Source organism: Massilia sp. CT11-137 (assembly GCF_047302885.1).
GTDB classification, from domain to species: Bacteria; Pseudomonadota; Gammaproteobacteria; order Burkholderiales; family Burkholderiaceae_D; genus Telluria; species Telluria orientalis.
Map to the genome: position 1 here is coordinate 971,415 of NZ_JBKYMP010000002.1, position 115,343 is coordinate 1,086,757.

The following is a 115,343-nucleotide window of genomic DNA, read 5'->3' on the forward strand; positions in this document are numbered from 1 at the left end:
CGGCTCGAAGATGACGTCGCGCGAGCAGATGCTCAAGTTCGACTGGAACATCAACGACGACCACCGGGCCAGCCTGCGTTATTCGAAAACGTCGCAGAGCGAGCCGATGTACCCGGGCTATTCGAACAGCGGCGTCGGCCTGACCTCGTCGAACTACAACCAGGGAAAGAGCATCGAAACCATCGTCGGCCAGGTGCTCTCGGACTGGACGCCGACGTTCTCGACCGAGTTCAAGGCCTCGCAGCGCCTCTATGATTCGGTGCCGGCCAACAGCACACGCCTGCCGGCCATGGCGCTCCAGTTCTCGGGTCCGCTGCCCGCCGACGCCCCGGAAGGCGTGCCGACGGCGACCCGTTACCTGAACTTCGGCACCGAGCGCTCGCGCCAGTTCAACGTGCTGGGCACCAAGACGTATGACTTGTACGCGGGCGCCAACTGGACCGTTGGCGACCACGCGATCAAGTTCGGTGCGGACAACAGCAAGAACGAGATCTTCAACGCCTACCTGCAGGACGTCTACGGCAACTACACGTTCGGTTGCGCGGACTACAACGCGATCGGCGGCTATACCTCGGTGCCCTCGACGTTCACCTGCTCCAAAGGCACGAACGCCCAGATCGAAGCGGCGGTACTGGAAAACTTCCGCCGCGGCCGCCCGACCTCGTACAGCGTGCAGCTGACGGCGCCTGGCGTGGCGTCGCTGAACGACGCCGCCGCCAGCTTCTCGATGCGCGACACCGGCCTGTTCGTGCAGGATACATGGAACGTCAACAAGAACCTGACGCTGACCTATGGCGTGCGCGTCGACGAGACGGGCGTGGGCGGCCGTCCGCTCGCGAACGCCGCCGCGGCCCAGCCGGTCGTGCCGGGGAACTTCGCGACCGGCAAGGCGCAATCCGGCGGCTTCGGTTACGACAACACGGTCACGCCGGACGGCCAGAAGCTGTGGCAGCCGCGCTTCGGCTTCAACTACCGCGTCGACAGTGCCCGTCCGACCCAGGTGCGTGGTGGCATCGGCCTGTTCCAGGGTGCCGCCGCCGCCGTCTGGATGGCCAACCCGTTCTCGAACCCGGGCGTCTCCACCCGCATCGTCAACTGCTCCGTCACCGGCACTGTCAAGTGCCCGCAGGGCGACGGCTTCTTCAGCGTAAACCCGGATGCGCAACCGACGATCCCGGGCGCGCCGGCGGCCAAGGTCGACTTCCTGGATCCGGGTCTGCGCCAGCCGTCCATCTGGAAATCCAACGTGGCGTTCGATACCGAACTGCCCTGGTATGGCCTGGTGTTCGGCGCCGAGTACCTGTACACCAAGAACAAGGACGCCATCTATTACGAGAACCTGAACCTGGGAGGCGCGACGGCCGTTGGTTCGGATGGCCGCCAGCTGTTCTGGAATGCCGCCGGCATGGATTCGGCGAACTTCTCGGCCGCCGACGGCACGGTCACCGTGTCGCGCAACGTGACGAGCAAGTTCCTGAGCAACCGCAGCTTCACCGACGTGATGCTCGCCCGCTCGACCGACAAGGGCCGCTCGAAGGTCGCCACCGTCTCGCTGACGGCGCCGATGACCAAGGGCCTCGGTTGGTCGGTGGCCTATAGCCACACCGACGCGACGGAAGTCTCGCCGCTGACGTCGTCGGTGTCGACCTCGAACTGGAACGGCCGCTCGGTGTTCAATCCGAACGAAAACGTGGCCGCCAACGCGGGCTACCTGGTCAAGAACCGCATCAACGCACTCGTGAACTGGGAGAAGAAGTTCTTTGGCGAGTACAAGACGCGCTTCGGCGTGTTCTACGAAGGCCGTTCCGGCAAGCCGTTCAGCTGGACCTTCAACAACGACATGAACGGCGACAGCCAGGCCGGCAACGACCTGTTGTACGTTCCGAAGGCCTTCGGTTCGGGTGAGGTGGTCTTCGCCGGCGATACGGCGACCAGCCACGCCAACGAGCAGAAGTTCTGGGATATCGTCAATGGCAACAAGGCCCTGCGCAATTCGAAAGGCGGCGTGGTTGGACGCAACAGCGATTTCGCGCCCTGGACCAACAGCTTCGACCTGCGCATCAGCCAGGAAATCCCGGGTATGTTCAAGCGGAACAAAGCCTTCTTCTCGCTGGACTTCATCAACTTCGGCAACCTGCTGAACAAGAAATGGGGTCATATCAACGAGGTGGCCTTCCAGTCCGCCGGCGGCCAGGCGCGCAGCTTCGTCGATTACGCGGGCATGCAGAACGGCAAATACGTGTACGCGGTGCGTCCGCAGGTCGAGGACTACGTCATCCGCCAGAACAAGGGCGAATCGCAGTGGGCAATCCAGGCAACCGTCAAGTACGAGTTCTGATCGGACGCGTGCCGATGTAACGATGACGGCCGGTGGCGACACCGGGCCGTCTTTTCTTCCCTTGTAAAGACCAGAACTGCGAACGGGCGTGCCATAATCGATGGCTGCCGTTCGCATCACAAAGACTTCATATGATCGTATCCCGTCCGTTCGTGCTGGCCCTGGGCGCCGCGTTGCTGCTGTCCGGCTGCGCCTCCGCGCCGGTCCGTCCGCTCGAGATCAATCTCGTCGCGCTGAACGACTTCCACGGCAATCTCGAGCCCAGCAAGTACACGTACACGCCGCCGGGCTCCACGCAGCCGCGCACGATCCAGGCGGGCGGCATCGACGTGCTGAAAGGCGCGCTGGACACGTTCCGCAAGGACGACCCGGACCTGTTGTTCGTCGCGGCCGGAGACCTCGTCGGCGCGAGCCCCGCCGCGTCGTCGATGTTCGCGGACGAACCGAGCATCGAGGCGCTGAACCGCATGGGCCTCGTCGCCAGCTCGCTCGGCAACCACGAATTCGACCAGGGACCGAAGGAGCTGCTGCGCCAGCAGCACGGCGGCTGCGATTCGCCGCGTCCCGCGAAAGCATGCCGCTTCTCGCCCGATTTCAAGGGCGCCGGTTTTACTTACCTCGCCGCCAACGTCGTCGACGCGCAGACGGGCAAGACCCTCGTGCCGGGCTGGCGCATCGTCGACGTCAAGGGCGTCAAGGTGGGCCTGATCGGCGCCGTGCTGCACGATCTCGCCTCCGTGACGATCGCCTCGTCCATCAAAGGCCTCGCCATCGAGGATGAAGCGGCATCGATCAACGCGGTGCTGCCCGCGATGCGTGCGCAGGGCGCGCAGGTGTTCGTCGTGCTGATCCACGAAGGCGGCTTCGCCGACCAGCCGTATGACAAGGCCGATTGCGACACCCTGCACGGCCCGATCGTCGCCATCACGAAGAAACTCGACCCCGCGATCCGCCTCGTCATCAGCGGCCATTCGCACACGGGCTATCTGTGCAAGGTGGACGGCAAGGTCGTCACGCAGGCGGACGCGTACGGCCATCTGCTGTCGCGCATCAGGCTGACGCTCGATCCGGCCACGAAGGCCGTCCAGGACATCCAGGTGCGCAACGTCGTGATGGCGCCGGACGCATTCCAGCCTGACGCGAGCCTGTCGGCGTATCTCGCGGACGTGCGTGCGAAGAGCCGCGCGGAGCTCGCGAAGCCGGTGGCACGCGTGCAGGGCGCGTTGTCGCGCAAGGAGAATCCGGCCGGCGAATCGGCGCTGGGCGGCGTGATCGCCGACGCGGCCGTCGCCGCCACGCGCGACCAGGGCGCGCAGATCGGTTTCATGAACCCGGGCGGCATCCGCAAGGACCTCGAAGTGGGCGAGGGCGGCGTGGTGAGCTTCGGCCAGGCGCAGGCCGTGCTCCCGTTCGGGAACACGCTCGTCGTGATGGACCTCACCGGCGCGCAGCTGCGCCGCGTGCTCGAACAGCAGTGGGACCGGCCGGCATCGTCCGATCCTTCGATCCTCGCCGTGTCCAGCAGCCTGACGTACGACTGGGACGGCGCGCAACCCGTCGGCCGCCGCACGGCGAACGTGAAGGTGGATGGCAAGGCGCTCGACGACAACAAGGTGTATCGCGTCGTGGCCAACAACTTCCTGGCGGAGGGCGGCGACAACATCCCGATGTTCGCCAAGGGCACGCGCCGCGTCGAGACGGGCCTGCGCGACCTTGATGCGCTGATCGCGTACCTGCAGAAGCATCCGGAAGCCGGCGGCATGAGTTTTGCCGCACCTCAGCGCATCCGCAAGGTCCGCTAACGATATAAACCGTATTCACAGTATTTAACGAGAATCTCATGAAGAAAATCGCATGTGTCGTGGCGCTGGCCGGCGCCTTCGTGTCGATGGATGCGGCCGCATGGGGCACGGACGGCCACCGCGCCGTGGGCGCCATCGCCGACAAGCTGATCAAGGGCACGCATGCCGAGGCGCAGGTGCAGGCGCTGCTGCTGCCGGGCGAATCGCTGGAAGCCGTGTCGACGTGGCCCGACTGCGTGAAGGGCAACTGGTGCGGTCCGCAGACGCCGGAAATGATCGAGTACGTGAACGCGAATCCGAAGCACGGCGAATACCACTACACGGACGTCCCGTTCCAGCTCGACCACTACCACGACGGCGCCGCCGGCACGGCCGACGACGACATCGTGCAGACCTTGAAGGAAGCCATCGCCGTCCTGCAGGGCAAGGACACGCCCGCGACCAATCCGCACAAGTTCACGAAGCGCCAGGCGCTGATCCTCGTGACCCACCTGGCGGGCGACATCGTCCAGCCGCTGCACGTGGGCGCCGCCTTCGTCGACAAGGACGGAAAATTCATCGTGCCGAAGACGAAGGCCGAGATCGACGAGACCGTCGTCTTCGATTCGCGCGGCGGCAACAACTTCCTGATGGACGACGCGAAGATCGAGCAGATGTCCGCCAACCTGATCCCGCCGGGCGAACCGAAGCCCGTCAAGCCGGGCGTGCCGCAGGCGCTGACGAAGCCGTTCCACTCGTACTGGGACAGCACGACGGTCGACTACGCGTTCCGCCGCGTCCGCGCGAAGACGCCAGAGCGGTTCGCGCAGGCCGCCATCGACGGCAAGCCGAACGTGGCGCAGAACAGCGGCGATCCCGTCACCTGGCCGTACCAGTGGGCGGACGATACGCTGGCGGTCTCGAAGATCGCGTTCGCGGGCGTCACCGCGGGCAAGATCGTGCCGCAGGTGAGCAAGAAGGGCGAGACCTATTACACGTGGACGCTGGAAGTGCCGAATGACTATCCGGTGCCCAGCTCCGCGCTCGCAAAGACACAGATGATCAAGGGCGGCTACAACCTGGCCGCGCTGCTGAAGGCGATCTGGCCGTAATCCCGGCGCCAGCCTTCCGCAAGCCGCCGCGCGCCCACAAGGCCGCGGCGGTTTTTTTTCGTGGGTTAGAATCGCGGATTCATACGGACCCTTACCATGCCCACGATTCTTCGTTTCATCATCCCCGCGTCCACACTGGTGGCACTCGTGCCCGCCGTGGCCGCCGAACCCAACCTCCCGCTGTGGGAAGCCGGCATCGGCGCCGCCGTGTTCAACACGCCCGCGTATCCGGGCGCGTCCGACCGCAGCAACCGCGGCCTCGTGCTGCCGTTCCTGCTGTATCGCGGCAAGGTGCTGCGCGCCGACCAGCAGGGCGTCGGCGCGCGCCTGCTGGACACGGACAAGGTCGAATTCGACATCGGCTTCGCGGGCGCGCTGCCGTCCCGTTCGGACGACGTCGAGGCGCGCCGCGGCATGCCCGACCTCGGCACGCTCGTCGAATTCGGCCCGCGCGTGAAGTATAAATTCGCCGACCTGGGCGAGGCGGGGCGCCTGCGCTTCGAACTCCCGGTACGCGCCGTCATCGAAGCGCGCGGCGGCCTGCGCCGCCAGGGGTGGACGACGGAGCCGCGCTTCGTGTGGGAACGCCGCGGCGACGCGGGCCGCTGGACGATGGAAGCGCAGGTCGGCGCCGTGTTCGGCGACCGCCGCATCCATGGTTATTTCTACGACGTCGCGCCGCAGTATGCGACGGCGGACCGGTCGGCGTACCGGGCCGACAGCGGCTTGATGCTGGTGCGGACGGGCGTGTTCGGTACGGTCAAGGTCAATCCGGACGTGCGCGTGTTCGCGTTCGTGCGGCTGGACAGCTATGCGGGGAATGCGAACCGGGACAGTCCGCTCTTCAGGAAGGATGTCGGCGCGTCGGCCGGGGTGGGGCTGGCGTGGACGTTGGCGCGCTCGTCGCGGCGCGCCAATGAGTGATGCGTTCGCGTGGGCTCGGGGAGCCCACCCTACGGCATCGCGACAATCTCAACGCGACTTGACGAACGGCTTGCCGATGGCTTTCGGCGCGACCGACTTGGCCATCAGGCCGGCGAGAACGACGACGGTGACGATGTACGGAATCGCCTGGATCAGCGACCCCGGCAGGCGGCCGACGACGGGCAGGTCGACGCCTTCGAGCTGGATCTGGATCGCGCCGAACAGGCCGAACATCAAACAGCCCAGCACCGTGTGCAGCGGGCGCCAGTTGCCGAAGACGAGCGCCGTCAGCGCGAGGTAACCGGCGCCGGCCGACATGTCGCGCAGGAAGAAGCCGCTCTGGACCAGCGTCAGGTAAGCACCCGAGAACGAGCACAGGACACCGGCCACGAACATGGCGAGATAGCGCGTGCGCTCGACCGAGACGCCGGCCGCGTCGGCCGCATGCGGGTTCTCGCCGCACGCGCGCAGGCGCAGGCCGAAGCGGCTGTGGTACACGACCCAGTGCACGACGGGCAGCAGCAGGAACGCGACGTAGACCAGCACCGACTGGCCGCCGATCAGGTGGCCGTACAGCCAGCCGATGACGGGGATGTGCTCGACGGCCGCGGTGCCGGGCAGGACGACGTCGAACAGGCGCGCATTGCGCAGGTCCGGCGTGCGGCCGCCCTGCTGGAAGAAGAATTGCGCGAGCACGAACGTCAGGCCGCTCATGGCGATGTTGATGGCGATGCCGGCCACGAGCTGGTTGCCTTTCTGCGTGATCGACACGAACGCCTGCACCATCGCGAGGGCGACCGACACGCCCATGCCGGCGAGGATGCCGTACCACGGGTTCTGCGTCGTGTACGCAACAGCGGCCGATGCGAACGCCGACGCGAGAATCTTGCCTTCGAGGCCGATGTCGACGACGCCCGAGCGCTCGGCGAACAGGCCGGCCAGCGCGGCGAACATCAGCACCGGCGCGTTGCGCACCGTGGAGACGATGATGCTGGCGAGTTGGAAGTCTTCCATTCAAATCCCCTTGTTGGTACGGGTGACGTTGAGCAGTTTCAGGATGGCCGGGGCGTAGAAGTTTTCCATCGCGCCGCAGAACAGGATGATCAGACCCTGGATGAAGATGAACGTCTCCTGCGGGATGTTCGGTTTTTCCAGCGACAGGTCGAAGCCGCCCTGGATCAGCGCGCCGAACAGCACGGACGACAGGAAGATGCCGACCGGATGCTGGCGGCCCATCAGCGCGATCGCGATGCCCACGAAGCCCGCGCCGGCGGGGAAGTTCAGTGACAGGTAGTGCGTCGAGCCCATCACGGAGTTGACGGCGCCGAGGCCGGCCAGCGCGCCCGACACGAGCATCGTCACGATGATCGTGCGGCTGATTTTCACGCCCGCGTAGTGCGCGGCGTGCGCATTCAGGCCCGTCGCGCGCAGCTGGTAGCCCCACGACGAACGCCATACGACGACGCCGTAGATCACCAGGGCGAGGATGGCAAGGATAAAACTGATGTTCAGCGGCGTGTCGCCCAGCACCGGCAGGAGCTTGCTCAGCAGGGGCAGGGCGGCGCTGTCGGCGAACACGCGCGAGGCCGGGTTCTGCTGCCCTTCCGGGATCAGGTATTTGACGATCACGAAGTTCATCAGGCTCGCCGCGATGAAGTTGAACATGATCGTCGTGACGACGACGTGGCTGCCCCGTTTCGCCTGCAGGTAGCCCGGAATGAACGCCCACAGCGCGCCGAAGACGGCCGCGCCGATCATCGCGAGCGGGGTCAATAGGATGCCCGGCAGGTGCGCGTCGAGCGCCAGCACGACCCACGTCAGGCCCAGGCCGCCCACGTACATCTGGCCTTCCGCGCCGATGTTGAAGAGGCCAGCCTGCATCGCGATCGACACGGCGAGGCCCGCGAAGATGAAGGTGCTCGCGTAGAACAGCGTGTATGCGAGGCCTTCCGGATCGAGGATGGCGCTGTCGACGAGGATGCCGAGCGACTCCGACGGGCTCTCGCCCAGCAGGTGGATCACGAGCGCCGCGACGAGCAGCGCCGACATCAGGTTCAGGATGGGCAGGACGAAACCGGTGGCCCAGCGTGGCAATTCAGTCTTTTTCATGCTCAGTTTCCGGCCTTAGTGCTTGTGCATGCCGCCCATCATGAGGCCGATGCGGGTGGTGTCGAATTCGTCGATGGGGAGGATGCCGGTGATGCGGCCGCCGGACATCACGATGATGCGGTCCGCGAGCGCGCGCACCTCTTCCAGTTCCACCGACGACAGCAGGATCGCCACGCCTTCGTCGCGCAGGCGCAGCAGCTGCGTGTGGATGCTTTCGATGGTGCCGATGTCCACGCCGCGCGTCGGCTGGCCGACCAGCATCAGCTTCGGCTTCGCGGCCACTTCGCGCGCGATGACGACCTTCTGCTGGTTGCCGCCCGAGAGCAGGCCGATACGCAGGTCCGGATTGTTCGGACGCACGTCGAACGCCGTCATCAGGTGCGCGCAGCGCTGCGCGATCTTCTTGTAGTCGAACAGGCCCCAGCGGTTTTTTACGTTGTCCTGGTAGCCGAACACCGTGTTCTGCATCACGGAGAAATCCTTGATCACGCCGTCGCGCAGGCGGTCTTCCGGCACGTGGCCGATGCCCCGTTCCCGGAACTCCGCCGGCAGGCCGTCCGCGTTCGTGCGGCCCGTGTACGGCAGGTCCTGGCCGAGGAATTCGACCTTGCCCGACGTGGGCAGGCGCATGCCGGACAGGATCTCGAGCAGCTCGCTCTGGCCATTGCCCGACACGCCCGCGATGGCGACCACTTCGCCCGCGCGCAGGGTGAAGTCGATGTCGGCGAGGAGGGCGACGCCGTTCGCATCCTGCAGCCGCAGGTTCGAGACCTTCAGCACTTCCGCGCCCGGGTTGTACGGCGCGCGCGGCAGCTCGCTCTGGATCGGGCGGCCGACCATCATGTTGGCCAGTTCTTCACGCGACGTCTCCGCGGTCTTGACCGCACCGACGACGCGGCCCGCGCGCATCACCGTCACCTCGTCCGTGATCTCCATGATCTCTTGCAGTTTATGGGTGATCAGGATGATGGTCTTGCCCTGTTCCTTGAACAGCCGCAGGATCTCGAACAGCGACGCCGTCTCCTGCGCGGTCAGCACGGCCGTGGGCTCGTCGAGGATCAGGATGTTGGCGCTGCGGTAGATCTGCTTGAGGATCTCGACGCGCTGCTGCGCGCCGACGGACAGGTCGTGGATCGTCGCGAGCGGGTCGACGTCGAGGCGGTAGCGGTCGCAGATCTCGCGCAGCTTCGCTTCCACGGCGCCGCGCTTCGCGGCCAGCTTGAAGCCGCCCTCGTTGCCCAGCATGACGTTGTCGAGGACGGTCATGTTCTCGACGAGCATGAAGTGTTGGTGCACCATGCCGATGCCGAGCGAGATAGCCTCATGGCTGGTACGGATGTCCTGCGGGCGGCCGTCGATCAGGACCTGGCCGCTGTCGGCGTTGTAGTAGCCGTACAGGATGCTCATCAGGGTCGACTTGCCGGCGCCGTTTTCGCCGATCACGCCATGGATCGAGCCCTTGGCGATGGCGAAGCTGACGTCGGCATTCGCCTGCACCGCCCCGAAGGCTTTGCTAATGTTGCGAAATTCTACGGCTGGCTGCATAGCGGTCTGTCCATTCATTTAAAAGCGCGCCGCGCCGGCATGGAAACCGGCGCGGCGCGCTTCACTGTCAAACTGTGTTCGATGCCGTGTTACTGCACTGGGCACGAATTGGCCGCGCGATAGTCGACCACCTTGATCTTGCTGGCGATGATGTCGGCCCGGGCCGCCGTCACGCGCTTTTCCATCTCGGGGGTGACGACCATGCGGTTGTCCTTGTCGAGCACCCAGTCGACGCCGCCTTCCTTCAGGCCTTCGTACGTGATGCCCGACGTGAACTGGCCGTTCCTCGCCTTCATGAACGCTTCATATGCGGCGTTGTCGACGCGCTTGACCATCGACGTCAGCATCGTGCCCGGGTACAGGTAGTTCTGGTTGGAGTCCACGCCGATCGCCAGCTTGCCCTTTTCCTTGGCCATCTGCAGCGCGCCCATGCCGGAGCCGCCCGCGACGGCGAAGACGACGTCGGAGCCGCGGTCGAATTGCGCGCGTGCCAGCTCGCCGCCCTTGGCCGGGTCGTTCCAGGCCGCGGCCGTCGTGCCGACCATGTTCTGCAGGACCTGCACCTTCGGATTGATGGCCCGCGCGCCCTGCACGTAGCCGCAGGCGAACGCGCGGATCAGCGGGATGTCCATGCCGCCGACGAAGCTGATCGTCTTCGTCTTCGACGCCATCGCCGCGGCGACGCCGACGAGGTACGAGCCTTCTTCTTCCTTGAACAGCACGGAGTTGACGTTCTTGCCCTGGGCATTGCCGTCGATGATCACGAAGTGCACGTTCGGGTATTCGGCCGCGATCTTTTGCACGGGCTGCGTCTGCGAGAAGCCGATCGAGACGATCAGTTGCAGCTTCTTGCGCGCGAGCGCGCGCAGGACCTGCTCGGCCTGGGTGTCGTAGTTGGCCTGGGCTTCAAACACCTTGACGCCGGTTTCCTTCGTGAACCGCGCGACGCCTTCGGCGGCGGACTGGTTGAAGGATTTGTCGAACTTGCCGCCGGCATCGTAGACGATCGCCAGCTTCGCGCCCGCCATGTCGGCACTGGCGCTGGCGCTGATGCACAGCGCCGCGATCATCGTACAAAGTTGCTTGAATTTCATTGATTTAGGCTCCTGAATCCCATATTTTACCGGCGCAACGGCTGTGCAGGGAGGGGGATTCTCGGAACTATGCATCAGCCAGTTTATTCGTGGCAAATACGATTTTACTTTGCTATTTATTTTGTTGACATATAAATAGCGCCGTTTCAGTCGGCGAGCGGGAGTGCGGGCGGAACGGCGATGGCGGCGACGGCCGCGGTGGTCGTAGCCGGGATGACGATCTCCGGTGCCGGCGCCGGAATGGGCGCGGCCGGCGTAGGCGCGGCCGGCGCAGGTGCGGGGGAGGGAATCTCGATCGGCCTGGCGAACTGCGACGTGAGGAAGCGCGCGATGCGCGTCTGCGTGTCTTCCAGGTACGGGATATTCAGGTGGTCCGAGTCGGGCACGGTCTCGTCCCCGATCAGCTGGGCCAGCTTGGCGACGAGCTGGTCGGTGTGCGAGTGCGGCACGATGTCGTCGCTGGCGGCGCGCAGCACGAACGTGGGCGCCTTCAGCGTGGGCGCGTACTTGATCGACTCGAAGCGGTGGCGCAGCATGTACTCGATCGGCATCACGCGGAACTTGCGCTTCGCGAGGGCGAGGATCGAATCGTAAGGCGTGATCAGCACGACGGAGTGCACGGGCCGCTCCTTCGCGACCTGCACGGCCACGCCGGACCCGAGGCTGCGGCCGACGACGGCGATGCGTTTCGGATCCACGTGGTGGTGCGCGGCCATCCAGTCGAACAGCATGCAGGCGTCGTCGATCATGTGCGCTTCGGCCGGGTCGCCGTGGGAATCGCCGTAGCCGCGGTAGTTCACGGCCAGCACAGCCATCCCGGGGAACAGCTTGCCGGCATCGCGCACGACCCAGGACACTTCCTCGGACCGGCCGCCGAAATAAATGACGGCGGGACGCAAGCCGGGCATCTTCGGCGTCATCAGCCAGCCGGACAGCCGCGTGCCGTCCTTGGCGCGCAGCACGACGGGGCGGGTGCGGTGGCCGCTGCTGCGTGGATGCGCCACTTCGCGTTCGACGGTGGGATTGAACACGAGACGGCGCTGGTTCGCCGCGACCGCGGCCGTGAGGCCCAGCCACAACATGCTGGCAAAGCCAGCCATACCTGCCGCCAATTTTTTATGTGTGCTCATGTATACAGTCTACCTGTGGCTACGGATGAAGTCTGTGCGGTGCCCATCAAATACACCTTCATTATGGTGCGAACTCACGAAGAGTAGCTTTGCCGCAACATCCTGTTACAGCGCGGGCGTTGTCGCCGCCTCACAGGGTTTGTTAGGCTGTCCATGAAGACAGGATGTGGAGGCGGGATGAGGTGGAAAGCGGTCGTGCCGGCATGTGCCGGGCCGGGCCTGTTGGCGGTGCTGGTGGTGCCGGCGTGGCGGTCGGCGCCGCCGGTCGTCACGCCGGCCGCTTTGCCCGTGCCGCCAGCGTCGACGACCGGCGCGACGGCCGGGCCGGCCTGGTTGTCCGACCTCGGTGCGCCGCCGGCCCCGCTGCCGGTGCCCGCCGAACCGCTGGCGCAGCGCATCGAGCGGCTGGTCGCCAGCGGCGATCCGCGCGATGCGTACCGCGCGTGGTGGCTGTTGCACGCCTGCGTCGTGTTCGGGCGCACCGGTCACTTGCCCGAGCGTGACGGCACCGAACCGGATGCCATCGCCGATCCCGCGCATGCCTGCGCGACCGTCAACGAAAGAATGAAGATGGCGCGCATCGACCATCTCGAACGCGCCGCGCGCGCGGGCGTGGACGGCGCGCTGGCGGAACTGGTCGAAGAAGGCCCGTTCGGCGACCCGACCGCCCTCACGACGCGCCCCGGCGATCCACTCGTGAAGGAGTGGAAGGAGAGGATCAACGGGATGCTGAACGAGCAGGCGGAGCAGGGCTATTGGGCCAGCCTGTACCAACTCTTTACCGGTTTCTGGTTCGGCCACCCGGCCATCGCCGCGGACCGCCAGAGCGCGCTGGCCTACGGCATGGCGCTGCGCGACATCATGGTCAAGCTGGACGGCGTGCCCGAGCAGCAGGCCATCCCGTTCAACGGTCCGTTCCTGGACGAGATCGGTACCGGCCTCACGCCGGACCAGAAGGCGCGTGCGCAGGCGCATGCCGACGCGATCGTTGCCCGCGCCGCGGACCAGCGGGAGCGGGGCGGTTCAGCGCCGCGGTGAACCGGGCAGCTGGCGACTTGCGATGGTGATCGTGCCATCGGTCTCGCGCACGTCGAGGCCAAAGCCGCGCCGTAGCAGGTTGGCGAAGCCTTCGATATTGTCCGCGTCGAAGCGCCCGCCGATCGTCAGCCCGGCCGCTCCGGCGTCGGCCAGCACCAGTTTCTTTTTGTTGTAGCGATTGAATTCGCCGGCGGCGGCGGCCAGTGTGACTTGATCGAACACGAGCTTGCCTTCGCGCCAACTCAGCTGTCGGTCGATCGCGGCATCGCTTTCGTCGGACCTTCGCATCGTCTCCAGCGTTGCAACGACCTTCTGGTGTTTCGCCAGGATCACCGGCGTGCCCGGCATCCGCTCGTTCTCGACCTGAACGCGGCCGTCGACCACCACTACCTCGGTGCCGCCGGCGTCGCGCCGAACGGTGAAGCGGGTGCCCAGCACCGTGACCTTGTTTGCGCCGGACATCACCACGAACGGGTGGGCGGCATCGTGCGCGATGTCGAAATAGGCTTCCCCCTGATCGAGCCAGACCGTGCGCACGCTGTGGCTGACGCGCGCGCGCACCAGCGTTGCCGTGTTCAAGGTGAGTTTGCTGCCATCCTGCAGGGCAAAGGTTTGATGGGCGCCGAGTCGGGTTTCGTAGCGCACTTCGGAAGGGGCGGATCCCACGGCGAACCATCCCGCGGCAACGCCTGCCGTCACCAGCATGGCGGCGGCGATGCGCCATTGCGAAAACCGGGGCAGGGGCCGTGGAGACGGTGCGGCCGGGGCGGTTGCGCCTGGCACAAGCTGGTCTGTCCGGGACCACGCCGCGGCCAGGCGCAAATAGGCGACACGATGGGCCGTCGCCAGGGCGAGCCATTGATCGAGCTGCGCCTGATCGACAGCCGACCAGTTGTCGCCGTCCTTGCGGGCCAGCCATGCTGCCGCCTGTCGTTCGATGTCCAGATGCTTGCTCATGCCACTCCGGTTTCGCTGATCGTCTTCACTTTGCTCCGGTACGCACCAAGGGCGTCCGCCAGAAATCGTATGCCTTTCGCAATCTGCTTTTCGACGGTTCCCTCGGTGATGCCCAACCTGTCCGCCACGTCGCGCTGCGACAATCCCGCGATCTTGCGCAGTTCGACGACTTCACGGCACTTGGGGGGCAGCTCGAAAAACGCTTGTTCGAGGCGCTGCATGTCTTGCCGTCCGATGGCGTGCCTCTCGGGACACAACTCATCGATAGCGTCCGGCAGGTCGCCGGACGGCGCCAGCGCGACGATGGCGGCGACTTGCTTGTGCCTGGCCCGGTCGATAAGCAGGTTTCTGGCGACGGTAAAGACGAATGCCTTGGTGTTGTCCGGCAGGCCGACTTCCGCTGCCTCGTATACGCGCACGTAGACGTCCTGGCGCAAGTCCACGACGTCATCGATTTCGCGGCAATGATGTCGAAGAAAACCGATCAGCATGGGTTCAAGAGGGAGCACTTCTTGAACAAACCAATCGTCCAACGCTTCATGTAAATCGGGAGACATGGAAACAGCATGCCATACCCTTGCGTGGATTGTCGAAAATAAATTTAGGTAAAGATGGGGGATTTTCCAATCTGCATCGTCTTACCTTGAAAGCGACAATACGCCTTTATAACGATAACCATGAGACTACCTTCCCGCGTTGGCAAGCTGGCAATCATATGCCTGCTCGCGGTCTGCCTCGACGCCAGAGCGCAAGCGCCGGCCCGGGAGTTCGACATTCCCGCCGGCGACATGAGGACCGCCATCGACACGTATGCGGCACAGTCCGGCGTGCAACTGGTCTACAGGGGGGCTGAAGTCGCCGGTCTGGTGGGGCATACTGTCAGGGGGAAGATGACACCGGAAGCGGCATTGTCCCGGCTGCTCGCGGGAACGCCTCTGCGCGTCGTGCGCGACGGCACCGGTGCGGTGGTCATTGTCCGTGCTCCCGCGCGTCCGGCGGCCGGGGTGGCGGCCGCACCACCGGGCGCGCCGGCGACGGTGATCGTCAGCGGCGTGCGCGGCAGGGTGGACAGCGCGCGCGACAGGAAGCGCTACGAAGACGCGATAGTCGATGCAGTCGCCGCCGACGACATTGCCGGGCTGGCGGGCCGGAATGCCGCGCAAGCCGCGCAGCGCATCCCTGGCGTCCAGGTGCAGCGCTACCTGGAAGAGGGGGGCGCCTTCGCGATCCGCGGCCTGAAGCAGTCCAAGGTCTTGCTGAATGGGCTGGAAGTGTACGGCGCCCGCGCGCAGTCGGGCGAGACCAATGGCCGCAACCTCGATCTCGAAGACTTCCCTGCGGACGTGCTGGCCGGCGTCGACGTCGCCAAGAGTTCCTCCGCCAGCGATATCGAAGGCGGCCTGGGCGGCACGCTGAACATCCGCACGCGCCAGCCGTTCGATCTCGAGGACGCGACGGCAAACCTGGCAGTGAAGGGCACGAACTACCGGCTGGCGCCGGGCTTCGGCAACAAGACCCGCGCGCAGGTCTCCGGGCTGGTCAGCAGGCGCTGGCATACGGAGGCGGGCGAACTGGGCGTGCTGGTCAACGTTGCCCATGGCGGCAGCGTGTTCGGCCTGACCGAGGATGAGGTGCAGCGTCCCCATGTCGTCGACGATTACGCGGGCTCGGGCAAGGCGGTCACGCTGCCGATCGGCATGTTCACCGGTAGCGGCCACCACGGCGAGCGTGAACGCGACAGCTACGTCGCCGCTGTCCAGTGGCGCCCCGGCGCAGCCGTCAGTCTCTATGCCAATTATTTCGGCATGCACTATCGGCTGGACCAGGGTTTCCAGACGGCGCGCCTGTATGCGGGCACCCCGACGTCGAACTACAGCCTGTGGGGCGATCGCAATCGCGACGGCAGCGACAACCTGCGCAGCGGCACCTTCGTCGACAACACGATGACCGGCGCATCCGTCGCCAGCAACGAAGGCCGCAGGGTGAAGCTCTACGATCTCGGCGCACGATGGAGCGACGGCGGCGCGTTGACCGTCAAGGCGCGCCTCAGTCACAACGACACGGCTGTGCGCAATACGTTGCTCGAATGGGGGACGAGCGCCGGCGTTCCCATGATGCGCCTGGCGCTCGACGATGGTGCGGCATCGCACGTGTCGGTGGTGGGCGTGGATCCCGCCGATCCCGCGAACTACCACCCCGCCTATCTCCTCTCTATTGCCGCGGACGGGACGCAGAAGAATACGGCGGCCACGCTCGACGCGAACGTCCGTGTCGAGCGCGCCGCGATCCGCTCGGTCGACGTCGGGTTGCGGGCGAACGGCTACACGCGCCGGGCTTTCGGCTACGTCCGCCTGTATTGCATCGACGGCTGCAAGAGTAGTCAAACCCTGGCCGCGGTCGATCCGGCGCTGTTGCACGAGGTTCCCGCCGCGCAGTCGCGCGAGATCGGCGCCTATCCGGCGTTCTCGATGGCCGCGGTGCGCCAGCAGGCGGCGCTGCGCGCCCTGTACGGCCTGCCGGCTGTCGACGTGGACATGCCGGAATATGCGCAGCTCAATCGTGAAACGACCAGGGCAGCTTACGCGAAGTTCAACTTCGCCATCGATATTGCCGGCAAACCCGCCAGCGGCAATATCGGGGTGCGCTATGTCGACACCGCGCTGCACGGCGAATCGTATGACGTGGATGCGGCTGGCGCGCCGGCGCCGCAGGCCGGCGATGCGACGCGCCGCGACGTGCTCCCATCGTTCAATGCCAGGGTCAGTTTGCGGAATGACCTGGTATTTCGGTTGGCCGCCTCGAAAACCATGGGACAGGTGAATTTCTCATATCTGAGCCCGCGCTTGAAAATTTTGAATCCGGTCCAGCATGATGCCGAGGAAGGCAATCCGGACCTGAAGCCTTACACGTCGAGGAACGTCGATCTGGCGCTGGAACACTATTTTGGTACCAGGGGGATGGCGTCCCTGAGCACGTTCTACAAACTCGTCGACGGCTTCATCCAGACGGTGGCCGAAACGCGCATGATCGATGGGGAAGCGTACCAGGTCGCGACCTACAGGCCGATGGGCCTCTCAAGGATCAAGGGCGTCGAAATCGCTTACCGCCAGTTCTTCGACAGGCTGCCGGCGCCATTCGACGGCCTGGGCATGCAGGCGAGCTGCACGTTCGTGGATACGCAGGCGCCATCGTCGGTCGCCGGCCGTGCCGTGCCGCTGGTGGGCTTGTCGCGGAACAGCTGCAACGTCATCGGCATCTACGAGCGGCACCGGGTCAAGGCACGCATCGCCTACAACCACCGCGGCAGTTTTGTCGCGACCACCAGTTCGTCGGGCGCGCAGGGCGTGCCGGTATTCGTCAAGCCCTTCGGCACGCTGGATGTATCGGTCGGCTACGACATCACCACGCAGTTGTCGCTGATGCTCGACGGCGCCAATCTCACCGGTGCGCACATCGAGCAGTACTACGGCAATACCCATAATCAAATGAACTATGTGCCGCTCAACAAGCGCTATGGCGTGCAAATGCGGTACGTCTTTTGAACTCGATCCTCGATATGGCTATCTCGACTTCACTCTCGTCCGCGACCGGCGATGAAACAGGTTTGTTCAACCTGGCGATCCATGCGGTGTACCAGTCGGTCCAGGAAGCGGATCCATGGCGCAGCTGTCTCTCGCTCATGGTGAACTATTTTCGAGTCGCGAACGCGTCGCTCGTCGTGCGGCCTTCAGCTGCGAGCGATCCCGGCTACCTGGTGTGCGTCCCGGCCGGCGACCAAGCCATGGAGCAGGCTTACCGCAGCAAATGGCACAAATTCGATCCCTTCATCGACGTGCCGCCGGAATGCGTCGTGCTCGGCTCGAACCTCATGACGGATGCGCAATGGCAGGGCAGTGCGTTTGTCCGCGATTACCTGAAGCCGGCCCTGCCTGCCGACGCGGGCCGTGTGATGGGTGTGAACATCACGACCCAGGCCGGCACCACGGCCCTGCTGCGCCTCCACCGCGTCCAGCATGCGCCGCCATTCGGCATCGAGGACAAGCAGCGGCTCGCCATGTTCGTGCCGCATATAAAGCAGGCGCTGTTGCTGACGGCGCACCTGAACGGCAACGCGCTGCAAATGAAGATCTACGAAGAAGGGCTGGAGCGGCTGAATATCGGCGTGATCGTGCTCGACGAAGCCAACCAGTTGTTGCGGGCGAATCCCACCGCCCGCCAGATGCTCGACAGCGCCGACGGCCTCAGGCTGGCAGGCCGGCACCTGGCGGCCATTACCCTGGCCGAGACGCGCGCCCTGCAGCGTTTGCTGGCCGGCGCGCGCGAACACCCGAAGCGCGTCACGGCCATGTGCCTGAGCCGGCCGTCCGGGTACCGCAAGCTGACGGCGGTTGTCCGCGGTTTTCCGCTTGCGGAGGGGGCGGATGGACGCGCGCGGCCCATGGTGGCGATATTCCTGCGCGACCCGGACGTGGCCGCCGAGCCCGCGCATGACATCGCGCGCCAGCTGTTCGACTTCACCCCCGCCGAGGCGCAGCTGGCGATCGAACTGCTCAACGGCCTGAGCCTGGACGAAGCGGCCGCGAAGCTGGGCATATTGCGTAACACGGGGCGCGCCCATCTGCGCGCGATCTTCTCGAAAACCGGCGTCACCAGGCAAAGCGAACTCGTGCGGGTTCTGCTCAATGGCGTGCTTGCGCTATCGACGATAGAAAAATAGGGACGCAACGCGTCTTCGTTTTTCCATAGTCCGAACGGACGATGCGGCACGCCCTGTCTTTGTTCATGATATCGATAACTTAGAGCGGCCGCGGGCTGCACGAGTCACCTGTCGAATAAATAAAACCAGGAGTGGAGACTATGAAGAGAACCAGAACCGGACCCGCGGGACCGTGCCGGCACGTCGGCCGGATCGCCTTGGCCGCCAGCCTCGCCGCGATGCTGTTGACGATCCAGGTTGGCGGCGCCTACGCCGCTGACACGATCCAGACGCTGGCCACCAGTTATCTGCCGGCGCTCAGCGAGCGGGTCGACGCCAGCGGCTTCCGCCATCCCGGCATCGGATTCACCAGGGACCAGCTGGAAAACATGCGGGCCGAGGTGCGTGCGCAAAAAGAGCCGTGGAATACCTATTTCAACAGCATGCTGCTCTCCAGCGCCGCCTCGAAGACGCCGGCGATCTACAACATCAGCTCCACGGATTCCACGCAGCCGCGCTACTACGGCATCTCGACGCAGGGGATCGAAAAACTGTTCATCCAGGATGCGAACACGGTCTATACGCAGGCCGTCCTGTATCTGGTGACCGGCGACGATATCTATCGCGCCAACGCGATGCGCATCCTTCGGCTGTACGAGCTGATGGACCCGGCCCAGTACGCGTATTACACGGATTCGCACATCCACACGGGCATCCCGCTCCAGAAGATGGTGAGCGGGGCGGAAATCCTGCGCTACACGACCACGCAGACGCCGGCGCTGGCGTGGACGGAAGACGACACCACCAGGTTCACCAACAACCTGGTGATCCCGGTTGTGCAGACCTTCAACAGCTGCAATTGCCGGTTCATGAACCAGCACCTGTACACGACGATCGCCGCGATGACCGGCGCCATCTTTTCCGAGAACCGGGACCTGTACAACCAGTCGGTCGAATGGTTCACGGTGAACAAGGACGCAGTGGACCAGGGGCAGAACGGCTCCATCAAGCAATTGTTCCGCTTGGTGACGAAAAACGACCTGACCGGCGAAGACGTCACGCCCGCAGTCCAGCACGTCGAAATGGGCCGCGACCAGGCGCACGGCGGCGGCGACATCACCAATGCCGGCATCCTGGCGCGGCTGATGATGGCACAGGGCACCAAGGTCGATCCCGTTTCGGGTACGCCGTCCACCGAAGCCAATGCGGTCGGCCCCTATGAATTCCTGAACGACCGCATCCTCGACGCCGCCGAACTGTTCGGCTCTTACATGACGGGCCTGGAGATCCCCTGGATCCCGACCGCTTCGCATACCGACGAAGCCGGCAACCCGACCATTGTTTATAAAGCCGTGTCGTGGGCATATCGCGGCAGGTCCGGATTGAACTACTGGGAGCCGTTCTATTACTACAAGTATGGCCGTGGCGTCGACATCGCGCAGCGCGCGCCCAATTTCACCAGGTTCTATACCGACCGCATCGGCTATGGCTGGGACAGCCCCGACGGCGGCGGCGATTTCTGGATCGGCATTCCAAAGGCGGCGGAAGCCGAAGGGGCCCAGTATCTGGTGAAGCCGACCACCGACCCGTACCGCGAGGCGGAGGACCGCTACCGCTTGCTGGACAGCCGGTCCGCCGTCGTGAACGATGGTTCCGCGACCTTTATCCGGGCCACCGCGGCGCCGGAAGGCACCAAGGTCTCCGTGTATGGCTACGGCTATGGCGCGACTTACTACGGCATCCGCGTCCGCACCAATGGCACGGCGCTGATGGACAACTACGGTACCACCATCCCCTTGCCGAACACGCACGGCGAGTGGCGTTACGTGATCTTTACCGGCAACGTGAACGATTACATTCCGCTGACGATCACGGGCAACGGCACCACGGTCGACGTCGACCATGTCAACGTCAAGGCCAGCACTTTGCTGACCCCGCCGGTATTCAACATCGGCACCGCCGACCAGACGCTCTACAGCTATGCGGGAGCCACGCTAGCGGCTACGCTGGACCTGTCGGCAACCGACCCGGGCACCGGCGAGACCGTCACGTACCAGGCCGACAACCTGCCCGCGGGCGCGTCCTTCAATACGTCCACCGGTGCATTCTCCTGGAATCCGGGCCAGGCCGGCACCTATACCTTCTACGTCAGCGCATCGGACGGCACCACGGTGACGATGAAGACCGTCACGGTCATCGTCGACGCGGGCCGGCAGGGCGCGGTCGACCGGGCCGCCGCTCCCTACGTGGCAGGCACGCCCTATGTCGAATCGACGCTGCCGGCCTATAACGCCGCGTACGCCGACATGATGAACGTGATCAACACCGCAAGCGACGATGTGTTCTACCAGAAGCTGGCGGCGTTGCGGACCGCGGCCGCGGGGCTCGAGCAGGTCAACCCGCTGCTGAGCGATGGCAGCCTGGACTTCCGCAAGATGTTCTTCAGTTCGGATTTCGCCGCCAACCTGATCCCGAACCTGGTGGACAACAGCCAGGACACGAGCAGCGGCTGGGGGCCGAACCTGACCTTCAACATGGATTTCGGCCCGGGCTTCAAGGTCGCGGCCGATGACTTCAAGGTCCGGACGGTCGGCGGCTTCCCCGAGCGTACCGGCGGCGTGGCCATCTTCGGTTCCAACGACAAGGAAAACTGGACCCGCCTGACCCCGGGCCTGTCCGTCAGGACGGACTTCATGCAGGACCTGCCGGTCTCGGATGAGGTCAAGACCACGAAGTTCCGGTTCCTGAAGATGCAGATGATCGAGCCGTTCGTCCCCGTGTATCAGCCATTCGCCATTCTCGAGATGTCCGAATTCCGGATCTTCGGTACGCGCTATCCGACGGTCAACAAGCTGACGTCGGTGTCGCTCAGTTCGGACCAGGCGCTCAAGAAACGCGTGGTCGCCGGCAATACCGTCAAGGTGACCTTCACGTCGAGCGAGCCGATCAACAACGTCGTGGCGACGGTGCAGGGCCAGCCCGCCACCGTGACCACCACCGACAACCTGAACTGGACCGCCACCTGGGTGGTCAATAACAGCGCGCCGGCCGGCAATGTGAAGTTCCTCATCAACTACAAGACCGCCGCCGGCGTGGATGCCGAGCCGACGCTGTTCACCACCGATGCCACCTCGCTGTTCGTCGCGGACGAGACTGGCATGATCAGCAATCCCCTCGCCATCACCGTGCCGAAGGATTCGAGTGGCAGGAGCATGTCGGACCTGCTGACCGTGGCCGGCTATCTGTTCGATAACAACATCACCACCGGTACCGATTTCCGTGTCAACGGCAGCGGCTGGGGCGCCTGGGTGTCCTTCGACTTCAAGGGGGGCGGTACGGTGACCCTGTCCAAGGCCGAACTCCTTTCCCGCCAGGACAGTTTTTACGGCAGGATCGGCGGCGCCGTCATCCAGGGTTCCAACGACAACGTGAGCTGGGACACGATTTCCAGCCCGGCCGTGGCGACCGCGGATTGGCAGACCCTGTCCATGACCAGCAGCCAGCCTTACCGCTACATCCGTGTCTTCGACGGCGGCAACTGGTATGGCAACATGAACGAGTTGAAGTTGTATGGCGTGGTCGCATCGACCAACAAGATCGCGACCGCCTCGATCAGCTCGCCCCAGGCCCTGCGCACGCGTATCGTCCCGGGCAGCACGGTGAAGCTGAATTTCACGGCCAAGGAAGCGGTCAATAACGTCACCGCGACCATCCAGGGCGTGCCGGCCACCGTCGCGACGACGGACAACGTCAACTTCGTCGCCACCGCCACGCTGCCGCAGGGAACCGCGCCCGGCCAGGTCAAATTCCAGGTCGCCTACACGACGGCGTCCGGCCAGGCCGGCTATCCGCTGACCGAGGTGAGCGACGGTACGGTCCTGTACCTGGTCGATGAGTCGGACGTATTGCGCAACCTGACCACCAGCACGACGCTGATCGACAGCACCGCCAACCGGTCGGCGGCATCCACCGCGACGATCACGAGCTACCTGTTCGACGCGAATGCCGGCACCGGGACGGATTACCGCCTCGGCACCAGCGGCTCGGGCGGCTCCATCACGTTCGACTTCAAGGGCAACCAGGCCACGCTGACGGGCGTCGAACTGCTGGCGCGCCAGGACCAGTATTACACCCGTGCGAAATACACGGTGGTGCAGGGGTCGAACGACAACACCAACTGGACCACGCTGACCACGGGCGCCGCCGCGACACTCGAGTGGCAGACCTTCCCGATCGCGGGTGGCGTGCCGTATCGCTACATCCGTATCTGGAACGGCGCCGCCTGGTACGGCAACCTGAACGAGGTGCGCTTCCACGGTACGGTGCAGGGTGCCGACACCACCCCGCCCGTCACCAGCGACAATGCGCCGAAGGTGCCGGTGAATGTCGATACGACCGTCTTGTTCACCGCCACCGACAACGGCTCCGGTACTGCCGCCACTTATTTCAAGGCCAATGGCGGCGCCCAGAAGACGGGCAATGCGGCGTTGCTGAGCTACGAAGGCAGTTATGCGCTGACGTACTGGAGCGTGGACAAGGCCGGCAACACCGAGCAGCCGCACAGCATCACCGTCGTCATCGACAAGAGCGCGCCCGTCACCACGGTGACCAGCAGCCCGGCCGCACCGGCGAATGGCTGGTATGGCTCGGATGTGTCGCTCGGCTTCACCGCGGCCGACGCCAATCCCGGCGTCACCACCTGGTTCAAGGTGGATGGCGGCGCGCAGCAAAGCGGCAGTTCGGTGACGCTCAGCGCCAAGGGCACCCACATGGTGGAGTACTGGAGCGTGGACCAGGCGGGCAATGCGGAGGCGCCGCGCACCCTGGCTGTCAATATCGGCCCGATCGATCTGACTGCCAGTGTCAAGTTCACGCAGAACGGCGCGACGCTGAATCGCACCACGGGCAAGTACGTCGGCAGCGTGACGGTGACCAACATCACGTCGACGACCTTGTCCAGTCCCTTGCAGGTCATGCTGGGCAATTTGACCAGCGGTGTGACGCTGGACAATGCCAGCGGCACCAGCGGTAGTGCGCCTTACGTGACATTGACCGGCTCGCTCAGTCCCGGCGCCAGCGTCAACGTTCCGCTGACGTTCAGCAACCCGGGGCGCGCCGTCATCGGCTACACGCCTTCCCTGTTCATGGGTAACTTCTAAGGAGTGCCGGTCATGATCTTCGATCTTCAAAAACGGCTGCTGGGGCGCGTGGCGCTGGCACTGGCATTGGCGGCAGGTTGCGGCGCTGCGTCGGCCAGCATCCTCCACGTGTCGATCAATACCTCCAAGTTCGGCGCGACGAACGGTTATATCGACATGGAGTTCAGCGCGATCGCCGGCGCGCCGCTGGCCACCGCGGTGGTCAGCAACCTGGTGGGTCTCGCCGCGACGCCGGATATCCAGTGGGGCGTGGACCAGGTGAGCGGAGGCTACGAGTTCCGCAACGACACGCTCAACCTGCTGTCGCATGCGGCCACCTTCGGCGGCATCGTGTCCTTCGACCTGGCGATCACGGGGGCCGTCGACCCGGGCGCCGGCTACGCGTCGGTCTTCAAGGTCGCCGCGTTCGATGGCGCGAACTACCTGGGCAACTTCGACCCCGCTACCGGCGCGCTCGCCGCTTTCCTGTGGACGCCGCCACCGGTCGTCGGTGCGGGCGGCGACGTGCTGGCCACCGTGTTCGACGACAGTGTGACCCTGTTGCCGGAACCGGCGGACTGGCTGTTGATGGCCATCGGCATGGCGGCGATAGTGCTGGCGCTGCAACGGCAGGGCCTCGCATCGGCTCCTGCCGCAAACCGACCATGAAGACTTCAATGAAACATATTTTCCTGAATGCCGTCGTCGGCCTCGGGCTGGCGCTGTCCGCCGGCACGGGCGGCGCGACCGGGTTGCAACTGGTGTCGAAGATCGCCCCGCTCGCGGAGGCGCACCCGCCCGCGGAGCGCGACCTGGCCGCCTACCTGTTCGTGTTCTTCCGCGACGAGGACCACGCGATCCACTTCGCCACCTCGACGGACGGCTACAACTTCACCGACGTCAACGGGGGCGAGCCCGTCGTGCTGGGGAAGGACATCGCCGAGCAGAAGGGTGTGCGAGATCCGCACATCATGCGCGGGCCGGACAACGCCTTCTACATGTCGATGACGGACTTGCACATCTTCGCCCAGAAGGAAGGCTTGCGCAGCACGCCATGGGAGCGGTCCAAGGAATACGGCTGGGGTAACAACCGCGGCCTGATCCTGATGAAATCGTACGACCTGATCCACTGGACGCATGTCGAGGTCCACCCGGGCGAGCTGTTCCCCGCCTATGGCGACATCGGCGCCGCCTGGGCGCCCGAGACGATCTTCGACACGAAGAAGAACAAGCTCATGGTCTATTACACGACGCGGGTGAAGGGGGGCGACAACCACATGGTCTACTCGTACGCCAACGACGCCTTCACGACGCTGGAGACGGCGCCCCAGCCCCTGTTCACGTATCCGAAGCCGGGCAAGAGCACGATCGACGGCGACATCACCAGGGTGGGCGACAACTACCACCTGTTCTATGTCGCGCATGACACGCCGGGCGGGCTGCGGCATGCCGTGTCGGGCCGGATCAACGGCGGCTTCGTCTTCGATCCGCGCAAGGTCGACCCGGAGACGGTGCCGTGCGAGGCTCCCACGGTATGGCGCCGCATCGGCACCGACACGTACGTGCTGATGTACGACGTGTTCGGCGCGAAGCCGAACAACATGGGTTTCTCGGAGACGAAGGACTTCGTCACCTACAAGAACCTGGGCCGCTTCAACGATCCCGGTTCGCCAATGAAGGCGACCAACTTCACGGGGCCGAAGCATGGCGCCGTGATGCCGATCACCGCGGCTGAACTCGCGCGCCTGCAGGCCTATTTCGGCGCCAGGCCGGCGACACGCTGAAGCACCTTCACGCAGAGAGAGGGGATGACATGGCAAAAAAAGATCAGCAAGAAATGTCGTTGGAGCGCAGGAATTTTTGCGCGGGTACGCTGGGCCTGGCGGTCCTCGGCCCGCTCGGCTTGTCGGGATGCGGCGCCGGGGCCGGAGCGACCGCGGGCGCTGGGGAACGGGCGACGGTCCGACTGGCCACGACGGACACGGTGCGCACCTTCGTCCACCCGTAGCTCATATTTTTAGAACAGGAATATCGATGAAGTATCTGATCGCGACCGCCGCGTGCGCCGGTCTGGTCCTCGGGTTGCCGGCGCATGCCGGCGATGCGAGGTTCGACTATTACTCGTACAGCGGGAAGAGCCAGGAAAGCGCGCTGGCAAAGCCGGCGCCGGGCCAGTTCGTCAATCCGGTCATCTCGGGGTATGCGCCCGATCCGAGCATCACGCGGGTGGGCGACGATTATTATCTGGTCACCTCGAGCTTCGTCCATTATCCGGGCCTGCCGATCTACCATTCGCGCGACCTGGTGACGTGGACCCAGATCGGCAACGCCATCGACCGTCCGGGCCAGGTCGACTTTTCCGGCATGAAGGTGTCGGCCGGCCTGATGGCGCCGTCGATCTCGTATCACGACGGCCTGTTCTACATCGTCTGCACCAATCGCAAGAACTTCGTCATCACCGCCAAGGACCCGGCCGGCCCGTGGTCCGATCCGGTCACGTTCGAATTCGACGGCATCGATCCGTCGCTGTTCTGGGACGAGGACGGCAAGGCGTACATCGTGAACAATGGCGCGCCCAGGGACGGTGCCCTCTACCCGGGGCACCGCGCCATCTGGCTGCAGGAGTTCGACCCGGCGACCAGGTCCATGACGGGGCCGCGTTGGCAGATCATCGACGGCGGCGCGGACCTCTCCACCAGGCCGTTCTGGACCGAGGCGCCGCACCTGTACCGGAAGGACGGCTACTACTACCTGATCGACGCGCAGGGCGGCACCGGCGAGCAGCATGCCGAAGTGGTGTTCAGGAGCCGCGCCATCACGGGCCCCTACGAAAGCTATGCCGGCAATCCGATCCTGACCCAACGCGACCTGCCGGCACAGCGCGCGCACGCGGTCGGAACGGCCGGGCACGCCGAATTCGTGCAGACGCCGGACGGACAGTGGTGGTCGGTGTTCCTGGCGACCCGCAACTACGGACCGGACCTGTACAACATCGGCCGCGAGACGTTCCTGCTTCCCGTGACGTGGAAGGACGGCTGGCCCGTCATCCTGGAACGCGGCAAGCCGGTCCCCTTCGTGGTCGAGCGCCCCAGGCTGCCGCCGGCGCCGCGCCCGGCGCAGCCGCTCAGCGGCGATTACGCCTACCGCGACGATTTCACGGGCCGCAAGCTGGGCCTGGGTTGGATGAGCGTGCGCATCCCCGCCGCCACGCCCTACACCCTGGAGCATGGGGACCTGGTGCTGAAAGCCGGTGCGGAAGGGATCGGCGACATCCATCACGTGCCCGCGTTCGTCGGCCGCAAGCAGGCCCACGCCATTGCGACCGTGAGCACGGCACTGCGCTACACGGCCGACCGCGACGGCGATCGCGCCGGACTGGTCGCCATGCAAAGCGACGACGCGTATCTGTTCCTCGGCGTCCAGCGGGAGCAGGGCAGGGACATGGTGGCGCTGAGCGTGCGCAAGACGGCGCAGGATCCGCAGCAGGGACGCGTGTTGGCCCGCGCGCCGCTCGCCGGCGCCGGCCAGCCCGTCTACCTCAGGCTGTCCATCGACGGCGGCGTCCTCGCCGCCTCCTATGCGCTGCGCAAGGACCGGTGGAAGCGCCTGGCGACCGGCGTGGATGCGACCTTCCTGAGTACGAAGTTGGCGGGTGGCTTCGTCGGCACCGTGATCGGCCTGTACAACGAGCAGGCACCCTCCCGGGATTCACAGAAATGAAGCAGGTAATGCATGGCAAACCCCGTGTGGCGATCGCGTTCGCCCTCTCCGTTCTCTGCATGCCGTCCGGGCACGCCGCCGATGCCGCGGAATGGGAAGAGCCCGAGGTCGTCGCGCTCAACCGCGAGCCGATGAAATCGACGTTCTTCAACTACGAGAGCGTCGAACTGGCGAAGGCCGGCGACATGGCGAAATCGGGCCGCTACCGCTCGCTGGACGGGACCTGGCGCTTCACGTGGACGAAAGGCGTCGACAACCGCCCGGCCGATTTCTACAAGCCGGGCTATGACGTGTCGGCGTGGAAGACCATCAAGGTGCCCGGCATGATGGCGGCGCAAGGCTTTGGCTTGCCCGAGTATTACAACATCAAGTATCCGTTTCCCATGAACGAGCCGTTCATCCCGCACGACGCGAATGAGGTGGGTTCGTACCGGCGCGACTTCGAGATTCCGGCCGGCTGGGCCGGGCAGCAAGTCTTCCTGCACATCGGGGCGGCCGGGGCGGCCTATTACGTCTGGGTCAACGGCACGAAGGTCGGCTATGCGGAAGACTCGAAACTGCCGTCCGAGTTCGACCTGACCCGGTTCGTCAAGCCGGGCAGGAACACGATTGCCATCGAGCTGTACCGGTATGCCGACGGCTCGTACCTGGAAGACCAGGATTTCTGGCGCGTCGCGGGTATCGAGCGCAGCGTCTACGTGTATGCGGAAGGGGCGACCCGCCTGCGCGACTATGTCGTCACGGCCGGGCTGGACAAGGCTTACGTGAACGGCGTGTTCGCGCTCGATGCGCAGGTCACCGGCGACGCGACCGTGGTCGCAACCGTGTACGACGGCGACACGGCCGTCCTGAGCAGCCGCGCGCAAGGGAGCGCGACGCAACCGGCCAGCCTGCGCGGCGAGATCCCCGCTGTCAGGCGCTGGACGGCCGAGACGCCGAACCTTTATCGTCTCGTGATCCAGGTACTCGATGCCGAAGGCAGGCTGATCTCGGCCACGGCGCGCAGGATCGGATTCCGGACGGTCGAGATCCGCAACGGCGAGGTGGAGGTCAACGGCCGCCGCATCATGATCAAGGGGGTGAACCGGCACGAGCATGATCCCGTGACGTTCCACGTGCTCTCCGAAGCGCTGATGCGCAAGGATATCGAGCTGATGAAGCAGGCGAACCTGAATGCGGTGCGCACCTCCCATTATCCGAACGATCCGCGCTGGTACGATCTCGCCGACGAGTACGGCCTGTACGTGCTGGACGAAGCGAACATGGAAAGCCACGGCTACATGCAGGCCGGGGACCGGGCCGGCAGTCCGGCGCGCGAAGCGATGCTGCTCGGGTACAAGCCGCATTGGCGGGCGGCCCAGCTGGACCGCGTGACGCGCATGGTCGCGCGCGACCGGAATCATCCGTCGGTCATCTTCTGGTCGCTCGGCAACGAGTCGGGTATCGGCCCGAATTTCGAAGCGGCGGCGCAGTGGATCCGCAAGAATGATCCGACCCGGCTGATCAGTTTCCTGGGCGTGGGCACGCACGAGGAGGTGCACCGGCCGAACGCGTACGTCGACATCTATGCCCCCATGTACGACGACATCGACAAGCTGCGCGATTACGCCGGCGACCCGCGCTTCACGCAGCCCCTGATCGAGTGCGAATATGCCCACGCGGAAGGCAATGGCCTGGGCGATTTCGACGACTATTGGCAGGTCATCCGTTCCCACAAGAAGCTCCAGGGCGGCTTCATCTGGGATTGGGTCGATCAAAGCGTGTATGCCAGGGATGCCCAGGGGCGCACGTACTGGGCCACCGGCCTGGATCTCAATCCGCAACGCGGTGACGGCAGCGACCATGTCGCGAAAGGCCTGATCCGGGCGGACCGCACCACGTATCCCAAGTACTACGAGGTGCAACAGGTACACGCGCCCTTCGTCTTCCAGGGCGATCCGGCGAGCGGCAAGCTCACCCTCGTCAACCGGTACGACTTCAACGACTTGTCCGGCTTCGACTTCGTCTGGACGCTCACCGACGACGGCCGCGCAGTGGCCAGCGGCAGACTCGTGCGGGCGAATGCCCAGGCGGGGCAGAGCGAGGAGGTCGCGCTCGACCTGCCGGCGCTGCCGAAAAGCCCGGGCGCCGAACGCGTGCTGACCATCCGCGGCCACGCGAAGGCCGGGGCCATTCCCGGCGTCGCGGCGGGTCAAGTCCTGGGGTTCTCGCAATTCGTGATCGCCCCGGCGCAACCGGCCGCCGCGCCGGCCGCCGGCAAGGTGGACATGGCGCAGGACGACGCCGCGGTCAGGCTGACGGGCGCGGGTGCCAGCCTGGCCATCGACAAGGCGACGGGGCTGGTGGCGTATTCGGCCGGGGACAGGACGCTGTTCACGGGCGGGACGCCGAATTTCTGGCGCGGCCTGACGGACAACGACGACGGGGCGGGCGTGGAGAAATCGCACGCGGTGTGGAAGCGGATGACGGAGACCCGCCGGGTCGCCCAGGTCGACGTGGCCCCCGGCACGGTCACGGTGCACTTCGTCCTGGGCGCGGGCTTCGTCCACTTCGACACCACGTACCGCCTGTTGGGCGACGGCAGCCTGGCCGTCGACAGCACGTTCACGCCGCTCAAGGACGATTTGCCGGACCCGTTGCGGATCGGCCTGCGCTTCGACTCGGCCCCGCAACTGAGCCGGATCGAATGGTATGGCCGAGGTCCGCAGGAGTCCTACGTCGACCGCCGGACCAGCGCCGCGCTCGGCTTGTACGAGGGCGCGGTCGCCGACCAGTACCAGCATTACGTGCGGCCGCAGGAAAGCGGCAACAAGACCGGCGTCCGCTGGTTCCGTCTCACCGACGAGGCCGGCGCGGGCGTGCGCGTCGCGGGGGCGCAGCCGCTGTCCGTCAACGTACTGGCCTTCCCCTATGAGGACCTGTATCTGCGCAAGCCGGGCGAACGGCACGATGCCGACATTGTCCCGCACGGCAATGGCAGCATGCTGATCGACGCCGTGCAGACGGGCCTCGGTGGCGATACCAGCTGGTCGCTGGAAGGCCGTCCGCTCGTCAAATACCGCATTCCGCTCAAACCCCTCAGCTACAGCTTCACCGTCAAGCCGGTGGGAGCGTGGTGATTCAACAAAGATACGACAGGGAACATGGCATGACATTCAAGGCATTACTCTCGGCGGCCGTCGTTGCGCTGGCCATCGCGGGACCGGCATGCGCGCAAAGCGCCGACGGGCACAAGGACTGGCCAGGGCAGGGGCAACTGTTTATCGGCACGTGCTACCAGCCGGTCGACCGCTCGCCGGAGCAGATCCGCAACGACATCGCGTTGATGAAGGCGGCCGGATTCTCGGTGGTCCGGATGGGCGATTTATCCTGGGATTATTTCGAACCGGCCGACGGTGTCTTCACGTTCGAGGCGTTCGACGCCGTCATGGACCAGATGCAGGCCGCCGGCATCAAGGTCGTTCTCGACATTCCCGGCCTGCCGGCGCCGCTGTGGCTGCATCAGAAATATCCCGGCGTCGACATCGTCGCGCAGAATGGCACGACGCTGTATCCAGCCACGCGCTACATGGACGACATCAGCGACCCCGACTACCGGCGCCTGGCCAAACGTCTGGGCGATGCGCTGACCAGGCACTACGCCCACCATCCGGCCTTGCTGGCCATCGGCTACGACAACGAGATCGGCGCGAGCTTCATGTCGTATTCGGAGCCCACCCGCCAGCGCTTCATCCGCTGGCTGAAGGACCGCTATGGTGGCCTGCCGGCGCTGAACAAGGCCTGGGCGACGCAGCGCTGGTCGCGCCGCATCAGCGACTGGGACCAGGTGCGCCTTCCGTATTTCGAAGGACCGGGTCCGAACGAACGCAATCTCGACCTGCGCCGCTTCTGGTCGGACGTGACGATCGGGGTGCTGAAGGACCTGGAAGCCGTCCGCGCGAAAAACGTCCCCGACAAGCCGGCCATCTCGAACCTGTACGACGTCCATGCGAACAAGGGATTCGACTATCTCGCGACGCACCGCCAATACGTCAGCTACGGCGCGTTCGGCTACTACCACACGGAGGCGATCCCCGGCGCCTTCGAAACCCTGTTGATGAAGGGCGCGCTGTCGACCCCGATCTGGTTCAACGAATTCCAGACCGGCGGCTTCGCGTCGCACGGCGTCAAGGGCAGGTCGCGCATGTGGGCCTATTTCGGCCTGCTCAACGGCGGCCAGGCGGCGCTGGCGTGGACCTTCAACACGCATCGCGGCGGCGAGGAGCAGGCGTTCTGGGGCCTCCTCGATCATGACGGCACGCCTTCCTGGCGGCTGGCCGAATGGGGCACCATGGCCGCCGAATTCAAGACGATCCAGGGCCTGGGATTCCCGCGCCAGCCTGCCCCCCGGATCGCCATGTCCTATTCGTTCGAATCCAGGGCGGCGTCGGCGCCGAAAATCGCCGGCAACGCCGTCAAGCGCTACTACACCACGCCATACATCGACCAGAAGCACAACGCGTTCGGCCCGCTGTACCAGGACAATATCGACGTTGCCGTCATCAATATCGGGCACGAGGATCTCGATCGCTACAAGCTGCTGGTGATCTCCGGCGAATATCTGATGGACCGTGCGGCGACGGATGCCGTCCGCCGTTACGTCAGCAATGGCGGCACGGTCGTCATGACGGCGTTCTCGGACAAGGTCGACGAGACCGCCCAGTGGTACGACACCCCCTTGCCCGGCCGCCTGGCGGATGTCTTCGGCCTGACAACCAGGGAGTTCTACCAGCGCAACGAGCCGCTGACCGGCACGATCGACGGCACCGCATTCAAGACCACGATCCACTTCTACGAGGTACTGGAGCCGTCCACCGCCCAGGTCGTGGCGCGGTTTTCGAATGTCGAAGGTGCGCCTCCCGCCATCACGGTCAACCGCTTCGGCAAGGGCAAGGCGATCTACGTCGCAACGCCGGCCCAGCCGTCCATCATGCAGCCGCTGTATCGGGGGCTGTATGCGGAACTGGGGATCGTGCCCGGCCCCAGGACACCGGACGGCGTATTCGCGCGCGCGGTGGACGGACGGGTCTTGTATGTGAATACCACGAGCGACGCCAGGGACGTACCGCTCGACGGGCAATGGACGGGTGTTCTTTCGAAAGCAAGCTGGCAGGGCAGTCTGCACCTCGCGCCGTATGGGGTTGAACTGGTGCAGGCAACGAAAGACCGATAGCGCCGGGTGCACGGATTGCAAATCCGATATGGATCAAGAAGAAAAAACGATTGGCCAACAGCATCCAGTTCGCTCTACGATGGATGATTCCGCGTTTGGCTATCGATAACTGGTCGACCTTTGAAAAGAACGAATTCATGCGAATCCTGAATTTTGCCGCCGGCCTGTTGCTCATGCTGGCCGCCACGAGCGCCAGCGCGGCGCGGCCCGAGGGCCCTTGCGACATCTATGCGAAGGCGGGCGCGCCCTGCGTGGCCGCGCACAGCACCACGCGCGCGCTCTATGCCGCGTACAACGGCCCGCTGTACCAGGTCATGCGCCAGTCGGACGGCAAAACGCGCGACATCGGCGTCGTGCGAGGCGCCGGCTATGCGAACGCGGCGGCGCAGGACGCGTTTTGCGCCGACACCTATTGCTGGATCACGATCCTGTACGACCAGTCGGGCAAGCGCAATCACCTGGTGCAGGCGCCGCGCGGCACGTGGACCGGGCCCGCGCTTGGCGGCATGGACAACCTGCCGCTCGCGGACCTGGCGCCGGTCACCATCATGGGGCACAAGGTCTATGGCGTGTACATCGCGCCGGGCATGGGCCTGCGCCTGAACGATACGCACGGCGTGCCCGTCGACGATCAGGCGGGTGGGCAATATGCCGTCATCAATGGCTATCACTACAACGGTGCCTGCTGCTTCGACTATGGCAACGGCGAGATCGACAGCATCGACGACGACAACGGCACCATGGAAGCGATCTATTTCGGCAACGCGAAAGGGTGGTATCGCGGCAGCGGGACCGGGCCCTGGGTGATGGCCGACCATGAAAACAATCTCGTCGGTTGCGTCAACGACGACAAATCGAAGCTGTGCGCCAACCTGCCCACCCTCGGTTCGCGCTTCATCACGGCCGTCACGAAAGGCAAGCCCGGACATTGGGCGACGCTGGGCGGCGATGCCCAGCGGGGACAACTGGCCGTCATGTACGAAGGCCGCCGGATCGATGCGTCCTACGATCCCATGCGCAAGCAGGGCGCCGTCCTTCTCGGCAATGGCGGCGACAACAGTACCGCGTCGCAAGGTACGTTCTACGAAGGCGCGATGACGGCGCCGCGGACGTATCCGTCCAACGAGACGGACCAGTTGGTCGCGCAGAACGTGGCGGCCGCCCGTTACGAGGTCGCAGCCGTCAGTGTCGGGGCCACAGCGGCGTCCGACGCCCCGGCCAGCCTGCACACGTTCGCGCCGCTGGCGTCCAAAGACCTGGCGGTCACGTTCACGAATACGACGGGCCAGCCCGTGCGGGGCGTCACGCTGTCCCTGGCGGTGCCGAAGGGCTGGCATGTCGACGCGGCCGCGAAAACCATCGCCGACGCGGTCGCGCCCGGCCAAAGCGCGCATGCTGTTTTCAAGGTGACATCCGGTGCCGCGCCGTTCAATGGCGACCTGAAAGGCGTGGCCACGTGGGCAGGCCGCACTGAATCGGCCGTGGCGAAGGTGCGCAATGTGGCGCCGGTAAAAATCAACGAATTCCGCCTGAGCGACGGCGCGCGCACTAACGCGACCAATGCTTTCATCGAGTTGTACAACGCCGGCGAGAAAGAAGTCGATATCTCGAACTGGACGTTCGCGCAACACGCGACGCGCGAGCCGCTGTTTTCCAAGGTGAAGATGCCTGCCGGGACCCGGCTGGCGCCGCACGGCTTCTATGTACTGGGCTTGTCCAACTCGGGCCTCGTGCTGCCTGCCCAGCCGGGCGATGCGACCATCCACGTGCGGAACGTCGATGGCATCAAGCCGGGCGACACTATCGTGGTCGGCGACGAAACCCGCAAGGTCGTCCGCGTCGGCACGGCGGCCGGCCAGGCGACGCCGCTGTGGCAGCCGCTGCCCGACGGTCCCATCATCACCATTCCCGCCGGTTCGACGAGCGTCCCCGTGACCAGCACCGAAGGTTTTGCCGTAGGCGATACGCTTGCCCTTGGTTACGGCATGTCGTATCCCGTCGACGGGCGCGCGACCGAACATTACGAAAAGGTCACCATCACGGGCGTCGGCACGGCGGGCAGCCAGGCGTGGCTCGGTCTCGACGCGGCGGCAGGGGCCACCAATATCCAGGTGACGTCGACCGATGGCATCGCCGCCGGCGACAAGATCCGGCTCGACATCGATAGCGCCGATCATGGCATCGACGTCGTCACCGTCAAGCACGTGGGCACGGCCGCGCGGCGCACGAGCCTGGCCCGCGACGCCGCTGCGGGCGCCACGACGATCGTCGTGCATGGCGCGATCGGCTTCCCCACGAAGACGAACGTCGATTACACGGCCGGCAAGGCCGTGATCGGCGCGCCCGGCAAGCTCCAAACCGTGGATATCGTGCGCGTCGACGGCAGGCCGGGCGGCGACCTCACGCTGACCATTTCTCCGGCGCTCGCCCAAAGCCACGTGGCCAACGAACCGTTCGTGGAACCGGGCACGGGCCTCGACCTGGCGACGCCGTTGAAGTACGACCATGCCGCCAACCTGCCGTTCAGCGTGCGCGGTACCGGCATTACGTTCACCCCCGCCACCCGCCATGCGCACTCGAGCAACGAGCCGGTGCGCCCGGCGGGCAGCGGGATCGTGCTCGACCGCGCCCTGGCGCGTGCGCATGACACGGATGCCGTCGTGCGCGTGGACACCGTGACCAGCGCGGGATTCCAGGGCACACCGAACCAGTGGTTCGGCGGCCCGGTGTTGTCCCGGGAGGCGGGCAGCATGGTGCTGCGCGATGCGGGGGGACATGTCGTCGACAGCCTGAACTACGGCGATCTCGTCGACCCGTGGGCATCCGGTGGATTCCGCGGCGCCGCCGGCAAGGCCGCCACCTGTCACGCGGAAGCGCCGGGTATCCGCGCCGCGCAAACGGGGGAGCGCTCCCTCCCGGGCATCCCGTTCAGCGGCGTCCTCGCGAAAGTGGATGCGACCCAGGGCAGCACGGGACGCTATCCCGACGGCCAGGACAGCGACAACGACTGCGTGGATTTTGTAACGCCCGTCTCGGTCCGGACAGGCGCGACGACGGCGGGATCGACGAGCGTCAAGGTGGACACGGTCGCGCATGTTGCGCCCGGCCAGGCCGTCGTCATCGATGCGGGCGACCATGCCGAAACCCTGACGGTCGCGACGGTCGGTTCGCCCGGGCTCACCCGCGCAGCGGCGTCTGCGGGCAAGGGCTCCACGGTCGTCCGGGTCGACGATGCGCGCCAGTTCACGGTGGGCCAGGCAGTGGTCATCGGCAGCGGCGCGGAGGAAGAGCAGGGTGTCGTCGCCGCAGTGGAGGCGGGGTGGAGATCGGGCAAGCTGACGCTCCAGGCGCCGTTGGCGCGCGCCCATGACGCGGGCGCCAGCGTGTCGGGTACCGGCCTCGTCTTCACCCGTCCGCTCGCCAACGCCCATCCGGCAGGCACGGTGATGACGGCGGCGGACGAGCTGGCGACGCCGGGCGCCGCCAACAAGCCTGTCCGCCGTCGAGCTGCCCAGCTCTAGTGCAGCATGGGGTCGGACGAGGGCGCGTAACGTTCTACGTCGTGCAGCGCCTGCACGACGCGCTCGTCGCCCGGCAGCATCTTCGCCTCGGGCGCATGCTCGACGGGACTGACGCCTTTGACGCGCATCCCTTGTTCGTAGACCATGCGGCCGCCGAACCAGCCGGACACAACCACGCCGATGGCGGCGATCGCCGACAGTGCCAGCGACCCGCCCGTGTGCTTGTAGCCGTTGCGCCGCAGCGCGAGGTTGGCCGCCGTCACCGCAAGTGCGCCGCCGTTCAGCATCGCGTGGACGTTGGCCGTCTGCTTGACCTCGGTCTCGTTCTCGATCTCCAGGTAATCCATGGCCCCGGCGACCCCGGCCGCGAGACCGCCGATGAGGCCGCCGGTCAGGCTGTAGAAGGCGGCGTTCGCATAGTCGTCGTTGTCCGTCGCGCGGTGCATGGCGTCGAGGATGAAACCGAACGGAATCAGGGCGGCCGGCGCCACGATCAGCATCGGGTGCAGCGGATGGCCGGCAATCGTCGATTTTGGCATGCTTCCTCCGGAAAAGATGGTGCCGGCACCAGGACAGGCGAGCCGGCGGGAGAAGCAAAGTGTGGCATAAGGCCGGGTATCGGCTACGCACGGTACCGTGGGGCACGGTCGGTCATGGCATCGCGCCATCGTCGATGAACTGCGCCTTGATCGTCTGGTTCGCAACCAGCCTGGGCGGCCTCGGGCAGTTGCAGATGCACAGATCGTTCTCCAGCGCGACCTGCTTGCCGTTGTAGCGCTCCGGAATGCGCGGCCCGACGCAGCGGATGACGCCCGTGCTGCCGCAGGTCCGGCAAGCGATCGTATCGCCCTCCAGCGCAACGCGGACGCCGTTAATCGAGACCCGCGCGCTCGCGGAGGTCACGGTGCCGTCGGCCGTGGTGGGCGCACCCAGTGTGATGTGATGTCTTTTCATCTCCCAATGCTGTCATGCGCTGCCGCGGTCGACGTTGTGCAAACCGCCTTGACACGACGCCGCCGCGCCGAAGCGATTACCATGTCCGGCACCAACGCGTTTTTACGGAGACATACTGTGCACTTTCTGCTGATCTACGACCTGGCCCCGGACTACCTTGAACGCCGCGGCGAATTCCGCAACGAACACCTGAAGCTGGCATGGGAAGCCCAACATCGCGGCGAGATCGTCATCGCCGGTGCGCTGGCCGATCCGGGCGACAAGGCCGTGCTGCTGTTCAGCGGCGAATCGTCGGACGCCGCCGAGCGCTTCGCCCATGCCGATCCGTATGTCGTGAATGGACTCGTCACGCAGTGGCACGTGCGGCCGTGGATCACGGTCGTTGGCGAGCAGGCCAGCAACCCCGTCCGTCCAGCGTAACTACTTCGCCGGCAACAGCTTCACGACGAGGTTGTGCGTCGTGAGCGCGATCGAGCGGTCGGGCGCCAGCGCCACGCCGATCGGCCGGTCCAGGCTGCCGGGCAGGGCGCCGAGGGTGATGCCCGCGTGTCCCGGCACGCCGGCCACGGTGCTCGTCACGTTGTCGAGGTTGATGCGGCGGATCGTCGAGTTGCCCGTGTCGGCGATGTATAAATCGTTGCCGTCGACGGCGATGCCGCCCGGTGCGCACAGGCGCGAGACGCCCGGGCTGCCGTCCACCGCATCGCAGCGTCCCGGCTGGCCGGCCAGCGTCGACACGATGCCCTTGTCGTTCACCATGCGGACCGTCGAATTGCCCGTGTCGACGACGTAGACATTGTTCCAGTTGTCCACGCCCACGTCCTGCGGTTCGCAGAATTGCGCCTGCCCGCCGTTGCCGTCGCGGCTGCCGCACACGCCCGGGGTGCCGGCGACCGTCGTGACGTTGCCGCCCGCGTCGATGCGGCGCAGCATGTGGTTGCCGGTATCGGCCACCCACAGATTGCCCAGGCGGTCCAGCGCGATGCCACGCGGCTTGCAGAAGCGCGCCGCCGTGCCTTTGCCGTCCGCGCTGCCGCAGGTGCCGTCGCCGGCGATGGTCGTCGTCGTGCCGTCCGGCGCCACGCGGCGGATGACGGCATTGCCGCTGTCCGTCACGTACACATTGCCGTTGCTGTCCGCGACGAGCCGGCTCGGCTCGTTGAAGCGGGCCGCCGCGCCGGCGCCGTCCGCATAGCCGACGGCGCCGCGTGCGCCCGCCAGCGTCGTCACCACACCGTCGGGAGAAATCTTGCGCACGGTCGCGCTGGCGCTTTCCGCCACGTACAGATTGCCCGCCGCGTCCGCCGCGATGCCCTGCGGACCGTTGAAGCGCGCAGCGCCGCCTGTGCCATCCTGCGAGCCGGCGCATTGCCCGCAGACGTCGCCCGCGATCGGAAACAGGCCCGTGGCGCCCTGCGGCCGGTCGGGCCAGCTGGGCCAGTCGGGATGGTCGGGCCATGGATGGTCGGGCTCGTGGAACCAGCCGATCCCGATGCCGATGCCCACGTCGCCGCCGCAACTGGACAAGCCCAGCAGCAGGAAGCCAGACACAACCCAGCGTAGCGCGCGTTCGAAGACTGTCATGGCCGTACCCCGGATGGAAACGGCATCGAGCTTAGCGCGCATCGCCTGGTACGCCATGCGTGCGCGCAAAGCGTGCCGCCCGCTTGTGTGCAGGTCGGCGGCGCGTCGTGGCGAAGCGACGGCATCACCGGATGCACAAGACACGAACGGCGCAGAGCTAGCTCTAGGTTAAGATTCCGCACGCAACCACAACCGCTGGAGGACCATGCAATCTGCCGTCAACCTGTGGCCGCTGCTCGGCATCGCGGCCGTGGCCGCCGGATTCGTGTTGCGGGCCAATCCGGTGCTCGTCGTGATCGTGGCCTGCGGCGTGACCGGCTGGGCCGCGCACCTGCCGCTGCTGCACCTGCTGGAGTCGCTCGGCACGGCGTTCATCAAGACGCGCAACCTGCCGCTGATCCTGTTGCTGCCGCTGGCCGCGATCGGCCTGCTGGAACGCTTCGGCCTGAAGGAGCACGCGCAGGCCAGCATCGCGCGCATCCGCTCGGCCACGACGGGCCGTCTGCTGACCGTGTACCTGCTGGCGCGCGAGGTGGCGGCCGCGTTCGGCCTCACGAGCCTGGGCGGCCATCCGAACATGGTGCGTCCGCTCGTCGCGCCGATGGCCGAGGCGGCGGCCGAGGCGCGCCACGGGCACCTGCCCGAACCGCTGCGCCAGCGCATCCGGGCGATGAGCGCGGCCACGGACAACGTCGGCCTGTTCTTCGGGGAGGACGTGTTCGTCGCGTTCGGCGCCATCGTGCTGATGCAGACGATCCTGAAAGCCGAGGGCCTGGAGGTCGATCCCATCCACATGGCGTTGTGGGGCATCCCGACGGCGGTGACGGCGTTCGTGATCCACGCGTGGAACCTGCGCCGGCTCGACGCCCGCATCCGCCGCGAGACCGCAAACGAGGTTGCGTAATGCTCGTTGCGCTCGATTTTTTCTACCTGCTCGTCGGCCTCCTGTTCGCCGCGTGCGCGCTCATGACGCTGCGCGACAAGACGAATCCGCGCCGCTACACGACGGCACTGTTCTGGGGCCTGTACGCGCTCGTCTACCTGCTGGGCGAGCGCCTGGCCCCAAGCGTGGCGGGCGTGCTGATGATCTCGATGGCGCTCGTCGCCGGGTTCGGTTTCGTGCGGCCGGGGAAGGCGGACGTCCTGCCGGAAGCGGAACGACAATCCACCGCGGCGCGCCTGGGCAACCGCCTGCTCGTGCCGGCGCTGGCGATTCCCGTCGTGACGATGCTCGGTTCCGTCGTGCTGAAGGACGTCCACGTCGGCATGCGCTACCTGCTGGACCCGAAGAACCTGACCCTGGTGAGCATGGGCTGCGGCAGCATCGCCGCGCTGGCGCTCGCGTGCTGGCTCACGCGCGCGACGCCGCTGCAGGGCGTGCGCGAGGCACGGCGCCTGATCGATGCGATGAGCTGGGCCGTCGTGCTGCCGCACATGCTGGCGGTGCTCGGGCTGCTGTTTTCCGAGGCGGGCGTGGGCAAGGCCGTGGCCCACGTCGCGACGAGCTATATTCCGCTCGATTCGCGCCTGCTCGCCTGCGCCGCGTTCTGCGTGGGCATGGCATTATTTACCGTCGTGATGGGCAATGGCTTTGCCGCGTTCCCCGTCATCGCGGGCGGCATCGGGATTCCCGTGCTGGTCGGGGCGTATCATGCGAACCCGGCCGTGATGGCCGCGATCGGCATGTTCAGCGCGTATTGCGGCACCCTGATGACGCCGATGGCGGCGAATTTCAACATCGTGCCGGCGGCACTGCTCGAACTGCCCGACAAGAATGCCGTGATCAAGGCCCAGCTGCCGACCGCGTTGCCGCTGCTGGGCGCGAATATCGTCCTGTTGTACTTCCTGATGTATCGATGAGCCGACCATGACCACACCCACCACCCAAGTACCCACCAGGACCGTCCTGCTGACCGGATTCGAACCGTTCAACGGCGCCGCCATCAACCCGTCGTGGGAAGCCGTGCGCGCGCTGGACGGCTGGTCCGGGCCGGGCTTCGCGGTCGTCGCGCGCCAGTTGCCGTGCGTGTTCGGCACCGCCCTCGACGTGCTGCGCGAATCCATCGCAGGCGTCAAGCCCGACATCGTGATCGCCGTCGGCCAGGCCGGCGGGCGTTCCGAGATTTCGCTGGAACGCGTGGCCATCAACGTCGACGATGCGTCGATCCGCGACAACGCGGGCAACCAGCCCGTCGACACGCCCGTCGCGGCCGACGGCCCGGCAGCGTATTTCACCACCTTGCCCGTCAAGGCCATCGTGAAGGCGCTGCGCCTGCGCGGCTTTCCTTCCGGCGTGTCGCAGACGGCCGGCACGTTCGTGTGCAACCACGTGTTCTACGGCCTGATGCACCACGCGGTCGGGCAACCCGTGAAAGCGGGCTTCATCCACGTGCCGTTCCTGCCCGAGCAGGCGGCCGATCGCCCCGAGCGGCCGCCGTCGATGGCGCTGCGCGACATCGTCGACGCGCTTCGCATTGCGGTGGAGGTGGCGGTGGTGACGGAGACCGATACGGCGGAGGCCGGCGGAGCTACCCATTGAATCGCGCGTTGGGTGGGTACCCCGTGCCCACGCGCGACGTTCGCATATCGCCGGCGTTGCGCGCGGGCGGAGGGCCGCCCACCCAACGGGTTATTCTCCGGCCGGATGCAGGATCTTGAGGAATGCCCGCACCACCGGCGCATCGTCCTGCGTCGGATACGTGATGTACAGATTGGCCGACGGCGGATTGGTACGCACCGGCAGGAAGCGCACGCCCGGCCAGCCGATGCGGCTCGTCGTCGCCGGCATCAGCGCCACGCCGAGTCCCGCGCCGACCATCGCGAGCAGGGTCTGCGGCTCCGCGGCTTCCTGGAAGATCGTCGGCTGGAAGCCCGCGTTGACGCAGCACTGGATCAGGTAGCGCGGCTCGGCCGACTGGTCCAGGTGCAGGGTCAGCATCGGCTCGTCGGCGATGGCTATCAGCTCGATCGCCTCCTGCTGCGCAAGCGGATGCTGGGCGTTGATCGCGACGCATACGTCTTCGCGGAAAGCCAGTTCCTGGCGCAGGCCGGCGTTCCTCAGCATGTCCTCGTCGATCTTCGGCTCGCGCCAGAAACCCACGTCGATCTGCTTGCCGCGCAGCGCGTCCCACTGGTCGTTCGGACCGAGTTCGTGGATCGTCCACGTCACGCGCGGGAACTGGCTCTGGAACTGTTCCAGCAGGCTGGGGATCGGGCCCCACATCGCCGAGCCGACGATGCCCACGCGCAGGCGGCCCACTTCGCCGCGGTCGATCTGGCGGATGGTGTCGATGGTCATGCGCATGCGGCCCAGCAGGTCGGCCGCTTCGTGCATCAGCGCCTTGCCGGCGACGGTCAGCTCGAAGCTGCGCGTCGTGCGCGCGAACAGGCGCACCCCCAGTTCGCTCTCCAGCTTCATGATCTGCTGCGACAGCGGCGGCTGCGAGATGTGCAGGCGCTCGGCGGCGCGGCTGAAGCTTTTTTCTTCGGCCACCGCCAGGAAGTATTTCAGTTGCTTCAGGTCGATCGACATGATGGTCTCAAACGTGGGCGGCCGCGTGCAGCGCCACCGCGAGGCGGGCGCCGACGAGGGCATTGTGCTTCACGAGCGCGATGTTCGTGGCGAGACTCCTGCCGCCCGTCAGGTCCTTGATGCGGGCCAGCAGGAACGGCGTCACGGCCTTGCCTTTCACGCCTTGCGTGCCAGCCTCCCGAAGGGCCTGCGCGATGATCCCGCCGATCTCGTCGTTCTTCATCGCCGATTCCGTTGGGACCGGATTGCTGACGACGACGCCGCCCGTCAGGCCCAGCTGCCACTTGGTGCGGATGAAGCGGGCCTGCTGTTCCGGCGTGTCGAGCTGGAAGTCGGCATGGAAGCCCGATTCGCGCGTGAAGAAGGCGGGGAAGCCGGGCTGGCCGACGCTCACCACCGGCACGCCGTGCGTCTCCAGGTATTCCAGCGTGAGGCCGATGTCGAGGATCGACTTCACCCCCGCGCACACGACGGCGACGTTCGTGCGCGCCAGTTCCTGCAGGTCGGCGGAGATGTCGAAGCTCGTCTCCGCGCCGCGGTGCACGCCGCCGATGCCGCCCGTGACGAAGACTTCGATGCCGGCCAGCGCCGCGCAGATCATCGTCGCGGCGACCGTCGTCGCGCCCAGCTTCTTCTCGGCCAGCACGTACGCGAGGTCGCGCCGGCTCACTTTCAGCGCATCCTGCGCGTTGCCCAGTTGTTCGAGCTGGTCGTCGGCCAGGCCCACGCAGATGCGGCCGTCGATGAGGGCGATGGTGGCCGGTACCGCGCCGGCGTCGCGGATCACCTGCTCGACCTCGCGTGCCGTCTGTATGTTCTGCGGGTACGGCATGCCGTGCGAGATGATCGTCGACTCGAGCGCGACGACGGGTTTGCCCGCCGCGCGCGCGGCTTGCACTTCGGGGGAAAACTGGAGGAAGGCTTGCATGTTCAGTCCTGTGAAAGCGGAAGGGATTCGGTGGCGAGGCTGTCCGGTCCCAGGCCAGGATGGACGGTCTCGGGCACGCCCAGGGTGAGGGCCGACAAATGCAGGCCGCGGCGGCACGCCAGTACGAGGTCGTCGGCGCCGTTGTCACCCCTGTCCTGCACGAGCGACCAGCAAATGGCGGCGGCGAACGCATCGCCGGCGCCCGTCACGTCGACGACGTCGACCGGCGGCGCGGCCAGGTCGACGATGCCGTCGCCCGCGGTGACGAGGACGCCGCGCGCGCCGCGCGTGACGATCAGGTCTTGCGCACCCTGGGCCTGCACTGCGCGGATGGCCGCCGCGAACGCAGCGTCGTCCGGCAGCGGGCGCTGGACGCGCGCCGCCAGCTCGCCGGCGTTGAGAATTAAGAGGCGCACGCCGGATAAATCGTCGGGCAGGCGCGCCATCTTCGGTTCGGATACCGCGACGAGCACGAGCGGCGTCGCGTTGCGGCGCGCCTGGTGGGCGAGGGCGGCGACGGTGTCGCGCGGCAGGTTCAGGTCCGCGACGACGAGCGCGGCGCCCGCGAGCTGCGCCTGGCGCGCGTCGACGAACGCCGGCTCCATGCGGTCATACAGCGCCATGTCGGCCAGCGCGACGACCATCTCGCCATCGCGGTCCAGCACGGCCGTGTACGTGCCGCTGCAGCAGCCGTCGAGGCGCAGCGCGCCGCGCACGTCGATGCCGAGGCTCTCGGCATGGTCGAGCAGGGCGGCGCCGGAGGAATCCGCGCCGATCGCGGTCAGCAGCGCGACCGTCGTGCCCAGCCGGGCGAGATTCTCGGCGATGTTGCGCGCCACGCCGCCGAACGATTCGCTCTGGCTGGCCGGGTTCGACGTGCGCAGGGCGATCGTATCCGTCGAGCGGAGCTTGCGGTCGAGGTTCGCCGCGCCCACGCACACGACGGGACGGCGGTCCGGCAGCACGTAGGCGCGCCCGAGCAGCTTGCGCTCGCGGATCAAACCCGCGATATAGCCGGCGACCGCGGAGCGCGACAGTCCGAGCTGGTTGGCGAGCTCCTGCTGCGAAATGAAAGGATTCGCGCGGATGGCCTCGTAGAGATGTTGTTTCTTCGACGGTTCTGTCACGATGACGGTTGGGTTAAACTTTTGTTTTTCATCTTAAACATATGTTTGACCAAGGTCAACGCGGGCGTATGCATGATCGGAGTCTAGCGCGAATTTATTCCTGCAATATATAAATCTGCCAGAAAAATGGTATTTGCCAACACAATCGCGGTTCATGCATAGTTGGCATATTTTGGTGCATCCCTCTGCCCGATTCTCGACCGGACCGCGACAATGACTACTCACTCCTTCAGCAATACTCCTTTCGAAGCCGCCGACGTCATCCGCGCCCGCAAGCCGGGCTTCACGCCGCGCGTGGCCCTGATCCTCGGTTCCGGCCTCGGCGTGCTGGCCGAGCAGATGGAGGATGCGGTATCGATCGGCTACGCCGACCTGCCGGGCTTCCCGATCAGCACCGTGCACGGCCACGCGGGGGAACTGGTCCTGGGTACGCTCGCCGGTGTGCCGGTCGTGTGCATGAAGGGCCGCGGCCACTTCTATGAAGGTTACGGCCCGGCCGTGATGACGTCGGCCGTGCGCACCTTCAAACTGATCGGCTGCGAGCTGCTGTTCGTGACGAACGCCGCCGGCTCGCTGCGTCCGGAAGTGGATGCGGGCAGCGTCGTCGTGCTGACGGACCACATCAACCTGCTGCCGGGCAGCCCGATGGCCGGCCCGAACGACGACCGCTTCGGCCCGCGCTTCTTCAGCATGGCCAATGCGTACGATGCCGACATGCGCGACCTGATCAAGGCCACGGCGGCCGAGAAGAACATCACCGTGAACGAAGGCGTGTACCTCGCCTGCCCGGGCCCGAACTTCGAGACGGCCGCCGAGATCCGCGCGTTCAAGGCGCTGGGTGCGGACGTCGTCGGCATGTCGGTCGTGCCGGAAGTGATCTCGGCCCGTCATTGCGGCCTGAAGGTCGCGGGCATGTCCGCCATCACGAACCTGGCCGAAGGCCTGACTCCGTTCCCGCTGTCGCACGAGCAGACGCTGAAGTATGCTGCGATTGCGGCCAAGGATATGGTCGCGCTGATCCACGGGTTTATTGAACGACTGGGTAAAACCGCTTAATTGATGCGTCGTCCCCGCGAAGGCGGGGACCCAAGTTCTGCGTGCGTTTCGATAACGCGTACAAAATTGGGCCCCTGCCTTCGCAGGGGCGACGGGAACAGGGATAACTTATGTCACGCGCATTCATCCTCCTGCTGGACTCCTTCGGCCTGGGCGCCTTGCCCGACGCCGACAAATACGGCGACGCGGGCGCCAACACCCTCGGCCATATCGCCAAGTGGGCCGCCGATGTGGGCAAGCCGATGTCGCTGCCCACGCTGGAAACCATCGGCCTCGGCGCCGCCGCGCACAAGGCGAGCGGCGAGTGGCCCGCGGGCTTCCAGAAACGCGATGGTTTCACCGGCGCCTGGGGCGTCGCGCGCGAACGCTCGACCGGCAAGGACACGCAGAGCGGCCACTGGGAAATCGTCGGCGTGCCCGTGCTGTTCGACTGGGGCTACTTCCCGAAGACCGTGCCCACGTTCCCGCAAGCGTTGACGGACAAGCTGGCCGGGATCACGAACGTGCCGGGCTGGCTGGGCAACTGCCACGCGTCCGGCACGACCATCATCACGGAACTGGGCGACGAACACGTCGCCACCGGCAAACCGATCATCTACACGTCGGCCGACTCCGTGATGCAGATCGCCGCGCACGAAGAGCACTTCGGCCTCGAGCGCCTGTACCAGGTGTGCGAAGCGGCCTATGAGCTGGTCAAGCCGTACAACATCGGCCGCGTGATTGCGCGCCCGTTCACCGGCAGCAACGGCAACTACAAGCGCACGAGCAACCGCCACGACTACGCCGTGCCGCCCGTCGCGCCGACCTTGCTCGACCACGTGAAGGATGCCGGCGGGGAGGTCATCGCGCTCGGCAAGATCAGCGATATCTTCGCCGGCCAGGGCGTCACGCAACTCATCAAGGGCGCCGACAACATGGCGCTGTTCGACCGCCTGCTGGACGTGGCGGACACCGCGCCGGGCAAGTCGCTCACGTTCGTGAACTTCGTCGACTTCGACATGCACTTCGGCCACCGCCGCGATGTCGCCGGCTACGCCAACGCGCTGCACGAACTGGATGCCCGCCTGCCGGACTTCATCGCGAAGCTGAAAGAGGGCGACCTCGTCGTCATCACGGCGGACCACGGCTGCGATCCGACGTGGCCCGGTTCCGACCACACGCGCGAACACATCCCGATGCTGTTCTTCGGCCCGGCCGCGCCGGCGCGCGAGCTGCCCGTGTCCGACACGTTCGCCGACATCGGCGCCACCCTGGCGCACCACCTCGGCGTCAAACCCCTTGCCAACGGAACCGCTTTGCTATGAGCCCCAACCTGGAATTTCAACGTAACACGGCAATCGACCTCGACCTGGGCTGGATCAACCACCTGAAGGTCAACCGCAACGCCGCCGACCGCCGCGCCGCCAGCCTCGCGAATCGCCGCACGGTCAAGAAGGAATACCAGGCCGCGTGGCTGATCCGCGCCATCGAGTGCATCGACCTGACGACCTTGTCCGGCGACGACACCCCGGGCCGCGTCGAGCGCCTGTGCCGCAAGGCGATGCGTCCGCTGCGCGCGGACCTGATGCAGGCACTGGGCCTTGACTCCCTGACGACGGGCGCCGTATGCGTCTACCACGAGATGATTCAGCCGGCCGCGCAGGTGCTGCAGGGCCGCCTCCCGATCGCGGCCGTGTCGACCGCGTTCCCGGCCGGCCTGTCGAGCCTCGAAACGAAAATCCGCGAGATCGAGCTGTCCGTGGCCGCGGGCGCCACCGAGATCGACATCGTGATCACGCGCCAGCACGTCCTGACGGGCAACTGGCAGGCGCTGTACGACGAGATGGTCGCGTACCGCCAGGCGTGCGGCGACGCGCACGTGAAGGCGATCCTCGCGACGGGCGATCTCGTCACTCTGGAAAACGTAGCAAAAGCATCGTGGGTCTGCATGATGGCAGGCGCCGATTTCATCAAGACATCGACCGGCAAGGAAGGTGTGAACGCGACCATTCCCGTGTCGCTGGTGATGGTACGAGCGATCCGCGAGTACTATGAACGCACCGGCTACAAGGTCGGCTACAAGCCGGCCGGGGGTGTGTCCTCCGCCAAGGCCGCATTGCAATATCTGACCGTGATGAAGGAAGAGCTGGGCAACGAATGGCTGCAACCGCATCTGTTCCGCATCGGTGCCTCCAGCCTCCTGACCGACATCGAGCGCCAGCTCGAGCACTACGTCACCGGCAGCTATTCCGCGGCACACCGTCACGCGCAACCTTGACTCAGTTGATCACCCACGGACCTGTCATGCCCACTATTAAAGAAATTCTGCAAACTATGGATTACGGCCCGGCCCCCGAGAGCACCAAGGAAGCGCAAGCGTGGCTGGAAGCCTATGGCCGCCGTTTCGGCCTGTTCGTCGACGGTGCCTGGACCGATGGCGCCGACACCTTCGGCTCGTTCAATCCGGCCGACGGCAGCGAGCTGGCGCAGGTGACGCAGGCCACGCAGGCCGACGTCGACCGCGCCGTGGACGCCGCGCGCCGCGCGCAGCCGGGCTGGGTCGCCCTCGGTGGCCACGGCCGCGCGAAAGTCCTGTATTCGCTGGCGCGCCTGCTGCAGAAGCATTCCCGCCTGTTCGCCGTGCTCGAAACGCTGGACAACGGCAAGACGATCCGCGAAACGCGCGACGCCGACCTGCCGCTGGCCGCCCGTCATTTCTATCACCACGCCGGCTGGGCCCAGCTGCAGTCGGAAGAATTCGCGGACTACCGCGCCGTCGGCGTCGTCGGCCAGATCGTGCCGTGGAACTTCCCGCTGCTGATGCTGGCCTGGAAGGTCGCGCCCGCGCTGGCCGCGGGTAACACCATCGTGTTCAAGCCGGCCGAGTACACGTCGCTGACCGCCTTGCTGTTCGCCGAGATCTGCCAGCAGGCGGGCGTGCCGGCGGGCGTCGTCAACATCGTCACGGGCGATGGCCGCGTGGGCGAGGCGATCGTCAATCACCCGGGTATCGACAAGCTCGCGTTCACCGGCTCGACGGAAGTGGGCCGCATCATCCGCAAGGCCACGGCCGGCACGGGTAAAAAACTGTCGCTGGAACTGGGCGGCAAGTCGCCGTTCATCGTGTTCGACGACGCCGACCTGGATGCCGCCGTCGAAGGCCTCGTCGACTCGATCTGGTTCAACCAGGGCCAGGTCTGCTGCGCCGGTTCGCGCCTGCTCGTGCAGGAAAGCGTCTACCCGCGCTTCATCGAGAAGGTCAAGGCGCGCATGCAGAACCTGCGCGTCGGCTCGCCGCTCGACAAATCGAACGACATCGGCTCGCTCGTCGATCCGGTGCAGCAGCAGCGCATCCACGGTCTCGTGGAAGCGGCGCGCGCCGAAGGTTGCGAGATCTGGCAGCCGGCCGGTGAAACGCCGGTCGCCGGCTCGTGGTACCTGCCCACGTTGATCACGGGCGCGTCGACGTCGGCCTCCGTGGCGCAGACGGAAATCTTCGGCCCCGTGCTCGTCGCCTCGAGCTTCCGCACGCCGGGCGAAGCCGTGCAACTCGCGAACAACACCGTGTACGGCCTCGCGGCCTGCGTGTGGAGCGAATCGATCAGCCTCGCGCTGGACGTCGCCCCGCAGATCAAGGCCGGCGTCGTGTGGATCAACACGGCGAACCAGTTCGACGCCGCCTGCGGTTTCGGCGGCTACAAGGAATCGGGCTTCGGCCGCGAGGGCGGCAAAGAGGGCATGGTCGAGTACCTGGTGCCGCTCGCGGAAGATGCGCGTCCGGCCGCACCTGTCGTCGCAGCTCAGTTGGAGCACAAAGGCAAAGTGAAGCTGGCGGGCGGCGACAGCCCGTTTGCCGTCGACCGCACCGCGAAGCTGTACATCGGCGGCAAGCAGGCGCGCCCGGACGGCGCGTACAGCCGCGCGATCCATGGCGCCGGCGGCGAGTTCCTGGCCGACGTGGGCGAGGGCAACCGCAAGGACATCCGCAACGCCGTCGAGGCGGCGCACAAGGCGTCCGGCTGGGCGAAAGCGACCGCGCACAACCGCGCGCAGGTGCTGTACTACATCGCGGAAAACCTGGCGATCCGCGCCGACGAATTCGCCGCGCGCATCGTTGCGCAGACGGGCGCCCAGGATGCGGCACGCGAAGTGCAGGCATCGATCGAGCGCCTGTTCTACTGGGCCGCATGGGCCGACAAATACGACGGCCTGGCGCACCAGCCGCCGATGCACGGCATCACCGTCGCGCTGAACGAACCGGTGGGCGTGATCGGCATCGTGTGCCCGAACGAGAACCCGCTGCTGGGCTTCATCTCGCTCGTCGCGCCGGCGCTGGCGCTGGGCAACCGCGTCGTGGCGGTGCCGTCGGAAGCGCATCCGCTGTCCGCGCTGGACCTGTACCAGGTGCTCGACACGTCCGACCTCCCGGGCGGCGCGCTGAACATCGTCACGGGCAGCCACGACGAACTGGCACGCACGCTGGCATCGCACTTCGACGTGGATGCCGTGTGGCGCCACGACGGGTCGGCGGAAGGCTGTGCGGAAGTCGAGAAGCTGTCGGCGGAATCGCTGAAGCGCACGTGGACCGGCGGCGCGAAAGGGCGCGACTGGTTCGATGCGAAGCAGGCGGGCGGGCGTACCGTCTTGCAGCACGCAAGCCAGGTGAAAAATGTGTGGATTCCATACGGCGTCTGATTTTCTGATGGGCGGCTTGAATACGCCAACGTAGGGTGGGCTCCCCGAGCCCACGCGTAAGCCGACTCCGTGCTGGCGTCACGCGTGGCCGCGGGGTGTCCACCCTACGGTTTTACGAACCGATTGTTTAAAGCGAGAACGTTATGTTCCTCCCCCAAGAAATCGTCCGCAAAAAACGCGACGGCGGCACCTTGAGCCCGGAAGAGATCCGCTTCTTCGTGCGCGGCATCCCCGACGGCAGCGTCACCGAAGGCCAGATCGCCGCGCTCGCGATGGCCGTCTACTTCAACGACATGACGATGGACGAGCGCGTCGCATTCACGCTCGCGATGCGCGATTCCGGCCAGGTCATGGAGTGGAAGTCGCTGGACCTGCCCGGTCCCGTCGTCGACAAGCACTCCACGGGTGGCGTGGGCGATGTCGTGTCGCTGATGCTCGGTCCGATGATCGCCGCATGCGGCGGCTATGTCCCGATGATTTCCGGCCGCGGCCTCGGTCACACGGGCGGTACGCTGGATAAATTCGATTCGATTCCCGGCTATTGCACCGTGCCGGATCCGGAACTGTTCCGCAAGATCGTCAAGGAAGTCGGCGTCGCCATCATCGGCCAGACCGCGCAGCTGGCGCCGGCCGACAAGCGTTTCTACAGCATCCGCGACACGACGGCGACCGTGGAATCCGTCGCCATGATCACGGGCTCGATCCTGTCGAAGAAGCTGGCGGCGGGCCTCGATGCCCTCGTCATGGACGTCAAGGCCGGCAGCGGCGCGTTCATGCCGACATATGAAAAATCCGTCGAGCTGGCGGAGTCCATCGTCCACGTCGGCAACGGCGCCGGCACGCGCACGTCGGCGATCCTGACCGGCATGAACGAGTCGCTGTGCCCGGCGGCCGGCAATGCCGTCGAGGTGCGCGTCGCGATCGACTACCTCGCCGGCAAGTCGCGCCCGGCACGCCTGCACGAGGTGACGATGGCATTGTGCGCCGAGATGCTCGTCATCTCCGGCCTCGCCGCGACCGACGAGGCAGCGCGCGCCAAACTGCAGCACGCGCTGGATTCGGGCGAAGCGGCCGAGCGTTTCGCGCGCATGGTCAAGGCGCTGGGCGGTCCGGCCGACCTGATGGACGATCCGGACGCGCACCTCGCAAAGGCGCCGATCGTCGTGCCGGTGCCGGCGCTCGAATCGGGTTATGCGTACGCGACGGATTGCCGCGGCCTGGGCCTGGCCGTCGTCGGCCTGGGCGGCGGGCGTATCCGCCCACAGGATCCGATCGACTTCGCCGTCGGCCTCACCGACCTCGTCGAGCTGGGCACGCAACTGGAGGTCGGCCAGCCGCTGGCGCTCGTCCACGCACGCACGCGGGATGCTGCGGAACGCGCCGTGCGCGAAGTGCAGGCGGCGTACCGCATCGCGGCCGAACGGCCTGCCGCGCAGCCGATGATCTACAAAACGATTCGCCCATAAGACGACATCAACCGTCGCTCCCGCGCAGGCGGGAGCCCAATTCGTCGGCGTCTCGACTGCGCAAGCAACCTTGGGTCCCCGCCAAGGCGGACGGCTAGTCCGGGGACGACGTTCGGGAGCCCCCATGAAATACAAAAAACTGATAGCTGAAGCCCGCGCCGCGCGCGAACTGGCATACGTGCCTTATTCGCGCTTCAAGGTGGGCGCCGCGCTCGAGACGAAGGACGGCCGCGTGTTCCGCGGCTGTAACGTCGAGAACGCGTCCTACGGCCTGTGCAACTGCGCCGAGCGCACGGCATTCTTTTCCGCCATCGCCCACGGCTACGTGCCGGGCGACTTCACGGCGCTGGCCGTCATCGGCGACACGGATGGCCCCATCGCCCCGTGCGGCGCCTGCCGCCAGGTGATCCTGGAACTGGGCGGCAACGACTTGTCCGTCGTGCTGGCGAACCTGAAGGGCGACGTGATGGAGACGACCGCGGCCGCGCAGTTGCCGAACGCGTTCGGCGGGCGGGATCTCCAGAAGCCTTGAGCGCACGGTTCAGCGCCGTTTAAGGCAATCTTGCCCGGATGCTGTCAAACTTGAATTCAAGGACAGGCCCACAACATGTGGGCTATCCGACCATTCAAAGGAGCAGATGTCATGAGCCCGCAAGATTCGCAGATGTTGCACGATTTCCTGAGCCAGTTGATCCAGGCCCGCGGCATCCAGAAAGACCCGGAAGCGGAGGCCCTGATCCAGCGCGCCGTGGCCCAGCAGCCCGACGCCGCCTACCTGCTGGTGCAGAGGGCGTTGCTGCTCGAACAGGCGCTGAACAATGCCAAGGACCGCATCGCCGGGCTGGAAAGCCAGGTGCGTTCCGGTCAGCAAGGTGGTGACGGCGGTAAATTCCTCGACGCAAATTCCTGGGGCAATAGCGGCAGGTCGCAGCCGGCCCAGTCCTACCAACGCGATACCCAACAGCCTTATCAATCCCAACCGCAATATCAGCCGCAGTATCAGCCGCAGAATCAGCCGCAGAATCAGCCGCAATACCAGTCGGCGCCGTCGTCCGGCTTCCTGCGTGGCGGCTTCGGCGGTACGCTGGGTTCGATCGCCGCGACGGCGGCCGGTGTCGCGGCCGGCGGCTTCCTCTTCCAGGGCCTGGAAAACATGTTCGGCCACCACGACCACGGCGGCAACCGCTTGCTGAACAGCGACGATCCGAGCAACAACCTGTTCAACGACCAGTCCGGCAGCGCGCTGGCGGACCAGGCGGGGCTGGGCGACGTGGACCGTGTGCTGGACAATGGCTCGTCGGAAGGGTTGTTCGACAGCAGCGTCGACAACGGCAGTATCGACGGCGGGCAGGGCTTTTTCGACGGGGATGGGTCGGACGAAGGCTTGTTCAGTTGAGTTGCGCATTCGTAGGGGGGCACCTGTGCCCACGCGTAACGCCGGCAATGTGCAAGCATCGCGCGTGGGCGGGGGCCGCCCACCCTACACCTGATCATGAGTTCGTCAGGAACAGGTCTTCCGGCTTCCACGGATCATACGTCCCCACGTTCCACACATGCCCCTCGAGGTCGCGGCACATGAAGCCGCGGCTGCCGAATTCCGTGTCGCTCGGTTCCTGCAGGATGATGGCGCCGGCATGGCGCGCGCGCTCGCACACGCGGTCGGCGTCGTTCACCTGCAGGTAGACGGTCTGGGTCTGGCGGCCCCTGATCTCGTCCGGCTGCACGAGCACCTTGCCATATTCTCCCTCGTCGCTGACCGAGCCCAGCATGATCATGCCGTCGCCGAGCGTCAGTTGTGCGTGGGCGATGGCGCCGTCGATGCCGGGTACGGCGACCTGGCAGGCGAAGCCGAAGACTTCGCACAGCCAGTCGATGGCGGCCGGGGTGTCGCGGTAGCGCAGGCAGGGGATGGCGATCGAGGGCATGGCGGTCTCCTATGGGATGGATTCACATCTGCTGGAACAGGTTGCCGTGGTTGCGGCTCACTTCCAGCTCGCCCGGATAGCCGCGCACCTTCAGCATCTGGCGTCCGCGCAGGTCGCGTTTCACTTCGGCGATGGCGTCCACGCGCACGAGCGTCGAGCGGTGGATGCGCCAGAATTCGTCCGGGTCGAGTTCGTCCAGCAATTCCTTCAGCGTCTTGCGGATCAGGAATTCGGCTGCCGCCGTCTGCACCCGCGTGTATTTTTCGTCCGACTGGAAGAACAGGATCTCGCGCGTGCTCACCATGCGCAGGCTGGCGCCGACCTGGGCCTGGATCCAGCGCAGGTAAGTCGGTTTGTCCGGTTTGCCCTTGTTCTCCAGCAGGGTGGTCAGCTTCGCCAGTTGCTGGCCGATGTCCTGCGGCGGCGCGGCCTCGGCCGACGAACGCTTGCGCAGGCGCGCCTGCAGCCGCGCGCACGTGGTCGCGAGCCGTTCGGCCGACACGGGTTTCAACAGATAGTCGAGCGCGCCCTGTTCGAAGGCGTCCAGCGCGTACTGGTCGTAGGCCGTGGCGAACACGATGTGCGACCGCTCGTACAGCCGCCGCGCCGCCTCGATGCCGGACAGGCCCGGCATGCGGATGTCGAGAAAGGCGATGTCGGGCCGGAATTGCTCTCCCAGCTCGACGGCTTCCACGCCGTTCGCGGCCTCGGCGACGATCTGCAGGTCCGGCCACGCCTGTTGCAGGCGCGCGCGCAGCAGGTCGCGCATCGGGGCTTCGTCGTCGGCGATCAGGGCGGTAACCATGTTCAAGCATCCTCCATCATCTTGTAGGGCAGCCGGATCGTGGCGCAGGCGCCGCCGCCCGGCGGGGTCGAGATGGCCAGCGACGCTTCCGCGCCGTACAGCAGTTGCAGGCGCTCGCGGATGTTGGCGAGGCCGACGCCGTCGTCCGCGTGCGGGTCGATGCCGACGCCATCGTCGCACACTTCCACGTGCAGGTCAGCCCCCACCACGTGGGCGCGCACCGCGACGGTGCCGCCTTCGATCTTCGGCTCCAGGCCGTGCTTGATGGCGTTCTCGATCAGGGTCTGCAGCATCATCGGCGGGAACGGGGCGCTGCCGAGGAAGTCGGGCACGTCGAAGCGCACGTTGAGCCGTTCCTTCATCCGCGCCTGCATGATGGCAAGGTAAGCCCGCGACAGCTCGACCTGTTTGCCCAGTGTCGCGCCGCCGCGCTGGCGCATCTGCGGCAGGGTCGAGCGCAGGTAGTCGATCAGGTGGGCGTGCACGCGCGCCGCTTCCTTCGGGTCCGTCTCGATCAGCTGGCCGATCAGGGCCAGCGTGTTGAACAGGAAGTGCGGTTCGACCTGGGCCTGCAGCGCGGCCATCTGCGCCTCCATCAGGCGGCGTTCCAGCGTGGCGACGTTGGCCTGTGCCGTCGCTTCGCGCGCCATCAGCTCCGCCTTGCGCTTGCCGCCCGCCAGCACCTTGACGGCGAACGAGATGAAGATGTACCAGAAAGCCGGCTCGGGCGTGTTCACGAGCTGGAAGAAGACCACGACGAAGAACCACGTCAGGAACAGCTGGCGCCATTCGACGACGGCGAGCCAGTCGAAGAAGCGCCACCACACCTTGCTGGCTTCGTGGAAGGCGTCGCGTACGAAGTCGAGTACGCGGTTGATGTCGCTGGCGCGCATGATGCTCTCCTGCTTATTTCTCGCGGTGTGTGCGGCGGTGGTCCACGACGAATGCGCCGATGACCACCTTGATGCCCATGAACAGGACGAACAGGAACAATGCGAGCGGCAGGATGCTGATCACGAAGGCGAGGGCGATGCAGCACGCCAGCATCGCGGGCCACGGCATCACGGCGATGGCGCGCACGGTGCGGCGGCAGGCGTCGACGATGTCGCGGGCGAGGTCTTCCAGCGTGGCGCCGAAGCTGCGGTGGTAGGTCCTGGTCATGATGACTCCTTGCGGTTGGAACTTGTTTCGATGGAGTCACTCTACATCCCTGCAGGCATCGTGGCCACGGGGTACCGACGAACTGCCGAAAATGCGGGATGACTGGTCGTGCGGCCGGATGGACGGGGGCGTCTGGACCCCGTCGGTCCGGCGTAATATGATGTCGTCCATGAAACTTTTACGCCTGCCATGAGCCGCACCGGACGCCTGTTCCAGTTGATGGACGCCCTGCGCGGCCACCGCCGCCCCGTAACGGCCAGCGCCCTGGCCGAGCGCCTCGGCGTGTCGGAACGCACGATCTACCGCGACATCCAGACACTCGTGCAACTGGGCGCGCCCGTCGAGGGCTCGGCCGGTGTCGGCTACGTGCTGCGCACGGGCTTTTTCCTGCCGCCGCTGATGTTCGACGCCGACGAGCTGGAAGCCCTCGTGCTGGGCGCGCGCTGGGTGCGCCAGCAGGGCGACGCGGCGCTGTCCGACGCGGCCGACCGCTCCCTGGCCAAGATTGCGACGGCCACGCCGCGCGACCTGCGCGACCACATGGCCGAGATGAGTCTGTGGGTGCCGGCCTTTCCGGAAGCGGCGCCGGTCGAGGCGTTCATCCAGCCGGCGCGCGAGGCGATCCGGCGCCAGTGCAAGCTGCGCATCGCCTACCGCGACGAGCGCGACACGGCGACTGAGCGCATCGTATGGCCGTTCGCGCTCGCGTTCTTCGAGGGCAAGCGCGTGATGGCGGCATGGTGCGAACTGCGCGATGCGATCCGTCACTTCCGTGTCGACCGCATCGTCCGGGCCGAACCGATCACGGAGCGCTATCCGTCGCCGCGGCACCAGCTGCTGCGGGAGTGGCGCAAGGCGTACGACATCCCCGAATACTCCTGACAGAATCTGTCAGTGGCCCGTCTTAACATCACCGCATCAACCAACCCTCAGGAGACGGCCATGCAGCTCTACTACAACCACTACTCGTCCAACACCCGCCGCGTGCTGCTGGCGGCCGACCACCTCGGCATCGAGTTCGACCTCATCCAGATCAACCTGGCCAGCCAGGACGACCGCCGCCGCCTCGGCGAGGTCAATCCGAATGCCAAGCTCCCCGTGCTGATCGACGGCGACTTCATCCTGTGGGAATCGTGCGCGATCATGCAATACCTGGCCGAGGGCACGCCCGGCCAGACCGTATGGCCTCAGGAGCGCCGGGCGCGCGCGGACGTCAGCCGCTGGATGTTCTGGGCGTGCCAGCATTTCGCCCCGCCCATCGGCGTGTTCACGTGGGAACACCTCTGGAAGAAATTCGTCACGGGCCAGGACGCCGATCCGGCGGAAGTCGCGCGCGGCGCAGCCGACCTGGCCGAGGCGGCCCGCGTGCTGGACCAGCACCTGGCCACGCGCCAGTGGCTCGCCGGCGACGGCGTGACCCTGGCCGACTACGCCGTCGCGGCGCCGCTCATGTACAAGGACCGGGCACACCTGCCGCTGGATGCGTATCCGCACCTGCTGGCCTGGTTTGAGCGCATCCAGGCGCTGCCGGCGTGGCAGCGGACGACGCACGAATGGTGATCAGGCCGGCCTGCCCACGAGCGCGGCTATCCCCGCCGCCGCGACGTTGACGGCTGCGCTGGCCACGATCGGCACCGTATAGCTGCCGCTCGCGTCGAACAGGTAGCCGGCCGCGGTGGGACCGAGGAGCGTACCCACCGCGACGCTCGTGTACAGGACGCCGATGATGCCGCCGACCTGGCGGTTGCCGAACAAATCCGTCACCACGGGCGGCATGATGGCGACCCAGCCGCCGTAGAACAGGCCGAACAGCAGCGCGAACCCGGCCAGCGCGAGGAAGCCCGTCGACGCGGCCCACACCGCGAGTGCGGCAGCCATGCCGGCAAACATCGCCAGCAGGAAGGCCAGTCTCCCGACCCTGTCCGCCAGTCCACCGAGGAAAAACCGGCCCAGCGTGCTGCCGATGCCGATCGTCCCCAGCAGGTAAGCCGCGTCCTTCTGGCCGATGCCGTGGTCCAGCGCATACGGCACCAGGTGGACGAACGGCACGAATACCCCGAACGAGCAGACCAGGCAGGCCGCGTACAGCAAGACGAATTGCCGCGACCGGACGGCCTCGCGCAGCAGCATGCCCGAGTGGACGCCGGCCGGCCCCATGTCTTTGCCGGCGGGATCGTCGGCAATGAGCGCGGCCATGCCGATGCCGACGACCGCCGCGCCGCATCCGAGCGCGAGGTAGGCGTTGCGCCATCCCAGGGCGTCGATCAGCGCCGTCGCGAGCGGCGGCATGACCAGCGTGCCGACGCCGATGCCGCTGACCGCGAGGCCGGACGCAACACCGCGGCGCGCGACGAACCAGCGCTGCACGGCGCCCAGCGCGGGCACGTACGCACAACCGATACCGACGCCGACGCCGAGGCCGTAGGCGGCATACACCGCATGCAGGCTGCGCGCCACGCCGGCCAGCGCGAGGCCCGCGCCCACCAGCAGCATGCCGAGCATGGCCAGGCGGCGCGCGCCCCAGCGGTCCGCGAGCGGGCCGCTGACGACACCCAGCGCAAAATACAGGAAGCCCGCCAGCGAAAACACGAGCGACACGGATCCGCGCGACGCCTCGAAGTCCCGCTGCAGCGCCGGTACGAACGCACTGAACGTGTACGCGCAGCCGAATCCGACGAAACAGACCGCGAACGCCGCCGCGACGACGACCCAGCCATAGAAGATGCGCGATCCCATGCTAGCGCTCCGGATGGCGCCGGTGCCACGACGTTCGCGCCTGGAACGCGGCGCCGGCCCGCACGAGCGCGTCCTCGCGCCAGCGGGGCGCCACCAGTTGCAGGCCGATAGGCATGCCATCGTCGGTGCAGCCGCCCGGCAACGTGAGCGTCGGATGGCCGGACATGTTGAAGGGGCACGTGTAACGCTGCAGCCCGGCGATGAGGTCCGGCTGCGTGCCCAGCGTCCGGATCTGCGCGAGCGTGAGCGGGGCGAACGGCTGCACGGGCGTGAGCAGGACGTCGACGGCTGCGAGGACCCGGTCGACACGGCCGCGGAAGGCCGCGCGCCGCAGCAGGATGGCCTGGTAATCGGTGCCGGACAATGCCTTGCCGGTCTCGATCACCGCCGCGAGGACGGCACCGTAATCCGCCTGCATGCGCGGATAGCGGTCCCGGTGCGCCACGGCCGCCTCCACGGCACATTGCGGCACCCAGTCGGCGACGGTCTGTGCGACGTCGGGGAAGCGGACGTCGACGATTTCCGCGCCCAGCGCGGCAAACGTCGCGAGTGCGCCGGCGAGCACCGCGCGCGTGCCGGCGTCCACGCCGTCGCGGTTCCACGCCGCGTCCACCCCGATGCGCCAGCCCGCGATGCCGGCGCCCGCCGTGGCGTCGGGGACAGGCATCGGCGACGCCGTCGGGTCGTCCGGATCGGCCCCGGCGATGGCGCCCAGCAGGATGCCGGCGTCGATGGCGCTGCGGGCCATGGTCCCGACATGGTCCAGCGACGCCGCCAGTTCGGCCGCGCCGTAGCGGCTCACGCGGCCCCACGTCGGCTTCAGTCCCGTCAGGCCATTCGCCGCGGACGGCCAGCGGATCGACCCGCCCGTGTCCGAGGCGAGCGAGCCATACGCCATGCCCGCCGCGACGGCGACGCCGGAACCGCTCGACGAGATGCCCGGCCAGTAGTCCGCGTGCCACGGGTTGCGCGGCGGGACGACGGCCGGGTGGTGGTCGGAATACGCGCCTTCGGTGAGCTCGGGCTTGCCGACGAGGACGGCGCCGGCGTCGCGCAGGCGCCGCACCACCGTCGCGTCGCGGGTGGCGACGGGCTGGCTGCGCAGCCGCATGCCGGCGCGCGTCGGCACGCCTTCGATGTCGAACAGGTCCTTCACCGCGATCGGCACGCCGTGCAGCGGCCCGCGCCATCCGCCGGCCGCGATCTCGCTGTCGGCCGCGTCGGCTTGCGCGCGCGCGGCGTCGGCCAGCACCAGCGCGTACGCATGGAGGTCGCCGTCGAGCGCGGCGATGCGGTCGAGCAGCGCTTGGGTCACCTCCCGGGAAGATACGCTGCGGTTGCGGATCAGGAGCCCAAGCGCGCCGATGTCGAGATAGTGCAGAACGTCTGTCGGTTTAGTCATTCTCTTTCCAGAATCGGCTTACAATGCAGGTACTTTAGCCTTCGCATGACAGTGGCACAACCGAGTTTTCCTTCCTGTTTCGATTGAGATTTTCTAAATGATCCGTGAGCCGGTGCCGCCCTTGAAGCCGCTGCGCGCGTTCGAAGCCGCCGCGCGGCACCTGTCCGTGAAAGCCGCGGCGGAAGAGTTGTGCGTGACGCCGGGCGCGGTCAGCCAGCTCGTGCGGCAACTGGAAGAGCACCTCGGCGTAAAACTGTTCGAGCGGGTCAACCGGGGCATCCTGCTGACCCAGGCGGGCCGCGATTACCTGCCGCCCGTGCGCAATGCGTTCCGGCAGATCGCGCAGGCCACGCAGCGCCTCGCGGCGTCCGCGGATGCCGGCACGCTGACGTTGAGCGTCACGCCGTTCTTCGCGTCCGCGTGGCTGATGCCGCGCCTGCAGCGGTTCCGCGACGCGCATCCGGGCATCGACCTGCACATCGTGACCAGCACCGCGCTGGCGGATTTTGCGCGCGACGGCGTGGACGTCGCCGTCCGGCACGGCGCCGGGCGCTATCCCGGACTGCGGAGCTATCGCGTGGCCTCCGTCGAGATCGTGCCGGTGGCAGCGCCGGCCCTCGTCGAGCGCCTTGGCCTGCCGTCAGCGCCTGCGGACCTGGCGCGCTGGCCGCACGTGCACGACGCCGACCGGAAGGGGTGGAGCCTGTGGTTCCAGGCCAACGGCGTGGATGATGTCGCGCTGCCGCGCGGCCCGTCGTTCGACGACGCCAGCCTGCTGCTGGGTGCCGTGCTGGCCGGGCAGGGCGCCGGCCTGCTGCCGGCCGCCATGGTGGCGCACGAGGTGGAGGCCGGGCGCCTGGTCAAGCTCGCGAAACCGGCCCACATGGAGACGTTCGCGTACTACCTGGTCTATCCGGAAGCCCGGCAGGACAACCCGAAGGTGGCCGCCGTGCGCGACTGGATCCTGGCGGTGGAATAGCTGGATTACCCGTTCCAGTGCCGGCGGAGCAGGCCGTAATACACCGTATCGGCAGGCTCGCCCTGCACGATCCACCGCTCGGGCATATAGCCTTCTTTTTGAAACCCGAGCTTTTCCAGCACCCGTGCGGACGCCCCGTTGCGCGGGTCGATGTCGGCCTCGATGCGGTTCAGGTCCAGCGTCGTAAAACCGTAGGCCAGCAGCGCGCGCAGCGCCTCGCTGACGTAGCCGCCGCCCCAGTGGGCACGGGCCAACGCGTAGCCCGTTTCGCAGCGGCGGCTGGTGTCGACGAAGCGGTGCAGGCTCACGTTGCCGATCAGTTCTCCCGTTTCGATCAGTTCGACGCCCAGGCGCATGCCGCTGCCATCCGCGTAGGCGGCCTGCGTGGCGGCGATGTGCTCGCGTGACTGGTCGAGCGACGTCCACGGTCCGCTGCTCCAGTAGCGCGCCACTTCCGGATCGGAAAACACGGCATAGTGCGCGTCGACGTCGCGCTCGCTCATCCAGCGCAGTTTCAGGCGGGGCGTGAACAGTTCGATGGGGCTCAGGGTGGGCATGGTTTCTCCTGGAGGCCGACCGCGGCGAGGACCATGCCCGTGATCAGGCGCTCGGCGTCGTCGAAGTCGGATGGTTGCAGTTGTTCGCGGTCGAGCACGAGCGTCATCTGGGCGGCGAAGTCGGCGTACGACTGCGTCATCGCCCACACGGCGAACAGCAGATGGGTGGCGTTGACGGGCGCGATCTTCCCTTCCGCGATCCAGCGCTCGAACACGGCGATGTCCGCGCGCAGCAGGGGGATCACGCGGCGGCGGATCTGGTCGGCGTACAGCTTGGCGCCGCCGATGACTTCCATCGCATACACGCGCGACGCGAGCGGCTGCTCGCGCGAGAACGTCAGCTTCGCGCGCACATAGGTGCGCAGGACGTCGCCCGGGTCCTTGCCCGGATCCGCGAGGCTGGCCATGCGCGCGAGCCAGTCGTCCAGCACGTTGTCGAGCACGCGCTGGTACAAGGCCTGCTTGGTCGGGAAGTAGTACATCAGGTTCTGCTTCGACAGGCCCGCGCGCTCGGCCACGGTGGCGATCGACGTGCCTTCGTAGCCGCATTCGGCGAACTGGCGCACGGCTTCCGTGAGGATGGTTGTTTCAACCCTGTCACGGTGGCTGACGCGATGTTTGACGGGGGCGATGGTCATGGTAGTTCTCCTCGGATCGAACGCAGGAAATCGAGCAGGGCCGGCTCGTGGGCATAGGCGACGTTGAAGCGGAACCAGGCGGTATCGGGCGGCGTCAGTGCAAAGAATTCGCCCGGCGCCAGCAGGATGCTCGCGCGCAGCGCGCGTTCGGCGATGGCGCGGCCGCTTTGTTTTTGCGCCGGCCAGCCCGCGCTGACGAACATGCCGCCGCGCGGCCGGGCCAGCGGCACGAGGCCCGCGTCGCCAAGGCGCTCCAGCGCCAGCTCGCGCGCGTCGTCCAGCTGCAGCACGAGACGCTCGACCTGCTTGCGGTAGGCGCGGCTGCCGACGGCATCGTAGACGGCGCGCTCGTTCACTTCCGACGTCGTCAGGCCCGTGAGCATCTTGACGCGCACCAGTTCCGGTATCAACGACCCGGAGGCGCAAATGGAACCCACGCGCAGCACGGGCGACAGGGTCTTGGAAAAGCTGCCGATGCGGATCACGCGGCGCAGCCCGTCCATGGCCGCGAGCGACGAGTCGCCGCGCGCCGCCAGTTCGCGGTAGATGTCGTCCTCGACGAGCCAGAAATCGTACTGCTCGGACAGCGCGAGCAGCCGGTGCGCCTGTGCCTGCGACAGCGACGTGCCCAGGGGATTCTGCAGCACCGTGTTGACGAACATGAGCTTCGGCTGGCGCGCCTGGGCCGTGCGCGCGAGGACGTCCATGTCCAGGCCATGCGCGCCGCGCGGGATGCCGACGGCCTCGCAGCCGTGATGCCGGACGAGCGCAAGCAAATTGCCGTAGCCGGGATCCTCGACGAACACGACGTCGCCCGGCCGCGTGAGCGTGCGCAGCACGAGGTCGAACGCGTGCGTGGCGCCGTGCGTGAGCAGGATCTGTTCCGGCTCGACCGCAAACAGGTCGGCCGACAGCGTCGTGGCGAGATGCTGGCGCAGGCTGGGAAAGCCGAGCGGATGGCCATAGCCGCGCAGGCGGCTGGCCGGGATCTTCATCGCGTGGCGCACGGCGTCGAGGATCGTCGACTCGCCATACCACTCGGGCGGCAGCCAGCCGGCGCCGACGGGCAGCGCATCCGTCTGGCCGGAATAGAGGTCGGGCGTGAGCGTGTCGACCACATTGGCGGCCGCGGGCAGACAGGGTTGCTGCGCGGGGGCTTCCGTGCCGCGTGCGACGAAGAATCCGGAGCCGCGTCGCGATGACAGCAGGCCCAGGTGCAGCAGGCGGTCGTACGATTCGACGACGGTGAAGGTGCTGACGCCATTCACTTTTGCGAATTGTCGAACGGACGGCATCTTGGTCCCGGCGGGCAGCGTGCGGCGATTTACCATCTCGGCGATGGCCGCGACGATCTGGTCGACCAGGCTGCCGCGCCGCTGGCGGTCGATCGCCAGCGCCGGCCATCCCTCGCTCTCGCTCTTTTCGGTTGGTTCCATGCGCCTCCATCGCGCGACGTCCGAAACTGTACAGGCTATGCTACCTATACGGTTGGCCATTTTCGCAGATTGTGTATATGTGCCGCTGTTGTACTGCTGTCTATTATTGCATCATTGTTTTTGCCAGTTGGTAAATTTTGTACTGGCCGTCATATTCATAAGGGGAGTCGCATGAACGAGTCCAGACCCGAATCGATGGCATCCTTCTGGATGCCATTCACCAACAACCGTGACTTCAAGGCCCATCCGCGCCTCCTCGTCTCGGCACAAGGAATGTATTACAAGGACGTCGACGGCAACGCCGTCCTCGACGGCACCGCCGGCCTGTGGTGCGTCCCGTGCGGCCATGCGCAGCCGAAGATCGTCGCCGCCGTCAGCGAGATGGTCGCCCAGCTCGACTTCGCGCCCACGTTCCAGATGGGCCACCCGGCCGCCTTCGACCTGGCCGAACGCCTGATGGACTACACCAATCACAAGTTCGGCCACGTGTTCTACACGAACTCCGGCTCGGAAGCGGTGGACACCGCGCTCAAGATCGCGCTCGCGTATCACAAGGCCCGCGGCGACGCCGGCCGCACGCGGTTGATCGGGCGCGAGCGGGGCTATCACGGCGTCGGCTTCGGCGGGCTGTCCGTCGGCGGCATCGGCCCGAATCGCAAGGCCTTCGGGCCGCTGCTGCCGGGTGTCGACCACCTGCCGCACACGCACAACCCCGGCAAGAACGCGTTCTCGCGCGGCGAGCCGGAACATGGCGCGGAACTGGCCGACGAACTGGAACGCATCGTCGCGCTGCACGACGCGTCGACCATCGCCGCGGTCATCGTCGAACCCGTGGCCGGATCGACGGGCGTGCTGATTCCGCCGCGGGGTTACCTGAAGCGCCTGCGCGAACTCTGCACGAAGCACGGCATCCTGCTGATCTTCGACGAAGTGATCACGGGCTTCGGCCGCCTGACGACGCCGTTCGCCGTCGATTACTTCGACGTCGAGCCGGACATGATGACGACGGCGAAAGGCCTCACCAACGGCACCGTGCCGATGGGTGCCGTGTTCTCGAAAAAATTCATCCACGACGCGTTCATGGAAGCGCCGGCCGGCATCGAGCTGTTCCACGGCTACACGTATTCCGGCCATCCGCTCGCGTGCGCCGCGTCGATCGCCACGCTGGAAGTCTTCAAGGAGCAGGGCATCCTCGAGAACGCCCGTGCGCTGCAGCCGTACTGGGAAGACGCCGTCCACAGCCTGCGCGGCCTGCCGCACGTGATCGACATCCGCACCATCGGCCTCGTCGCCGGCATCGAGCTGGAAAGCATCCCCGGCAAGGTCGGGGCGCGCGCGTTCGCCGCGTTCAAGCAGGCCTTCGCGGACGGCATCCTGATCCGCACGACGGGCGACATCATCGCGCTGTCGCCGCCGCTCGTGCTGGAGAAAAAACACATCGACGAATTGTTCGGCAAGCTGGCCGCCGTCCTGAAAAACCTCGACTGAAAGAGAACATGGAGACGATCAATCACTACATCGGCGGCAGCGTCGCCGAAGGGTCCGGCGGACGCTACGCGGACGTCTACAACCCCGCGCTGGGCGAGCCCTGCGCGCGCGTGGCGCTGGCGAGCATCGAGGACGTCGCGGCTGCCGTGGCAGCGGCCAGCGCCGCATTCCCCGCCTGGGCCGCGACGCCCCCGCTGGCCCGCGCCCGCGTGCTGTTCAACTACCTGCAACTGTGCCAGAAGCATACCGATGAATTCGCGGCGATGATCGTGCGCGAACACGGCAAGACGTTCGCCGACGCACGTGGCGAAGTCGCACGCGGCATCGAAGTCGTCGAGTTCGCGGTGGGCATCCCGCAGATGCTCAAGGGCGAGTTCACGGACCAGATCGCGCGCGGCATCGACGCGTGGTCGATGCGCCAGCCGCTGGGCGTCGTCGCGGGCATCACGCCGTTCAACTTCCCCGTGATGGTGCCGATGTGGATGTTCCCCGTCGCCATCGCGTGCGGCAACACGTTCATCCTGAAACCGTCCGAACGGGATCCGTCGCCGTCGCTGCTGCATGCGCGGCTGCTGAAGGAAGCGGGGCTGCCGGACGGCGTGTTCAACGTCGTCCAGGGCGACAAAGGCGCGGTCGACGCGCTGCTCGACCACCCGGACATCCAGGCCGTCAGCTTCGTGGGCTCGACGCCGATCGCGGAATACATCTACGCCCGCGGCAGCGCAGCCGGCAAGCGCGTGCAGGCGCTGGGCGGCGCGAAGAACCACATGGTCGTGATGCCCGATGCCGACATGGACATGGCGGTCGATGCACTCATCGGCGCCGCCTACGGCTCGGCGGGCGAGCGCTGCATGGCGATCTCGGTGGCCGTGGCGATCGGCGACGCGGGCGATGCGCTCGTGGCCCGGCTGGCCGAGCGCACGCGTGCCCTGAAGATCGCGGACGGCATGGCGGATGGCGCGGAGATGGGGCCCGTGGTCACGCAGGCGGCCAAGCAGCGCATCGAAAAGCTGATCGGCGAAGGCGTGGAGCAGGGCGCGACGCTGGTCGTCGACGGCCGCGGCTTCAAGGTGCCGGAGCGCGCCAACGGCTTCTTCGTGGGCGGCACCCTGTTCGACCACGTGACGCCGTCGATGTCCATCTACAAGGAAGAAATCTTCGGCCCCGTGCTGTGCGTCGTCCGCCTGCCGGACGTCGGGAGTGCTTTGGCCCTCATCAACCGCAACGAGTACGGCAACGGCGTCGCCGTGTTCACCCGCGACGGCGGCGTGGCGCGCGAATTCGTGCGTCAGGTGCAGGTCGGGATGGTCGGGGTGAACGTGCCGCTGCCGGTGCCGATGGCGTTCAACAGCTTCGGCGGGTGGAAGAAAAGCCTGTTCGGCGACCATCACGCGTACGGGCCGGAGGGTGTGCGGTTTTATACGCGGCACAAGGCGGTCATGCAAAGGTGGCCGAATACGGCGAGCAGCGGGGTGGAGTTCGCGTTCCCGCAAATGAAATGACGGACACGATCCGTTGATACGTCGTCCCTGCGCAGGCAGGGACCCAGGTTGCACGCATCTCGACGACGCACTCAACTTGGGCTCCCGCCTGCGCGGGAGCGACGGTGGTTTTTTTGAGTCACTACGAAAAGAAGGGATGCTTCATGATCGAGTCACTCCACCACCTGCCCCCCGCCGCCGGCACGCACGGTGCCCTGTCCGAGCGCTTCACGGACCTGGCGCCGGCACTGACGACCCGCCAGGCCGCCATCGAAAGCGCCCGCTGCCTGTACTGTTATGACGCGCCCTGTACGCGCGCCTGCCCGACGGGCATCGACGTCGCGAGCTTCATCCGCAACATCCACGAGGGCAACGTGGAAGGCGCCGCGGTCAACATCCTCAAGCAGAACATCTTCGGCGGCAGCTGTTCGCGCGTGTGCCCGACGGAGATCCTGTGCGAGGACGCCTGCGTGCGCAACAACGACGCCGAAGGCCAGCCCGTGAAGATCGGCCTGCTGCAGCGTCACGCCATCGACAACGCGCACTTCGCCGGTCATCCGTTCCGGCGCGCGCCGTCGACCGGCAGGACGATCGCCGTCGTCGGCGCCGGCCCGGCCGGGCTGTCGTGCGCGCACCGGCTCGCGATGCTGGGCCATGACGTCGTCGTGTTCGAAGCGCGCGACAAGGCCGGTGGCCTGAACGAATACGGCATCGCCAAGTACAAGCTGCCGGGCGACTTCGCCCAGCGCGAGGTCGACTTCTTGCTGTCCATCGGCGGCATCGAGATCCAGTACGGCCGCATCCTGGGCGGCAACCTGCATTTGCAGGACCTGCACACGCGCTACGACGCCGTGTTCCTCGGCCTGGGCCTGGGTGCGAGCCGCCGCCTCGGCCTCACGGGCGAGGACGCGCCGGGCCTCGCGGCCGCCGTCGACTACATCGCCACGTTGCGCCAGGCCGCGGACCTCGCGGCGCTGCCGGTGCCGAAGCGGGCCATCGTGATCGGGGCCGGCAACACGGCCGTCGACATGGCCGTGCAGATCGGGCGGCTCGGCGCGGACGAGGTCACGCTCGTGTACCGCCGCGGATTCGACGCGATGAGCGCGACCGGCCACGAGATCGAGATCGCGAAGACGAATGGCGTGCGCATCCGCACGTGGGCCGCACCGCACGAGATCCTGCTCGACGCCGCGGGACGCGTGCGCGGCATGCGCTTCGAAGAAACGCGGCTGGAGGACGGCCGCCTTGCCGGCACGGGGGCGTTCATCGACATCGCGGCAGATGCCGTGTTCAAGGCCATCGGCCAGCACATGGACGGAGACTCCCTGTCCGACCTGCTCGCGCGCGAACTGGAGCGGGAAGGCGACAAGATCCACGTCGATGCGCGGTTCCGCACCAAGCTGCCGGGCGTGTACGCGGGCGGCGACTGCGTGGCGCCGGGGCAGGACCTGACGGTGCAGGCCGTCCAGCACGGCAAGCTGGCCGCGCTGGCGATCCATGACGACATCCTTTCCAAAGCGGAGGCATGATGGCCGACCTGAGCATCGATTTCTGCGGCATCAAGTCGCCGAACCCTTTCTGGCTGGCGTCCGCACCGCCGACCGACAAGGCCTATAACGTCGTGCGCGCCTTCGAGGCGGGGTGGGGCGGCGTCGTGTGGAAGACGCTGGGCGAGGATCCCCCGGCCGTCAACGTGTCGTCGCGCTACTCCGCGCTGCATGGGAAGAACCGCGAAGTCATCGGCTTCAACAACATCGAACTGATCACGGACCGCAGCCTCGAGATCAACCTGCGCGAGATCACGGCCGTCAAGAAGGCGTGGCCGGACCGGGCGCTGGTCGTGTCGATGATGCTGCCGTGCGAGGAAGCGCCGTGGCGCGAGATCCTGCCGCTCGTCGCGGCGACGGGCGCGGACGGCATCGAACTGAACTTCGGCTGCCCGCACGGCATGCCCGAGCGGGGCATGGGCGCCGCGGTGGGCCAGCAGCCGGACCTGATCGAACTCGTCACGCGCTGGTGCAAGACGTACACGCGGCTGCCGGTGATCGTCAAGCTGACGCCCAACATCACGGACGTGCGCGCACCCGCACGCGCGGCGCTGGCGGGCGGGGCGGATGCCGTCTCGCTGATCAACACGATCAATTCGATCACGCACCTGGACCTGGACCGCATGGTCGCGTTCCCCGCGGTCGGCAACGCCAGCACGCACGGCGGCTATTGCGGCACGGCCGTCAAACCCATCGCGCTGAACATGGTGGCCGAGATCGCGCGCGACCCGGTGACGAAAGGCTTGCCGATCTCCGGCATCGGCGGCATCGGCAACTGGCGCGACGCGGCCGAGTTCATCGCGCTGGGCGCCGGCTCGGTGCAGGTGTGCACGGCCGCGATGCTGCATGGCTTCCGCATCGTCGAGGAGATGAAGGACGGCTTGTCGCGCTGGATGGATTCGAAGGGCTACGACAACATCGCCGCGTTCTCGCGCAAGGCCGTGCCGAACACGACGGACTGGAAATACCTGGACATGAATTACCAGGTCATCGCGCACATCGACCAGGACAAGTGCATCCAGTGCGGCCGCTGCCACGTGGCGTGCGAGGACACGTCGCACCAGGCCATCGCGCGGCTGGTCGACGGGAATGCGCGCAAGTACGAGGTGATCGACCAGGAATGCGTGGGCTGCAACCTGTGCGAGATCACCTGTCCGGTCGAGGGCTGCATCACGATGGTGCCGCAGCAGACGGGCAAGCCGTACATGAACTGGACGCAGGACCCCCGCAATCCGCAGGCGTAGGGTGGGCACCCCGTGCCCACGCGTAACGTTTGCGTGTCGTTGGCCGTGCCCACGCGTAACGTTTGTATGTCGTTGGCCGTGCCCACGCGTAACGTTTGCGTGTCGTTGGCCGTGCCCACGCGTAACGTTTGCGGTTCGTTGGCGTTATGCGTGGGCGGAGGGCCGCCCACCCTACGTCTTGCTAATATGGTGCATTGAACGAAACCGACGGAGACCGCCCCGATGAGCACCGATCCCGCAATGAACCAGGATCTCTGGAACGAAGACCTCGCGCCGACGAGCGCCGCGCAGCGCACGTGGCGCTGGTATCACTTCGCCGCCCTGTGGGTCGGCATGGTGATGTGCATCCCGGCCTATACGCTGTCCGCCAGCCTGATCGAGGCCGGCATGTCCGCGTACCAGGCCGTGTTCACCGTGTTCCTCGCGAACGCCATCGTGCTGCTGCCGATGCTGCTGATCGGCCACGCCGGCACGAAATATGGCATCCCGTACGCCGTGCTGGCGCGCGCCGCGTTCGGCACGCGCGGGGCGCGGCTGCCGGCGCTGATGCGCGCCATCGTCGCGTGCGGCTGGTACGGCATCCAGACGTGGTTCGGCGGCAGCATGATCTACACGCTGCTGGGCGTGCTGGCCGGGCACGAGATCGGCGGCGCCAGGCTCGCCGGCCTGGGCATCAACGGCGCGCAGCTGCTGTGCTTCCTCGCGTTCTGGGCGATCCAGTTCTATTTCATCGTGCACGGCATGGATGCGATCCGCAAGCTGGAGACGTACACGGCGCCGCTGAAGATCGCGATCTGCTTCGTGCTGCTCGGCTGGGTCTACCAGAAAGCGGGCGGCTTCGGCCCGCTGCTGGACGCGCCGTCGCAGTTCGTCGAAGGCGGCAAGAAGGCCGGCCAGTTCTGGCCCACGTTCTGGCCGTCGCTGACGGCGATGGTCGGCTTCTGGGCCACGCTCGCGCTGAACATCCCCGACTTCACCCGCTTCGCGCGTACGCAGCGCGACCAGATCCTGGGCCAGTCCGTCGGCCTGCCCGTGCCGATGGGGTTGCTGGCTGCATTGGCCGTCATCGTCACGTCGGCCACCGTCGTCCTGTACGGCAAGGCGTTGTGGGACCCGGTCGACCTGGCCAGCCGCATGACGGGCGCCGCGGTGCTGATCGCGTTAATTGTTCTGCTGGTCGACACGGTCAGCGTCAACCTGGCCGCCAACCTCGTCGGCCCGGCCTACGACTTTTCCGCGCTGGCGCCGCGCCACATCTCGTACCGCACGGGCGGCTACATCACGGCCGGCATCGCGCTCGCGATGATGCCGTGGAAGATCCTCGAATCGACACAGGGCTATATCTTCACGTGGCTGATCGGCTATTCCGCGCTGCTGGGACCCATTGCGGGCGTGCTAATCATCGATTACTACCTGATCCGCCGCACGGAACTCGCGGTCGACCACCTGTACAACGACGACGGCATCTATGGCTACCAGAATGGATTTGCCCCAAGCGGCTGGAACCTGGCCGCGATCGTCGCCTTCGTCGCCGGCGTGCTGCCGAACATCCCGGGCTTCATGAACGCGGCGTTTCCGGAGTCGTTCCCGGACGTGGGCGCCGCGTTCAAAACCCTGTACACCTATGCGTGGTTCGTCGGGATCGCGATTTCCGCGGTCGTGTACGGCCTCATGATGAAGGGCAGGGCGGCGCCGGCGCTGCATCCGGCCCGTTCGCTCGATTGACCCGAGGAGACGTCAATGACCCTGTTGATACGCGGTGGTACGGTGGTGAACGCCGACCGTGCATTTCGTGCCGATGTGCTGTGCGAAGGCGACAAGATCGTCGCCGTGGGCGAGAACCTGGAGGCGCCCGCGCACGCGGAAGTGATCGATGCCGGCGGCCAGTACGTGATGCCGGGCGGGATCGACCCGCACACGCATATGCAGCTGCCGTTCATGGGCACCGTCACCGCCGATGATTTTTACACCGGCACGGCGGCGGGCCTCGCGGGCGGCACGACGACGATCATCGACTTCGTCATCCCCGACCCGAAACAACGCCTGATGGACGCATTCCAGACGTGGCGCGGCTGGGCGGAAAAGGCCGCGGCCGACTACACGTTCCACGTCGCCGTCACATGGTGGGACGACACGGTGCACGAAGACATGGGCACGCTCGTCGAGCGCCACGGCGTGAACAGCTTCAAGCACTTCATGGCGTACAAGAACGCCATCATGGCCGACGACGAAACGCTGGTGAAAAGCTTCCGGCGCGCGCTCGAACTGGGCGCGATCCCGACCGTGCACGCGGAGAACGGGGAGCTGGTCTACCAGTTGCAGCGCGAACTGCTGGCGAAGGGCATCCACGGGGCGGAAGCGCATCCGCTGTCGCGCCCACCGGAAGTGGAAGCCGAAGCGGCCAACCGCGCGATCGCCATCGCGAATGTGCTCGGCACGCCCGTCTACATCGTGCACGTGTCGTGCGCCGAATCGCTGGAGGCCATCACGCGCGCCCGCGCACGCGGCCAGCGCGTGTACGGCGAGGCGCTGGCGGGCCACCTCGTCATCGACGACAGCGTCTACCGCCACGCGGATCCCGAAGTCGCGCGCGCCTACGTGATGAGTCCCCCGTTCCGCTCCAGCCACCACCAGACGGCGCTGTGGCAAGGCCTCCAGGGCGGCAACCTGCACACGACGGCGACCGACCACTGCACGTTCTGCGCCGGCCAGAAAGGAATGGGCGCGGACGATTTCACGCGCATCCCGAACGGCTGCGGCGGCGTCGAGGAACGCATGGCCGTCGTGTGGGACGCGGGCGTGAACACGGGGCGTCTGACGCCGTCCGAATTCGTGCGCGTGACGTCGACCAATGCGGCCCAGATTTTCAATATCTATCCGCGCAAGGGTTCCGTGTCCGTTGGGGCGGATGCCGACGTCGTCGTGTGGGACCCGCAAGGGACGCGCACCCTGTCGGCCGCGACGCAGCATTCGAAGGGCGACTTCAACGTGTTCGAAGGGCGCACGGTGCGCGGGATTCCCACGCACACGGTGGCGGCCGGAAAGCTCGTGTATGCCGAGGGCGATTTGCGGGCGGAGCGTGGAGCAGGGCGATATGTGGAGCGCCCGGCTTTCACCAGCACTATTTGAACGCTACGCACGTCATTCCCGCGGAAGCGGGAATCCATACTGAGCCTGCGTGCATGGTTGACGCCACCAAATCGCACACTCAGCATGGGTCCCCGCTTTCGCGAGGACGACGGTGATGCAAGCACCAACTGGAGAACAAGATGAACGACCTGCGCATCAACGGCACCCGCCTGTGGCACTCCCTGATGGAACTGGCGCAAATCGGCGCCACCGCGAAGGGCGGCGTGAAGCGCCTCGCCCTCACGGACCTCGACCGCCAGGGCCGCGACCTCGTCGTCCAGTGGGCGAAGGCCGAGGGCCTGTCAGTCACTGTCGACAAGATCGGCAACGTGTTCATGCGCCGGGAAGGGACGAACCCGGACTTGCCGCCCATCGTCACGGGCAGCCACATCGACACCCAGCCGACCGGCGGCAAGTTCGACGGCAACTACGGCGTGCTGGCCGGCCTCGAAGTCGTGCGCACGCTGAACGAGCGCGGCATCCGCACGGAGGCGCCGATCGAGGTCGCGTTCTGGACCAACGAGGAAGGATCGCGCTTCGTGCCCGTCATGATGGGCTCCGGCGTGTTCTGCGGCGCGTTCAGCCTGGAGACGGCGTATGCGGCGCGCGACGTCGACGGCAAATCCGTCGGCGAGGAACTCGACCGGATCGGCTACCGGGGCGGGCAGACGCCCGGCGACCACCCGATCGGCGCATATTTCGAAGCCCACATCGAGCAGGGCCCCGTGCTGGAAGACGCGAACAGGGTGATCGGCGTCGTGCCCGCCGTGATGGGCCTGTCGTGGTACGACTGCACCGTGACCGGAATGGAAGCGCACGCGGGCCCCACGCCGATGCATCTGCGGCGCGACGCGCTGCAGGTCGCGACGGCCATCATGCAGGAGACGGTCGCCATCGCCAACCGCTACCCGCCGTATGGCCGCGGCACCGTGGGCATGGTCCAGGTGTTCCCCAACAGCCGCAACGTGATCCCCGGCCAGGTCAAGTTCAGCATCGACCTGCGCAACGTCACCGACGAGCTGCTGAACACGATGCACGGCGAGATCGAGGCGTTCGTCGAGCGCACGCGGCGCGAGACGGGCCTGGCCATCGACCTGCAGCGCGTGTCGTACTACCCGCCTTGCCCGTTCCACCCGGATTGCGTGGGCGCCGTGCGCGCGGCGACGGAACGGCTGGGCTATTCGACGATGGACGTGGTGTCCGGCGCCGGCCACGACGCGATCTACGTCGCGCGGCTGGCGCCCGCGGGCATGATCTTCGTGCCGTGCAAGGACGGCATCAGCCACAACGAGATCGAGGATGCCCAGCCCGGCCACCTTGAAGCCGGCTGCAACGTGCTGCTGCACGCGATGCTGGAACGGGCCGGCGTCGTTTCCACGTCGGAGGCCGGTGAGCTTGTTGCTCAAAAGTAACAAAGTGCAATTTCTTGTTACTATTCTGGCCGATCGCACGCGCCGGTAGCATACTGTGGTCCGAAGCCGCCCGCCGGGCGGCACGCGTCTGACCGACGATGCTGACCGGATACTATGAAACCCCGCTCGTCCTGATTTCGATCCTTGTCGCGATCGTCGCGTCGTATTCCGCCCTCAGCCTCGCGGGCAGGGTGGCGGAAGCGACCGGGCGGACGAAATTCGCCTGGATGCTGGGCGGCGCGATCGCGATGGGATCCGGGATCTGGGCCATGCACTTCGTCGGGATGCTGGCGTTCCGCCTCCCGATCCCGATCGCTTTCGACATCCCCATCACCCTCGTCTCGCTGGTGCTGCCGATCGCCGCGTCCGGCCTCGCGCTATGGCAGGTGAGCCGCGCGAACCTGGGCCCGGTGCGCCTGGGCGTCAGTGCCGTCATCATGGGCGCCGGCATCAATGCGATGCATTACACGGGCATGGCCGCCATGCGCATGCAGCCCGGGATCGTATACGACCCGCTGTTGTTCGCGCTCTCGGTGCTGATCGCCGTGGGCGCGTCGGCGCTGGCGCTGTGGATCGCGCTCCGGCTGCGCCGCAGCACGCCGGACGTGTGGGTGCCGCGCATCGGCGCCGCCGTCGTGATGGGCTGCGCCATCGTCGGCATGCATTACACGGGCATGGCGGCCGCGAACTTCCCGGCCGACAGCGTGTGCATGGCCGCGCGCGTCGGCGTGCATCGCGACAGCCTCGCCACGCTCGTCGTGCTGGCCACGTTCTGCGTGCTGGGCCTGGCCCTCATCGCGTCCGTGTTCGACGCGCGGCTGGAAGCGAATGCGCGCATCCTCGCCATGTCGCAGGCCACGTCCGCCGAGCGCCAGCACCTGCTGGAGCGCGAGCGCGTCGCGCGCGACGAAGCCGAACGCCTGTCCGCATTGAAGGACGAATTCCTCGCCACCCTGTCGCACGAGCTGCGCACGCCGCTGAACGCGATCCTCGGCTGGGCCGGCATGCTGCAGCGGGGCGTGAAGGACGAGGCGACCATGATACGGGCCCTGGAGACGATCGAGCGCAACGCGCGCGCCCAGGGCAAGCTGATCGACGACCTGCTCGACATGAGCCGCATCATTTCCGGCACCGTGCGCCTGGACGTGCAGACGGTCGACCCGTCCCGCATCATCGAGGCGGCGCTGGGCACCGTGCACCCGGCCGCCGCGGCCAAGATGATCGCCTTGCGCGCCGACCTGGGACGCGAGCCGGGCACGTTGCCGCTCGAAGTGCGCGCCGATCCGGGCCGGCTGCAGCAGGTGCTGTGGAATCTGCTGGCGAACGCGGTCAAGTTCACGCCAACGGGCGGCAGCGTGCAGGTGCTGCTGGGGCGCGACGGCAACGACGCCGTGATCCGCGTGATCGATTCGGGCATCGGCATCGCGCCGGACTTCCTCCCGTACGTGTTCGACCGCTTCCGCCAGCAGGATGCGTCGATCTCGCGCCAGCACGGCGGCCTGGGATTGGGGTTGTCGATCGCGCGGCAGCTCGTCGAACTGCACGGCGGGACGATCGCCGTGGACAGCGCCGGCCTGCACACGGGCACCACGTTCACGGTGCGCCTGCCGCTGGCGCGCCCGAGCGCCGTCACGTTGCCGGGAACGGGCGTGCTTCCGATGGCGCAGACGGGCGCGGACGTCCTGGCCGACCTGTCCGGCGTGCGGGTGCTCGTGATCGACGACGCGCCGGATACGCTCGACGTGCTGGAACAGATCCTGTCGTACAGCGGCGCCGCCACGATGACGGCGCCGGGCGCCAGCGCCGCGCTGGCCCTGCTGGAGCGCGAGGTGCCGGACGTGATCGTCAGCGACGTCGGCATGCCCGAAGTCGACGGCTTCGAACTGATGCGGCGCATCCGCCGGCGCGCGGCCACGGCGGACGTTCCTGCCATCGCGTTGACGGCGTTCACCCGCCAGGACGACCGCGCCAAGGCGCTGCAGGCCGGTTTTACCGACTATCTCGCCAAGCCCGTGGAGCCGGCGGCGCTGGCGGCCGCGATCCGGCGCCTCGTCGCCACCGCGCGCGAAGCGTGACCTTATTTGGCGCGCCTACTGGAACGTGGTCTCGCGTTCCGGCGTGGCGCTGATGCGGTGGATGGCCAGGTCGGCGCCGTCGAATTCCTGTTCGGCGTCCAAGCGCAGCCCGACGGTCGCCTTCAACAACCCGTAGACGATGATGCCGCCGATGCCGGCGATGGCGACGCCCAGCAGGGTGCCGACGATCTGCGACGCGAGCGACACGCCGCCGAGCCCTCCCAGCGCCTGGCTGCCGAAGATGCCGGCCGCGATGCCGCCCCACGCGCCGCACAGGCCGTGCAGGGGCCACACGCCCAGCACGTCGTCGATCTTCCAGCGGTTCTGCGCCAGCGTGAACATCACGACGAAGATCGCGCCCGCGATCGCGCCCGTCACCAGAGCGCCCATCGGATGCATCAGGTCCGAGCCCGCGCACACGGCGACGAGGCCGGCCAGCGGGCCGTTGTAGACGAAGCCCGGGTCGTTCTTGCCCAGCACGAAGGCGGTCAGGGTGCCGCCCGTGAGGGCCATCAGCGAGTTGACGGCGACGAGGCCGTTCATCTTGTCCAGCGTCTGCGCGCTCATCACGTTGAAGCCGAACCAGCCGACCGTGAGGATCCACGCGCCCAGCGCGAGGAACGGGATGTTCGACGGCGGGTGCGCCGAGATGCGGCCATCCTTGGTATAGCGGCCGCGGCGCGCGCCCAGCAGCAGCACGGCCGGCAGCGCGGCCCAGCCGCCGACGGCGTGCACGACGACGGAACCGGCGAAGTCGTGGAACGCCGCGCCGAAGATGGCCGTCAGCCAGTCCTGGATGCCGAAGCGGTTGTTCCAGGCGATGCCTTCGAACAGCGGATAGACGAGGCCCACGAGCAGGGCGGTCGCGGCCATCTGCGGGTGGAACTTGGCGCGTTCGGCGATGCCGCCCGAGATGATGGCGGGGATCGCGGCGGCGAACGTCAGCAGGAAGAAGAACTTCACCAGTTCGTAGCCGTTCTTGGCGACGAGGGTGCTGGTGGCGCCCATGAAGTGGATGCCGTAGGCGATGCCATAGCCGACGAAGAAGTAGGCGATGGTGGAAACGGCGAAGTCGATCAGGATTTTTACCAGGGCGTTGACCTGGTTCTTGCGGCGTACCGTGCCCAGTTCCAGGAAGGCGAAGCCGGCGTGCATCGCCAGGATCATGATCCCGCCGAGCAAGATGAAGAGCGCGTCCGCTCCGCTTTTGAATGCATCCATGCGTACTCCAAAAAAGTGCAAGTTGGTCTGATTGCACTTCTGGATAGCAATAAACGTTCCAATTTGGTGAAGAGGCGCACTCCCGGTGGGCATGCCGGATGGATTGCCCCGCAAGCGTGCACAAGCACCGTTGCGGTGCGTATTTGCGCCAAAATGGGGAGGTGTGGTCGATCCGGCAATCGAGGGGTTCCCCGTAGTATGCTGTCAAGCAATAACCTCACAAAGGAGACCCATGAACCGCACTCTCAATGCCGCCATCCTCGCGGCTTTGCTGTCGGCCGGCGCACCCATCCTGTCCGCCCACGCCGCCGCAACTTCCGTATCCGCGTCGTCGGCCGAACGCCAGGTCGACCGCATCGCTGCGAGATTCTACGATGCGCGCGCCCGCTTCGACCCGCTGCTGTACGCGACCGCGAACGGCGACAGCCGCTACGACGACCAGATCGGCATGGCGATCGACCCGAAGGTGCGCGCCCGCTATATGTCGCAGAATCACAGGCTGCTGGACGACCTGCAGAAGGTCGACAAGGCGCACCTGTCGGAGAAGGCGCGCCTGAACTACGACATCCTCGCCTTCGAGATCCGCGCCCAGCTCGACCTCGCGCGCTTTCCCGAGCACCTGCTGCCGCTGAACCACTTCGACAACATCCCGAGCAACCTGGCCAATTACGCGAGCGGCACGGGCTCGCAGCCGCTGGCGACGCCGGCCCAGTACCGCGCGTACCTGTCGCGCCTGGAGCAGCTGCCGGCATGGATCGACCAGGCCATCGCCAACATGAAAGAGGGCGTGAAAAAGGGCGTCGTGCAGCCGAAGGCGATCACGGCCAAGATGCTGCCGCAGTTCCGCCAGCTGGCCGCGCGCGACGCGGAAGCGAGCATCTTCTACACGCCCATCAGGAACCTGCCGGCCGGCTTCTCCGACGCCGATAAAAAATCGCTCACGGCCGGCTACCGCCAGGCGGCGCAAAAGATCGACGCCGCGCTCGCGCGCCTGAACACCTACCTCGAGAAGGACTACCTGCACGCGGGCCGCACGACGGCCGGCTATGGCGCGCTGCCGGATGGCGCCGCGTGGTACCAGGCCCGCATCCGCAACAACACGAACCTCGACCTGACGCCGGCCGAGATCCACGCACTGGGCGAGAAGGAAGTGGCGCGCATCCAGCAGCAGATGGCGACCCTGGCGCCGAAGCTGGGCTACGACGGCCCGCTGAACACGTTCCCGCAATGGGTGGCCGCGCAGCCGCGCTTCAAGCCGTTCAAGACCGACCAGGAGGTGCTGGAGCGCTACCGTGCCATCTACGGCGTCGTCGAAGCGAAGCTGCCGCAGTATTTCAGCCTGCTGCCGAAGGCGAAACTGGACATCCAGCTGGAACCGGAACTGACGCGCGCCACGGCGTCCGACCACTACACGCCCGTCGCCGCCGACGGTTCGCATCCCGGCGTGTTCTGGGCCGTCGTCAACGACCCGAAGGAGTACAGCACGGTCGGCATGACGAGCTTGTTGCTGCACGAGGGCGTGCCGGGCCACCACCTGCACGCGGCGCTGCTGAAGGAATTGCCGCTGCCGGACTTCCGCAAGTTCTTCACCGAGCACCCGAGCGCCGCCGCCTACACGGAAGGCTGGGCGCTGTACTGCGAGACGCTGGGCCGCGACTTCGGCCTGTACGACGATCCGTCCGCGTATTACGGCCACCTGAACGACGAGCTGCTGCGCGCCGTGCGCCTCGTCGTCGACACGGGCATGCATGCGCAGGGCTGGTCGCGCGAGCGGGCGGTCAAGTACATGATGGACAACCTGGGCTACAGCGAGGCGCGCGCGGCGAACCAGATCGAGCGCTACATGGTGTGGCCGGGCCAGGCGCTGGCGTACAAGGTGGGCGCGCTGAAGATCCTCGACCTGCGCGCGCGGGCGCAGAAGGCGCTGGGGCCGAAGTTCACCTTCGCGAAATTCCACGCGGTGGTGCTGGGGGATGGGACGTTGCCGTTGCCGATCCTGCAGGCGCAGGTGGAGAAGTGGATTCAGTCGGAAAAATAGAACCGTCGCCCCTGCGAAGGCGGGATAGCGCCCCCGGCGCTATCCCCCCAAGTTTTAAGCGTGCCGTAATGCATGCAAACTTGGGTCCCCGCCTCCGCGGGGACGACGTCGGTTGAGATTACGGTCCTCGCACAGTGTGCGCAACCGTACATATTCCCGCCCCACATGGGTGCATGATGGGTTTCATGAAATCCGATGAAACCACCATCGCACCGCCGTCGCCGGAAGCCTCGACCTGGCTGTCGAAGCTGGGTCCGGGCCTGATCACCGGCGCGGCCGACGACGACCCGAGCGGCATCGCCACGTATTCGCAGGCCGGCGCCCAGTTCGGGTTCAACCTGCTGTGGACCCTGCTGCTCACGTATCCGCTGATGGCCGCCATCCAGGTCATCAGCGCCAACATCGGCCGCGTGACGGGGCGCGGGCTCGCCACCAATTTGCAGCGCTATGCGCCGCGCGGGGTCGTGTGGGGCATCGTCGGGCTGCTGCTCGTCGCGAACGTCATCAACATCGCGGCCGACGTGGCGGCGATGGGCGAGGCGATGTCGCTCGTCGCGCCCGGCCGGCCGCTGTGGTATGCCGTCGGCTTCGGCGTGCTGTCCGTGCTGCTGCAGGTGTTCATCCCTTACCAGCGCTACGTGAACCTGCTCAAGTGGCTCACGCTCGTGCTGCTCGCGTACGTGGCCACCGTGTTCGTCGTCCACGTGCCATGGGGCGTGGTGCTCAAGACCACCGTGTGGCCGCATATCGCGTGGAACAGGGACTACCTGACCACCATCGTCGCCGTGTTCGGCACGACGATCAGTCCCTACCTGTTCTTCTGGCAGGCGTCGCAGGAAGTCGAAGAACTCCGCGCGGACGACCGCGCGGAGCCGCTGCGGCGCGCACCCGACCAGGCCAGGGGCCAGTTCCGCCGCATCCGCTTCGACACGCTGGTCGGCATGGCCGTGTCGAACGGCGTCGCGTTCTTCATCATGCTCACCACCGCCGCCACCCTGCACGCGCAGGGCGTGCACGACATCCAGTCGTCGGCGCAGGCCGCGTCGGCGCTGAAACCCGTCGCGGGCGAACTCGCGTTCGTCCTGTTCGCGCTCGGCATCGTCGGCACGGGCCTGCTCGCGATCCCCGTGCTGGCCGGTTCCGCCGCGTATGCGATGGCCGGCACGTTCCACTGGAAGAGCAGCCTGGGCGCGGAGTTTTCGGCCGCGCGCAAGTTCTACGGCATCATCATCGTCGCCACGCTGGCCGGCGTCGGCATCAACTTCATGCCGATCGACCCGATCAAGGCGCTGTACTGGAGCGCGGTGCTGAACGGCGTCATCGCCGTGCCGGTGATGGCGATCATGATGCTGGTGGCGTCCAGCCCGCGCATCATGGGCGACCTGACGATCGCGCCGCGCCTGCGCGCCATGGGCTGGCTGTGCACGGGCGTGATGGCGGCGGCGACGATCGCCATGTTCGCGTCGTTCCTTTGACGCTTACTGCATGTCGATCCGCCCGTAGATGCCGTGCGACTCGTCGGCGGGCCCCGCCGTGTAGAACAGCGTGTTCGTCGGCTGGTTCTGCACGCCGTTGCCGAACGCGATGCCCCACAGGCCGTCGATGACGATCGGCGTGCGGTCGGCCTTCGACAACGTGCCGATGAACGCACCGTTGGACGGGTTGTAGGCGTTGATCTTGCCGTCGCCGAAGTTCGCGACGAGCACCGCATTGCTGAAATCCCCGAAGTTGGCCGGCGCCAGCGCCATGCCCCACGGCGCATTCAGCGCACCGCCCGCCGCCAGCCGGTGCAGGAAGACGCCGCCCGTGTCGTACACGTCCACCACGCCCAGTCCCGCGCCCTTGACCTCGTCGTTGCCTGCCGCCTCGCGCTGCGCATACGCCACGTAGATGCGGTCGCCGATGGCCTGGATGCCGAACGGCCCGTAGCCGGCCGGCAGGTTCGGATCGGTGAAGCCGCCGGGCAGCGTGGCTTTCTGGAAGCTGGCGTCGTAGACGTCGATGCGGTTGTTGTGGAAATCGGCCGCGTACAGGTAGTTCGCGCCCGAGAACGCGCCGATGGCGAGACCCTTGTAGACGGCGCTGCCGCCCGTGTCGACGGCCGTCACGGCGTTCGTGCGATTCACGGCCGGCGACCAGCCCGACACGGTGCCCGTCTCGCCCACGAAGATGAAGGGGCTGGCACCCGTCACGCCGTTCTGCGTCACCTTGAAGTCCTGAGTGCCGTTGTACACGATGCCGGTGACGCCGGCCGGGACCGCGACGACGAGCGTCTGCGGCACGCCGTTGCCGTCGTACAGCGTCGACGTCGCCGTGCCGTTATTCGCGACCCAGACGAAGGCCGTCGGATTGAATGCGAGGCCCCACGCGTTGACGAGGTGGGTGTCGGTGTGGGCCGCGCCGCTGGACTGGTCGGTGACGAGGGCCGTGGTGGTGAAGGCGCTCGTGATCGCCGGCGGCATGGTGACGGGCGGCGTCATCGGATGGTCGTCGCCGCCGCCGCAGGCCGCCACGGCGGCGCCGAGGACGATGCCGCACAGGAGGCGCACGGCCGGATTCGATTGCAGGTTCATGATTGCACCTCATGGAAAGGGGACGACGTTAATGCCCCCGTCCACGCGCAAGGTTCAATCGAATCGCGGGTACTTTCAAAAGCGCAGGCTGGCGCCGGCGAACAGGGCGCGGGCGCGCGGGAGGCCGGTGCCGCCGCTGTGCACGAGGGTCTGCACGCCGGCCTGCAGGCGCCAGTCGCCCGTGTCGTACGCGAGCGTGGCGCGCAGGTCCGCGCGGTCCCGGTCGCTCCAGCGGTAATCGATATCGAGCGGATGCAGCAGCCCCGCATGCAGGGCCAGCGCCACGCGCTCGCCCAGCGGGATGCCGCCGTTCAGGTCGAGGTACACCGTGCGGCCCCCGCCGTAATACGCCGGCGAATACGAGACTCTCGCGTTGACGCGGTCGTACGTCAGGCCGGCGTAGAACTCGTGATAGTCGACTTCGTGGTTGCGCAGATAGATCGTGCGCGTGACGCCGGCGTCCCACGACAGCCGCGTCGTCAGCGGCAGCGCGCGCCCGCCGTAGACGATCAGCAGGCCCTGGCCGCGGCCGTACAGCTCGATGGGCGACGCGAAGGTGCCGGCATACCAGCCGCCGTCGAAGTCGTGGTCCACGCGCAGCTGCTCGGCGGGATTGCGGCCCTGCGAGACGCCGCGTATCGCGTATTCGGATACGACGGAGAGGTCGGCACTGGTCTGGGCCACTGCGCCAGGTGCCGCGAGCGCGACGAGGAGGAGGGCAAACGCGCCCGCGACGGATTTCAGTGCGGCGGGCGCGGGGAAGGAAGGCTGGCGGTCGTGGTCGTCGATGGGCATAGGCAGAAACAGGCTCCGGCGGCGCGCGTAACGGCGGCGCAGGCGTCTATGCTACCAGCTTGTCCGGCGCCGGAGGCCAGCGCGGCGGGCAGGATGCGCGCGCCGCCGTCGAGGTCGGCCCGCAGCCTGGCGGGCGTCGTCCCGGGACGCAGTTCCAGCACGAGTGCCGCGAGCCCCGCCACGTGGGCCGACGCGTACGACGAGCCGGACACCAGCCCGAAGCGCGCACCCGGCAGCGACGTGGGCACGTCCGTCCCCGGCGCGCGCAGCGATCCGGGCGGCGGCGCGCGCTGCGTGTCGGACGCCACCGCGATGACGCCCGGATGCGACGCGGGAAAGCCGCCGTCGGGCTGCGCCGGATCGGCCGCGCCGACGAGCGTCACGCCGCGCGCGAGGGCCGCGTCGAGCAGGGCTTCCAGCAGCCGGTCGCGCGGGCCGCCGAGGCTCATGTTGATGACGCGCGCATCGCTCATCAGCGCAAAATTGATCGCCTTGCCCAGCGTGAAGCTGTTGCAGCGGGCGGGCGGCCCGGCCGTCTCCCAGCACGCGCGCAGGGCCAGCAGTTTGGCACCCGGCGCGATGCCCGCGATGCCCAGGCCATTGCCTTCGCGCGCGGCGATGATGCCGGCGACGGCCGTGCCGTGCGCTTCCGCGCCGTCCGGATACGCATCGACGAAGTTGCGGCGCAGTTTGATCTGGCCGTCGAGGTCGGGATGGTTCGCATCGACGCCGCTGTCGATGACGGCCACCGTCACGCCCCGACCCGTGCTGGCGCGGTGCAGCGCGGGCAGCTGCCAGGCGCGCGTGGCCGGCTGCACGGGCAGCAGCGGGTCGCCTTCGGCCAGGCCGTGGTAGTCCTGGATCGCCTGCGCCCATGCGACGCGCGGGTCGTGCGCGAGCGTGTCGAGCAGGCGGTCGACGGGGCCCGTGCCTGTGTCCTCCATCAGGAAGCAGTCGATGCCGATGGCGGGCATCGGCCAGTCGTCGACGACGCGCAGGCCATAGGCGGCGGCGAGGTCGCGCGCGACGCGGCGGCGCGCGGCGCGGGTGCCGTCCTCCGTGTAGCCGCCGCCGTAGGCGCCGTCGGGCCGGAAGTGCGGCGACGGCATGCGCAGCATCACGAGCACCTGTCGCGCCGCCGGCGCCGGCGTCGAGACCGGGTGCGTGGCCGCCTGCGCATCCGCGCTCGCGCGCGGCACCACGCAGGCGAACGCGATCAACACCGCGACCAGGGCGAGAAGGGCGGTTTTCACGGCTGCTTGTCCACGACGAGCGGTTCGGCCAGCGTCACCGCCGGCTCCGCCCGCAGCCGGGCCAGCACCGGGTCGAGCCGGCCGTCCGCGCCGACGAGCCACGCATCGGTGACGGTCGGCCCGCCGACGATGCGCGCCCCGCTGGCGCGCACGATGCGGCGCAGTTCCGCCTCCGGCGTGTCGGGCCGGAAGGTCACGACGACGCGCGCCATGCCGTTCGCGCCGGCGGCGCCGAGGACGCGGTAGCTGTCCGGCGAATCTGGCTGCCCGGAAGGGCGCGCCAGCAATGCGGCCAGCACGGCGATCGCACCGAACTGGCAGGCGACGGCGGCGCGCAGCCACGTGCGGTCGTTGGCGGCGACGCGGTCGCGCCAGCGTTGCAGCGGGCCGGTCTTTGCCTGCGGCGGTGCGGCATCCAGTTGCGGCGCATCCAGTTGCGGCGCATCCAGTTGCGGCATCAAGCGCGCGAGCGCGCGGTCCGGATCGAAGTCGAGGTCCGGGCCCGGCCCGGCCGCATGCACCGTGCGCAGCAGGGCGAGGTCGGCGCGGCAGTGCGCGCAGGTGGCCACGTGCGCCTGCACGCGTTCCAGTTCGGCGCCCGCGAGGGTGCCGTTCGCGAGCCAGGGCAGCGCGTCCTGCGCGTCGAGGTGATCGGTGCGAGCGTTCATGGCCGGATCTCCAGCTGGTCTTCCAGCAGCGTTGCCAGGCGGCGGCGCGCGTGGAACAGGCGCGTTTTGACGGTGTTGACGGGACATTCCATGATTTCTGCGATTTCTGCGTAACCCATGTCGTGATAAAAGGTCAGCTGGAAGGCGGCCCGCTGCGCCAGCGGCAACGTGGCGACGGCGGCGTCGACGGCGTGCGCGAGGCGCTGCTGTTCGAAGCGCCAGTCGGGCCGGCCCGCGTCGTCCGCCGCGCACTCGTCGGCCGGGGCATCCAGCGGTTCGTCGAGCGCGTGCAGGGCCTTGCAGGCCTTGCGGTAGGCGATCGCGAACACCCAGGTCGACACCTTGCAACTGCCGTCGAACGTGGCGGCCTTCTGCCAGACGACGAGCAGGGTGTCGTTGACGATTTCCTCGATCAGCGGCACGCTGCGCGTCATCCGTTGGAGGAAGCGCGCCAGGCGCGGAAAGTACGCGCGGTACAGCATCTCGAAGGCGCGCCGGTCCCCGGCCGCAATCCGACCCACCAGGCTGGCCTCGTTCACGGCCACTCCTTCAATCTTTCCGTCCACGCATGCGCTCTCTGCTGTTTTGCGGTGAATACCCGCCGGCCGCCCCAAGGTTCATGCGTTCCGCAAATATTTTTTGCCGCATGTGATTTTTACACGAATCGGCGTTGCTGGGACGCGCCGGGCATGTCACGATGTCGCCATGCTAATTCATTCTTGCCCCATGAAACGATTTGCCATTCCCGTCCTCGCCGCCGCCCTGGTCCTCTCCGGCGCGGCCCACGCCCAGTCGAAGCAGGAGCCCCGTCCGCTCGGCTACAAGAAAGTCGCCGATGCCCTGGCCGCACTGCAAAAGAATCCGGACGCCAAGCTCTCCCATCCGGGCGGCTGGACCACGTACGCCATCCAGAAACCGGAGGTGGCCGTGTGGTCGTTCGTGCCGCAAGGACATGAAGCCTACCCGGCCGTCGTGCGGCGCCTGGTCCGCAAGACGGACGAGGGCACGTTCGTCGAGATGAAAGTGCTGTGCGAAGCGAAGCGGGACGCATGCCGCCGGCTGGCCGTGCACTTCCAGCAGATGACGGCGCAGATGCAGCAGAAACTGCAGGAGATGCAGGCGCAGAAAGGCCAGGAAGCCAAGCAGTAGGGCGCACCCTGTGCCCACGCGTGCCTACCGGTTGACCACCACCTTGGCCGCGGCCGTCACCTGGTCGCGCAGCCACTTGTGCTCCGGCGACTGGTGCACGCGCTGGTGCCACAGTTGATAAAAACGCATCGGCGGAAACTTGATCGGCACCGTGAAGTTTTTCAGCGGCAGCGTCTTTTCGTAGAACCGGATGAACTGGCGGCCCGTCGTCAGCACGAGGTCCGTCTGCGTGAGCATGTACGGAATCAGGCCGAAATAAGGCGATTCCACGGCCACCTTGCGATGCATGCCTTGCCGCTCGAGGAAGGCGTCGATCACGCCGTGGTAGCCGGGCAGCATCGCCGTCGGCGCGATGTGCGGCAGCGTGAGGTAGTCCTCGACCGTCATCGCGTCGGCCGCCGTGCGCTTGGCGTAGGCGCTGTCGGCACGCATCGTGCAGATGATCGGGTCTTCGAACAGCTTCGAGATGTGCAGGTGCGAGGGCGGCTCGTCCCAGTTGGCGATGACGAGATCCATTTCGCCGTCCGACAGCATGCGCAGGTAGTCCGTGCCCGGCCCCAGGTGGTGGATGGTCACGCGGCTGTTCGGCGCGCCGCGCCGGATCGACGCGACGACGCCCGGCAGGAACTGCGTGTCGAGGTAGTCGGGCGCGGCGATGTGGAACGTGCGGTCGGCCTGTTCCGGCACGAACGGCGTCTTGCGGACAAAGAGGCTCTCCGTCTCGTCGAGGATGCGCTTGGCCGGCTTGAGCAGGCTTTCGCCGTGCTGCGTCGGCACCATGCCGCGCGCGCCGCGCACGAGCAGCGGGTCGCCCGTCAGCTCGCGCAGCTTGCGCAGCGACGCCGAGATCGACGGTTGCGGCTGGTTCAACTTGAGGGCGACGCGCGAGACGTTCTTCTCGACGAGCAGCAGATAAAGGATGCGGATCAGGTGCAGGTCGAGGTGCTGGGGCAGGCTGGACATGGGAGAGTTTTTGATGGAATTGTTATATACGTAGTCTGATTTTAAATATACGATATTTTTCATGTTCTAGAAACTATATCGACGGCGGTGTCGCCTGCCGGTCACGCTGAGGAGCCTCGATGGAATACCTGGTCCCGTATGGTCTCGAATGGATGAACATGCTGGTGCGCTGGCTGCACGTCATCACCGGCATCGCCTGGATCGGCGCGTCGTTCTACTTCGTCTGGCTGGACAATTCGCTGCGTCCGCCGGCGGCCGGTTCCGATCTCGCGCAGAAGGGCGTGGCGGGCGAGCTGTGGGCCGTGCACGGCGGCGGTTTCTACAATCCGCAGAAATACCTCGTCGCGCCGGCCGAGCTGCCGGCGGAGCTGCACTGGTTCAAATGGGAAGCGTATTCGACGTGGCTGTCGGGTTTTGCGCTCCTCGTCATCGTGTACTGGCTGAATGCGCAGGCGATGATGGTCGACCGGTCAGTGGCCGATTTGTCGAGCTGGCAGGCGATCGGTCTCGGGCTCGGGAGCCTCGTCGCCGGCTGGGTCGTGTACGACCTGCTGTGCCGTTCACCTCTCGGCAAGCATGATCTCGCGTTCGGCGTCGTGGTCTTTGCGCTGCTGGTCGGCGCGGCATGGGTGCTCACGCACTTCCTCAGCGGCCGCGCCGCTTACATCCACGTGGGCGCGATGATCGGCACGATCATGGTCGCGAACGTGGCGATGGTGATCATTCCGGGGCAGCGCAAGATGGTCGAGGCGATGCGCGCGGGCTTGACGCCCGATCCCGTCCACGGCATCCGCGGCAAGCAGCGCAGCGTCCACAATAACTACTTCACGTTGCCGGTGCTGTTCATCATGATCAGCAACCACTTCGCGATGACCTACCGCCACCCGCACGCATGGGCCGTGCTGGGTACCATCATGGCGGCCGGCGTCTTCATCCGCCACTTCTTCAACCTGCGCCACAAGGGGCGCGTCGAGTGGGTGTATCCGGCGATCGGTGTGGCGCTGCTGCTGGGGCTTGCGATTTTGCTGGCACCGCCGCGGCCGGGCGTGTCGGCGGGGACGGTGCCGTTTGCGCGGGTGGAGACGATCCTGCGCGCGCGCTGCGTGTCGTGCCACGCGGCGCATCCGACGCAGCCCGGGTTCGCGAGCGCGCCGGCCGGCGTGATGCTGGACGACGCGCACGGCATCGCCCGGAACGCGCCCCGCATCTACCAGCAGGCCGTGCAGCTCAAGGCGATGCCGCTGGCGAACATGACCAATATGACGGAGGCGGAAAGGGCGGAGGTGGGGAGGTGGTTCGAGGCGGGGGCGAAGACCGAATAAGCTGGCACGTCGTTCCCGCGCAGGCGGGAACCTGATTTGTACGCGTCCCGATAACGCATGCGGAAATTGGGTCCCCGCCTGCGCGGGGACGACGGTTTTTAGGTTGACGTCCTTCTTTACTTCAGCGTCCGCTCGAACAGCTGGTAGATCCGCCGATACTCGTCATACCACGCCTCCGGCTGCACGAACGAATGCCGCTCCAGCGGATACGGCGCCAGTTCCCAGTGGTCCTTCTTCAATTCGATCAGCCGCTGCGCCATGCGCACGGAGTCCTGGAAGAACACGTTATCGTCGACCATGCCGTGCGCGATCAGCAGGTGGCCCTTCAGGTTCTGCGCGTACTCGATCGGCGACGACGTTTTATAGGCTTCCGGATCCAGGTCCGGCGTATTCAGGATGTTGGCCGTGTACTCGTGGTTGTACGTCGTCCAGTCGGTCACGGGGCGCAGCGCGGCGCCGGCCTTGAAGACGTCCGGCGCGCGCAGCATGGCCATCAGGGTCATGAAGCCGCCGTAGCTGCCGCCGTAGACGCCCACGCGGGCCGCGTCGCCCTGCTGGTGCGCGATCATCCAGTTCACGCCGTCCAGGTAATCGTCCAGTTCCGGATGGCCCATCTGGCGGTAGATCGCCGTGCGCCATTTGACGCCATAGCCCTTCGAGGCGCGATAGTCCATGTCGAGGACGACGTAGCCGTTCTGCACGAGCAGGTTGTGGAACATCTGCTCGCGGAAGTACGGCGTGTAACGCTGCGTGACGTTCTGCAGGTAGCCCGCGCCGTGCACGAACATCACCACCGGATATTTTTTACCCGGCTCCAGCCGCGCGGGGCGGTACAGCTTGGCCCAGATCGGATCGGCGCCATGCGTCGATGGGATCGTCACGAATTGCGGCTGGATCCATTCGCGCGCCTTGAACTCGGGCGTGCGCGTGTCCGTCAGCCTGACGGCCTCGCCGCCGTGCGACGGCACGGTCGCGAGCTGCGCCGGCAGGTACGGGCCGGAATAGTGGACGAGCAGCTTGTTCTGGTCCGGCGACAGGCGGAAGTCCTGCACGCCCGCGAGGCTGCTGATTTCGCGCGTGGTGCCATCTTTCGCATCGACGGCGCAGACCTCGTACGTGTGCGGCGCCTTGCGGTTGCACAGCAGCCAGGCCGTGCGGCCATCCGCCGACCATGCGACGTCGCCCGCTTCCCAACGCCCTTGCGTGAGCGCGCGCGTGCGGCCGGCCGCGTCGCGCACGTACAGGTGCGCGTAGCCGCTTTCTTCCGACAGGTACCACAGGGTGGAGCCGTCCGGCAGCCAGCCGAATTCATTGTTGTCGTAGTTGACCCAGGCCTCGTCCGTCAGGCGGTGCACCGGCTGGAGCGCCGCGCGCGGCAGGTCGACGGTGGCGATCCAGCGGTCCTTGTTGTCCACCGAGCGGAACATGACGGCCACGTTGGCGCCGTCCTGGCTCCACGTGATCGCCTCGCCGTCGAAGCCGATCATCACCGGACGGTTGCCCTTGAGCGGATCGAGCTTGTGCTCCGCGCGCAGCCTGGCCAGCGGGTCGACCGCGATGCCGGGCAGGGCGTCCAGCGCCAGGTCCTTCACCTCGCGCGTGGCGAGGTTCACGAGTTTCAGGCCGTGGCCCGCGGGGTTGTTGCGGCCCACGCGCGTGCGCTCTTCCGAGAATTCCTCGTAGCCGCTTTCCGTCACGTAGCGGGGCATCTTGCCGGCGCGGCCCTTGTCCGCGTTCTTCGGACCCGTGACGACGAGCAGCCAGCGGCCGTCCGGCGACAGCGCGCTGTTCAGGATCGCGACCTTGTCGCCCAGGTAGATCGGCGCGGGCGCGCGGGTCGGGTCGGCGCGGCGCAGTTCCTCGGCCTGCGCGCGGGTGGCGTCGCGCTCGTCCTTCTGGCGCTTCAGGATCGTCGACAGGCGCAGCTGCATGTCGCGCAGCGCGTCGGCTTCCGTCACGTTCGGATCCTTGGCGGCGCGCGGCAGGGCGACGGGGCCGGCCACGCGGTCGGTGCGATCCCACGCGAACCAGTCGTCGCCGATGCGGTACTGCACGCCGCGCTCGTCGGCCGTGTACTGGACGGCCTGGATCGCCACGCCGTTGCCGCGCGTGATCTGCACGAGGGCGCCCGACTTGAGGTCGCGCTCGAACAAATCGCCGTTGCGCACGATGACGGCGCGGGTGCGGGCGCGGTTGTACAGCATTTCCGGGCTGTCCAGCTTCGCCTGTTCGGCGTCCGTCACCTGTGCCGCCGTGCCGGCCTTCGCCGCGTTCACGTGGTAGGTGTCCCGCAGGGGCGAACCGGCGCGCTTCTGCTTGTAGATGACCTGCTTGCCGTCCCAGTTCCACCACGCCGCTTCCACGGGAGGACCGATCCAGTCGGGGTTGGCCATGGCCTGGTCGAGGGTCACGGGTGTGGAGGCGGCAGCGGGTAGCGCCAGCAGTGCGGCGAGAACGGTAAGGACAGGAAGTCGCATCATCAGTCGGGTGGATAAATGAAGAACAAGAATGCTTTTCTTGGTCAGAAATTGCAAAAAAGCATTCTAGCGCAGCCGACTATGGTGCTGTGTGGATTCGCTGGCGGGAGTGGCGCGCGTGCGTAAGTACGGTGGCGGCCATTAACGATATTGCGGCGCACAAAAGACAACGCCCGGCCAATGCCGGGCGTGTGGAGACGATGGGGTGGGCTTGCTGTTACGCGGCTGCCTTCGGCTTCGCGTACTCGCCCATCCACAGTTCGGTCGGCTCTTGCGCCAGCCACAGTTCGGACGGCGCGGTCAGCGACGGGTTGCGCACGAACATCACGATACGGGTGACGACGGCGGCGGCAGCGATGGCGACGGTGAGGTATTCGAACGGGGTCATGATCTGTATCCTTGGCTTGATTAGTTGTTCGGCGTTTCGCGGACGGCTTCCGGAGCCAGCGCGGCTGCGCAGAACGGGCCCAGGATGATGATGCCGGCCTGCTGCTGCATCTTGCGGCGGGCCAGGGCGCCGCTGCCCGGCTGGGCGGCGTCGGGCACGATCAGGCCGCCGTGCGCTTCGTACAGTTCGATCGCAAAGGTGCGGATCTTGCCCAGGGTGTCGGCAATGTGCTGGCGCAGAGTCTTGTTCTGTGCCTGGTTGATCGTTGCGGTGTTCATGGTCATCTCCGGTGAGAAATCTGTCGTGTTGCGATGCAGTATAGGGACAACCGCGTCATAAATGAACTTTTGATTTGTGATGCTCCCCATGCGTTTCGTGAATATTTTCTGTGCGACAACTAATGTTGGTTCGCACTGCGGACATAGGAAACATGAATATCTGATCGGCTGGCCCGGAACTTGCATATCCAAAGGGCATGAAACCGCCGTCCAAGGTCCAGCGCACCCTGCGCATCGTCGTCGTCAACACCGCGTCCAGCGCTGCCGCGGACGAGGTCACGCTCGCCGCGCAGGCAAGGCGCAACACGGCCCTGCGCATCGGGTTGCTGGAATCGGGCTACGACATCGTCGCGTCGCTGCCTGCCGACATCTTCCTGCCGGAACGGATCGCCCAGATCCAGCCGGACATGATCATCATCGACAGCGAATCGGACGCGCGCGACGTCCTCGAACACATCGTGATCGCCACGCGCGACGAGCCGCGGCCCATCGTCCTGTTCACGGACGACCAGACGTCGTCCAGCATGGATGCCGCGATCGAGGCGGGCGTCACCGCGTACATCGTGGCCGGCCTGCAGGCCGAGCGCGTGAAACCCGTGCTGGACGTGGCCATGAAGCGCTTCCGCCGCGAACAGAAGCTGCTGGACGAGTTGTCCGACACGCGCCGCCAGCTCGCCGACCGCAAGCTGATCGAACGGGCCAAGGGCGTGCTCATGGCGCGCAACCGGCTGACGGAGGACGAGGCCTACCAGCGTCTGCGCACCATGGCGATGAACAAGAAGCTCAAGCTGGCCGAAGTCGCCCAGCGCATCCTCGACGTCGAGGATCTACTCGGCTAAAACAGCAAAGGAAACGATGGCTCACGCATTCATCGCCGGTTCGGACCGGCCGGAAAAGACCGTGATCAGGGCCGGCTTCATGCCCCTGACCGATTGCGCGTCCCTCGTGATGGCGTCCGTGCTCGGGCTGGACGACAAATACGGCATCAAGCTCGAACTCGCGCGCCAGCATTCGTGGTCGGGCATGCGCGACCGCCTGCTGCAGGGCGAGATCGACGCGGCGCACGTCCTGTATGGTTTGCTGTACGGCGTGGAAAACGGCATCGGGAGTCCCCCCACGCGCATGGCCGTGCTGATGAATTTATCGCGTAATGGCCAAGCGATTACCCTGTCGCGCGCGCTGGCCCGCCAGGGCGTGACGGACCTCGGCACACTGGCCGCCGCGATGCGCAAGGGCGGGCGCCGCTACACGTTCGCGCACACTTTCCCGACCGGGAACCACGCGCTGTTCCTGTATTACTGGCTGGCGGCGGGCGGCATCGATCCGGTGCGCGACGCGCAAGTGGTGACGGTCCCGCCCAGCCAGATGGCCGTGAACCTGGCGGCCGGCCACATGGACGGCTTTTGCGCCGGCGAGCCGTGGAGCGCCCGCGCCCAGCTGGACGGCAGCGGCTTCACCGTCGCGACGAGCCAGGACATCTGGCCCGACCATCCCGGCAAGGCGCTCGGCGCGACGGCCGCCTTCGTGGACGCGAACCCGCATGCGTGCCGCTCGCTGGTCGCGGCGGTGCTGGAGGCGGGGCGCTGGCTCGACGAATCGCCGGAGCACCGCGACGTGGCGGCCGAGGTGCTGTCCAGCCCCGCCTATGTGAACGCGGACCGCCGCGCCATCGCCGCGCGCCTGCATGGCGATTATGACAACGGCCTGGGCAAGCGCTGGATCGATCCCGATCCGGTGCGCTTCCACGACGAGGGCGAGGCGAATTTTCCGTACCTGTCCGACGCGATGTGGTTCATGACCCAGCACCGGCGCTGGGGCCTGCTGCGCGACGACGTCGATTACGCGGCCGTGGCCGCGCGCGTGAACCGCGTGGGCCTGTACCGCGAGGCGGCCGTGCTGGCGGGCGTGCCGGCGTCGTCGAGCCTGATGCGCCGCTCGGTGCTCATGGACGGCAAGGTCTGGGACGGCCTCGCGCCCGACGCGTATATCTCATCCTTTCCCATCCGCCGCACCGCGTTTTCCAGTTTCGCATCTTGATGGTGCTCATTCAAGCGCCTCATAAGCGTGCATGGTGCACTGCAATGAAGCGTGCCAGGCCCGGTCAATACGATCTTCCCCCTGAAAACCATCTGGCACGGGTCTTGCAAATACGGAGGTAAAGGATCAACGGCGATCCCTGAGTAAACAAGAGCCGGTCCAACGAGGGACCGGCAACAGGACAACGGCGTCCGCTGCACCCGCTTGAACGATTTCTGGAATCGTCTTCGCGGCCAGGCAGCGGGCGCCTTTTCGTTTTCAAGAAGGGAATAACAACATGGCCGGCAAAGCAAACAGTATCAAGCTATTCTCCTTTGATACGCCCCAGATGCGCGCATTCCACCTGACCTGGGTGGCCTTCTTCGTCTGCTTCTTCGCCTGGTTCGCCTGCGCACCGCTGATGCCGGTGATCAAGGGCGAGTTCCACCTGTCGGTCAGCCAGATCGCCGACATCAACATCGCGGCCGTCGCCATCACCATCATCGTGCGCCTGATCATCGGCCCGCTGTGCGACCGCTTCGGCCCGCGCAAGGCCTACACCGGCCTGCTGGCGCTGGGCGCGATCCCCGTGCTGGGCGTTGCCATGGCCCAGAGCTATGAAAGCTTCCTGCTGTTCCGCCTCGGCATCGGTGCCGTCGGCGCCAGCTTCGTGATCACCCAATACCACACCTCCGTCATGTTCGGCCCGAAGGTCGTCGGCACCGCCAACGCGGCATCGGCCGGCTGGGGCAACAGCGGCGGCGGCGTCGCGCAGGCAACGATGCCGCTGATCATGGGCGCCATGATCATGCTGGGCGTGAACGAGACGATGGGCTGGCGTGCCGCCCTGGTCGTGCCGGGCGTGCTGATGCTCATCATGGCCGTCGTCTACTACAAGTTCACCCAGGATTGCCCGGAAGGCAACTTCACCGAACTGCGCGCGGCCGGCGTGCCGTTCGAAGCGGGCGGCAAGGGCGGCTGGGCGAGCTTCTTCGAAGCCTGCCGCAACTACCGCGCCTGGCTGCTGTTCATTACCTACGGCGCCTGCTTCGGCATCGAACTGTTCATCCACAACGTCGCCGCCACCTATTACGTCGACCACTTCGGCCTGTCGCTGAAACAGGCCGGCATGGCCGCCGGCAGCTTCGGCCTGCTGGCCCTGTTCGCCCGTGCCCTGGGCGGCTGGATCTCGGACAAGGTCGCGGCCAGGGGCGACCTGAATTCCCGCGTGAACCTGCTGTTCGTCCTGATGCTGGGCGAGGGCCTGGGCCTGCTGTGGTTCTCGCAGACCACGAGCGTCACGCTGGCCATCGTCGCCATGCTCGCCTTCGGCCTGTGCACCCACATGGCGTGCGGTTCGACCTACGCCCTGGTGCCGTTCGTGAGCCGCAAGGCACTGGGCGGCGTGGCCGGCATCGTCGGCGCGGGCGGCAACGTCGGCGCCGTGCTGGCCGGCTTCCTGATGAAGGGCACGGGCGACGTGCGCCAGACCCTGATGATCCTCGGCGGCGCCGTCCTCGTCGCGGCGCTGTGCGCCATCGGCGTGCGCTTCACGCTGACCGTCCCCGAAACGCCGGCACCCGCCGCCGCCTGAACACGTTATTGCAGCATAGGAGTCGCAACATGAAACTGATCGTCATCGGCCACGGCATGGTAGGCCACAAGTTCCTCGAAACCCTGTTCGCGGAAGCCAAGCAGGATGCCCATTTCCACGTCACCGTGCTGTGCGAGGAACCGCGCCCGGCCTACGACCGCGTGCACCTGTCCTCGTTCTTCTCGGGCACCACGGCCGACCAGCTGTCGCTCGTCGCACCGGGCTTCTTCGAACAGCACGCGGGCCAGGTCGACCTGAAGCTGAACGCGAAGGCCGTCGCCGTCGACCGGGACTCCCGGACCGTCACGCTGGCCGATGGCGCAGTGCTCTCGTATGACAAACTGGTGTTCGCGACGGGTTCCTACCCGTTCGTGCCGCCGGTCCCGGGCAAGGAGCGCAACGACATCTTCGTCTACCGCACCATCGAAGACCTGGAAAAGATGACGGAATGCGGCGCCCGTTCGAAAACCGGCGTCGTCGTCGGCGGGGGCCTGCTGGGCCTCGAATGCGCCAAGGCGCTGCGCGACATGAACCTCGACACGCACGTCGTCGAATTCGCGCCGCGCCTGATGGCCGTGCAGGTCGACGACCTGGGTGGCCGCGTGCTGCGCCGGAAGATCGAAGAGCTGGGCGTCAACGTCCACACGCAAAAGAACACGCTGCAGATCGTCGACGGCGAGTCGGCCACGCACCGCATGGAATTCGCGGACGGCAGCTTCCTCGAAGCGGACATGATCGTGTTCTCGGCCGGCATCCGCCCGCGCGACGAGCTGGCCAAGGCCGCCGGCCTGGCACTGGGCCCGCGCGGCGGCATCGCGATCGACGACGCGTGCCTCGCCTCCGACCCGCACATCTACGCCATCGGCGAATGCGCCTCGTGGGGCGGCCAGACGTTCGGCCTCGTCGCACCGGGCTACGAAATGGCCCGCATCGTCGCGCGCGCGCTGATCGGCCAGGAAGCCGCGTTCGCCGGCGCCGACATGAGCACCAAGCTGAAACTGATGGGCGTGGACGTCGCGTCGATCGGCGACGCCCACGGCAACACGCCGGGCGCACGCAGCTTCCAGTTCACGGACGAGCGCAAGCAGGTCTATAAAAAGATCGTCGTGTCCGACTGCGGCAAGAAGCTGCTGGGCGCCGTGCTGATCGGCGACGCGGCCGAATACGGCAGCCTGCTGCAGATGATGCTGAACGATATGGAGCTGCCGGAAGCGCCGGAATTCCTGATCCTGCCGCAGCTCGAGGGCGGTGCGCGTCCGGCGCTGGGCGTCGACGCGCTGCCGGCAAGCGCGCAGGTCTGCTCGTGCAACGCCGTCACCAAGGGCGTCATCGCCGACGCGGTTCTAGGGGGCGCCTGCGACATCGGCGCGATCAAGTCGTGCACGAACGCCGGCACGTCGTGCGGCGGCTGCGTGCCGCTCGTCACGCAGATCATGAAGTCCGAGATGGCGAAGGCCGGCATGGCCGTCAACAACCACCTGTGCGAACACTTCCCGTACTCGCGCCAGGAACTGCACCACCTGATCCGCGTGGGCGGCATCAAGAGCTTCGGCGAACTGCTGCACAAGCACGGCAAGGGCCTGGGCTGCGACATCTGCAAGCCGGTCGCCGCGAACATCCTCGCGTCGACGTGGAACGACTTCGTGCTGAAGCCGCAGCACGCGAGCCTGCAGGATTCGAACGACTACTTCCTCGGCAACATCCAGAAGGACGGCACGTATTCCGTCGTGCCGCGCATGCCGGGCGGCGAAGTCACCCCGGACGGCCTGATCGCCGTGGGCGCGGTCGCCAAGAAATACGGCCTGTACACCAAGATCACGGGCGGCCAGCGCGTCGACCTGTTCGGCGCCCGCGTGGACCAGCTGCCGGCGATCTGGGAAGAGCTGATCGCGGCCGGCTTCGAATCCGGTCACGCCTACGGCAAGTCGCTGCGTACCGTGAAATCGTGCGTGGGCTCGACGTGGTGCCGCTACGGCGTGGGCGATTCCGTCGGCTTCGCCATCGCGCTGGAAAACCGCTACAAGGGCCTGCGCGCGCCGCACAAGATCAAGTTCGGCGTCTCCGGCTGCACCCGCGAATGCGCCGAGGCGCAGGGCAAGGACGTGGGCCTGATCGCCACCGAGAAGGGCTGGAACCTGTACGTGTGCGGCAACGGCGGCATGAAGCCCCGCCACGCGGAACTGATCGCGTCGGACCTGGATGAAGCGACGGTCGTGAAGCTGGTCGACCGCTTCCTGATGTTCTACGTGCGCACGGCGGACCGCCTGCAGCGCACCAGCACGTGGCGCGAGAACCTGGAAGGCGGCCTGGATTACCTGAAGCAGGTCGTCGTCGACGACAAGCTGGGCATCGCCGCCGAACTGGAAGCCGACATGCAGCGCGTGGTCGACACCTACGCCGACGAGTGGAAGAACGCCGTCGAAGACCCGGCCGTGCGCCAGCGCTTCCGCAGCTTCGTCAACACCGAGGGCACGGACGACAACGTCGTGTTCATGGCGGAGCGCGGCCAGATCCGCCCGGCCACGCCGGAAGAACGCCGCCGCGTCATCCCGATTGCAGCAGCTTGATTTAACGACTGGAACAGGAGAACAACATGCCCCGTGACCCGCAAGTAAAAAATGAGCTGAACCAATGGAATGCCGTCTGCTCGCTCGACCAGATCGTCCCGGACACCGGCGTCGCCGCCCTGCTGAACGGCCGCCAGGTGGCCGTGTTCCGCGTAGGCGCCGAGGAGCCGCGCGTGTTCGCCATCGATAACTACGATCCGAACTCGGACGCCGCCGTGCTGTCGCGCGGCCTGGTCGGCAGCATCGGCGAGCGCATCGTCGTCGCGTCGCCGATCTACAAGCAGCACTTCGACCTGCAGACCGGCGAATGCCTGGAAGTGCCGCACCACTCGGTGTCGAGCTACCCGGTGCGCGTCGAAGACGGCAAGGTCTGGGTGGGTGCGTAAATGAAGACCCATCCGCGCCTGGTCGTCATCGGCAACGGCATGGCGGGCATGCGCACGGTCGAGGAGCTGCTGAAGCTCGCGCCCGACATGTACCGCATCACCGTGTTCGGCGCGGAGCCGCACGGGAATTACAACCGCATCCTGCTGTCGCCCGTGCTCGCCGGCGAGAAGACCGTCGACGACATCATGCTCAACACGCGTGAATGGTATGACGCCAACGGCATCACGCTGCACGCGGGCGACCCGGTCGTGCGCATCGACCGCAAGAAGCGCGTCGTGCACGCCGCGTCCGGCCTCGCCGTACCGTACGACCGCCTGCTGATCGCGACCGGCTCGAAGCCGTTCATCGTGCCGGTGCCGGGCCACCAGCTGCCGGGCGTGATCGGCTTCCGCGACATCAGCGACGTCGACACGATGCTGGAAGCCGCACGCGCGGGCGGGAAGGCCGTCGTCATCGGCGGCGGCCTGCTCGGCCTCGAAGCCGCGAACGGCCTGCTGCGCCAGGGGATGGAAGTCGCCGTCGTGCACGTGACGGGCAGCCTGATGAACCAGCAGCTCGACCCGCCCGCCGCCGAACTGCTGCGCGCCAGCCTGGAGCAGCGCGGCCTGCGCATCCTGCTGAACCGCCAGACCGTCGCCATCGAGGGCGAGGACCGCGTGCGTTCCGTGCGCTTCGAAGGCGGTGAAACCGTCGACGCCGACCTCGTCGTGATGGCCGCCGGCGTGCGCCCGAACGTCGAGCTGGCGAAGGCCGCCGGCCTGCACTGCGAGCGCGCGATCGTCGTCGACGACACGCTGCAGACCTACGATCCGCGCGTGTACGCCGTGGGCGAATGCGTGCAGCACCGCCGCGCCACGTTCGGCCTCGTCGCGCCGATCTGGGACCAGGCACGCGTCGCCGCCGCCCACCTCGCAGGCTCGGGCCACCGCCGCTACGTGCAGCAGGCGACCGCGACGAAGCTGAAGGTGACGGGCGTGGACCTGTACTCGGCCGGCGACATCGTCGGCGGCGAAGGCAGCGAAGACCTCGTGCTGCGCGACCGCCGCGGCGGCATCTATAAACGTCTCGTCGTCGCGGGCAACCGCCTGACGGGCGCCGTGTTGTACGGGGACGTCGCGGACGGTCCCTGGTACTTCGACCTGATTCAACAGCGGACGGACATCTCGTCCATCCGCGACCAGTTGCTGTTCGGCCGAGCGGCCTGACGAGGAGTTGCACATGAAGTTGGCCGCGCATTTTCCTATTTCTTCCACCACCATCAAGACGACTTGCCCGTATTGCGGCGTCGGCTGCGGTGTCAGTGCCCAAATCGGGCAGGACGGCACGCTCGCGATCGCGGGCGACGCGGCGCACCCGGCCAGCCAGGGCCGCCTGTGCGTAAAAGGTTCGGCGCTGGGCGAGACGCTCGGCAACCGCGGCCGCCTGCTCGCGCCCATGCTGCGTGAAGACGGCGGCCTGCGCGAAGCGTCGTGGGACGAGGCGCTGGACAAGGTGGCCTCCGGTTTTTCCCGCATCATCGCGGAACATGGTCCGGAGTCCGTCGCGCTGTACGTCTCCGGCCAGTTGCTGACCGAGGACTACTACGTCGCCAACAAGTTCATGAAGGGCTATGTCGGCAGTGCGAACATCGACACCAATTCGCGCCTGTGCATGTCGTCGGCCGTGGCCGGCCACAAGCGCGCGTTCGGCGAAGACATCGTGCCGGGCTGCTACGAAGACTTCGAGCAGGCCGACCTGATCGTGCTCGTCGGCTCGAACGCCGCGTGGTGCCACCCGACGCTGTACCAGCGCATCGCGCGCGCGAAGCAGGACCGTCCGGAACTGAAGGTCGTCGTCGTCGACCCGCGCCGCACGGCCACGTGCGACATCGCCGACCTGCACCTGCCGGTCAAGCCGGGCACGGACGTGTGGCTGTTCGACGGCCTGCTGGGCCATCTCGCGCAGCACGCCGCGGACGACAGCTTCATCGAAGCCCGCACGACGGGCGTCGCGGACGCGCTGGACGCGGCCGGCAAGGCGGGCACGCTGGCAGAAGTGGCAAAAGCCTGCCGCCTCGACCCGCGCGACCTGGAGCGCTTCTACGACCTGTTCGCGAACACGGAGAAGGTCGTGACGGCGTTCACGATGGGCGTGAACCAGTCCACAAGCGGCGCCGACAAGGTCAACGCGATCATCAACTGCCACCTGATCACGGGCCGCATCGGCCGCCCTGGCATGGGGCCGTTCTCGCTGACCGGTCAACCGAATGCCATGGGTGGACGCGAAGTGGGCGGGCTCGCGAACATGCTGGCCGCACACATGGACCTCGACGATGCCGCGCAGCGCGCCGCGCTGCAGGAATTCTGGGGCTCGCCGCACGTGGCGGCGAAGCCGGGCCTGAAGGCCGTCGACCTGTTCCGCGCCATCGAGGACGGCAAAGTGAAGGCCGTGTGGATCATGGCGACGAATCCGCTCGTGAGCCTGCCCGATGCCGACCAGGCCCGGCGCGCACTCCAGAAATGCGAGCTGGTCGTGGCCAGCGACATCGTGCTCGGCACCGACACGAACGACGCGGCCCACGTGCTGCTGCCGGCCCTCGGCTGGGGCGAAAAGGACGGCACCGTCACCAATTCCGAGCGCTGCATCTCGCGCCAGCGCGCGTTCCTGTCCGCGCCGGGCAGTGCGCGCGCCGACTGGGACATCATGTGCGACGTCGCGCGCCGCATGGGTTTCGGAGGCTTCGATTTCACGTCGCCGCACGAGATCTTCGACGAGCACGCGCGCCTGTCCGGATGGAAGAACGGTACCGACGGCCAGCGCCGCCGCCTGTTCGACGTCAAAGGCCTCGCGGGCATGACGCGCGCCGACTACGATGCGCTCGACCCCGTGCAGTGGCCGGTGCGTACGCCGGAAGAACGGACCGCACGCCTGTTCGGCGACGGCCGCTTCGCGCATGCCGACGGCCGCGCGCGCTTCGTGCCGACGGTGCCGCGCGCGCCGGCGCACCTGCCGGGCGGTGAATATCCGCTCGTGCTGAACACGGGCCGCGTGCGCGACCAGTGGCACACGATGACGCGCACGGGCCGCTCGCAGAAACTGGCCGAGCACATCCCGGAACCGTACATCGACATGCACCCGCAGGATGCGCTGCTGTGCGGCGTGAAGGCGGGCGAATTGGCGCGCGTGACGAGCGACTGGGGCGCCGTCGTGGCGCGCGTGCAGCACGGCGGGGGCATCGCGCGCGGCAGCGTGTTCATGCCGATCCACTGGAGCGGCCAGACGGCGTCGGACGCGCGCGTGGGCACCGTCGTCAACCCCGCCGTCGACCCCGTGTCGGGCGAGCCGGAATTCAAGCACACGCCCGTGCGCATCGAACCGTTCGGCGTCACGTGGTTCGGCTTCATCCTGTCGCGCACGGAGCTGCCGCTGCGCGAGGCGTCCAACTGGACGCGCGTGCAGGGCAAGGATTTCGTCCGCTACGAACTGGCGGGCCGCAAGCCGTTCGCCGCCGCGCACGACTGGGCGCGCAAGCTGCTGGACGTGCATGACGACGACGCGGACTGGATCGAGGTGGAGGACAAGAACGGCGGCATGTACCGCGCCGTGCACCTCGTCGACGGCCGCATCGAAGCGTGCCTGTTCGTGGCACAGCGCGCCGACCTGCCGGCCCGCACGTGGCTCGCCAGCATGTTCGACAAGGAGCAACTGGAGCCGGCCGACCGCCTCAGCCTTCTTGCCGGCCGGGCGAAAGAGCCGGGCATCGATCCCGGACCGACCGTGTGCTCGTGCTTCGGCGTGGGCCGCAAGACGATCGAGATCGCGATCCGGCAGAACAATCTGTGCGATGCGGCGGCCGTCACGGCATGCACGAAGGCGGGTGGCAATTGCGGGTCGTGCATTCCGGAGATCCGCTCGCTGCTGGCGGAGGCGCAGGTCGCGGAAGCATAGCTTCGTCGTCCCCGCGAAGGCGGGGACCCAAGTTCTGCTTGCATTACGATAACGCGTGCATATTGGGTTCCCGCCTGCGCGGGAACGACGGTTTTGGATCTAACGGCCCGGCGGTGCCACCACCCCATACGCCCGCGGCACCGCCACCCGCATGATGTCGATGAACCGCCGCAGCCGCGCCGGATAGAAGCGCGCCGGCGGATAGATCAGCCAGATCGGCAGCGGCGACGCATGCCATTCCGGCACGAGCTGCACGAGCCGGCCCGCGTCGAGTTCCTCGCGCAGCGCCCAGCGCGAACCGAGCGCCGCCCCCACACCCAGCACGACGGCACTTCGCATCGCGTACAGGTTGTCCGTGTAGATGCGCGGCTTGACGGGGATTCGTACCGTTTCTTCCGTCTGCGCATGGGTCAGCGTGACCTCGTCGCGGTAATAATGGCTGACCGCGATCCAGGGCAGCGTCCCCAGTTCTTCCGGATGGAGGGGCAGGGCGCGCCCCTCGAACAGGCCGGGCGTCGCGATGACGATGCGCGGCACGTCGCCCAGCCGTATCGCCACCATGGACGGATCGGGCACCTCGCCCACGCGGATCGCGCAATCGATGCCTTCGCCGATGAAGTCCGGCGTGCGGTCGTGCAGGACCCAGTCCACGGTCATGCGCGGATAACGCGCCAGGTATTCGGCCAGCGGCGCCACCAGCTGCTGCTGGCCGAACGCGTGCGGCGCGACGACGCGCAGCATGCCGACCGGCTCGTCCACGGCGCCGCGGATCTCGCTCTCGAATTCCTGCCACCCCGCGATGAGCTCTTTTGCACGCGCGTAGCAGCGCATGCCGTCGTCCGTCAGCTTCATCGCGTGCGTGGACCGCTGCAGCAGGCGCACGCCCAGCGATTTTTCCAGTGACTTCAAACGCCGGCTGATCGTAGGCTGCGTCGTCGCGAGTGCGCGTGCGGCGGCGGACAGGCTGCCGGCATCCACGATGCGGACGAAGGTTTCGACCAGCATCATACGGTCGGCAGATGGATTGATCGTCGAAAAGTCTGTACTCATACGCGTGAAGTATAACAGTTCGACGCTCGCCGGTGCTACACGGCCGTGTTTCGGTTCTCCATAATGCACTGCAACAACACACCCACCATGGAGTCCAACATGAGCATCGCACACACGACGGCGACTGTCATACCGATCCGCACGACGCTGACCTCGCCTCTGATCTTCCTGCTGGCCGCAAGCACGGGCCTGTCCGTCGCCGCCCTGTACTACAGCCAGCCCACGCTGGGCGTGCTGGCGACCGACCTGCACGCCAGCAACCGGGCCGTCGGCTGGATCCCGACCTTGACGCAACTCGGCTACGCGCTCGGCCTGCTGTTCCTCGCGCCGCTGGGCGACCGTTTCGACCGCCGCACGATCATCGTCGTGAAATCGCTGCTGCTGGCCATGGCGCTGCTGGCCATCGCCGCCGCGCCGAGCCTGACCGTGCTGCTGGGCGCCAGCCTTGCCGTCGGCCTGCTGGCCACCGTCGCCCAGGACATCGTCCCGGCCGCCGCCACCTTGGCCCCGGCCGCGCATCGCGGCCGCATCGTCGGCACCGTCATGACCGGGCTGCTGCTGGGTATCCTGCTGTCGCGCGTCGTGGGTGGCCTCGTGGCGGAAGCGCTCGGCTGGCGCGCCGTGTTCGGCGGCGCGGCGGTCGTCGCGGCCTTCACGACCGCGATCCTCGCCCGTGGCCTGCCGAGCTTCAAGCCGACGAGCACGAGTCCGTATCCGGTCCTGTTGGGCTCGTTGTTCGCGCTGTGGAAAGAACACCGCGCGCTGCGCCTTGCCGCCATGGCCCAGGGCCTGCTGTCGATCGGCTTCTCGGCCTTCTGGTCCACGCTGGCCGTGATGCTGCACGGTGCCCCGTTCCACCTGGGTTCGGCCGCCGCCGGTTCGTTCGGCCTGGCCGGTGCCGTCGGCGCGCTGGCCGCCCCGTTCGCCGGCCGCCTGGCCGACCGCCGCGGTCCGCAATTCGTGACCCGCGTCGGCGCCGGGCTGAGCGTCGCCTCGTTCGCGCTCATGTTCGCCATGCCGCACCTGCCGGCGGCGGGGCAGCTGGTGCTGCTGGCCCTGGCGACCGTCGGCTTCGACCTGGGTGTGCAGGCGACGATGATCGCCCACCAGACCATCGTCTACGGCATCGCACCGGAAGCCCGCAGCCGCCTGAACGCGATCTTCATGACCACGATGTTCGTCGGCATGGCAGCGGGCGGCGCGCTCGGTGCCCAGGCGCTGGCTGCGTGGGGCTGGAACGGCATCGTGATGCTTGCCGTCGCATCGAGCCTGGCCGCGCTGGCGGTGCGGATGCGGGCCGCGTCGGCGCCATAACAGACATCAGGAATGACCGGCGCCAGGCCACGGCAACGCGGCCTGGCGCCGTGCTTTTGCGGGCCGCGCCGCCCGCGCGACGAGCACCGTCGTGCCCACGCAGGCGGCGACGACGGCGACGAACGCGCCGTAGCGTGCCGGGGCCGGCTGCTGCATCAGGGCCTGGCCGGGCAGTGTCGTCGCGATCCCGACGACCAGCATCATGACGGGAAAGTGGAAGAAGAAGGTGAACGCGGCGGCCGGGTCGTGGGGCGCTGTGCGAGGCTGCGCGCCGGGCGGGTACAGGGCCCAGGCGATGGCGGCGAAGCCCCAGCCCACGAGCAGGAACTTACAGTCGGCGAGCCAGGCGCCGGACGCCGGCGGCCCGTGTACGCCGGCGCCGAGGAAGCGGGACAGCAGCAGCGCGGCGAGAAAGCCGACGATGGCGACGGGCAGCGACGGCCTGGCGCTGTGCAGCGCACCCATGTGCGCCACCGCGACGCCGGTCAGCCAGATGGCCGACCAGATCAGGAACAGGGGCGGCGCCAGCACCACCACGGCCGCCAGCAGCACGACCCGGCCGGCGCGCGTGGCGCGCAGGAAGACGTCCAGCAGGATGAGCGACCAGAACAGGAACGACAGCAGGTACAGCATGCCGTTGCTGCCGAACGTGGGCACGACGAAGGGCTGCAGCATGAACAGATTCCCTAACAGCGCGGCATAGCCGAGCGAGAGCGTGCTGAAGGCGGGATAGGCCGTGTACAGGTCCGATCCGTTGAAGAACCGCGCGCCCGCGGCATCGAACAAGGCGCCGAGGGCCAGGCCGGGCAGGAGAATCCGGTACAGCGCGATGGCGTGCCGGCCCGGCGTTGCAGGGGCGGGCGGCCCGTGGGCCCGTAGCGCGCGTCCCGTCAGGATGCCGTCGAGGACGAGGAAGACGGCAAAGGATTCATGGCCGAGCCCCGTGAGGAAATAAAAGACGTCGGACAGCCACGTTTTCGCCTGGACGTGTTCGTAGTCCACGAACAGCAGGAAACGGACGTGGTACATCAGTGCCACCAGGACGCTGGTCCAGCGTGCTACATGCATGAACGCGACGAAGCGCCCCTGCATGCTGGCTTTTTCCAAGCTAAAAATTCCACTAGACATTGTCCAAGTTCATCAGGCGTGACGTGGCTTCATGTTAGGGCGCGGATCGGCGTGGCTTTTGCGGCTGCGCAGGCAGGGCCCACACTGTGTGTGGAAGTCACACTTCAATCGCATTGGCCAATAATATGTAGCGATCGGTTGCTTAAGGAAAGATAAATTTCCCAATAAAAACAATGAGGTAGCAGGCGACTTCGGCATGCTGGCGGGGCTGATCAAGGTGCAGGCATGGCGCGCGGCGCTGGCGTTGCGGCCGTCGGTCCAGGCAGCCGTCGATCCGCGCTATCCGGAACTGTTGACGGCCTTGCTGGCGCGGCGCGGGGCGGCGCTCAGCCGGCACATGCGGGAGCAGGGGGTAGAAACGAAAACAGCGGCCATCAGCCGCTGTCTTGTATGAATTCTGTGGTCGGGGTGAGAGGATTCGAACCTCCGGCCTCTACGTCCCGAACGTAGCGCTCTACCGGGCTAAGCTACACCCCGACTGGTATGGGTACTGCTGAGGGAGAAAAACAGATGGTCGGGGTGAGAGGATTCGAACCTCCGGCCTCTACGTCCCGAACGTAGCGCTCTACCGGGCTAAGCTACACCCCGACTGTTTGAGACTTCGTCACCGAAATCTCGGGAAGGCATTACTATAGTTGCCTCAGTGGTTCCTGTCAACAGCGAAGGAGCATAACTGCAGGAGGCTGTCCTTGTATTCGCTCGGCGGCAGGTCGGCGATCGCGGCGGCGGCGCGGCGTGCCGCGGTCTCCGCTTCGCGGCGCGTGAAGTCCAGCGCGCCGCTGCTCGTGACGGCCGCCAGCACCGCGTCGAAATGCGTTTCGTCGCCTTGTTCGATGCAGGTGCGGATCAGTTCGCGCTGCTCGGCCGTGCCGTTTTCCATCACGTAGATCAGCGGCAACGTGGGCTTGCCTTCGCGCAGGTCGTCGCCCACGTTCTTGCCGATTTCCGCGGCGTCGCCCGCGTAGTCGAGCACGTCGTCGATCAGCTGGAACGCGGTGCCCAGCGAGCGGCCGTATTCGCCGGCCGCTTCGATCTGCGCGTCGTTCGCGCCGGCGACGAGGGCGCCCAGTTGCGCGGCCGCTTCGAACAGTTTCGCCGTCTTCGAACGGATCACGCGCAGATAGCTTTCCTGCGTGACGTCCGGATCGTGCATGTTCAGCAGCTGCAGCACTTCGCCTTCCGCGATGACGGTGGTGGCGCGCGACAGGATCTCCATGACGCGCATGTTGTCCAGGCCCGTCATCATCTCGAACGAGCGCGAGTACAGGTAGTCGCCGACCAGCACCGACGCGGCGTTGCCGAACATGGCGTTCGCGGTCTGGCGGCCGCGGCGCATCGAGGATTCGTCGACGACGTCGTCGTGCAGCAGGGTGGCGGTGTGGATGAATTCCACGACGGCCGCCAGCTCATGGTGGCTGGCACCCTTGTAGCCGTAGGCGTTCGCCAGCAGCAGCACCAGCACGGGGCGGATCCGCTTGCCGCCGGCACTGATGATGTACTCGGCGATCTGGTTCACCAGCGCGACTTCGGACTGCAACCGCGCGCGGATCACCGTGTTGACGGCCTCCATGTCTGCTGCGATCGTGCGGGTGATGGGGTTCTGTTGTGCGGTTTGGGTGGCGGCGGACAAGGCGGACCTGCTGACGTTGGATGCGGATAGGTTTTGTTGAGTCGCGATTATACGACATGCAAGGAAAAGGCGCCCTTTTTCCCAGTGGCGCCAGAGGGACTGCCGCGCCACCACAACCGTTTTGACGCTGCGCACCATTCCATGTATAATCCTCTGTTCCCCGAATCCCCGGCTGTTTACCTCGCCAAGACGAGGGGAATATTTCTTAACAATCAATGAGGTTTCAAATCATGTACGCGGTCATAAAAACCGGTGGCAAGCAATACAAAGTTGTCGCTGGCGAAAAACTCAAAGTAGAACAGATACCGGCAGACATTGGTTCCGAACTCACTATCGATCAGGTTCTCGCCGTCGGCGAGGGCGAGAGCATCAAGTTTGGTGCTCCGCTGGTGGAAGGTGCTTCGGTTCGCGTGACTGTTGTTTCGCATGGTCGTCACGACAAAGTGCGTATCTTCAAGATGCGTCGTCGTAAGCACTACCAGAAGCGTCAGGGCCACCGCCAGAACTACACCGAAATCCAAGTGGTTGCGATCAACGGCTAATCGCCGCGCGTACCTTCTTCAGCTAATCAAGGAGCATTTGAAATGGCACACAAAAAAGGCGGCGGCACTACGCGAAACGGCCGTGACTCAGAAAGCAAACGCCTCGGCGTGAAAGTCTACGGCGGCCAGGCGATCAACGCCGGCGGCATCATCGTGCGTCAGCGTGGTACCCAGGTTCGTCCGGGCACCAACGTTGGCCTGGGCAAGGATCACACCCTGTTCGCCCTGGTCGATGGCACGGTCAAGTTCGTCAAGCAAGGCGTCGGTTCGAAGCAGTTCGTGACCGTCGTGGCTGCTGAAGCAGTTGCTGCTTAATTGCGGCGCAGCGGGGCAGGCCGAGTAAAGGCGTGCCCCGCCCGGTAAGGCGTCAAGCCTTGCAATCGATAGGCTCTGCCCTCCGGTAGGGCCTTTTTAATTTTCGGCGTTGTCACCGTTAAGTGCGGAACGTTCCGCGGCCGTTCGTCTATCATGGACGCCTGGTCCGCTTTTAACAGTGACACAGCCTTTCGTTTTGGTGGTCTCATCATGAAGTTTATCGACGAAGCACGCATCGAAGTCATCGCCGGCGACGGCGGCAACGGCTGCGCCTCGTTCCGACGCGAGAAATTCCGCCCGTTCGGCGGTCCGGACGGCGGCGACGGCGGCCGCGGCGGCTCGATCTGGGCGGTCGCCGACCGCAACGTCAACACGCTGGTCGACTTCCGCTTTTCCAAGGTCCACACGGCGCGCAACGGCGAGCCGGGCCGCGGTTCCGATTGCTACGGCAAGGGCGCCGAGGACGTCTACCTGCGCATGCCGGTCGGCACGCTGATCATCGACGACGTCACCGGCGAGATCATCGCCGACCTGACGGAGCACGAACAGACCGAGCTGCTGGCCAAGGGCGGCGAGGGCGGCTGGGGCAACATCCACTTCAAGACGTCGACCAACCGCGCGCCGCGCCAGAAGACGGACGGCAAGGACGGCGAGCGCCGCGAACTGCGCCTCGAACTGAAGGTGCTGGCCGACGTGGGCCTGCTCGGCATGCCGAACGCGGGTAAATCGACGTTCATCACGGCCGTGTCGAACGCGCGCCCGAAGATCGCGGACTATCCGTTCACCACGCTGCATCCGAACCTCGGCGTCGTGCGCGTGTCGCATGCGAAGAGCTTCGTCATCGCCGACATCCCGGGCCTGATCGAAGGCGCGGCGGAAGGCGCCGGCCTCGGTCACCAGTTCCTGCGCCACCTGAGCCGCACGGGCCTGCTGCTGCACATCGTCGACCTCGCCCCGATGGACGGCAAGACCGATCCGGTCAAGGAAGCCAAGGCGCTCGTGAAGGAACTCGAGAAGTACGACGAGGAACTGCTCAACAAGCCGCGCTGGCTCGTACTGAACAAGCTGGACGTCGTGCCGGAAGATGAGCGCAAGAAGGTCGTCAAGGACTTTGTCAAGCGCATGGGGTTCAAGGGCCCCGTGTTCGAGATCTCGGCGCTGAACCGCGAAGGCTGCGAAGACCTCGTGCACGCGATCTACAAGTATCTCGAAGAGACGCGCCACAGCGCGCAGCGCTCGGAAGAGACGCAGATGACCGAGGAAGCGCGCGGCATCTCGTCGATCGATCCGGACGATCCGCGCTTCAAGATCCTCGAAGATTAAGTCGTTGGCAGTCACCTTCGCCCCGACCGCAAGCAGCACCTGGCGCGCGCGCCTGCGCGGCCAGCTGCTGTCGGTCGCGGCGTCCGCGCATTCGCTGGCCGCGCTCGCGGCCCTGCTGGATCCGGACCGCGTGGCGGATGCGATGGGACTGTTCCCCGTGGGCGTGAACGGTTACAGCCAGTTCTTCGCCCTCTACGTCGGAGTGCGCCTCGCCACCGCGGGGCTGGCTCTGCTGGCGGCCAGGCAGGGCGACCAGCCCATCCTCGGCGACCTCGCAGCATTGTTCATCCTGGCGCAGCCGGTCGGCCGTCTCGTCGCGGCCTTCGCGATCGGCCTGCCCCAGGGCTTATTGTTCGTCGTCAGCGGGATCGAGCTGGCGGTCGGCCTGGCGCTGATCGGCCTGCGCCCGCAAGGACGCTTCCTGTCAATCCGACCGTCGCCATGAACTCCGTTATCCAGTCTTCCAGCCGCATCATCGTCAAGGTCGGCTCTTCTCTCGTCACCAACGAAGGCCGCGGCCTCGATCACGAAGCCATCGCGCGCTGGGCCGCGCAGATCTCGTCCCTCCGTTCGCTCGGCAAGGAAGTCGTCCTCGTGTCCTCGGGCGCCATCGCCGAAGGCATGCTGCGCCTGGGCTTCACGTCGCGCCCGACCGACATCCACGAACTGCAGGCCTGCGCCGCGTGCGGCCAGATGGGCCTCGCGCAGATCTACGAGACGAGCTTCCGCAGCCACGGCGTGAAGACGGCGCAGGTGCTGCTCACGCACGCCGACCTCGCGGACCGCGAACGCTACCTGAACGCGCGCTCCACGCTGACTACCCTGCTGGGGCTGGGCGTCGTCCCGATCATCAACGAGAACGACACCGTCGTCACGGACGAGATCAAGTTCGGCGACAACGACACGCTGGGCGCGCTCGTCGCCAACCTGATCGAGGCGGATGCCCTCGTGATCCTGACCGACCAGAAGGGCCTGTACTCGGCCGACCCGCGCAAGGATCCGTCCGCGCGTTTGATCGAAGAAGCGCAGGCGGGCGACACGTCGCTGGAAGCGATGGCCGGCGGCGCCGGCAGCAGCATCGGCCGCGGCGGCATGCTGACGAAGGTGCTGGCCGCCAAGCGCGCCGCCCGTTCCGGCGCGCACACGGTGATCGCGTGGGGCCGCGAAGACAACGTCCTGACGCGCCTCGCGCACGGCGACGCGATCGGCACGCAGCTGACGGCACCGACCGCGCGCCTGACCGCGCGCCGCCAGTGGATGATCGACCACCTGCACACGGCCGGCCAGCTCGTGCTGGACGCGGGCGCGGTGCAGAAGCTCGTGAAGGAAGGGAAGTCGCTGCTGCCGATCGGCGTGACGGCCGTGCGCGGCGAATTCGGCCGCGGCGCCCTCGTGGGCTGCGTGGACGAAGCGGGCACCGAGATCGCGCGCGGCCTCACCAACTACACGAGCGGCGAAGTCAAACGCATCATGCGTCACTCGTCCGGCGAGATCGAGGGCATCCTCGGCTACGTCGAGGCGCCCGAGCTGGTGCACCGCGACAATCTGGTCCTGATCTGATTCTCTCCGGGCCGGCGCGCAGGGTGGGCACCCCGTGCCCACGCGTGACGTCAGCGGTTTGTTGGCGTTACGCGTGGGCGGAGGGCCGCCCACCCTACCGGACCATCCACAGCAGGTATACGCCGCCGATCGCGCAGGCGGTGCAAGCGCGAAGCATCATGTGATCTTCCTTTCAAGCGGGATCGTGGCACACCACGCACAGCTTGTTGCCGTCGGGGTCGCGCACGTAGGCCCCATAATAGTGCTCGTGGTAGTCGGGGCGCAGGCCCGGCGCGCCGTCGCCGCGGCCGCCGTGCGCCAGCGCGATCTCGTAAGCCGCATCGACGGCCGCGCGGTCGGGCGCGAGCAGGGCCGTCATCTGGCCATTGCCGGGTGCGTGCGGCTGGCCGTCGTACGGCGCGCCGATGAGGAACAGCGGGCGCGCCCGGCCCGCTTGCTGCCAGCCGGCCCACGGGCGCGATCGGTCGCAGAAGCGCGCCTCCAGCCCCAGCGCCGCCAGCAGCGGTTGGTAAAACGCGAGCGCCCGGTCGAAATCGCCGACGCCGATGAAGACATGGGAAAACATGGTTGCCTCGTCGTGAAAATACCATTCATCATACTGAAAATTTGCTAATAACTAATTTCATGCGTATGGAATAGTGGACTTCCACAAAATGGTAATTTTCATTGCTATTAAAGTGTAATTTAGTTACCAAACAAAGAATCATCTGTGCTAAATTGGCGCGTAAATCAGTTGTTTCCATTGAAAGGAAGACGATGTCCCGATTGCGCCACCTCGGCCTGTATGGCCTGCTGTCGACTGCCTTCCCGGCCCATGCGCAGGGCCTGAACATCGCTTCCGAGCTGCTGCATGGCGGCATGGGCATCGTTGCGATCGGCGCGTTGTCCGTGCTGGCGCTGGCCGTGACGTTCGAGCGGCTCGCCAACTTCCGCCTGGCGAAAGTGGCGCCGCCGGAGCTGGCCGCGGAGGCGGAGACGTTGTGGCGCACGGGACGCTTCGACCAGTTGCGCGAACGGGTGGCCGACGGCGACAGCAGCCTCGCGCGCATCCTCGGCTGGATGGTCGAACAGCGCCACCTGCCGGCCGAAAAGCTGGCGGCGCGCGTGGCGGAGATGGCGGGCGTCGAACTGCGCCTGCAGCAGCAAAAGGCGTACGCGCTGAACGTCGTCGCGACGGTCGCGCCGATCGTCGGCCTGCTGGGCACCGTCATCGGCATGATCGAATCCTTCCACGTCATCGCGTTCAACGGCATGGGCGATCCGACCCTGCTGGCGGGCGGCATCTCCAAGGCGCTCGTCAACACGGCGGCCGGCCTGTCGGTGGCGCTGCCGTCGCTGGCCATGCACCACGTCTTCCGCAACCGCATGGTCGGCATCGGCATCGCGCTGGAGCGCCAGCTGAACCGCGTGCTGGACGGCATGCCGGCGCGCACGCTGGAGGTCGTCCATGCGCATTGATCTCGGCGACGACGAACAGCCCGAGATCGGCCTGATCGCGCTGATCGACTGCATCTTCTTCCTGCTGATGTACTTCATGGTCGCGACGTCGTTCCGGCACCCCGACGGCGAAAAGCCGGAGAAGGACATGCCCATCGTGCTGCCGACGTCGCAGGTCAGCCTCGATCGCGCGAAGGCGGCGCCGGCGCCGCTGGTCATCGGCGTCGATGCCGGAGGCGGCCTGTATATCGACCGCAAGGAGGTGTCGACGCAAGCCCTGCACGACCTGCTCAAGCGCGAAGCGGCGCGCGATCCGGCGCGGCCGGTCCGCATCGACGGCGACCAGTCCACGCGCTACCAGGACATCGTGCACGTGCTCGAACTGTGCCAGTTCGAGGGGCTCACCCACGTGTCGATGCACACGCGCTGACGATGTTCGCCGACGATACTCCGAGGCTCGCCCCGACCTTCGGCCCCCTACGGCGGCATCCGTTCATTTTCCTGTCGCTCGTGCTGCATGCGGTGCCGCTCGTCGCGCTGTATCACTTCGGCACCCAGCGCATCGAGATCGCCCAGCGCGAGCGCCAGCAGCGCCAGGTCGAATCGGGCGCACGGCTGACGGCGCAGGCCCGCCTCGAAAAGCGCGTGCACGACATGGCGCGGATCCAGTCCCTGCTCGCACAAAGCGCGGGCAAGCAGCCTGCCGGGAACAAGGAAGACGAGGTGCAGTTCAGCGCGCAGCCGAAGGCGCCGGACGAATTGCTGAAGCAGGCGAAGGACCTGGCGCGCAAGATCGACGAGATCGAGCGCGACACCAAGGCCGAGCAACTCGCAAAGCTGCTCGACATCCCGAAGGAAAAGGCGTTGGAACAGGTCGCGGAGAAGGCCAGGGCTGAGGCGCCGCCTGCCGCCGAACCGCGGACGCCCGCCGAAGCGGCGGCGCAGATCGAGCAGCTCGAAGCGAAGGCACGCGTCGCGCTGGAAGAGCGCCGCCACCAGCTGGAGCAGCAGCAGAACGGCGTGCAGGTCGCGGCCGACGCGGCGGGTGCGGCGCAGCGCGGCGCGGGCAAAGGCAATGGCAAGGGCAATGGCAAGGGCAATGGCAAGGGCGACGGCGAAGGCAAGGGTGACGGCCAGGGCAATGGCCAGAGCGGACAAGGCCTCGGGAACGGAAGCGCCGGCGGCGTGGGCCGTCAGATGCTGGACCGGATCGCCGCGTTCACGAATCCCGACCTGCCGGATCGAATGACGAAGGCTTACCTCGGGGGCGCGGGCACCATGTTCGGCGGCGGCGTCGCGCACATGCCCACCGTCGACGCGGCCACCATGGTCAAGGGTACGGGCCGGATGATCGGCGCGGGCGGCACGTACGCGAACCGCGTCTGGGTCAACCGCTGGTACCTGATCGGTCCATTCGACGGACGGCACGGCGCAGGGCTGTTCGCCAATTACCATCATCCGCCCGAGCAGGGCGTCGTGCTGGATGCCGCCTATCGGGGCAAGGGCGGGCGCCTCGTCAAATGGGACTACGTCGACATGGCGCGCTATCCCCTGGAGCCGCCCGTGCACGCGGAAGACGCCGTGTACTACGGCTATACGGAGTTGATGCTCGACGCGGAACAGGACCTGACGATCTGGGTCGGCGCGGACGACGATGTGCAGCTGTGGCTCAACGACCGGCTGGTCTGGGAAGGAGGAAACGCCAACAAGGACTCGTTCTTCGGCCAGGTCTACGAGACGCGGAATACCTTTGTGCGCGACTACAACCTGAACGAAGGCAAGCGCGTCGTGCACTTCCGGAAGGGCCGCAACAAGCTGTTCTTCAAGCTGTCGAACGGGCCGACGCGGATCTTCTTTTCGCTGGTCCTCACGAAGTGAATGCGGCGCCGCGCTGCATCTTTTGCCAGGCCGACGGCGTCACGCCCACGCTGCCCTTGAAGCGCCGCGTCAGGTGGCTCTGGTCGGCGAAGCCGCATTCCAGCGCGATGGCGGCGAGCGGCGTGCCGCGGCGGATCAGGGCCTGCGCCTGCGCGACCCGCACGGCGTTGAGGTACACGTGCGGCGGCATGTGGTAGGCGGCGGTGAAGGTGCGGGGGGGGGGCCCACAATGGGTTTTTCATCGGGAGGCATGATGCACACTGCAATCGACCTGGCCGCCAAGCTGGCGACGTTTACGGAAGCCTTTCAGCCCCGCACGGTGGCCCTGTTCAACGGCCACGACGTGATGGTCGCGAAGCTGCGCGGCGAATACCACTGGCATGTCCACGACGACACCGACGACTTTTTCCTGGTGCTCGACGGGCGCGTCGAGATCGACCTCGAGGATGGTTCGACGGTGACGCTCGATCCCGGCCAGATGTTCGTCGTCCCCAGGGGCATGCGCCACCGGCCGCGCGCCCAGGGAGAGGCGCACATCCTGCTGATCGAGCCGACGGGCACGCCGAACAGCGGCGACCCGTCGACGGCGGCGCCGCGCCGGGTCATCTGACCCGGATGGCCGTTACGCGTCCTTCGGCGCCGGCGTCTTGTCCTTGTACTCGCACAGGTCGTTGATGATGCAGTTCCAGCACTTGGGCGTGCGCGCCACGCACGTGTAGCGGCCGTGCAGGATCAGCCAGTGGTGGGCGTCGTGCAGGAAGTCCTTCGGCACGAACTTCAGCAGCTTCATCTCGACTTCGTCGACGTTCTTGCCCGGTGCGATCTTCGTGCGGTTCGCGACGCGGAAGATGTGCGTGTCGACGGCCATCGTCGGTTCGCCGAACGCGGTGTTCAGCACGACGTTCGCCGTCTTGCGGCCCACGCCGGGCAGGGCTTCCAGTGCCTCGCGCGAGCGCGGCACCTCGCCGCCGTACTGGTTCACGAGGATTTCGCACGTGGCGATGACGTTCTTCGCCTTGTTGTTGTACAGGCCGATCGTCGAGATATACGTCTTGAGCTCGTCCAGGCCCAGGTCGAGGATCGCCTGCGGCGTGTTCGCGACCGGATACAGCCTGCGGGTGGCCTTGTTGACGCCGACGTCCGTCGACTGCGCGGACAGCAGCACGGCGATTAGGAGTTCGAACGGCGTCGTGTATTCGAGTTCGGTGGTGGGATGCGGATTGGCGTTGCGAAAGCGCGTGAAGATCTCGAGGCGTTTGGCGGGATTCATCGATGCGTCAGTCTTTCTTGTCGGAGGCGGCTTTCTGTTTCGCGCGCTCGATGGCGGCGGCGATGATCGCGCGCTTGCGTTCCTTTTCCGCCAGCTCCTCCGCCGTATTCGTCGTTTCCGCCGTCACGGCACGCATCTTTTCCAGCGCCTTGGCGGCCAGGCGCGCGTCGTTTTCTTCCTTCTCGCGGCGCAGGCGCTCGGTGCGGAAATCGTGGCGGGCGCGGGCGGCGTCGGCCTGTTCCTGCGACCACGCGGCCCAGCCGGTCGGCTCGCTCGCGGGGTCGTCCGTGCGCGGGATCATCGCGATGCAGTCGACGGGACAGGGCGCCACGCACAAATCGCAGCCCGTGCACAGGCTCGGGATGATGGTGTGCATCTGCTTGGCGGCGCCGAGGATCGCGTCGACGGGACAGGCCTGGATGCACAAGGTGCAGCCGACGCACAGGCTTTCGTCGATGAACGCGACGGGGCGCGGCCGCTCGACGCCATTGGCCGGGTTGATCGGGATGACGGGCCGGCCGGTGACCCTTGCCAGCCGCGCGACGCCTTCCATGCCGCCGGGCGGGCACTGGTTGATCTCGGCCTCGCCGCGCGCGATCGCTTCCGCGTACGGACGGCAGGCGGGATAG

General features: G+C 66.7%; 97 protein-coding genes, 2 tRNA genes and 1 pseudogene (2 of these 100 cut by a window edge). 59 read left to right on the plus strand and 41 right to left on the minus strand.

All coding sequences use genetic code 11. The annotated features are described in order from the left end of the window. The 4 genes from ACEN98_RS21155 to ACEN98_RS21170 all read left to right on the plus strand — a co-directional run. Positions 1-2,338: the 3' portion of a carboxypeptidase regulatory-like domain-containing protein gene (locus ACEN98_RS21155; RefSeq protein ID WP_413386939.1), read on the plus strand. It extends 1,076 nt beyond the left edge of the window; the window shows 2,338 of its 3,414 coding nt (coding positions 1,077-3,414); its start codon lies beyond the left edge, outside the window; the stop codon is at positions 2,336-2,338. Positions 2,339-2,469: 131 nt separating this feature from the next. Continuing rightward, on the plus strand, positions 2,470-4,140 hold the full coding sequence (locus ACEN98_RS21160) for a bifunctional metallophosphatase/5'-nucleotidase (protein WP_413386940.1): 1,671 nt from the start codon (positions 2,470-2,472) through the stop codon (positions 4,138-4,140). Between the two features lie 38 nt (positions 4,141-4,178). Beyond that, positions 4,179-5,231, plus strand: coding sequence for a S1/P1 nuclease (locus ACEN98_RS21165; RefSeq protein WP_413386941.1), 1,053 nt, complete (start codon positions 4,179-4,181; stop codon positions 5,229-5,231). A gap of 96 nt (positions 5,232-5,327) precedes the next feature. Then, positions 5,328-6,155: a MipA/OmpV family protein gene (locus tag ACEN98_RS21170; RefSeq protein ID WP_413386942.1), complete on the plus strand. Its 828-nt coding sequence runs from the start codon at positions 5,328-5,330 to the stop codon at positions 6,153-6,155. A 48-nt stretch (positions 6,156-6,203) separates the two neighbouring features. Here ACEN98_RS21170 and ACEN98_RS21175 read toward each other — a convergent pair whose 3' ends face one another. From ACEN98_RS21175 to ACEN98_RS21195, 5 genes are all read right to left on the minus strand, one after another. After that, positions 6,204-7,169, minus strand: a complete 966-nt coding sequence (locus tag ACEN98_RS21175) for an ABC transporter permease (RefSeq protein ID WP_056327947.1) — start codon at positions 7,167-7,169, stop codon at positions 6,204-6,206. Then, the gene (locus ACEN98_RS21180) at positions 7,170-8,264 is read right to left on the minus strand and encodes an ABC transporter permease (RefSeq protein WP_413386943.1); all 1,095 of its coding nucleotides are present in this window, start codon (positions 8,262-8,264) and stop codon (positions 7,170-7,172) included. 15 nt (positions 8,265-8,279) lie between these two features. Further along, positions 8,280-9,809 (minus strand): ABC transporter ATP-binding protein, encoded by a 1,530-nt coding sequence (locus ACEN98_RS21185; protein WP_413386944.1) that lies wholly within the window; start codon positions 9,807-9,809, stop codon positions 8,280-8,282. Positions 9,810-9,898: 89 nt separating this feature from the next. Beyond that, positions 9,899-10,903, minus strand: coding sequence for a BMP family lipoprotein (locus ACEN98_RS21190; protein ID WP_413386945.1), 1,005 nt, complete (start codon positions 10,901-10,903; stop codon positions 9,899-9,901). Between the two features lie 146 nt (positions 10,904-11,049). Continuing rightward, complete coding sequence (locus ACEN98_RS21195; protein WP_413386946.1) at positions 11,050-12,003, minus strand: alpha/beta hydrolase; 954 nt, start codon at positions 12,001-12,003, stop codon at positions 11,050-11,052. A 207-nt stretch (positions 12,004-12,210) separates the two neighbouring features. On the opposite strand from ACEN98_RS21195, the gene ACEN98_RS21200 reads away from it, so the two are divergent. Further along, complete coding sequence (locus ACEN98_RS21200) at positions 12,211-13,071, plus strand: hypothetical protein (RefSeq protein WP_413386947.1); 861 nt, start codon at positions 12,211-12,213, stop codon at positions 13,069-13,071. On the opposite strand, the gene ACEN98_RS21205 is transcribed toward ACEN98_RS21200, so the two are convergent. Together ACEN98_RS21205 and ACEN98_RS21210 are read right to left on the minus strand one after the other, a co-directional pair. After that, on the minus strand, positions 13,057-14,028 hold the full coding sequence (locus ACEN98_RS21205; protein WP_413386948.1) for a FecR family protein: 972 nt from the start codon (positions 14,026-14,028) through the stop codon (positions 13,057-13,059). The two genes, ACEN98_RS21200 and ACEN98_RS21205, sit on opposite strands and share 15 nt — an antisense overlap. After that, a complete protein-coding gene (locus ACEN98_RS21210; protein WP_413386949.1) occupies positions 14,025-14,585 on the minus strand; it encodes an RNA polymerase sigma factor in 561 nt (186 codons plus the stop codon). The genes ACEN98_RS21205 and ACEN98_RS21210 overlap by 4 nt, the downstream gene beginning before the upstream one ends. Positions 14,586-14,705: 120 nt before the next feature. Here ACEN98_RS21210 and ACEN98_RS21215 point away from each other — a divergent pair, with 120 nt between their 5' ends. From ACEN98_RS21215 to ACEN98_RS21260, 10 genes are all read left to right on the plus strand, one after another. Next, positions 14,706-17,570, plus strand: coding sequence for a TonB-dependent receptor (locus tag ACEN98_RS21215; RefSeq protein WP_413386950.1), 2,865 nt, complete (start codon positions 14,706-14,708; stop codon positions 17,568-17,570). Then, on the plus strand, positions 17,567-18,745 hold the full coding sequence (locus tag ACEN98_RS21220) for a helix-turn-helix transcriptional regulator (RefSeq protein WP_413386951.1): 1,179 nt from the start codon (positions 17,567-17,569) through the stop codon (positions 18,743-18,745). Before ACEN98_RS21215 ends, ACEN98_RS21220 begins: the two co-directional genes overlap by 4 nt. A gap of 140 nt (positions 18,746-18,885) precedes the next feature. Next, entirely contained in the window at positions 18,886-23,883 is a 4,998-nt protein-coding gene (locus ACEN98_RS21225) for an OmpL47-type beta-barrel domain-containing protein (RefSeq protein ID WP_413386952.1), read from the plus strand. A 12-nt stretch (positions 23,884-23,895) separates the two neighbouring features. Next, on the plus strand, positions 23,896-24,531 hold the full coding sequence (locus ACEN98_RS21230; RefSeq protein WP_413386953.1) for an NF038129 family PEP-CTERM protein: 636 nt from the start codon (positions 23,896-23,898) through the stop codon (positions 24,529-24,531). An 8-nt stretch (positions 24,532-24,539) separates the two neighbouring features. Beyond that, positions 24,540-25,646 carry a glycoside hydrolase family 43 protein gene (locus tag ACEN98_RS21235; RefSeq protein WP_413386954.1) on the plus strand — a complete coding sequence of 369 codons (1,107 nt, stop codon included), beginning with the start codon at positions 24,540-24,542 and terminating at the stop codon, positions 25,644-25,646. Positions 25,647-25,675: 29 nt separating this feature from the next. Then, on the plus strand, positions 25,676-25,870 hold the full coding sequence (locus ACEN98_RS21240) for a hypothetical protein (RefSeq protein ID WP_413386955.1): 195 nt from the start codon (positions 25,676-25,678) through the stop codon (positions 25,868-25,870). A gap of 26 nt (positions 25,871-25,896) precedes the next feature. After that, a complete protein-coding gene (locus ACEN98_RS21245; protein ID WP_413386956.1) occupies positions 25,897-27,582 on the plus strand; it encodes a glycoside hydrolase family 43 protein in 1,686 nt (561 codons plus the stop codon). 8 nt (positions 27,583-27,590) lie between these two features. Then, positions 27,591-30,701 carry a glycoside hydrolase family 2 TIM barrel-domain containing protein gene (locus ACEN98_RS21250; RefSeq protein ID WP_413386957.1) on the plus strand — a complete coding sequence of 1,037 codons (3,111 nt, stop codon included), beginning with the start codon at positions 27,591-27,593 and terminating at the stop codon, positions 30,699-30,701. A gap of 29 nt (positions 30,702-30,730) precedes the next feature. Then, the gene (locus ACEN98_RS21255) at positions 30,731-32,794 is read left to right on the plus strand and encodes a beta-galactosidase (protein ID WP_413386958.1); all 2,064 of its coding nucleotides are present in this window, start codon (positions 30,731-30,733) and stop codon (positions 32,792-32,794) included. A 137-nt stretch (positions 32,795-32,931) separates the two neighbouring features. After that, on the plus strand, positions 32,932-36,315 hold the full coding sequence (locus ACEN98_RS21260) for an arabinofuranosidase catalytic domain-containing protein (RefSeq protein ID WP_413386959.1): 3,384 nt from the start codon (positions 32,932-32,934) through the stop codon (positions 36,313-36,315). Here the strand turns inward: ACEN98_RS21260 and ACEN98_RS21265 are convergent. Further along, the gene (locus ACEN98_RS21265) at positions 36,312-36,854 is read right to left on the minus strand and encodes a DUF2231 domain-containing protein (protein ID WP_413386960.1); all 543 of its coding nucleotides are present in this window, start codon (positions 36,852-36,854) and stop codon (positions 36,312-36,314) included. The two genes, ACEN98_RS21260 and ACEN98_RS21265, sit on opposite strands and share 4 nt — an antisense overlap. A 112-nt stretch (positions 36,855-36,966) precedes the next feature. Continuing rightward, positions 36,967-37,269 (minus strand): PAAR domain-containing protein, encoded by a 303-nt coding sequence (locus ACEN98_RS21270; protein ID WP_413386961.1) that lies wholly within the window; start codon positions 37,267-37,269, stop codon positions 36,967-36,969. Between the two features lie 117 nt (positions 37,270-37,386). Between ACEN98_RS21270 and ACEN98_RS21275 the strand changes: the two genes are divergently transcribed. Further along, complete coding sequence (locus tag ACEN98_RS21275) at positions 37,387-37,689, plus strand: YciI-like protein (RefSeq protein WP_413386962.1); 303 nt, start codon at positions 37,387-37,389, stop codon at positions 37,687-37,689. On the opposite strand, the gene ACEN98_RS21280 is transcribed toward ACEN98_RS21275, so the two are convergent. Next, complete coding sequence (locus tag ACEN98_RS21280) at positions 37,690-38,853, minus strand: hypothetical protein (RefSeq protein ID WP_413386963.1); 1,164 nt, start codon at positions 38,851-38,853, stop codon at positions 37,690-37,692. It abuts the gene before it with no gap. Positions 38,854-39,058: 205 nt separating this feature from the next. Here ACEN98_RS21280 and ACEN98_RS21285 point away from each other — a divergent pair, with 205 nt between their 5' ends. From ACEN98_RS21285 to pcp, 3 genes are read left to right on the plus strand one after another with little or no spacing between them, the layout of a single operon-like run. Next, on the plus strand, positions 39,059-39,757 hold the full coding sequence (locus ACEN98_RS21285) for a DUF969 domain-containing protein (RefSeq protein WP_413386964.1): 699 nt from the start codon (positions 39,059-39,061) through the stop codon (positions 39,755-39,757). Beyond that, positions 39,757-40,713: a DUF979 domain-containing protein gene (locus ACEN98_RS21290; protein ID WP_413386965.1), complete on the plus strand. Its 957-nt coding sequence runs from the start codon at positions 39,757-39,759 to the stop codon at positions 40,711-40,713. The genes ACEN98_RS21285 and ACEN98_RS21290 overlap by 1 nt, the downstream gene beginning before the upstream one ends. A gap of 7 nt (positions 40,714-40,720) precedes the next feature. Further along, on the plus strand, positions 40,721-41,392 hold the full coding sequence (pcp, locus tag ACEN98_RS21295; RefSeq protein ID WP_413386966.1) for a pyroglutamyl-peptidase I: 672 nt from the start codon (positions 40,721-40,723) through the stop codon (positions 41,390-41,392). A 90-nt stretch (positions 41,393-41,482) separates the two neighbouring features. Here the strand turns inward: pcp and ACEN98_RS21300 are convergent, their stop codons facing one another. Genes ACEN98_RS21300 through ACEN98_RS21310 form a run of 3 tightly spaced genes read right to left on the minus strand, consistent with a single transcriptional unit; the run spans position 41,483 to position 44,440 of the window. Next, positions 41,483-42,385, minus strand: coding sequence for a LysR family transcriptional regulator (locus tag ACEN98_RS21300; protein ID WP_413386967.1), 903 nt, complete (start codon positions 42,383-42,385; stop codon positions 41,483-41,485). A 7-nt stretch (positions 42,386-42,392) separates the two neighbouring features. Next, complete coding sequence (locus ACEN98_RS21305; RefSeq protein ID WP_413386968.1) at positions 42,393-43,313, minus strand: pseudouridine-5'-phosphate glycosidase; 921 nt, start codon at positions 43,311-43,313, stop codon at positions 42,393-42,395. A gap of 2 nt (positions 43,314-43,315) precedes the next feature. Further along, the gene (locus ACEN98_RS21310; RefSeq protein ID WP_413386969.1) at positions 43,316-44,440 is read right to left on the minus strand and encodes a carbohydrate kinase; all 1,125 of its coding nucleotides are present in this window, start codon (positions 44,438-44,440) and stop codon (positions 43,316-43,318) included. A gap of 213 nt (positions 44,441-44,653) precedes the next feature. Here ACEN98_RS21310 and xapA point away from each other — a divergent pair, with 213 nt between their 5' ends. The 7 genes from xapA to ACEN98_RS21345 all read left to right on the plus strand — a co-directional run bounded on the left by xapA (position 44,654) and on the right by ACEN98_RS21345 (position 53,032). Then, entirely contained in the window at positions 44,654-45,496 is an 843-nt protein-coding gene (gene xapA / locus ACEN98_RS21315) for a xanthosine phosphorylase (RefSeq protein WP_413386970.1), read from the plus strand. 110 nt (positions 45,497-45,606) lie between these two features. Then, entirely contained in the window at positions 45,607-46,800 is a 1,194-nt protein-coding gene (locus ACEN98_RS21320; protein WP_413386972.1) for a phosphopentomutase, read from the plus strand. Then, positions 46,797-47,753, plus strand: a complete 957-nt coding sequence (gene deoC / locus ACEN98_RS21325) for a deoxyribose-phosphate aldolase (RefSeq protein ID WP_413386973.1) — start codon at positions 46,797-46,799, stop codon at positions 47,751-47,753. Before ACEN98_RS21320 ends, deoC begins: the two co-directional genes overlap by 4 nt. 26 nt (positions 47,754-47,779) lie before the next feature. Continuing rightward, positions 47,780-50,170 carry an aldehyde dehydrogenase family protein gene (locus ACEN98_RS21330; RefSeq protein WP_413386974.1) on the plus strand — a complete coding sequence of 797 codons (2,391 nt, stop codon included), beginning with the start codon at positions 47,780-47,782 and terminating at the stop codon, positions 50,168-50,170. Between the two features lie 143 nt (positions 50,171-50,313). Further along, a complete protein-coding gene (gene deoA / locus ACEN98_RS21335; protein WP_413386975.1) occupies positions 50,314-51,636 on the plus strand; it encodes a thymidine phosphorylase in 1,323 nt (440 codons plus the stop codon). 124 nt (positions 51,637-51,760) lie between these two features. Beyond that, the gene (locus tag ACEN98_RS21340) at positions 51,761-52,168 is read left to right on the plus strand and encodes a cytidine deaminase (RefSeq protein WP_413386976.1); all 408 of its coding nucleotides are present in this window, start codon (positions 51,761-51,763) and stop codon (positions 52,166-52,168) included. A gap of 111 nt (positions 52,169-52,279) precedes the next feature. Further along, a complete protein-coding gene (locus ACEN98_RS21345) occupies positions 52,280-53,032 on the plus strand; it encodes a DUF2076 domain-containing protein (protein ID WP_413386977.1) in 753 nt (250 codons plus the stop codon). Between the two features lie 94 nt (positions 53,033-53,126). Here ACEN98_RS21345 and ACEN98_RS21350 read toward each other — a convergent pair whose 3' ends face one another. From ACEN98_RS21350 to ACEN98_RS21365, 4 genes are read right to left on the minus strand one after another with little or no spacing between them, the layout of a single operon-like run. Then, entirely contained in the window at positions 53,127-53,561 is a 435-nt protein-coding gene (locus ACEN98_RS21350; RefSeq protein ID WP_413386978.1) for a VOC family protein, read from the minus strand. A gap of 22 nt (positions 53,562-53,583) precedes the next feature. Continuing rightward, positions 53,584-54,366, minus strand: a complete 783-nt coding sequence (locus ACEN98_RS21355; protein WP_413341878.1) for a LytR/AlgR family response regulator transcription factor — start codon at positions 54,364-54,366, stop codon at positions 53,584-53,586. 2 nt (positions 54,367-54,368) lie between these two features. Continuing rightward, positions 54,369-55,259 (minus strand): sensor histidine kinase, encoded by an 891-nt coding sequence (locus tag ACEN98_RS21360; protein ID WP_413386979.1) that lies wholly within the window; start codon positions 55,257-55,259, stop codon positions 54,369-54,371. Positions 55,260-55,272: 13 nt separating this feature from the next. Beyond that, the gene (locus ACEN98_RS21365; RefSeq protein WP_413341882.1) at positions 55,273-55,527 is read right to left on the minus strand and encodes a hypothetical protein; all 255 of its coding nucleotides are present in this window, start codon (positions 55,525-55,527) and stop codon (positions 55,273-55,275) included. A 189-nt stretch (positions 55,528-55,716) separates the two neighbouring features. On the opposite strand from ACEN98_RS21365, the gene ACEN98_RS21370 reads away from it, so the two are divergent. Together ACEN98_RS21370 and ACEN98_RS21375 are read left to right on the plus strand one after the other, a co-directional pair. Beyond that, complete coding sequence (locus tag ACEN98_RS21370; RefSeq protein ID WP_413386980.1) at positions 55,717-56,409, plus strand: helix-turn-helix transcriptional regulator; 693 nt, start codon at positions 55,717-55,719, stop codon at positions 56,407-56,409. A 60-nt stretch (positions 56,410-56,469) separates the two neighbouring features. Then, positions 56,470-57,087, plus strand: a complete 618-nt coding sequence (locus ACEN98_RS21375) for a glutathione S-transferase family protein (RefSeq protein ID WP_413386981.1) — start codon at positions 56,470-56,472, stop codon at positions 57,085-57,087. Here ACEN98_RS21375 and ACEN98_RS21380 read toward each other — a convergent pair whose 3' ends face one another. Then, positions 57,088-58,263, minus strand: a complete 1,176-nt coding sequence (locus tag ACEN98_RS21380) for an MFS transporter (protein ID WP_413386982.1) — start codon at positions 58,261-58,263, stop codon at positions 57,088-57,090. 1 nt (position 58,264) lies between these two features. Continuing rightward, a complete protein-coding gene (locus ACEN98_RS21385) occupies positions 58,265-59,665 on the minus strand; it encodes an amidase (protein ID WP_413386983.1) in 1,401 nt (466 codons plus the stop codon). Between the two features lie 97 nt (positions 59,666-59,762). Between ACEN98_RS21385 and gcvA the strand changes: the two genes are divergently transcribed. After that, positions 59,763-60,644: a transcriptional regulator GcvA gene (gene gcvA / locus ACEN98_RS21390; protein WP_413386984.1), complete on the plus strand. Its 882-nt coding sequence runs from the start codon at positions 59,763-59,765 to the stop codon at positions 60,642-60,644. Between the two features lie 5 nt (positions 60,645-60,649). Here the strand turns inward: gcvA and ACEN98_RS21395 are convergent, their stop codons facing one another. Genes ACEN98_RS21395 through ACEN98_RS21405 form a run of 3 tightly spaced genes read right to left on the minus strand, consistent with a single transcriptional unit; the run spans position 60,650 to position 63,275 of the window. Further along, on the minus strand, positions 60,650-61,201 hold the full coding sequence (locus ACEN98_RS21395) for a GNAT family N-acetyltransferase (RefSeq protein WP_413386985.1): 552 nt from the start codon (positions 61,199-61,201) through the stop codon (positions 60,650-60,652). Beyond that, positions 61,189-61,839, minus strand: a complete 651-nt coding sequence (locus ACEN98_RS21400; RefSeq protein WP_413386986.1) for a TetR/AcrR family transcriptional regulator — start codon at positions 61,837-61,839, stop codon at positions 61,189-61,191. Before ACEN98_RS21400 ends, ACEN98_RS21395 begins: the two co-directional genes overlap by 13 nt. Then, positions 61,836-63,275: a PLP-dependent aminotransferase family protein gene (locus ACEN98_RS21405; RefSeq protein ID WP_413386987.1), complete on the minus strand. Its 1,440-nt coding sequence runs from the start codon at positions 63,273-63,275 to the stop codon at positions 61,836-61,838. The genes ACEN98_RS21400 and ACEN98_RS21405 overlap by 4 nt, the downstream gene beginning before the upstream one ends. A gap of 171 nt (positions 63,276-63,446) precedes the next feature. Here ACEN98_RS21405 and ACEN98_RS21410 point away from each other — a divergent pair, with 171 nt between their 5' ends. The 8 genes from ACEN98_RS21410 to ACEN98_RS21445 all read left to right on the plus strand — a co-directional run bounded on the left by ACEN98_RS21410 (position 63,447) and on the right by ACEN98_RS21445 (position 75,651). After that, entirely contained in the window at positions 63,447-64,763 is a 1,317-nt protein-coding gene (locus ACEN98_RS21410; protein ID WP_413386988.1) for an aspartate aminotransferase family protein, read from the plus strand. An 8-nt stretch (positions 64,764-64,771) separates the two neighbouring features. Then, a complete protein-coding gene (locus ACEN98_RS21415; protein ID WP_413386989.1) occupies positions 64,772-66,265 on the plus strand; it encodes a CoA-acylating methylmalonate-semialdehyde dehydrogenase in 1,494 nt (497 codons plus the stop codon). 143 nt (positions 66,266-66,408) lie between these two features. Further along, complete coding sequence (locus tag ACEN98_RS21420; protein WP_413386990.1) at positions 66,409-67,773, plus strand: NAD(P)-dependent oxidoreductase; 1,365 nt, start codon at positions 66,409-66,411, stop codon at positions 67,771-67,773. After that, positions 67,773-69,035 carry an NAD-dependent dihydropyrimidine dehydrogenase subunit PreA gene (gene preA, locus ACEN98_RS21425; protein ID WP_413389067.1) on the plus strand — a complete coding sequence of 421 codons (1,263 nt, stop codon included), beginning with the start codon at positions 67,773-67,775 and terminating at the stop codon, positions 69,033-69,035. The genes ACEN98_RS21420 and preA overlap by 1 nt, the downstream gene beginning before the upstream one ends. A 222-nt stretch (positions 69,036-69,257) precedes the next feature. Then, the gene (locus tag ACEN98_RS21430; RefSeq protein ID WP_413386991.1) at positions 69,258-70,760 is read left to right on the plus strand and encodes an NCS1 family nucleobase:cation symporter-1; all 1,503 of its coding nucleotides are present in this window, start codon (positions 69,258-69,260) and stop codon (positions 70,758-70,760) included. A 15-nt stretch (positions 70,761-70,775) separates the two neighbouring features. Then, the gene (gene hydA / locus ACEN98_RS21435; RefSeq protein ID WP_413386992.1) at positions 70,776-72,164 is read left to right on the plus strand and encodes a dihydropyrimidinase; all 1,389 of its coding nucleotides are present in this window, start codon (positions 70,776-70,778) and stop codon (positions 72,162-72,164) included. Positions 72,165-72,304: 140 nt separating this feature from the next. After that, a complete protein-coding gene (locus ACEN98_RS21440) occupies positions 72,305-73,576 on the plus strand; it encodes a Zn-dependent hydrolase (protein ID WP_413386993.1) in 1,272 nt (423 codons plus the stop codon). A 98-nt stretch (positions 73,577-73,674) separates the two neighbouring features. Beyond that, a complete protein-coding gene (locus ACEN98_RS21445) occupies positions 73,675-75,651 on the plus strand; it encodes an MHYT domain-containing protein (protein WP_413386994.1) in 1,977 nt (658 codons plus the stop codon). Between the two features lie 15 nt (positions 75,652-75,666). Here ACEN98_RS21445 and ACEN98_RS21450 read toward each other — a convergent pair whose 3' ends face one another. Continuing rightward, a complete protein-coding gene (locus ACEN98_RS21450) occupies positions 75,667-76,872 on the minus strand; it encodes an ammonium transporter (protein ID WP_413386995.1) in 1,206 nt (401 codons plus the stop codon). A gap of 232 nt (positions 76,873-77,104) precedes the next feature. On the opposite strand from ACEN98_RS21450, the gene ACEN98_RS21455 reads away from it, so the two are divergent. Both ACEN98_RS21455 and ACEN98_RS21460 read left to right on the plus strand, forming a co-directional pair. Then, positions 77,105-78,910, plus strand: a complete 1,806-nt coding sequence (locus tag ACEN98_RS21455; protein WP_413386996.1) for a DUF885 domain-containing protein — start codon at positions 77,105-77,107, stop codon at positions 78,908-78,910. 185 nt (positions 78,911-79,095) lie between these two features. After that, positions 79,096-80,385 carry an NRAMP family divalent metal transporter gene (locus ACEN98_RS21460; protein ID WP_413386997.1) on the plus strand — a complete coding sequence of 430 codons (1,290 nt, stop codon included), beginning with the start codon at positions 79,096-79,098 and terminating at the stop codon, positions 80,383-80,385. Positions 80,386-80,388: 3 nt separating this feature from the next. On the opposite strand, the gene ACEN98_RS21465 is transcribed toward ACEN98_RS21460, so the two are convergent. From ACEN98_RS21465 to ACEN98_RS21485, 5 genes are all read right to left on the minus strand, one after another. After that, the gene (locus tag ACEN98_RS21465) at positions 80,389-81,483 is read right to left on the minus strand and encodes a TIGR03118 family protein (protein WP_413386998.1); all 1,095 of its coding nucleotides are present in this window, start codon (positions 81,481-81,483) and stop codon (positions 80,389-80,391) included. Positions 81,484-81,558: 75 nt separating this feature from the next. After that, entirely contained in the window at positions 81,559-82,278 is a 720-nt protein-coding gene (locus ACEN98_RS21470) for a TorF family putative porin (protein WP_413386999.1), read from the minus strand. Beyond that, positions 82,224-83,531 carry a S8 family peptidase gene (locus ACEN98_RS21475; protein ID WP_413387000.1) on the minus strand — a complete coding sequence of 436 codons (1,308 nt, stop codon included), beginning with the start codon at positions 83,529-83,531 and terminating at the stop codon, positions 82,224-82,226. The genes ACEN98_RS21470 and ACEN98_RS21475 overlap by 55 nt, the downstream gene beginning before the upstream one ends. After that, entirely contained in the window at positions 83,528-84,199 is a 672-nt protein-coding gene (locus tag ACEN98_RS21480) for a zf-HC2 domain-containing protein (RefSeq protein ID WP_413387001.1), read from the minus strand. The genes ACEN98_RS21475 and ACEN98_RS21480 overlap by 4 nt, the downstream gene beginning before the upstream one ends. Continuing rightward, a complete protein-coding gene (locus ACEN98_RS21485; protein WP_413389068.1) occupies positions 84,196-84,681 on the minus strand; it encodes an RNA polymerase sigma factor in 486 nt (161 codons plus the stop codon). Before ACEN98_RS21485 ends, ACEN98_RS21480 begins: the two co-directional genes overlap by 4 nt. A gap of 244 nt (positions 84,682-84,925) precedes the next feature. Between ACEN98_RS21485 and ACEN98_RS21490 the strand changes: the two genes are divergently transcribed. Beyond that, entirely contained in the window at positions 84,926-85,348 is a 423-nt protein-coding gene (locus tag ACEN98_RS21490; protein ID WP_413387002.1) for a hypothetical protein, read from the plus strand. 24 nt (positions 85,349-85,372) lie between these two features. Here ACEN98_RS21490 and ACEN98_RS21495 read toward each other — a convergent pair whose 3' ends face one another. Continuing rightward, complete coding sequence (locus ACEN98_RS21495; RefSeq protein WP_056123089.1) at positions 85,373-86,311, minus strand: LysR substrate-binding domain-containing protein; 939 nt, start codon at positions 86,309-86,311, stop codon at positions 85,373-85,375. 119 nt (positions 86,312-86,430) lie between these two features. Here ACEN98_RS21495 and ACEN98_RS21500 point away from each other — a divergent pair, with 119 nt between their 5' ends. Then, entirely contained in the window at positions 86,431-87,633 is a 1,203-nt protein-coding gene (locus ACEN98_RS21500) for a urate hydroxylase PuuD (RefSeq protein WP_413387003.1), read from the plus strand. Between the two features lie 116 nt (positions 87,634-87,749). Here the strand turns inward: ACEN98_RS21500 and ACEN98_RS21505 are convergent, their stop codons facing one another. The 3 genes from ACEN98_RS21505 to ACEN98_RS21515 form a co-directional block, all read right to left on the minus strand. Continuing rightward, positions 87,750-90,110 carry a prolyl oligopeptidase family serine peptidase gene (locus tag ACEN98_RS21505; protein ID WP_413389069.1) on the minus strand — a complete coding sequence of 787 codons (2,361 nt, stop codon included), beginning with the start codon at positions 90,108-90,110 and terminating at the stop codon, positions 87,750-87,752. A gap of 217 nt (positions 90,111-90,327) precedes the next feature. Continuing rightward, positions 90,328-90,498: a hypothetical protein gene (locus ACEN98_RS21510; protein WP_156403645.1), complete on the minus strand. Its 171-nt coding sequence runs from the start codon at positions 90,496-90,498 to the stop codon at positions 90,328-90,330. Between the two features lie 20 nt (positions 90,499-90,518). Then, complete coding sequence (locus tag ACEN98_RS21515; protein WP_036229690.1) at positions 90,519-90,776, minus strand: hypothetical protein; 258 nt, start codon at positions 90,774-90,776, stop codon at positions 90,519-90,521. 197 nt (positions 90,777-90,973) lie between these two features. On the opposite strand from ACEN98_RS21515, the gene ACEN98_RS21520 reads away from it, so the two are divergent. The 7 genes from ACEN98_RS21520 (at position 90,974) to ACEN98_RS21550 (ending at position 101,267) form a co-directional block, all read left to right on the plus strand. Next, a complete protein-coding gene (locus ACEN98_RS21520; RefSeq protein ID WP_413387004.1) occupies positions 90,974-91,615 on the plus strand; it encodes an ANTAR domain-containing response regulator in 642 nt (213 codons plus the stop codon). Between the two features lie 16 nt (positions 91,616-91,631). Beyond that, positions 91,632-92,813 carry a CmpA/NrtA family ABC transporter substrate-binding protein gene (locus ACEN98_RS21525; protein ID WP_413387005.1) on the plus strand — a complete coding sequence of 394 codons (1,182 nt, stop codon included), beginning with the start codon at positions 91,632-91,634 and terminating at the stop codon, positions 92,811-92,813. A gap of 277 nt (positions 92,814-93,090) precedes the next feature. Then, complete coding sequence (locus tag ACEN98_RS21530; protein ID WP_413343013.1) at positions 93,091-94,386, plus strand: MFS transporter; 1,296 nt, start codon at positions 93,091-93,093, stop codon at positions 94,384-94,386. A gap of 29 nt (positions 94,387-94,415) precedes the next feature. Then, positions 94,416-96,953 (plus strand): nitrite reductase large subunit NirB, encoded by a 2,538-nt coding sequence (nirB, locus tag ACEN98_RS21535; protein ID WP_413387006.1) that lies wholly within the window; start codon positions 94,416-94,418, stop codon positions 96,951-96,953. A 26-nt stretch (positions 96,954-96,979) separates the two neighbouring features. After that, positions 96,980-97,339, plus strand: a complete 360-nt coding sequence (gene nirD / locus ACEN98_RS21540; RefSeq protein ID WP_413343017.1) for a nitrite reductase small subunit NirD — start codon at positions 96,980-96,982, stop codon at positions 97,337-97,339. Then, a complete protein-coding gene (locus tag ACEN98_RS21545) occupies positions 97,340-98,545 on the plus strand; it encodes an NAD(P)/FAD-dependent oxidoreductase (protein ID WP_413387007.1) in 1,206 nt (401 codons plus the stop codon). A 13-nt stretch (positions 98,546-98,558) separates the two neighbouring features. After that, on the plus strand, positions 98,559-101,267 hold the full coding sequence (locus tag ACEN98_RS21550) for a molybdopterin-dependent oxidoreductase (protein WP_413387008.1): 2,709 nt from the start codon (positions 98,559-98,561) through the stop codon (positions 101,265-101,267). 99 nt (positions 101,268-101,366) lie between these two features. On the opposite strand, the gene ACEN98_RS21555 is transcribed toward ACEN98_RS21550, so the two are convergent. Further along, on the minus strand, positions 101,367-102,275 hold the full coding sequence (locus ACEN98_RS21555) for a LysR family transcriptional regulator (RefSeq protein ID WP_413387009.1): 909 nt from the start codon (positions 102,273-102,275) through the stop codon (positions 101,367-101,369). Positions 102,276-102,416: 141 nt separating this feature from the next. Between ACEN98_RS21555 and ACEN98_RS21560 the strand changes: the two genes are divergently transcribed. After that, the gene (locus tag ACEN98_RS21560; RefSeq protein ID WP_413387010.1) at positions 102,417-103,631 is read left to right on the plus strand and encodes an MFS transporter; all 1,215 of its coding nucleotides are present in this window, start codon (positions 102,417-102,419) and stop codon (positions 103,629-103,631) included. A 6-nt stretch (positions 103,632-103,637) separates the two neighbouring features. On the opposite strand, the gene ACEN98_RS21565 is transcribed toward ACEN98_RS21560, so the two are convergent. Then, positions 103,638-104,738 (minus strand): hypothetical protein, encoded by a 1,101-nt coding sequence (locus ACEN98_RS21565; protein WP_413387011.1) that lies wholly within the window; start codon positions 104,736-104,738, stop codon positions 103,638-103,640. Positions 104,739-104,955: 217 nt separating this feature from the next. Between ACEN98_RS21565 and ACEN98_RS21570 the strand changes: the two genes are divergently transcribed. Beyond that, entirely contained in the window at positions 104,956-105,153 is a 198-nt protein-coding gene (locus tag ACEN98_RS21570; protein WP_413387012.1) for a hypothetical protein, read from the plus strand. Between the two features lie 6 nt (positions 105,154-105,159). Here the strand turns inward: ACEN98_RS21570 and ACEN98_RS21575 are convergent. The 3 genes from ACEN98_RS21575 to ispB all read right to left on the minus strand — a co-directional run bounded on the left by ACEN98_RS21575 (position 105,160) and on the right by ispB (position 106,389). Continuing rightward, positions 105,160-105,236: transfer RNA gene (locus tag ACEN98_RS21575), tRNA-Pro, on the minus strand. Positions 105,237-105,270: 34 nt separating this feature from the next. Next, positions 105,271-105,347, minus strand: a tRNA-Pro gene (locus ACEN98_RS21580). 52 nt (positions 105,348-105,399) lie between these two features. Continuing rightward, complete coding sequence (gene ispB / locus ACEN98_RS21585; protein ID WP_413387013.1) at positions 105,400-106,389, minus strand: octaprenyl diphosphate synthase; 990 nt, start codon at positions 106,387-106,389, stop codon at positions 105,400-105,402. 230 nt (positions 106,390-106,619) lie between these two features. Between ispB and rplU the strand changes: the two genes are divergently transcribed. The 5 genes from rplU (at position 106,620) to proB (ending at position 110,129) form a co-directional block, all read left to right on the plus strand. Then, on the plus strand, positions 106,620-106,931 hold the full coding sequence (gene rplU / locus ACEN98_RS21590; protein ID WP_036230184.1) for a 50S ribosomal protein L21: 312 nt from the start codon (positions 106,620-106,622) through the stop codon (positions 106,929-106,931). A gap of 42 nt (positions 106,932-106,973) precedes the next feature. After that, positions 106,974-107,246 (plus strand): 50S ribosomal protein L27, encoded by a 273-nt coding sequence (rpmA, locus tag ACEN98_RS21595; protein ID WP_056123130.1) that lies wholly within the window; start codon positions 106,974-106,976, stop codon positions 107,244-107,246. A 210-nt stretch (positions 107,247-107,456) separates the two neighbouring features. After that, positions 107,457-108,569 (plus strand): Obg family GTPase CgtA, encoded by a 1,113-nt coding sequence (gene cgtA / locus ACEN98_RS21600; RefSeq protein WP_413387014.1) that lies wholly within the window; start codon positions 107,457-107,459, stop codon positions 108,567-108,569. Between the two features lie 4 nt (positions 108,570-108,573). Beyond that, the gene (locus ACEN98_RS21605) at positions 108,574-109,014 is read left to right on the plus strand and encodes a hypothetical protein (protein ID WP_413343621.1); all 441 of its coding nucleotides are present in this window, start codon (positions 108,574-108,576) and stop codon (positions 109,012-109,014) included. Beyond that, positions 109,011-110,129: a glutamate 5-kinase gene (gene proB, locus ACEN98_RS21610; protein ID WP_413387016.1), complete on the plus strand. Its 1,119-nt coding sequence runs from the start codon at positions 109,011-109,013 to the stop codon at positions 110,127-110,129. Before ACEN98_RS21605 ends, proB begins: the two co-directional genes overlap by 4 nt. Before the next feature lie 172 nt (positions 110,130-110,301). On the opposite strand, the gene ACEN98_RS21615 is transcribed toward proB, so the two are convergent. Continuing rightward, positions 110,302-110,694 carry a VOC family protein gene (locus ACEN98_RS21615; protein WP_413387017.1) on the minus strand — a complete coding sequence of 131 codons (393 nt, stop codon included), beginning with the start codon at positions 110,692-110,694 and terminating at the stop codon, positions 110,302-110,304. A gap of 191 nt (positions 110,695-110,885) precedes the next feature. On the opposite strand from ACEN98_RS21615, the gene ACEN98_RS21620 reads away from it, so the two are divergent. Genes ACEN98_RS21620 through ACEN98_RS21630 form a run of 3 tightly spaced genes read left to right on the plus strand, consistent with a single transcriptional unit; the run spans position 110,886 to position 113,444 of the window. Continuing rightward, a complete protein-coding gene (locus tag ACEN98_RS21620; RefSeq protein WP_413387018.1) occupies positions 110,886-111,587 on the plus strand; it encodes a MotA/TolQ/ExbB proton channel family protein in 702 nt (233 codons plus the stop codon). After that, positions 111,577-111,996, plus strand: a complete 420-nt coding sequence (locus ACEN98_RS21625; protein WP_413341346.1) for an ExbD/TolR family protein — start codon at positions 111,577-111,579, stop codon at positions 111,994-111,996. Before ACEN98_RS21620 ends, ACEN98_RS21625 begins: the two co-directional genes overlap by 11 nt. A gap of 2 nt (positions 111,997-111,998) precedes the next feature. Beyond that, a complete protein-coding gene (locus ACEN98_RS21630) occupies positions 111,999-113,444 on the plus strand; it encodes a hypothetical protein (RefSeq protein ID WP_413387019.1) in 1,446 nt (481 codons plus the stop codon). On the opposite strand, the pseudogene ACEN98_RS21635 reads toward ACEN98_RS21630, so the two are convergent. Beyond that, positions 113,434-113,646 (minus strand): annotated as a pseudogene (locus ACEN98_RS21635) (helix-turn-helix domain-containing protein); the annotation flags it as partial. The gene ACEN98_RS21630 and the pseudogene ACEN98_RS21635 overlap by 11 nt on opposite strands. 51 nt (positions 113,647-113,697) lie before the next feature. On the opposite strand from ACEN98_RS21635, the gene ACEN98_RS21640 reads away from it, so the two are divergent. Then, positions 113,698-114,054 (plus strand): cupin domain-containing protein, encoded by a 357-nt coding sequence (locus tag ACEN98_RS21640; protein WP_413387020.1) that lies wholly within the window; start codon positions 113,698-113,700, stop codon positions 114,052-114,054. A gap of 12 nt (positions 114,055-114,066) precedes the next feature. On the opposite strand, the gene nth is transcribed toward ACEN98_RS21640, so the two are convergent. Both nth and rsxB read right to left on the minus strand, forming a co-directional pair. After that, entirely contained in the window at positions 114,067-114,714 is a 648-nt protein-coding gene (gene nth, locus ACEN98_RS21645) for an endonuclease III (protein WP_259448886.1), read from the minus strand. Between the two features lie 7 nt (positions 114,715-114,721). Further along, positions 114,722-115,343 carry the 3' portion of an electron transport complex subunit RsxB gene (gene rsxB / locus ACEN98_RS21650; RefSeq protein ID WP_413387021.1) on the minus strand. It continues 65 nt past the right edge of the window, so the window shows 622 of its 687 coding nt (coding positions 66-687); the start codon falls outside the window, past its right edge — the gene reads right to left on this strand; its stop codon occupies positions 114,722-114,724.

Excerpts from the sequence above, each read along its gene's own strand:
- ACEN98_RS21410 (WP_413386988.1), top strand. The coding sequence starts at position 63,447 with ATGAACGAGTCCAGACCCGAATCGATGGCATCCTTCTGGATGCCATTC.
- ACEN98_RS21290 (WP_413386965.1), top strand. The coding sequence starts at position 39,757 with ATGCTCGTTGCGCTCGATTTTTTCTACCTGCTCGTCGGCCTCCTGTTC.
- ACEN98_RS21430 (WP_413386991.1), top strand. The coding sequence starts at position 69,258 with ATGAGCACCGATCCCGCAATGAACCAGGATCTCTGGAACGAAGACCTC.
- ACEN98_RS21495 (WP_056123089.1), bottom strand. The coding sequence starts at position 86,311 with ATGTCCAGCCTGCCCCAGCACCTCGACCTGCACCTGATCCGCATCCTT.
- ACEN98_RS21180 (WP_413386943.1), bottom strand. The coding sequence starts at position 8,264 with ATGAAAAAGACTGAATTGCCACGCTGGGCCACCGGTTTCGTCCTGCCC.
- ACEN98_RS21225 (WP_413386952.1), top strand. The coding sequence starts at position 18,886 with ATGAAGAGAACCAGAACCGGACCCGCGGGACCGTGCCGGCACGTCGGC.
- ACEN98_RS21215 (WP_413386950.1), top strand. The coding sequence starts at position 14,706 with ATGAGACTACCTTCCCGCGTTGGCAAGCTGGCAATCATATGCCTGCTC.
- ACEN98_RS21500 (WP_413387003.1), top strand. The coding sequence starts at position 86,431 with ATGGAATACCTGGTCCCGTATGGTCTCGAATGGATGAACATGCTGGTG.
- ACEN98_RS21360 (WP_413386979.1), bottom strand. The coding sequence starts at position 55,259 with ATGCGCGCCAGCGACATCAACCGCGTACTCGACTTCGTACGCGACGCC.
- rplU (WP_036230184.1), top strand. The coding sequence starts at position 106,620 with ATGTACGCGGTCATAAAAACCGGTGGCAAGCAATACAAAGTTGTCGCT.
- ACEN98_RS21640 (WP_413387020.1), top strand. The coding sequence starts at position 113,698 with ATGCACACTGCAATCGACCTGGCCGCCAAGCTGGCGACGTTTACGGAA.
- ACEN98_RS21560 (WP_413387010.1), top strand. The coding sequence starts at position 102,417 with ATGAGCATCGCACACACGACGGCGACTGTCATACCGATCCGCACGACG.
- ACEN98_RS21515 (WP_036229690.1), bottom strand. The coding sequence starts at position 90,776 with ATGAACACCGCAACGATCAACCAGGCACAGAACAAGACTCTGCGCCAG.
- ACEN98_RS21400 (WP_413386986.1), bottom strand. The coding sequence starts at position 61,839 with ATGACCATCGCCCCCGTCAAACATCGCGTCAGCCACCGTGACAGGGTT.
- ACEN98_RS21525 (WP_413387005.1), top strand. The coding sequence starts at position 91,632 with ATGGCTCACGCATTCATCGCCGGTTCGGACCGGCCGGAAAAGACCGTG.
- ACEN98_RS21270 (WP_413386961.1), bottom strand. The coding sequence starts at position 37,269 with ATGAAAAGACATCACATCACACTGGGTGCGCCCACCACGGCCGACGGC.
- ACEN98_RS21470 (WP_413386999.1), bottom strand. The coding sequence starts at position 82,278 with ATGCCCATCGACGACCACGACCGCCAGCCTTCCTTCCCCGCGCCCGCC.
- ACEN98_RS21395 (WP_413386985.1), bottom strand. The coding sequence starts at position 61,201 with ATGCCCACCCTGAGCCCCATCGAACTGTTCACGCCCCGCCTGAAACTG.
- pcp (WP_413386966.1), top strand. The coding sequence starts at position 40,721 with ATGACCACACCCACCACCCAAGTACCCACCAGGACCGTCCTGCTGACC.
- ACEN98_RS21530 (WP_413343013.1), top strand. The coding sequence starts at position 93,091 with ATGGCCGGCAAAGCAAACAGTATCAAGCTATTCTCCTTTGATACGCCC.
- ACEN98_RS21160 (WP_413386940.1), top strand. The coding sequence starts at position 2,470 with ATGATCGTATCCCGTCCGTTCGTGCTGGCCCTGGGCGCCGCGTTGCTG.
- ACEN98_RS21340 (WP_413386976.1), top strand. The coding sequence starts at position 51,761 with ATGAAATACAAAAAACTGATAGCTGAAGCCCGCGCCGCGCGCGAACTG.
- xapA (WP_413386970.1), top strand. The coding sequence starts at position 44,654 with ATGACTACTCACTCCTTCAGCAATACTCCTTTCGAAGCCGCCGACGTC.
- ACEN98_RS21465 (WP_413386998.1), bottom strand. The coding sequence starts at position 81,483 with ATGAACCTGCAATCGAATCCGGCCGTGCGCCTCCTGTGCGGCATCGTC.
- ACEN98_RS21200 (WP_413386947.1), top strand. The coding sequence starts at position 12,211 with ATGAGGTGGAAAGCGGTCGTGCCGGCATGTGCCGGGCCGGGCCTGTTG.
- ACEN98_RS21505 (WP_413389069.1), bottom strand. The coding sequence starts at position 90,110 with ATGCGACTTCCTGTCCTTACCGTTCTCGCCGCACTGCTGGCGCTACCC.
- ACEN98_RS21615 (WP_413387017.1), bottom strand. The coding sequence starts at position 110,694 with ATGTTTTCCCATGTCTTCATCGGCGTCGGCGATTTCGACCGGGCGCTC.
- hydA (WP_413386992.1), top strand. The coding sequence starts at position 70,776 with ATGACCCTGTTGATACGCGGTGGTACGGTGGTGAACGCCGACCGTGCA.
- ACEN98_RS21450 (WP_413386995.1), bottom strand. The coding sequence starts at position 76,872 with ATGGATGCATTCAAAAGCGGAGCGGACGCGCTCTTCATCTTGCTCGGC.
- ACEN98_RS21630 (WP_413387019.1), top strand. The coding sequence starts at position 111,999 with ATGTTCGCCGACGATACTCCGAGGCTCGCCCCGACCTTCGGCCCCCTA.
- ACEN98_RS21365 (WP_413341882.1), bottom strand. The coding sequence starts at position 55,527 with ATGACCAGGACCTACCACCGCAGCTTCGGCGCCACGCTGGAAGACCTC.
- ACEN98_RS21320 (WP_413386972.1), top strand. The coding sequence starts at position 45,607 with ATGTCACGCGCATTCATCCTCCTGCTGGACTCCTTCGGCCTGGGCGCC.
- ACEN98_RS21345 (WP_413386977.1), top strand. The coding sequence starts at position 52,280 with ATGAGCCCGCAAGATTCGCAGATGTTGCACGATTTCCTGAGCCAGTTG.
- ACEN98_RS21205 (WP_413386948.1), bottom strand. The coding sequence starts at position 14,028 with ATGAGCAAGCATCTGGACATCGAACGACAGGCGGCAGCATGGCTGGCC.
- ACEN98_RS21440 (WP_413386993.1), top strand. The coding sequence starts at position 72,305 with ATGAACGACCTGCGCATCAACGGCACCCGCCTGTGGCACTCCCTGATG.
- preA (WP_413389067.1), top strand. The coding sequence starts at position 67,773 with ATGGCCGACCTGAGCATCGATTTCTGCGGCATCAAGTCGCCGAACCCT.
- ACEN98_RS21355 (WP_413341878.1), bottom strand. The coding sequence starts at position 54,366 with ATGGTTACCGCCCTGATCGCCGACGACGAAGCCCCGATGCGCGACCTG.
- ACEN98_RS21230 (WP_413386953.1), top strand. The coding sequence starts at position 23,896 with ATGATCTTCGATCTTCAAAAACGGCTGCTGGGGCGCGTGGCGCTGGCA.
- ACEN98_RS21240 (WP_413386955.1), top strand. The coding sequence starts at position 25,676 with ATGGCAAAAAAAGATCAGCAAGAAATGTCGTTGGAGCGCAGGAATTTT.
- ACEN98_RS21490 (WP_413387002.1), top strand. The coding sequence starts at position 84,926 with ATGAAACGATTTGCCATTCCCGTCCTCGCCGCCGCCCTGGTCCTCTCC.
- ACEN98_RS21170 (WP_413386942.1), top strand. The coding sequence starts at position 5,328 with ATGCCCACGATTCTTCGTTTCATCATCCCCGCGTCCACACTGGTGGCA.
- ACEN98_RS21485 (WP_413389068.1), bottom strand. The coding sequence starts at position 84,681 with ATGCTGTACCGCGCGTACTTTCCGCGCCTGGCGCGCTTCCTCCAACGG.
- ACEN98_RS21175 (WP_056327947.1), bottom strand. The coding sequence starts at position 7,169 with ATGGAAGACTTCCAACTCGCCAGCATCATCGTCTCCACGGTGCGCAAC.
- ACEN98_RS21305 (WP_413386968.1), bottom strand. The coding sequence starts at position 43,313 with ATGCAAGCCTTCCTCCAGTTTTCCCCCGAAGTGCAAGCCGCGCGCGCG.
- ACEN98_RS21520 (WP_413387004.1), top strand. The coding sequence starts at position 90,974 with ATGAAACCGCCGTCCAAGGTCCAGCGCACCCTGCGCATCGTCGTCGTC.
- ACEN98_RS21210 (WP_413386949.1), bottom strand. The coding sequence starts at position 14,585 with ATGTCTCCCGATTTACATGAAGCGTTGGACGATTGGTTTGTTCAAGAA.
- ACEN98_RS21480 (WP_413387001.1), bottom strand. The coding sequence starts at position 84,199 with ATGAACGCTCGCACCGATCACCTCGACGCGCAGGACGCGCTGCCCTGG.
- ACEN98_RS21165 (WP_413386941.1), top strand. The coding sequence starts at position 4,179 with ATGAAGAAAATCGCATGTGTCGTGGCGCTGGCCGGCGCCTTCGTGTCG.
- ACEN98_RS21265 (WP_413386960.1), bottom strand. The coding sequence starts at position 36,854 with ATGCCAAAATCGACGATTGCCGGCCATCCGCTGCACCCGATGCTGATC.
- ACEN98_RS21190 (WP_413386945.1), bottom strand. The coding sequence starts at position 10,903 with ATGAAATTCAAGCAACTTTGTACGATGATCGCGGCGCTGTGCATCAGC.
- ACEN98_RS21460 (WP_413386997.1), top strand. The coding sequence starts at position 79,096 with ATGAAATCCGATGAAACCACCATCGCACCGCCGTCGCCGGAAGCCTCG.
- ACEN98_RS21285 (WP_413386964.1), top strand. The coding sequence starts at position 39,059 with ATGCAATCTGCCGTCAACCTGTGGCCGCTGCTCGGCATCGCGGCCGTG.
- nirD (WP_413343017.1), top strand. The coding sequence starts at position 96,980 with ATGCCCCGTGACCCGCAAGTAAAAAATGAGCTGAACCAATGGAATGCC.
- ACEN98_RS21555 (WP_413387009.1), bottom strand. The coding sequence starts at position 102,275 with ATGATGCTGGTCGAAACCTTCGTCCGCATCGTGGATGCCGGCAGCCTG.
- ACEN98_RS21300 (WP_413386967.1), bottom strand. The coding sequence starts at position 42,385 with ATGTCGATCGACCTGAAGCAACTGAAATACTTCCTGGCGGTGGCCGAA.
- ACEN98_RS21350 (WP_413386978.1), bottom strand. The coding sequence starts at position 53,561 with ATGCCCTCGATCGCCATCCCCTGCCTGCGCTACCGCGACACCCCGGCC.
- ACEN98_RS21455 (WP_413386996.1), top strand. The coding sequence starts at position 77,105 with ATGAACCGCACTCTCAATGCCGCCATCCTCGCGGCTTTGCTGTCGGCC.
- ACEN98_RS21255 (WP_413386958.1), top strand. The coding sequence starts at position 30,731 with ATGACATTCAAGGCATTACTCTCGGCGGCCGTCGTTGCGCTGGCCATC.
- ACEN98_RS21235 (WP_413386954.1), top strand. The coding sequence starts at position 24,540 with ATGAAACATATTTTCCTGAATGCCGTCGTCGGCCTCGGGCTGGCGCTG.
- ACEN98_RS21380 (WP_413386982.1), bottom strand. The coding sequence starts at position 58,263 with ATGGGATCGCGCATCTTCTATGGCTGGGTCGTCGTCGCGGCGGCGTTC.
- rpmA (WP_056123130.1), top strand. The coding sequence starts at position 106,974 with ATGGCACACAAAAAAGGCGGCGGCACTACGCGAAACGGCCGTGACTCA.
- ACEN98_RS21620 (WP_413387018.1), top strand. The coding sequence starts at position 110,886 with ATGTCCCGATTGCGCCACCTCGGCCTGTATGGCCTGCTGTCGACTGCC.
- ACEN98_RS21195 (WP_413386946.1), bottom strand. The coding sequence starts at position 12,003 with ATGGCTGGCTTTGCCAGCATGTTGTGGCTGGGCCTCACGGCCGCGGTC.
- ACEN98_RS21545 (WP_413387007.1), top strand. The coding sequence starts at position 97,340 with ATGAAGACCCATCCGCGCCTGGTCGTCATCGGCAACGGCATGGCGGGC.
- proB (WP_413387016.1), top strand. The coding sequence starts at position 109,011 with ATGAACTCCGTTATCCAGTCTTCCAGCCGCATCATCGTCAAGGTCGGC.
- ACEN98_RS21510 (WP_156403645.1), bottom strand. The coding sequence starts at position 90,498 with ATGACCCCGTTCGAATACCTCACCGTCGCCATCGCTGCCGCCGCCGTC.
- ACEN98_RS21405 (WP_413386987.1), bottom strand. The coding sequence starts at position 63,275 with ATGGAACCAACCGAAAAGAGCGAGAGCGAGGGATGGCCGGCGCTGGCG.
- ACEN98_RS21185 (WP_413386944.1), bottom strand. The coding sequence starts at position 9,809 with ATGCAGCCAGCCGTAGAATTTCGCAACATTAGCAAAGCCTTCGGGGCG.
- ACEN98_RS21550 (WP_413387008.1), top strand. The coding sequence starts at position 98,559 with ATGAAGTTGGCCGCGCATTTTCCTATTTCTTCCACCACCATCAAGACG.
- cgtA (WP_413387014.1), top strand. The coding sequence starts at position 107,457 with ATGAAGTTTATCGACGAAGCACGCATCGAAGTCATCGCCGGCGACGGC.
- ACEN98_RS21245 (WP_413386956.1), top strand. The coding sequence starts at position 25,897 with ATGAAGTATCTGATCGCGACCGCCGCGTGCGCCGGTCTGGTCCTCGGG.
- ACEN98_RS21375 (WP_413386981.1), top strand. The coding sequence starts at position 56,470 with ATGCAGCTCTACTACAACCACTACTCGTCCAACACCCGCCGCGTGCTG.
- ACEN98_RS21445 (WP_413386994.1), top strand. The coding sequence starts at position 73,675 with ATGCTGACCGGATACTATGAAACCCCGCTCGTCCTGATTTCGATCCTT.
- deoC (WP_413386973.1), top strand. The coding sequence starts at position 46,797 with ATGAGCCCCAACCTGGAATTTCAACGTAACACGGCAATCGACCTCGAC.
- ACEN98_RS21415 (WP_413386989.1), top strand. The coding sequence starts at position 64,772 with ATGGAGACGATCAATCACTACATCGGCGGCAGCGTCGCCGAAGGGTCC.
- ACEN98_RS21625 (WP_413341346.1), top strand. The coding sequence starts at position 111,577 with ATGCGCATTGATCTCGGCGACGACGAACAGCCCGAGATCGGCCTGATC.
- ACEN98_RS21250 (WP_413386957.1), top strand. The coding sequence starts at position 27,591 with ATGCATGGCAAACCCCGTGTGGCGATCGCGTTCGCCCTCTCCGTTCTC.
- deoA (WP_413386975.1), top strand. The coding sequence starts at position 50,314 with ATGTTCCTCCCCCAAGAAATCGTCCGCAAAAAACGCGACGGCGGCACC.
- ACEN98_RS21420 (WP_413386990.1), top strand. The coding sequence starts at position 66,409 with ATGATCGAGTCACTCCACCACCTGCCCCCCGCCGCCGGCACGCACGGT.
- gcvA (WP_413386984.1), top strand. The coding sequence starts at position 59,763 with ATGATCCGTGAGCCGGTGCCGCCCTTGAAGCCGCTGCGCGCGTTCGAA.
- ACEN98_RS21370 (WP_413386980.1), top strand. The coding sequence starts at position 55,717 with ATGAGCCGCACCGGACGCCTGTTCCAGTTGATGGACGCCCTGCGCGGC.
- ACEN98_RS21260 (WP_413386959.1), top strand. The coding sequence starts at position 32,932 with ATGCGAATCCTGAATTTTGCCGCCGGCCTGTTGCTCATGCTGGCCGCC.
- ACEN98_RS21330 (WP_413386974.1), top strand. The coding sequence starts at position 47,780 with ATGCCCACTATTAAAGAAATTCTGCAAACTATGGATTACGGCCCGGCC.
- ACEN98_RS21570 (WP_413387012.1), top strand. The coding sequence starts at position 104,956 with ATGCTGGCGGGGCTGATCAAGGTGCAGGCATGGCGCGCGGCGCTGGCG.
- nirB (WP_413387006.1), top strand. The coding sequence starts at position 94,416 with ATGAAACTGATCGTCATCGGCCACGGCATGGTAGGCCACAAGTTCCTC.
- ACEN98_RS21385 (WP_413386983.1), bottom strand. The coding sequence starts at position 59,665 with ATGACTAAACCGACAGACGTTCTGCACTATCTCGACATCGGCGCGCTT.
- nth (WP_259448886.1), bottom strand. The coding sequence starts at position 114,714 with ATGAATCCCGCCAAACGCCTCGAGATCTTCACGCGCTTTCGCAACGCC.
- ACEN98_RS21280 (WP_413386963.1), bottom strand. The coding sequence starts at position 38,853 with ATGACAGTCTTCGAACGCGCGCTACGCTGGGTTGTGTCTGGCTTCCTG.